Annotated in this window: 108 protein-coding genes, 2 tRNA genes, 3 rRNA genes and 3 pseudogenes (2 of these 116 only partly in view); 53 read left to right on the top strand and 63 right to left on the bottom strand. The window is 42.1% G+C overall.

Annotated elements, in window-relative coordinates:
• The 5 genes from ligA to K1T76_RS02635 form a co-directional block, all read right to left on the bottom strand.
• A protein-coding gene (gene ligA, locus K1T76_RS02655; protein ID WP_230244018.1) for an NAD-dependent DNA ligase LigA crosses the window boundary here: on the bottom strand, positions 1-481 show its 5' portion. It extends 1,556 nt beyond the left edge of the window; 481 of the gene's 2,037 nt are visible here — the first part of the coding sequence; the start codon lies at positions 479-481; its stop codon lies beyond the left edge, outside the window.
• Positions 482-662: 181 nt separating this feature from the next.
• The gene (locus K1T76_RS02650; RefSeq protein ID WP_019837751.1) at positions 663-1,712 is read right to left on the bottom strand and encodes a cell division protein ZipA C-terminal FtsZ-binding domain-containing protein; all 1,050 of its coding nucleotides are present in this window, start codon (positions 1,710-1,712) and stop codon (positions 663-665) included.
• A 1-nt stretch (position 1,713) separates the two neighbouring features.
• Positions 1,714-5,178 (bottom strand): chromosome segregation protein SMC, encoded by a 3,465-nt coding sequence (gene smc, locus K1T76_RS02645; protein WP_230244017.1) that lies wholly within the window; start codon positions 5,176-5,178, stop codon positions 1,714-1,716.
• 10 nt (positions 5,179-5,188) lie between these two features.
• Complete coding sequence (locus K1T76_RS02640; protein WP_019837752.1) at positions 5,189-5,884, bottom strand: GntR family transcriptional regulator; 696 nt, start codon at positions 5,882-5,884, stop codon at positions 5,189-5,191.
• A 234-nt stretch (positions 5,885-6,118) separates the two neighbouring features.
• On the bottom strand, positions 6,119-6,928 hold the full coding sequence (locus K1T76_RS02635) for a sulfite exporter TauE/SafE family protein (protein WP_070152947.1): 810 nt from the start codon (positions 6,926-6,928) through the stop codon (positions 6,119-6,121).
• Between the two features lie 28 nt (positions 6,929-6,956).
• Between K1T76_RS02635 and K1T76_RS02630 the strand changes: the two genes are divergently transcribed.
• Both K1T76_RS02630 and K1T76_RS02625 read left to right on the top strand, forming a co-directional pair.
• Positions 6,957-7,724, top strand: coding sequence for a biotin--[acetyl-CoA-carboxylase] ligase (locus K1T76_RS02630; RefSeq protein WP_230244016.1), 768 nt, complete (start codon positions 6,957-6,959; stop codon positions 7,722-7,724).
• On the top strand, positions 7,721-8,479 hold the full coding sequence (locus tag K1T76_RS02625; RefSeq protein ID WP_230244015.1) for a type III pantothenate kinase: 759 nt from the start codon (positions 7,721-7,723) through the stop codon (positions 8,477-8,479). The genes K1T76_RS02630 and K1T76_RS02625 overlap by 4 nt, the downstream gene beginning before the upstream one ends.
• Here K1T76_RS02625 and K1T76_RS02620 read toward each other — a convergent pair.
• On the bottom strand, positions 8,466-9,032 hold the full coding sequence (locus K1T76_RS02620) for an RBBP9/YdeN family alpha/beta hydrolase (RefSeq protein WP_230244014.1): 567 nt from the start codon (positions 9,030-9,032) through the stop codon (positions 8,466-8,468). The genes K1T76_RS02625 and K1T76_RS02620 overlap by 14 nt on opposite strands.
• A gap of 174 nt (positions 9,033-9,206) precedes the next feature.
• Complete coding sequence (gene ffh, locus K1T76_RS02615; RefSeq protein WP_230244013.1) at positions 9,207-10,613, bottom strand: signal recognition particle protein; 1,407 nt, start codon at positions 10,611-10,613, stop codon at positions 9,207-9,209.
• Between the two features lie 139 nt (positions 10,614-10,752).
• Between ffh and K1T76_RS02610 the strand changes: the two genes are divergently transcribed.
• Positions 10,753-11,562: a cytochrome C assembly family protein gene (locus K1T76_RS02610; RefSeq protein WP_019837757.1), complete on the top strand. Its 810-nt coding sequence runs from the start codon at positions 10,753-10,755 to the stop codon at positions 11,560-11,562.
• Positions 11,563-11,735: 173 nt separating this feature from the next.
• On the opposite strand, the pseudogene K1T76_RS02605 reads toward K1T76_RS02610, so the two are convergent.
• Positions 11,736-13,059 (bottom strand): annotated as a pseudogene (locus K1T76_RS02605) (ISNCY family transposase).
• A 260-nt stretch (positions 13,060-13,319) separates the two neighbouring features.
• On the opposite strand from K1T76_RS02605, the gene K1T76_RS02600 reads away from it, so the two are divergent.
• Together K1T76_RS02600 and K1T76_RS02595 are read left to right on the top strand one after the other, a co-directional pair.
• A complete protein-coding gene (locus K1T76_RS02600) occupies positions 13,320-13,880 on the top strand; it encodes a hypothetical protein (RefSeq protein ID WP_019837758.1) in 561 nt (186 codons plus the stop codon).
• A gap of 170 nt (positions 13,881-14,050) precedes the next feature.
• A complete protein-coding gene (locus tag K1T76_RS02595; RefSeq protein WP_230244012.1) occupies positions 14,051-14,986 on the top strand; it encodes a tRNA dihydrouridine synthase in 936 nt (311 codons plus the stop codon).
• A gap of 63 nt (positions 14,987-15,049) precedes the next feature.
• Here K1T76_RS02595 and K1T76_RS02590 read toward each other — a convergent pair whose 3' ends face one another.
• The 12 genes from K1T76_RS02590 to acnD all read right to left on the bottom strand — a co-directional run bounded on the left by K1T76_RS02590 (position 15,050) and on the right by acnD (position 25,870).
• The gene (locus K1T76_RS02590; RefSeq protein ID WP_230244011.1) at positions 15,050-16,117 is read right to left on the bottom strand and encodes a DUF1176 domain-containing protein; all 1,068 of its coding nucleotides are present in this window, start codon (positions 16,115-16,117) and stop codon (positions 15,050-15,052) included.
• Positions 16,118-16,276: 159 nt separating this feature from the next.
• Complete coding sequence (locus K1T76_RS02585; protein ID WP_230244010.1) at positions 16,277-16,603, bottom strand: YegP family protein; 327 nt, start codon at positions 16,601-16,603, stop codon at positions 16,277-16,279.
• Positions 16,604-16,840: 237 nt separating this feature from the next.
• Positions 16,841-17,182: a zinc ribbon domain-containing protein YjdM gene (locus K1T76_RS02580; RefSeq protein WP_230244009.1), complete on the bottom strand. Its 342-nt coding sequence runs from the start codon at positions 17,180-17,182 to the stop codon at positions 16,841-16,843.
• Between the two features lie 103 nt (positions 17,183-17,285).
• On the bottom strand, positions 17,286-17,651 hold the full coding sequence (locus K1T76_RS02575; protein WP_230244008.1) for a DUF488 domain-containing protein: 366 nt from the start codon (positions 17,649-17,651) through the stop codon (positions 17,286-17,288).
• Positions 17,652-17,766: 115 nt separating this feature from the next.
• Complete coding sequence (locus K1T76_RS02570) at positions 17,767-18,144, bottom strand: ribonuclease E inhibitor RraB (protein WP_019837763.1); 378 nt, start codon at positions 18,142-18,144, stop codon at positions 17,767-17,769.
• A gap of 163 nt (positions 18,145-18,307) precedes the next feature.
• Positions 18,308-19,273 carry a DUF5660 family protein gene (locus K1T76_RS02565; protein WP_081406271.1) on the bottom strand — a complete coding sequence of 322 codons (966 nt, stop codon included), beginning with the start codon at positions 19,271-19,273 and terminating at the stop codon, positions 18,308-18,310.
• A gap of 276 nt (positions 19,274-19,549) precedes the next feature.
• Entirely contained in the window at positions 19,550-20,215 is a 666-nt protein-coding gene (locus K1T76_RS02560; protein WP_070152914.1) for an RluA family pseudouridine synthase, read from the bottom strand.
• A 121-nt stretch (positions 20,216-20,336) separates the two neighbouring features.
• Positions 20,337-21,050 (bottom strand): SIMPL domain-containing protein, encoded by a 714-nt coding sequence (locus K1T76_RS02555; protein WP_230244007.1) that lies wholly within the window; start codon positions 21,048-21,050, stop codon positions 20,337-20,339.
• A gap of 118 nt (positions 21,051-21,168) precedes the next feature.
• Entirely contained in the window at positions 21,169-21,420 is a 252-nt protein-coding gene (locus tag K1T76_RS02550; RefSeq protein ID WP_004972400.1) for a DUF6868 family protein, read from the bottom strand.
• 562 nt (positions 21,421-21,982) lie between these two features.
• On the bottom strand, positions 21,983-22,555 hold the full coding sequence (locus K1T76_RS02545; protein ID WP_070152908.1) for a DUF4126 domain-containing protein: 573 nt from the start codon (positions 22,553-22,555) through the stop codon (positions 21,983-21,985).
• A gap of 106 nt (positions 22,556-22,661) precedes the next feature.
• Positions 22,662-22,805 carry a zinc ribbon-containing protein gene (locus tag K1T76_RS02540; protein WP_004972403.1) on the bottom strand — a complete coding sequence of 48 codons (144 nt, stop codon included), beginning with the start codon at positions 22,803-22,805 and terminating at the stop codon, positions 22,662-22,664.
• Positions 22,806-23,263: 458 nt separating this feature from the next.
• Complete coding sequence (gene acnD / locus K1T76_RS02535) at positions 23,264-25,870, bottom strand: Fe/S-dependent 2-methylisocitrate dehydratase AcnD (RefSeq protein ID WP_230244006.1); 2,607 nt, start codon at positions 25,868-25,870, stop codon at positions 23,264-23,266.
• Positions 25,871-26,126: 256 nt separating this feature from the next.
• On the opposite strand from acnD, the gene ygfZ reads away from it, so the two are divergent.
• Positions 26,127-26,849: a CAF17-like 4Fe-4S cluster assembly/insertion protein YgfZ gene (gene ygfZ / locus K1T76_RS02530; protein WP_230244005.1), complete on the top strand. Its 723-nt coding sequence runs from the start codon at positions 26,127-26,129 to the stop codon at positions 26,847-26,849.
• A 186-nt stretch (positions 26,850-27,035) separates the two neighbouring features.
• Entirely contained in the window at positions 27,036-27,842 is an 807-nt protein-coding gene (locus K1T76_RS02525) for a tetratricopeptide repeat protein (protein ID WP_230245608.1), read from the top strand.
• An 86-nt stretch (positions 27,843-27,928) separates the two neighbouring features.
• On the opposite strand, the gene K1T76_RS02520 is transcribed toward K1T76_RS02525, so the two are convergent.
• Both K1T76_RS02520 and K1T76_RS02515 read right to left on the bottom strand, forming a co-directional pair.
• On the bottom strand, positions 27,929-28,861 hold the full coding sequence (locus K1T76_RS02520) for an AEC family transporter (RefSeq protein WP_230244004.1): 933 nt from the start codon (positions 28,859-28,861) through the stop codon (positions 27,929-27,931).
• A gap of 124 nt (positions 28,862-28,985) precedes the next feature.
• Complete coding sequence (locus tag K1T76_RS02515; protein ID WP_230244003.1) at positions 28,986-30,122, bottom strand: NADH:flavin oxidoreductase/NADH oxidase; 1,137 nt, start codon at positions 30,120-30,122, stop codon at positions 28,986-28,988.
• 300 nt (positions 30,123-30,422) lie between these two features.
• Between K1T76_RS02515 and mutM the strand changes: the two genes are divergently transcribed.
• Both mutM and K1T76_RS02505 read left to right on the top strand, forming a co-directional pair.
• Positions 30,423-31,283, top strand: coding sequence for a bifunctional DNA-formamidopyrimidine glycosylase/DNA-(apurinic or apyrimidinic site) lyase (mutM, locus tag K1T76_RS02510; RefSeq protein ID WP_178867334.1), 861 nt, complete (start codon positions 30,423-30,425; stop codon positions 31,281-31,283).
• Entirely contained in the window at positions 31,280-31,558 is a 279-nt protein-coding gene (locus K1T76_RS02505) for a peptidylprolyl isomerase (RefSeq protein ID WP_004972420.1), read from the top strand. The genes mutM and K1T76_RS02505 overlap by 4 nt, the downstream gene beginning before the upstream one ends.
• A 91-nt stretch (positions 31,559-31,649) precedes the next feature.
• Here K1T76_RS02505 and mscL read toward each other — a convergent pair whose 3' ends face one another.
• Complete coding sequence (gene mscL, locus K1T76_RS02500) at positions 31,650-32,084, bottom strand: large conductance mechanosensitive channel protein MscL (protein ID WP_004972423.1); 435 nt, start codon at positions 32,082-32,084, stop codon at positions 31,650-31,652.
• Between the two features lie 198 nt (positions 32,085-32,282).
• Entirely contained in the window at positions 32,283-34,121 is a 1,839-nt protein-coding gene (typA, locus tag K1T76_RS02495) for a translational GTPase TypA (RefSeq protein ID WP_070153741.1), read from the bottom strand.
• 173 nt (positions 34,122-34,294) lie between these two features.
• Here typA and K1T76_RS02490 point away from each other — a divergent pair, with 173 nt between their 5' ends.
• The 3 genes from K1T76_RS02490 (at position 34,295) to K1T76_RS02480 (ending at position 38,228) form a co-directional block, all read left to right on the top strand.
• The gene (locus tag K1T76_RS02490; protein WP_230244002.1) at positions 34,295-35,665 is read left to right on the top strand and encodes a uracil-xanthine permease family protein; all 1,371 of its coding nucleotides are present in this window, start codon (positions 34,295-34,297) and stop codon (positions 35,663-35,665) included.
• Between the two features lie 65 nt (positions 35,666-35,730).
• Positions 35,731-36,765 (top strand): methyltransferase, encoded by a 1,035-nt coding sequence (locus K1T76_RS02485; RefSeq protein WP_070153747.1) that lies wholly within the window; start codon positions 35,731-35,733, stop codon positions 36,763-36,765.
• On the top strand, positions 36,765-38,228 hold the full coding sequence (locus tag K1T76_RS02480; protein ID WP_230244001.1) for an amino acid permease: 1,464 nt from the start codon (positions 36,765-36,767) through the stop codon (positions 38,226-38,228). Before K1T76_RS02485 ends, K1T76_RS02480 begins: the two co-directional genes overlap by 1 nt.
• Before the next feature lie 492 nt (positions 38,229-38,720).
• Here the strand turns inward: K1T76_RS02480 and omp38 are convergent, their stop codons facing one another.
• Positions 38,721-39,758, bottom strand: coding sequence for an outer membrane protein Omp38 (gene omp38 / locus K1T76_RS02475; protein WP_180051963.1), 1,038 nt, complete (start codon positions 39,756-39,758; stop codon positions 38,721-38,723).
• A 375-nt stretch (positions 39,759-40,133) separates the two neighbouring features.
• Here omp38 and K1T76_RS02470 point away from each other — a divergent pair, with 375 nt between their 5' ends.
• Complete coding sequence (locus K1T76_RS02470) at positions 40,134-40,652, top strand: GspH/FimT family pseudopilin (RefSeq protein WP_230244000.1); 519 nt, start codon at positions 40,134-40,136, stop codon at positions 40,650-40,652.
• Between the two features lie 128 nt (positions 40,653-40,780).
• Positions 40,781-41,956 carry a thiolase family protein gene (locus K1T76_RS02465; protein WP_230243999.1) on the top strand — a complete coding sequence of 392 codons (1,176 nt, stop codon included), beginning with the start codon at positions 40,781-40,783 and terminating at the stop codon, positions 41,954-41,956.
• 129 nt (positions 41,957-42,085) lie between these two features.
• On the opposite strand, the gene K1T76_RS02460 is transcribed toward K1T76_RS02465, so the two are convergent.
• From K1T76_RS02460 to K1T76_RS02445, 4 genes are all read right to left on the bottom strand, one after another.
• A complete protein-coding gene (locus K1T76_RS02460; protein ID WP_019837783.1) occupies positions 42,086-43,072 on the bottom strand; it encodes a diaminopimelate dehydrogenase in 987 nt (328 codons plus the stop codon).
• Between the two features lie 306 nt (positions 43,073-43,378).
• A complete protein-coding gene (locus K1T76_RS02455) occupies positions 43,379-43,864 on the bottom strand; it encodes a DUF934 domain-containing protein (RefSeq protein WP_230243998.1) in 486 nt (161 codons plus the stop codon).
• Positions 43,857-45,500 (bottom strand): nitrite/sulfite reductase, encoded by a 1,644-nt coding sequence (locus K1T76_RS02450; protein ID WP_230243997.1) that lies wholly within the window; start codon positions 45,498-45,500, stop codon positions 43,857-43,859. The genes K1T76_RS02455 and K1T76_RS02450 overlap by 8 nt, the downstream gene beginning before the upstream one ends.
• 272 nt (positions 45,501-45,772) lie before the next feature.
• Positions 45,773-46,891 carry a CaiB/BaiF CoA transferase family protein gene (locus tag K1T76_RS02445; protein ID WP_230243996.1) on the bottom strand — a complete coding sequence of 373 codons (1,119 nt, stop codon included), beginning with the start codon at positions 46,889-46,891 and terminating at the stop codon, positions 45,773-45,775.
• Between the two features lie 210 nt (positions 46,892-47,101).
• Here K1T76_RS02445 and K1T76_RS02440 point away from each other — a divergent pair, with 210 nt between their 5' ends.
• From K1T76_RS02440 to K1T76_RS02425, 4 genes are all read left to right on the top strand, one after another.
• Positions 47,102-48,112 carry an AraC family transcriptional regulator gene (locus tag K1T76_RS02440; protein WP_019837787.1) on the top strand — a complete coding sequence of 337 codons (1,011 nt, stop codon included), beginning with the start codon at positions 47,102-47,104 and terminating at the stop codon, positions 48,110-48,112.
• 230 nt (positions 48,113-48,342) lie between these two features.
• Entirely contained in the window at positions 48,343-49,548 is a 1,206-nt protein-coding gene (locus K1T76_RS02435; RefSeq protein WP_070153758.1) for an acetyl-CoA C-acetyltransferase, read from the top strand.
• Between the two features lie 11 nt (positions 49,549-49,559).
• Positions 49,560-51,695 (top strand): 3-hydroxyacyl-CoA dehydrogenase NAD-binding domain-containing protein, encoded by a 2,136-nt coding sequence (locus K1T76_RS02430; RefSeq protein ID WP_230243995.1) that lies wholly within the window; start codon positions 49,560-49,562, stop codon positions 51,693-51,695.
• A gap of 162 nt (positions 51,696-51,857) precedes the next feature.
• A complete protein-coding gene (locus tag K1T76_RS02425) occupies positions 51,858-52,190 on the top strand; it encodes a hypothetical protein (protein WP_019837790.1) in 333 nt (110 codons plus the stop codon).
• Positions 52,191-52,304: 114 nt separating this feature from the next.
• Here K1T76_RS02425 and K1T76_RS02420 read toward each other — a convergent pair whose 3' ends face one another.
• Both K1T76_RS02420 and K1T76_RS02415 read right to left on the bottom strand, forming a co-directional pair.
• The gene (locus K1T76_RS02420) at positions 52,305-52,727 is read right to left on the bottom strand and encodes a GNAT family N-acetyltransferase (RefSeq protein WP_019837791.1); all 423 of its coding nucleotides are present in this window, start codon (positions 52,725-52,727) and stop codon (positions 52,305-52,307) included.
• A gap of 22 nt (positions 52,728-52,749) precedes the next feature.
• The gene (locus tag K1T76_RS02415; RefSeq protein ID WP_230243994.1) at positions 52,750-53,970 is read right to left on the bottom strand and encodes a class I SAM-dependent methyltransferase; all 1,221 of its coding nucleotides are present in this window, start codon (positions 53,968-53,970) and stop codon (positions 52,750-52,752) included.
• Between the two features lie 98 nt (positions 53,971-54,068).
• Here K1T76_RS02415 and trhA point away from each other — a divergent pair.
• Both trhA and K1T76_RS02405 read left to right on the top strand, forming a co-directional pair.
• Positions 54,069-54,715: pseudogene (trhA, locus tag K1T76_RS02410) on the top strand (PAQR family membrane homeostasis protein TrhA).
• A gap of 188 nt (positions 54,716-54,903) precedes the next feature.
• Positions 54,904-56,217, top strand: a complete 1,314-nt coding sequence (locus K1T76_RS02405; protein ID WP_019837794.1) for an MFS transporter — start codon at positions 54,904-54,906, stop codon at positions 56,215-56,217.
• Positions 56,218-56,281: 64 nt separating this feature from the next.
• On the opposite strand, the gene K1T76_RS02400 is transcribed toward K1T76_RS02405, so the two are convergent.
• A complete protein-coding gene (locus K1T76_RS02400; RefSeq protein ID WP_230243993.1) occupies positions 56,282-57,292 on the bottom strand; it encodes a metallophosphoesterase in 1,011 nt (336 codons plus the stop codon).
• 176 nt (positions 57,293-57,468) lie between these two features.
• Between K1T76_RS02400 and K1T76_RS02395 the strand changes: the two genes are divergently transcribed.
• Positions 57,469-59,079, top strand: coding sequence for a phospholipase D family protein (locus K1T76_RS02395; RefSeq protein ID WP_230243992.1), 1,611 nt, complete (start codon positions 57,469-57,471; stop codon positions 59,077-59,079).
• A 97-nt stretch (positions 59,080-59,176) separates the two neighbouring features.
• Here the strand turns inward: K1T76_RS02395 and K1T76_RS02390 are convergent, their stop codons facing one another.
• A complete protein-coding gene (locus K1T76_RS02390) occupies positions 59,177-59,995 on the bottom strand; it encodes a lysophospholipid acyltransferase family protein (RefSeq protein WP_070153822.1) in 819 nt (272 codons plus the stop codon).
• A 427-nt stretch (positions 59,996-60,422) separates the two neighbouring features.
• On the opposite strand from K1T76_RS02390, the gene hflX reads away from it, so the two are divergent.
• From hflX to K1T76_RS02360, 6 genes are all read left to right on the top strand, one after another.
• The gene (gene hflX / locus K1T76_RS02385) at positions 60,423-61,763 is read left to right on the top strand and encodes a ribosome rescue GTPase HflX (RefSeq protein WP_070153770.1); all 1,341 of its coding nucleotides are present in this window, start codon (positions 60,423-60,425) and stop codon (positions 61,761-61,763) included.
• A gap of 35 nt (positions 61,764-61,798) precedes the next feature.
• A complete protein-coding gene (locus K1T76_RS02380) occupies positions 61,799-62,170 on the top strand; it encodes a hypothetical protein (protein WP_026438198.1) in 372 nt (123 codons plus the stop codon).
• A 10-nt stretch (positions 62,171-62,180) separates the two neighbouring features.
• Positions 62,181-62,855, top strand: a complete 675-nt coding sequence (locus K1T76_RS02375; protein WP_019837800.1) for an LrgB family protein — start codon at positions 62,181-62,183, stop codon at positions 62,853-62,855.
• A gap of 86 nt (positions 62,856-62,941) precedes the next feature.
• On the top strand, positions 62,942-63,388 hold the full coding sequence (locus K1T76_RS02370; RefSeq protein WP_026438199.1) for a DUF2147 domain-containing protein: 447 nt from the start codon (positions 62,942-62,944) through the stop codon (positions 63,386-63,388).
• Between the two features lie 178 nt (positions 63,389-63,566).
• Positions 63,567-64,013, top strand: coding sequence for a DUF2147 domain-containing protein (locus K1T76_RS02365; protein ID WP_019837802.1), 447 nt, complete (start codon positions 63,567-63,569; stop codon positions 64,011-64,013).
• Between the two features lie 103 nt (positions 64,014-64,116).
• Complete coding sequence (locus K1T76_RS02360) at positions 64,117-64,569, top strand: DUF2147 domain-containing protein (RefSeq protein WP_019837803.1); 453 nt, start codon at positions 64,117-64,119, stop codon at positions 64,567-64,569.
• 85 nt (positions 64,570-64,654) lie between these two features.
• Here the strand turns inward: K1T76_RS02360 and K1T76_RS02355 are convergent, their stop codons facing one another.
• The 3 genes from K1T76_RS02355 to pdxA are packed head-to-tail and all read right to left on the bottom strand — an operon-like array spanning position 64,655 to position 67,303.
• Positions 64,655-65,503 carry a symmetrical bis(5'-nucleosyl)-tetraphosphatase gene (locus K1T76_RS02355; RefSeq protein WP_070153774.1) on the bottom strand — a complete coding sequence of 283 codons (849 nt, stop codon included), beginning with the start codon at positions 65,501-65,503 and terminating at the stop codon, positions 64,655-64,657.
• Positions 65,503-66,315, bottom strand: a complete 813-nt coding sequence (gene rsmA / locus K1T76_RS02350; protein WP_019837805.1) for a 16S rRNA (adenine(1518)-N(6)/adenine(1519)-N(6))-dimethyltransferase RsmA — start codon at positions 66,313-66,315, stop codon at positions 65,503-65,505. The genes K1T76_RS02355 and rsmA overlap by 1 nt, the downstream gene beginning before the upstream one ends.
• 19 nt (positions 66,316-66,334) lie before the next feature.
• The gene (pdxA, locus tag K1T76_RS02345) at positions 66,335-67,303 is read right to left on the bottom strand and encodes a 4-hydroxythreonine-4-phosphate dehydrogenase PdxA (RefSeq protein WP_230243991.1); all 969 of its coding nucleotides are present in this window, start codon (positions 67,301-67,303) and stop codon (positions 66,335-66,337) included.
• 711 nt (positions 67,304-68,014) lie between these two features.
• On the opposite strand from pdxA, the gene rplM reads away from it, so the two are divergent.
• From rplM to tnpC, 8 genes are all read left to right on the top strand, one after another.
• Positions 68,015-68,443 carry a 50S ribosomal protein L13 gene (rplM, locus tag K1T76_RS02340; RefSeq protein ID WP_004909012.1) on the top strand — a complete coding sequence of 143 codons (429 nt, stop codon included), beginning with the start codon at positions 68,015-68,017 and terminating at the stop codon, positions 68,441-68,443.
• Positions 68,444-68,455: 12 nt separating this feature from the next.
• A complete protein-coding gene (gene rpsI / locus K1T76_RS02335) occupies positions 68,456-68,842 on the top strand; it encodes a 30S ribosomal protein S9 (RefSeq protein WP_004972483.1) in 387 nt (128 codons plus the stop codon).
• A gap of 247 nt (positions 68,843-69,089) precedes the next feature.
• Positions 69,090-69,743, top strand: coding sequence for a glutathione S-transferase N-terminal domain-containing protein (locus tag K1T76_RS02330; protein WP_230243990.1), 654 nt, complete (start codon positions 69,090-69,092; stop codon positions 69,741-69,743).
• A gap of 10 nt (positions 69,744-69,753) precedes the next feature.
• Positions 69,754-70,182 carry a ClpXP protease specificity-enhancing factor gene (locus tag K1T76_RS02325; protein ID WP_230243989.1) on the top strand — a complete coding sequence of 143 codons (429 nt, stop codon included), beginning with the start codon at positions 69,754-69,756 and terminating at the stop codon, positions 70,180-70,182.
• Positions 70,183-70,198: 16 nt separating this feature from the next.
• Entirely contained in the window at positions 70,199-70,849 is a 651-nt protein-coding gene (locus tag K1T76_RS02320) for a hypothetical protein (protein WP_230243988.1), read from the top strand.
• 149 nt (positions 70,850-70,998) lie between these two features.
• Complete coding sequence (locus tag K1T76_RS02315; protein ID WP_130122116.1) at positions 70,999-71,382, top strand: transposase; 384 nt, start codon at positions 70,999-71,001, stop codon at positions 71,380-71,382.
• Complete coding sequence (gene tnpB, locus K1T76_RS02310; protein ID WP_165382150.1) at positions 71,379-71,714, top strand: IS66 family insertion sequence element accessory protein TnpB; 336 nt, start codon at positions 71,379-71,381, stop codon at positions 71,712-71,714. Before K1T76_RS02315 ends, tnpB begins: the two co-directional genes overlap by 4 nt.
• Before the next feature lie 74 nt (positions 71,715-71,788).
• A complete protein-coding gene (gene tnpC / locus K1T76_RS02305; RefSeq protein ID WP_230243835.1) occupies positions 71,789-73,414 on the top strand; it encodes an IS66 family transposase in 1,626 nt (541 codons plus the stop codon).
• A 120-nt stretch (positions 73,415-73,534) separates the two neighbouring features.
• Here tnpC and rrf read toward each other — a convergent pair.
• The 8 genes from rrf to K1T76_RS02265 all read right to left on the bottom strand — a co-directional run bounded on the left by rrf (position 73,535) and on the right by K1T76_RS02265 (position 82,447).
• A 5S ribosomal RNA gene (rrf, locus tag K1T76_RS02300) occupies positions 73,535-73,649 on the bottom strand.
• 228 nt (positions 73,650-73,877) lie between these two features.
• Positions 73,878-76,771, bottom strand: a 23S ribosomal RNA gene (locus K1T76_RS02295).
• 437 nt (positions 76,772-77,208) lie between these two features.
• Positions 77,209-77,284: transfer RNA gene (locus K1T76_RS02290), tRNA-Ala, on the bottom strand.
• A gap of 70 nt (positions 77,285-77,354) precedes the next feature.
• Positions 77,355-77,431, bottom strand: a tRNA-Ile gene (locus K1T76_RS02285).
• A gap of 158 nt (positions 77,432-77,589) precedes the next feature.
• Positions 77,590-79,128 (bottom strand): 16S ribosomal RNA (locus tag K1T76_RS02280).
• Together the 16S, 23S and 5S rRNA genes with 2 tRNA genes alongside form the textbook arrangement of a ribosomal RNA operon.
• A 432-nt stretch (positions 79,129-79,560) precedes the next feature.
• On the bottom strand, positions 79,561-80,682 hold the full coding sequence (locus K1T76_RS02275; protein ID WP_230243987.1) for a DUF6670 family protein: 1,122 nt from the start codon (positions 80,680-80,682) through the stop codon (positions 79,561-79,563).
• Between the two features lie 40 nt (positions 80,683-80,722).
• Positions 80,723-81,547: a CDP-diacylglycerol--serine O-phosphatidyltransferase gene (gene pssA / locus K1T76_RS02270; RefSeq protein ID WP_230243986.1), complete on the bottom strand. Its 825-nt coding sequence runs from the start codon at positions 81,545-81,547 to the stop codon at positions 80,723-80,725.
• A 42-nt stretch (positions 81,548-81,589) separates the two neighbouring features.
• Entirely contained in the window at positions 81,590-82,447 is an 858-nt protein-coding gene (locus tag K1T76_RS02265; RefSeq protein ID WP_019836941.1) for a 23S rRNA (adenine(2030)-N(6))-methyltransferase RlmJ, read from the bottom strand.
• Positions 82,448-82,563: 116 nt separating this feature from the next.
• Here K1T76_RS02265 and K1T76_RS02260 point away from each other — a divergent pair, with 116 nt between their 5' ends.
• Together K1T76_RS02260 and K1T76_RS02255 are read left to right on the top strand one after the other, a co-directional pair.
• Positions 82,564-83,166, top strand: a complete 603-nt coding sequence (locus K1T76_RS02260) for a 2OG-Fe(II) oxygenase (RefSeq protein ID WP_019836940.1) — start codon at positions 82,564-82,566, stop codon at positions 83,164-83,166.
• Positions 83,167-83,252: 86 nt separating this feature from the next.
• Positions 83,253-83,780, top strand: coding sequence for a hypothetical protein (locus K1T76_RS02255; RefSeq protein WP_230243985.1), 528 nt, complete (start codon positions 83,253-83,255; stop codon positions 83,778-83,780).
• Between the two features lie 62 nt (positions 83,781-83,842).
• On the opposite strand, the gene K1T76_RS02250 is transcribed toward K1T76_RS02255, so the two are convergent.
• From K1T76_RS02250 to K1T76_RS02240, 3 genes are all read right to left on the bottom strand, one after another.
• On the bottom strand, positions 83,843-84,100 hold the full coding sequence (locus K1T76_RS02250; RefSeq protein WP_026438086.1) for a DUF2789 family protein: 258 nt from the start codon (positions 84,098-84,100) through the stop codon (positions 83,843-83,845).
• A gap of 181 nt (positions 84,101-84,281) precedes the next feature.
• Positions 84,282-84,530, bottom strand: coding sequence for a DUF2789 family protein (locus tag K1T76_RS02245; RefSeq protein WP_070155277.1), 249 nt, complete (start codon positions 84,528-84,530; stop codon positions 84,282-84,284).
• 100 nt (positions 84,531-84,630) lie between these two features.
• Complete coding sequence (locus K1T76_RS02240) at positions 84,631-85,098, bottom strand: Lrp/AsnC ligand binding domain-containing protein (protein ID WP_070155275.1); 468 nt, start codon at positions 85,096-85,098, stop codon at positions 84,631-84,633.
• 138 nt (positions 85,099-85,236) lie between these two features.
• Between K1T76_RS02240 and K1T76_RS02235 the strand changes: the two genes are divergently transcribed.
• From K1T76_RS02235 to K1T76_RS02220, 4 genes are all read left to right on the top strand, one after another.
• On the top strand, positions 85,237-86,502 hold the full coding sequence (locus K1T76_RS02235) for a D-amino acid dehydrogenase (RefSeq protein WP_070155273.1): 1,266 nt from the start codon (positions 85,237-85,239) through the stop codon (positions 86,500-86,502).
• A 59-nt stretch (positions 86,503-86,561) separates the two neighbouring features.
• Positions 86,562-87,677 (top strand): alanine racemase, encoded by a 1,116-nt coding sequence (gene alr, locus K1T76_RS02230; RefSeq protein WP_070155271.1) that lies wholly within the window; start codon positions 86,562-86,564, stop codon positions 87,675-87,677.
• Positions 87,678-87,752: 75 nt separating this feature from the next.
• Positions 87,753-88,109, top strand: a complete 357-nt coding sequence (locus K1T76_RS02225; RefSeq protein WP_070155269.1) for a RidA family protein — start codon at positions 87,753-87,755, stop codon at positions 88,107-88,109.
• A 121-nt stretch (positions 88,110-88,230) separates the two neighbouring features.
• Positions 88,231-89,664: an amino acid permease gene (locus K1T76_RS02220; protein WP_230243984.1), complete on the top strand. Its 1,434-nt coding sequence runs from the start codon at positions 88,231-88,233 to the stop codon at positions 89,662-89,664.
• Between the two features lie 695 nt (positions 89,665-90,359).
• On the opposite strand, the gene K1T76_RS02215 is transcribed toward K1T76_RS02220, so the two are convergent.
• The 3 genes from K1T76_RS02215 to K1T76_RS02205 all read right to left on the bottom strand — a co-directional run bounded on the left by K1T76_RS02215 (position 90,360) and on the right by K1T76_RS02205 (position 94,193).
• On the bottom strand, positions 90,360-91,346 hold the full coding sequence (locus tag K1T76_RS02215; RefSeq protein WP_019836931.1) for a malate dehydrogenase: 987 nt from the start codon (positions 91,344-91,346) through the stop codon (positions 90,360-90,362).
• A gap of 204 nt (positions 91,347-91,550) precedes the next feature.
• Complete coding sequence (locus K1T76_RS02210; RefSeq protein ID WP_070155267.1) at positions 91,551-92,198, bottom strand: ribonuclease T2 family protein; 648 nt, start codon at positions 92,196-92,198, stop codon at positions 91,551-91,553.
• Between the two features lie 108 nt (positions 92,199-92,306).
• Positions 92,307-94,193, bottom strand: a complete 1,887-nt coding sequence (locus K1T76_RS02205) for a lytic transglycosylase domain-containing protein (protein ID WP_230245607.1) — start codon at positions 94,191-94,193, stop codon at positions 92,307-92,309.
• Between the two features lie 358 nt (positions 94,194-94,551).
• On the opposite strand from K1T76_RS02205, the gene miaB reads away from it, so the two are divergent.
• Genes miaB through ybeY form a run of 3 tightly spaced genes read left to right on the top strand, consistent with a single transcriptional unit; the run spans position 94,552 to position 97,646 of the window.
• On the top strand, positions 94,552-96,006 hold the full coding sequence (gene miaB / locus K1T76_RS02200; RefSeq protein ID WP_004976194.1) for a tRNA (N6-isopentenyl adenosine(37)-C2)-methylthiotransferase MiaB: 1,455 nt from the start codon (positions 94,552-94,554) through the stop codon (positions 96,004-96,006).
• Positions 96,007-96,045: 39 nt separating this feature from the next.
• Complete coding sequence (locus K1T76_RS02195; protein ID WP_230243983.1) at positions 96,046-97,119, top strand: PhoH family protein; 1,074 nt, start codon at positions 96,046-96,048, stop codon at positions 97,117-97,119.
• Positions 97,120-97,163: 44 nt separating this feature from the next.
• Complete coding sequence (ybeY, locus tag K1T76_RS02190; RefSeq protein WP_019836928.1) at positions 97,164-97,646, top strand: rRNA maturation RNase YbeY; 483 nt, start codon at positions 97,164-97,166, stop codon at positions 97,644-97,646.
• Positions 97,647-97,934: 288 nt separating this feature from the next.
• Here the strand turns inward: ybeY and K1T76_RS02185 are convergent, their stop codons facing one another.
• Positions 97,935-98,792 carry an energy transducer TonB gene (locus tag K1T76_RS02185; protein WP_230245606.1) on the bottom strand — a complete coding sequence of 286 codons (858 nt, stop codon included), beginning with the start codon at positions 98,790-98,792 and terminating at the stop codon, positions 97,935-97,937.
• Positions 98,793-99,066: 274 nt separating this feature from the next.
• Here K1T76_RS02185 and K1T76_RS02180 point away from each other — a divergent pair, with 274 nt between their 5' ends.
• From K1T76_RS02180 to K1T76_RS02165, 4 genes are all read left to right on the top strand, one after another.
• Positions 99,067-99,741, top strand: a complete 675-nt coding sequence (locus tag K1T76_RS02180; protein ID WP_026438082.1) for a hypothetical protein — start codon at positions 99,067-99,069, stop codon at positions 99,739-99,741.
• Between the two features lie 145 nt (positions 99,742-99,886).
• A complete protein-coding gene (locus K1T76_RS02175) occupies positions 99,887-100,600 on the top strand; it encodes a DUF3108 domain-containing protein (protein ID WP_019836925.1) in 714 nt (237 codons plus the stop codon).
• Between the two features lie 128 nt (positions 100,601-100,728).
• Positions 100,729-101,304 carry a xanthine phosphoribosyltransferase gene (locus tag K1T76_RS02170; protein WP_070155258.1) on the top strand — a complete coding sequence of 192 codons (576 nt, stop codon included), beginning with the start codon at positions 100,729-100,731 and terminating at the stop codon, positions 101,302-101,304.
• Between the two features lie 262 nt (positions 101,305-101,566).
• Entirely contained in the window at positions 101,567-101,965 is a 399-nt protein-coding gene (locus K1T76_RS02165; protein WP_070155254.1) for a hypothetical protein, read from the top strand.
• A gap of 64 nt (positions 101,966-102,029) precedes the next feature.
• On the opposite strand, the gene K1T76_RS02160 is transcribed toward K1T76_RS02165, so the two are convergent.
• Both K1T76_RS02160 and wrbA read right to left on the bottom strand, forming a co-directional pair.
• Positions 102,030-102,221, bottom strand: coding sequence for a hypothetical protein (locus K1T76_RS02160; RefSeq protein ID WP_070155253.1), 192 nt, complete (start codon positions 102,219-102,221; stop codon positions 102,030-102,032).
• Between the two features lie 287 nt (positions 102,222-102,508).
• Positions 102,509-103,105, bottom strand: a complete 597-nt coding sequence (gene wrbA / locus K1T76_RS02155; protein WP_019836920.1) for an NAD(P)H:quinone oxidoreductase — start codon at positions 103,103-103,105, stop codon at positions 102,509-102,511.
• Positions 103,106-103,219: 114 nt separating this feature from the next.
• Between wrbA and K1T76_RS02150 the strand changes: the two genes are divergently transcribed.
• Positions 103,220-104,467 (top strand): YihY family inner membrane protein, encoded by a 1,248-nt coding sequence (locus K1T76_RS02150; protein ID WP_070155249.1) that lies wholly within the window; start codon positions 103,220-103,222, stop codon positions 104,465-104,467.
• A 163-nt stretch (positions 104,468-104,630) separates the two neighbouring features.
• On the opposite strand, the pseudogene K1T76_RS02145 reads toward K1T76_RS02150, so the two are convergent.
• From K1T76_RS02145 to K1T76_RS02120, 6 genes and pseudogenes are all read right to left on the bottom strand, one after another.
• Positions 104,631-105,552, bottom strand: a pseudogene (locus K1T76_RS02145) (DMT family transporter).
• 162 nt (positions 105,553-105,714) lie between these two features.
• Positions 105,715-106,119 carry an ExbD/TolR family protein gene (locus K1T76_RS02140; RefSeq protein ID WP_070155247.1) on the bottom strand — a complete coding sequence of 135 codons (405 nt, stop codon included), beginning with the start codon at positions 106,117-106,119 and terminating at the stop codon, positions 105,715-105,717.
• Entirely contained in the window at positions 106,119-106,742 is a 624-nt protein-coding gene (locus tag K1T76_RS02135; RefSeq protein WP_070155245.1) for a MotA/TolQ/ExbB proton channel family protein, read from the bottom strand. Before K1T76_RS02135 ends, K1T76_RS02140 begins: the two co-directional genes overlap by 1 nt.
• Before the next feature lie 20 nt (positions 106,743-106,762).
• A complete protein-coding gene (locus K1T76_RS02130; protein WP_070155243.1) occupies positions 106,763-107,554 on the bottom strand; it encodes an energy transducer TonB in 792 nt (263 codons plus the stop codon).
• A 256-nt stretch (positions 107,555-107,810) separates the two neighbouring features.
• Positions 107,811-108,677: a formyltetrahydrofolate deformylase gene (purU, locus tag K1T76_RS02125; protein WP_026438081.1), complete on the bottom strand. Its 867-nt coding sequence runs from the start codon at positions 108,675-108,677 to the stop codon at positions 107,811-107,813.
• A gap of 100 nt (positions 108,678-108,777) precedes the next feature.
• Positions 108,778-109,470, bottom strand: coding sequence for a TetR/AcrR family transcriptional regulator (locus K1T76_RS02120; RefSeq protein ID WP_230243982.1), 693 nt, complete (start codon positions 109,468-109,470; stop codon positions 108,778-108,780).
• Positions 109,471-109,586: 116 nt separating this feature from the next.
• On the opposite strand from K1T76_RS02120, the gene K1T76_RS02115 reads away from it, so the two are divergent.
• The 4 genes from K1T76_RS02115 (at position 109,587) to K1T76_RS02100 (ending at position 113,477) form a co-directional block, all read left to right on the top strand.
• Entirely contained in the window at positions 109,587-111,035 is a 1,449-nt protein-coding gene (locus K1T76_RS02115; protein WP_070155240.1) for a coniferyl aldehyde dehydrogenase, read from the top strand.
• 162 nt (positions 111,036-111,197) lie between these two features.
• Entirely contained in the window at positions 111,198-111,434 is a 237-nt protein-coding gene (gene rpmB, locus K1T76_RS02110) for a 50S ribosomal protein L28 (protein ID WP_000048256.1), read from the top strand.
• A gap of 16 nt (positions 111,435-111,450) precedes the next feature.
• Positions 111,451-111,606 (top strand): 50S ribosomal protein L33, encoded by a 156-nt coding sequence (gene rpmG / locus K1T76_RS02105; RefSeq protein ID WP_004976146.1) that lies wholly within the window; start codon positions 111,451-111,453, stop codon positions 111,604-111,606.
• Between the two features lie 155 nt (positions 111,607-111,761).
• Positions 111,762-113,477, top strand: coding sequence for a cation:proton antiporter (locus tag K1T76_RS02100; RefSeq protein WP_019836912.1), 1,716 nt, complete (start codon positions 111,762-111,764; stop codon positions 113,475-113,477).
• A gap of 189 nt (positions 113,478-113,666) precedes the next feature.
• On the opposite strand, the gene K1T76_RS02095 is transcribed toward K1T76_RS02100, so the two are convergent.
• From K1T76_RS02095 to K1T76_RS02080, 4 genes are all read right to left on the bottom strand, one after another.
• Complete coding sequence (locus K1T76_RS02095) at positions 113,667-113,945, bottom strand: hypothetical protein (RefSeq protein WP_019836911.1); 279 nt, start codon at positions 113,943-113,945, stop codon at positions 113,667-113,669.
• Positions 113,946-114,048: 103 nt separating this feature from the next.
• Positions 114,049-114,552, bottom strand: a complete 504-nt coding sequence (locus tag K1T76_RS02090; protein WP_004976141.1) for a DUF6586 family protein — start codon at positions 114,550-114,552, stop codon at positions 114,049-114,051.
• 174 nt (positions 114,553-114,726) lie between these two features.
• Positions 114,727-114,981, bottom strand: coding sequence for an RNA recognition motif domain-containing protein (locus tag K1T76_RS02085; protein WP_004976139.1), 255 nt, complete (start codon positions 114,979-114,981; stop codon positions 114,727-114,729).
• Between the two features lie 79 nt (positions 114,982-115,060).
• Positions 115,061-115,343: the 3' end of an ATP-dependent helicase gene (locus tag K1T76_RS02080; RefSeq protein ID WP_230243981.1), read on the bottom strand. The gene runs 1,706 nt beyond the window's last position; only the last 283 of its 1,989 coding nucleotides appear in the window; its start codon lies beyond the right edge, outside the window; its stop codon occupies positions 115,061-115,063.

Genomic DNA, 115,343 nt, shown 5'->3' with positions numbered 1-115,343 from the left:
AGACTTTAGGTAAATTACGGATGGTTTTAATGTTGTGGGTAATATCTTCCCCAGTTTCCCCATCACCACGGGTCACACCACGCACTAAAATACCGTGCTCATACCAAAGTGAAATCGCCAAACCATCAAATTTAAGTTCGACATCGTATTCAATATTTTGATTAGGCAAACGCTCTTCGACACGTCTTGCAAAAGCAAATAATTCTTCCTGATTAAACACATTGCCTAAAGACAACATGGGTACGGCATGCCTAACCGTAGTGAACTTCGCCAAAGGGGTGCCACCGACTTTATTGGTCGGTGTATCGGGTTGTACTAAATCTGGATGCTGTTGCTCTAACGCTTTGAGTTGATGGAAAAGCTGATCATATTCGCTGTCTGCAATTGTCGGTTGATCCATCACATAATAGGCATGATTGTGCTTGGCAAGTAGTTGAATCAATTGACGCATTTGCGCCACGACAGTTAAATCTACAGACATATTTCCACCATAAAAAAAGGCGGTCTTGTTCCGCCCTTCAATTTTTCTATGTAGCGTATGCTACCGCTTGTATTGCTGCACATTATAAAAATGCAGCTGTAAAGTTGCAATTTATCTAGCTGCACTCAGTTCAATTACACAGCACTTGAAAACAGCTTGCACCAAGTGCGAGATCGTAATTTTAAGCATGACTTGCTTGACCAGCACGATAATCGATTGCCTGATGACGCCAGTGCTCGCGTAATTGTGGGGTAAATTCCAAATGGTTTTGGTCATAGACCGTTCCATCAATTTCACGTGCAATCAGTCCCGAAATACTAACCATGGTGTCAAAGGCATTTTGCACATCGCTATGCGGCAAAGCGAGGAAGAACGCCAAACCTTTGACTTGTTCAGTCGATAAGGTTTCTAAATCAAAACCATCTGCGCCTTCATCATTAATTTGTAAAACCGAGAATAATAATTTGGTGCCATCTTCGTTATAACGATGAAAACATGACATTTCACCAAAACGTAAACCGTATTTCATCAATACTTTTAGGGCTTTATCGCCCGAAAGTATGCGACGTTCAGGGAAGATATTCAGCGCAATAAAAGATTCAGCTGTTGCTAAGGCACTTTCTTCATCCATGATTTTTTGTTCGTGCAAGTGTGAATCTAAAATACTACTTTCTTCATTAAAGTCAGAAATTTTTGCAGTTTCAATGTGTTGATTCAGTCTGTATTCAGTCGAAGCTTTGTTTTGCTCAGCAGTCTCTGCATTTGGTGCTGTTTCTGCAATCACTTGCTGAATTTCATCCGACAATGAATATTCTGTAGTTACAGCTGTCGGCGTTGGCGTATCTTGTTCTGCTTCAGATTTGGATGCTGTAGCGGATGGATCAAGCGCAGAAGTTTTTGTATCTGCCTGCAAACTCGGTTCAGCTTTGGCGGTTTCAGGATTTGAAGAAGCTACAATATCATCTGTTAAAGCCTGCGGTTCAGACTTGGTAGGCGCCTCTGGTGCAACGTCATCTGCTATTAAAGTAGGCTCCACACGTGGTGGCTTAGCGTCGCTTTGCAATTGGTCACGTACATGGCGTGGAATAATCGGTTGTTGACAATCTTCATTGAACTGCAATTCAGAATCCAATGACGGTGCTGAATCTGTAGGTTTTTTGAGAATCATTTTCAAACCAAACGCCATGATCACAATAGCGATGACAATTCCAACGATTGTGGTGATTTCCATATTATGCCTCCGCGACTAGGCCGTATTCTGCGGCTTCTTCTAAATTTACGGTTACTAATTTTGAGGTTCCCGGTTCAGGCATGGTAACACCTAAGAGGTCGGTTGCCATCGTCATAGCAAGTTTATTATGTGTAATGTAAATGAATTGCACTTGTTCAGAAAGTTCTTTTACTAAATTACAAAAGCGTCCCACGTTGGCATCATCCAACGGCGCATCAACTTCATCTAGCACACAAAATGGCGCTGGGTTTAAACGGAAGATTGCAAAAACCAAAGCCAAAGCTGTCAGGGCTTTTTCGCCCCCTGAAAGTAAGGCCAAAGAACTGTTTCGCTTACCTGGTGGACGCGCCATCAATTTGACCCCAGATTGCCAATCATCTTCCAAACTCAGACTGGCTTCACCGCCATTAAAGACTTTAGGAAATAGCTCCTGCAATTCGGTATTGATCTGATCAAAGGTGTTCATAAACAGTTTACGAGTTTCCTGATCGATACTTTTCATTGCCGCCTGCAACTGCGAAACAGTATTTTGCAAGTCTTCAATTTGATGGCTTAATTCTGCAAAACGAGCGGTGACTTCTTCATATTCTTCCGAAGCTGCCAAATTGACCGCACCCAATTTATCAAACTGCTGCTGTGCTTTGGCCAGCTTCTGCTGATGTGCAGTCACATCAATTTGTAAACCAGTAATGATTTCACTGTTTAAATCTTTTAACAGTTCAGAATAATGCTGATAGTCCGACTTGGCCGACTGCCACGCCAAACGCTTTTCTTCAAGCTGTGCACGTAGCTGCTCATCTTGCTGCTGCTGTTGCTGGCGCTGTTCGGTCATTTGCTGCTGCTTGGATTGGACACTGTGCAATTCCACTTGCCATTCCTGCCAAGTTTTTTGCAGCTTTTCAGTCTCTTGCTGCTGCTCTGAAAACTGAGTTTCCAAAGCAGGTAATTCCAACTGAACAGGATCGACAAACTTTTTGGCTTGTTCCATTTGTGCCACGATTTGTTGATATTGTGCTTTTAAGAAAGTGGCATCTTTTTCTAAGAGCTCAATTTGCTGCTGAGTTTGTACCGCCTGACGACGTAACAGCTCCACTTCTTGTTGTTGCTGCTGAAATTGCTGCTGTGAACTATCGAGTTGTTCATTCAGCTGCTCGACCTGAAATTGCAAGGTTTTATACTGCGGCAAAGCTTGCTCAAGTTTAAATGCCAAAGCATGCAAATCAATTTCCAGATCATCTTTTTGCATGGCATCTTCTTCGAGCTGTTCATCTAATTGTGCCAATTGATGCTGTAATTGCTGTTGCTGTACCGCAAAAGCTTGTGCCGCACTTTCAGCTTTCGCTATTTGTACATCTAGTGTTTGCAAGGCTTGCTGCTGCTGTTTGAGCTGCTGCTGTTGTTGCTGCAATTGCTGCTGCAACTGTTGTACTTGTTGCTGCAATTCAGGCAATTGCTGTTCTGCTTGCTCATATTGTGGCAGGTGCTGCGCCAACGCCTGTTCAATTTGCTCCAAGCGAATCCGATGGCTCAGCGCTCCTTGCCCCGCCTGTGCGGCTTCATCATAAAACAGCCCGATGACCCAATCTGGTCCGACATGATAACCATCTAAACTGAGGATAGACTGCCCTGCCTGCAGTTGCGTTTGCAATGCTAAAGCCTGCGATAAACTTTCTGTAATTGCGACACTTTGCCACAAACTACTTTGCGGTGACGCAATCCAGTCACTGAGGGACTCACACCCCGAAAGCTGTATTTTCGATGTTTGCGAGTCTAGCGTCACTTGGACTTTTAACTGACGTGCGCGGCTGTCCTGAAATTCAGTATCTGCCTCTACCACCTGCGCAGACAGCCATTTAGCCAAAAACTTTTCAATCAAATTGGCATGTGGTTTCGCCACATCTGCAAGTTGTAATACTTGCATCAACTGCACCACATCGGCTTGGGATTTTGGGCTTTGCTTAATGAGCAATTGATTGAGGTTTTTCTGTTCTGACTGCAAAATCTGAATCTCAGATTTTAAGGTCGCACACTGCGCTTTGTGCTCATTATAGCTTGCCTGCAACGTGGCGAGTTGCTGAGTGCTGTCTTGAATATTCAGTTCTAGTGTCAGCATTTCAGCCTGCAAGCGGGTTTTTTCGTCCTGCAGTTGTTGCATTCCCTCTTGCTGATCTTGCGGCTGAATTTGTGCAAACTGCTGTGTCAGGGTTTGTTTTTGCTGTTCAATACGGCTGATGTTTTTCGCCAGTTGCTCACTTTGCGCCTGCATGTGCACATGCTTTTGTTGTTGCTGTTCTACTTGCGCTTTGACTTGGGCATATTGTGCCGCTTGGGTTTGCTGCTGCGCTTTTAAATCCTGAAATTGCTGACTCTGCTGCTGCGTCAATTGCTCTTGCTGCTGTAGATTTCCCTGTTGATTTTCTTGCTGATCAACCAGACTCTCTAGCTGCAATTCAATCAACTGCAAACGCTCTTTGGTTTGTGCTTTTTGTTGTTCGAGTTGCGATAAAGTCGCGGTATTTTGCTGAAACAGACTTTGTTTTTGTTCTAAAGTCATTTTCAGTTCAGCCAGTTTCTTTTCTGCCTGTTGCCATTCTTGCTGTAGCGGTGTCGATAGATGAATTAAACGCTGAAATAACTCACTGGTTGCGGTTAAGTCATGTTCCAAAGTGCTTAGCTCAGAGCGCACTAATTTAAAGCTTTCCCCCAACTCATTCATACTCAGGGTATATTCTTGCTGTAAACGTGCACTTTGTTCACACTGAAAAGACAACACTTCGACTTTAATGGTGCGAATTTCGCTTTCGAGCGCTTTGTATTGAATTGCTGTTTCTGACTGACGTTTTAAGGTTTTCAGCTGCGATTTTAGTTCCGAAGCAATATCTTCCAAACGCGCCAGATTCTGCGTGGTGTGATCCAAATGCAGCATAGTTTCACGACGACGCGCCTGATAACGTGATACGCCTGCCGCTTCTTCAATAAACACTCGCATTTCTTCAGGCTTGGCATCGACCAAACGGTTGATCATACCCTGTTCAATAATTGCATAAGAACGCGGGCCTAAACCTGTACCCAGAAAAATATCGGTGATGTCACGACGACGACACTTGGTTCCATTTAAAAAATATTCAGACTTACCATCACGGTTGACCTGCCGACGTACCGACAGTTCATTATAGGCGTTATAAGCACCGCCCAATTTGCCATAGGTATTGTCAAAACGCAGTTCAACACTGGCTACACCTACAGGTTTGCGTTTGGCAGTTCCTGTGAAAATTACATCCTGCATACTGCCGCCACGCAACTGGCGCGCACTAGATTCGCCCATCACCCAACGAATGGCGTCAATCACATTGGATTTACCACAACCATTCGGCCCCACCACAGCGGTACGGTTGGCTTTAAAATGTAAGGTCGTACTGTCGGCAAAAGATTTGAAGCCAGAAAGTTTTAAACTGCTTAAACGCATAATGTCCCAATTAACGGCGTGAACGTCTTGCCCATGCAAGCTCGATCTGTTTCATACGGGTCAGAGATTCCAACACCAGATTGCGCAAGTGTCGACAAAAATCATCCATAAATAAAGAGGCTTGTTGTGATTTTCGGATTAAAATTGCATCAATTACCAGTTTAAATAGATCAAACGATTCCTGTAACTCTCGACGTGACGTATTCAGGGTTAAAAAATAGCTGCGCCGTAACGACGGCAGCAACTCTTGATAGAATTTCATCAGGTACAGATTGGCCACCATATCAGGCTGCTGCGCCAGATATTGAAAAATTAGATCATAAAATTTTTCGGTATGGCCCTGCCGGTATTCGGCCTCAATCTGCTCCATCAGCTTTTGCAGCTGTTCAATTTCATGATGGCGCCAGGTTTCTGCAATGCGCTGTACAATCTGCCCCAGCAGCAGGCTGCAGGTATCAAACAGGGCACGCACCTGCTGGGCCGACATTTCCGACACAATCGCGCCGCGCCGCGGAAAAATTTCAATGAGATGGGTACGTTCCAATAACAACAACGCTTCACGCACCGAACCACGACTGACGTCCAATTCTTTGGCAATACGCAATTCCTGAATACGTTCACCTTCAACCAAATCACCGCTAATAATCTGTTCTGCGATGTGGCGGGCAATTTGTTCCGATAAACTTTCTGATTCTTGTTGTTGCATACTGTTCCTATCTTGTTTTTATAAGATGCAGTGATGAGAATTCAGAGCCACACTCATTGAGGACATCTCAAGATCATCCCTTGACTGCAAGCATAGCTCCGATACAAGCATCTTTCTTTTTACTGCGAAACAGCTCACAACGCCATGACATTGTCCGACAATTTGATGGCGCTAGAGCCAATTTTACCCGGCTTAAAAAAAACACAGCTTAAAACAAAAAAGCAGCGACTCAACTTAGAAAAATACTCGCATGCCCTGATAAACAAAATAACACCCAACGGTGGTGAGCAAGCAGGCAAAACATTTTTTCAGCATTGCTGGCGATAACAAATGCGCCACTTTTGCACCGACCTTGGCAGTAATAAAGCTCATCACACTAATGCCTATAAACGCATAAATGTGGATATAGCCAATGGTATTGGGTACTGTAATTTCGGCTTGCTGACCAAACCACATAAACCCGAGTGCCCCTGCCACCGCAATTGGCAAACCACAAGCAGCTGAGGTGGCTACCGCTTTTTGCATGACCACGCCATAACGGTTTAAATACGGCACGGTTAAACTGCCACCGCCAATCCCGAAAATTGCAGAGGCAATGCCAATCCCACCTCCCGCCATGACTTGCTTGGCTGTTGAAGGCAAATGATGTGAAGGATCAACCGCAATATTTGCGCCTCTAAACATCTTAAAAGCCACCCACAGTGCAAAACCGCCAATCAATAACTGCAAACCCTGACCCGAAAGGAAATCGGCAATACCTGCACCAACAAATGCACCCACAATTAAACCCGGTGCAAGATTACGAAATACAGGCCACATCACCGCACCTTTTTTATGGTGTGCCGTAACCGAGCTGATCGAAGTTACAATAATGGTTGCCAACGATGTCCCAACCGCCATGTGCATTAACACCGATGGGTCATAATTGAGTTGAGTGAAGACAATATATAAAATTGGCACAATAATTAAGCCGCCGCCCACGCCAAACAGCCCTGCTGCAAATCCAGCAATTGCACCAATCAATAAATATATGATTAACTCCATAAATATATTCCACTATGTGTAAATTCGTATGGATGTAGAAACCCGACAACTGCAACAACAACTCACAGATGCAGGACAGCTTCCAGAAGTACTCATATTGAAGCCGATTACCACCTCCACCAATGATGATGTACGGGAAATTGCACAAAAAGGTGTGCAGAGTGTCTTGGTGTGTAGTACCAGACAAACGCATGGTCGAGGACAACGTCAACGGCAATGGGTATCACCCGAAGGGAACATCTATTTAAGCACATTGCTAAATTTACGAATACCTGTAAATGGGCGTTTGGCTTTAGAAGTTGCGTTAAATATCTTGCAAATGCCGAGTCTACAAGCGCTGGATTTACAAGTAAAATGGCCAAATGACTTATACAGCCCACAAGGCAAATGGGGCGGCATATTGATTGAGCCAATTTCTGCACAGCAAGTCATAGTTGGAGTTGGGCTTAATCTTGCTCCTGTCAACTCACCCGTTATTGATCAAAAAACCACGTCCCTGACTGAACTAGGTTTGGTATCTCTTGACCGTGTGCGCCTGATTGCAGAGCTTTATCTTGCCATTCAACAAGCCTGCGACTGGTTTAATCACGATTGTTATAATTTGGCCTCCCGCTTCAATCATCATGCCGCATTTATGCGACAAACAGTTGAGTTTGAACATTTTAAAGGCAGCTGTCAGGGTACTTTTTTAGGCATTCAGGATGATGGCGCGGTGCAAATTGAAACGGCGCAAGGACTTGAAATTTTTTATCAGGGACGTTTACGCCCTGTCGATCTTGCCGAGTTACCTTCATGAAAAATTTATGGCTAGATATTGGCAATACGCGCCTGAAATACTGGGTTACAGAACAAGACCGCATCATAGAACATGAAGCAGAATTGCATTTACAATCTCCAGCCGATTTACTGCTGGGCCTGATCCAGCATTTTAAAAGCCTGAACCTGACCCATGTCGGGGTATCTTCTGTTCAGGACCAGAAAAATAATGAACGGATTCAGCAGATTTTAAAACCCCTGAATATTCCAGTGATTTTTGCCCGAGTACAGGCCGAATATGCCAACCTGAGCTGTGGCTATGATATTCAGCAGCTCGGAATTGACCGCTGGTTGCAGGTACTGGCCGTGGCTGAAGCCGACAAAGATTTATGTGTGATCAGCTGCGGCACCGCGCTGACCATTGACCTGACCCAAGGCCATCAGCATTTGGGGGGCTATATTCTACCTAATCTATATTTGCAGCGTGATTCGTTAATTCAGCACACCAAAGGTATCCGGATTCCAGAAGCAGCCTTTGATGACCTAAGTCCCGGTACCAATACTCTAGATGCTGTGCATCATGGCATTTTACTGGGGCTGCTCAGCAGTATTGAATATGTGATGCAGCAATCTTCGCGTCAACTTGTACTGACCGGTGGTGATGCACCCCTGTTTGCCAAATTCCTGCAACATCACCATCCATTAGTTGAGCAAGATTTAATGCTGAAAGGTTTGCAGCGCTACATCCAGCATTGCTCCACGGCCAATGAGCCTAGACGGCTTATTCCACAATAATATGAGGTAGTATCGCCTGCCAGACTTCTACCAGTTCGGTACAGCCTTGAGAGTCAATAAAATGTCCTTGATGCTGTGCCTCAATAATCCTTGCATCCAGACTGCGCGCCTGTTCTAGACTAAATTTTGGCAGTACCCGGTCATCGCCAGCCGAGTAAATCACAACCCGATGCGCAATTTGGCGCTTTAGCAAGTCAAAATCAATTTTACAGGCATCAATAAAAGGATTGACCTCGTCCAGCCGGCCCAAACGGCCATTAAAGCCGGCCACCAGCACCACCTGTTTAATTTTCTGGGTTTTCAGTTTTTTGGTCAGAAAGTGCAAAGTAGCAATACAGCCCAGACTGTGAGCAATGAAAATGGTGTTTTCGTCAATCTCATCGACCTGCTCATCCATTTGCCGCTTCCACACTTCCAGGGTTGGCGTAGGCGATGGATCGAGTCTTAACACTTTCAGACTGGCTTTTTGCTGGTCGGCATACTCCTGAATCCAAGGAAACCAGTTTTCATCTGGACTGGCGGTATAACCATGTACCACATAAATTTGTGCCATTGTTGTGCTCGCTGTTCGTTCCTGATGCACATCAGTGTGCCCGAAACAGCGCGGCTTTTGGGTAAGCGTCTGTTGGGTTTTCTTAAAGATCACCGCAGCACGCTCGCCTGAATAGTTTAAAAATGGAGAGCAACAAAAAGGCGCACCCGGCGCCTTGATGCTTTGAATTCCATACTATTTCGGTTCTTTACCGCCGAACAGCGGACCCATACCGCCACCACCGCCAAACTGCTTTTGCAGATTGCCCAATGATTTCATCATTTTTGCCATGCCCGATGGATTGGCAAATTTTTTCATCATTTTTGCCATTTGTGCATGTTGCTTGATGAGTTTATTCACTTCCGCTACTTCCATACCACAACCCGCAGCAATACGTTTTTTACGGCTTGGGTTCATCAGGTCTGGGTTACGGCGTTCTTTAATGGTCATCGACTGGATAATCGCTTCCATCTTTTTCACTTGCTTTTCAGGGTTGGCTTGTGCAATCGCATCTTGAATACCTGAATTGCTCATGCCAGGCAACTTGTCCAGGAAGCCCATCATGCCGCCCATTTTGTTCATTTGTTCAAACTGCATCAACATATCTTCAAAGTTGAAGCTACCGCCTTTTTGCAGTTTTTTCGCCATTTTTTCGGCTTTTTCTTTGTCGATTTTACGTTCAACTTCTTCGACCAAAGACAGCACGTCACCCATGCCCAAAATACGTTGTGCAACACGTTCTGGGTGGAATGGCTCTAGGGCATCGAGTTTTTCACCCATCCCCAGGAATTTAATTGGTTTACCTGTAATCGCTCGCACTGAAAGTGCTGCACCACCGCGTGCATCACCATCAGTCTTGGTCAGGATCACACCCGTTAATGGCAAGGCATCATTAAAGGCTTTGGCGGTATTTGCCGCATCCTGCCCCGTCATAGCATCCACCACGAACAAGGTTTCAGTCGGTTTAATCGCTGAATGTAATGCCTTGATTTCGTCCATCATGTCATCATCGACATGCAGACGGCCTGCGGTATCGACAATCAGAACATCAGCAAACTGAATTTTTGCCTGCTCGATCGCACGGTTAGCAATATCTACAGGGTTTTCATTGGCATTCGAGTCAAAGAAAATCGCACCTACTTCACCAGCAACTGTTTGTAGCTGTTTAATCGCTGCAGGACGGTAAACGTCGGCAGACACCATGGCGACTTTTTTCTTTTGACGTTCTTGTAAAAAACGTGCCAATTTTGCAGCTGTGGTGGTTTTACCCGCACCCTGCAAACCTGCCAACAACACTACAACTGGTGGCTTGGCAGCTAGGTCAAGGCTTTCATTGGCCTCGCCCATCATTTTTGTGAGTTCGTCATAGACAATTTTGACGAACGCCTGACCAGGGGATAACTGAGTCATCACTTCCTGACCCAATGCCTCTTCCTTAACTTTCGCGATGAATTCACGAGTTACAGGTAACGCCACATCGGCTTCAAGAAGTGCCATACGTACTTCACGTAACGTATCTTTAATATTGTCTTCGGTTAGCTGCCCTGAGCCAGTAACATTTCTTAAACTCTGCGTGAGTCGTTCTGTTAAGGTATCAAACATTGCAAATTCCGCTTAAAATAGCCATTAGCAAAAAAATGTTTCTTTAAAATAGAAAATTTATGCACAAGATGCTATAGGATACTGTAGTTCGCATCGAATTTATATAAATGAATATTCATCATCCTGAAAAAGGTTTGACATGATCAGTCTCCCCTTGGTTTATACGATTTTAGCATTAATCGCTTATACCAGCTCTTTTTGGTATTTATTTTCTCATTTAATGTCTAAACGTGCGCCAAATCACTGGTTTATTCGTTCTCTGCTTAGTTTGGGCTTAGTGCTGCATGCTGCAGTGTTATATAACGATATGCTGACGCCAATGGGTGTCAATTACAACGTGTTTAACCTGATGTCATTTACTTCAGGTCTGATGTTATTGCTGAGCTTATTGTTCAGTAGTTACCGTCCTGTGATTGCACTGAATTTAATTGGTATTCCTGTCGCTGCTGCGGGTTTAATTGCAGGCTTTTCATTCAGTCAGCATAATTTATTTATTAGCAAAAATTCGATTGGCTTAGACATTCATATTATTTTGTCGCTGGCTGCTTATGCTGTCTTGCTCATGGCGACCATTCATGCGGTGTTAATGTGGTTTCAGAACCGTGAACTGAAAAACAAGCAAAAACGTCGAGTTTGGGTCAATTTACTACCCTCTTTGCAAGATATGGAATCTTTGCTGTTTGATATGCTAATCGCAGGTTTTGCCCTACTGACTGTCGCACTAGGCTTTGGCTTCTTTACGGTAGAACATTTCTTTGCACAGCATTTAGCGCATAAAACCGCCTTTAGTATTATTTCGTGGTTTGTCTATGGTGCATTACTACTTGGACGCTACAAGTTTGGCTGGCGTGGTCAAAAAGCGATTCGCTTTACCATTATTGGTTTCTTTTTATTGGCGCTCGGTTTTATTGGTTCTAAGTTTGTGTTGGAAATGATTTTGGGGAAGTAATATTCTTTTGTTCAGTTTACCTCATTAAAAGCGTGGAACATGATAAATTATTTAAAAAGCCCAAGTATCTGTACTTGAGCTTTTACCGAGCGATAAGCTTATGATTAATATAATAAAAAATAGCTGTTATTCCAAAGTAGAAATGTCCTATCTTAAAACCAAATAGAAATGTCCTATACAGACATTTCCAAGTCAAGCACAGGATTCAGATTTCGTTGTTGAATTGCTGTTTTCTGTGCACGTCTTCTTGGCATAGATTGAGAACGATTGCGTTTGTATTGCTGTTCCAATTCTTCATGCTGTTGTTGAATATGATTGAGAACAGCACCTAAACGTTTATTCTCAACAATCTCTCGCTGGTTAAGCTGACTTAATTTATCGAAGATGCTGTAATTGATTTTTCTTCCCTGATATTCAATCGCGACTGTACCATCCGGGTATTCTAGGAACTCAAGATACTTGCCGATCAACCTTTTATTTTCTTCGGTATTTTCCAGTAAATATACGCATTTATCATAAGTAATCGTCAGGCTGTTCGTGACTCTGCGGGGTTCACGCCAGGTAAAAACATCATCTAATTCTTCGGCTGTTTCAGTGACAGTCCGGTGTAGATCCTTGGGATTAAATACCATATTGGCAAATTTACGATTAAATTGCTCGATAAAGCAGGGCAGCCAGGCATTCGCTTGCTCAATCGAATAGATGCCTTCCAGGCGCATTTCTTTAATCAGACGGTCCTGAAGCGTTCTATTCGCCCGTTCTACACTACTTTGGCTTGTGGTGAATTGGCGAAGATGATATCGATATTGAGGGTACTGAGTACGCGTCCAAACTGGGTAATCTTGGTGTCTTTCTTGCTGCTTTGATTCACCCTGAAGACTGAATGTTTATCACTGTAAAACGCCAACGGCTTACCATGCTGCTCAACATACAAACGTGTTGAAATCATATAGTCAAATGCTGATTCCGACTCACAGAAACGTAAATGCTGTAATTTTCCTGTGGCATCATCGATAAATACCAGCAGACAGCACTTAGCAGCGCGTCCTTCAAACCAGTCATGGTGTGAGCCATCGATTTGAATCAGTTCACCATAACAATCTCGGTTATAACGAGGCTGATACGGGCGTTTCAGGCGCTTGGCGCGAGGAATCCACAGATCGGCTGCAATCATCCAGGAACGCAGTGTTTCCACTGAAATATCGAATCCATGAACAGTGGTGAGCTTTTCATGCGCTAAAGTGGGTCCGAAACCATGCAGTTGATCCGAAACAATATTGAGGCACTTGAGTCTGAGCTCTTCAGGAAGCCTGGAATTGCTGATTTACCACGTGCAGCATGTGCTAATGCAGCTGTACTTTGAGCTTTGTATTTTTGCAATAAACGTCTGATCTGACGTTCTGAAATATGAAGTAGCTGAGCAGCTTGGGACTGGGTTATGCGTTGATCACAGATTTCTTGCAAGACCGACAATCGTTTAAGTTCTTTATCCGACATAGACACCAACATATCAAACCGTCCGCTAAGAAAATTGCAAAAGTGCATATTCTAAAAGCGGACATTTTTACTTTGGAGAAACCGGACATTTCTATTTTGGAATTACAATAGCATTACGTATAAGCTGTATTATGTTAATTTTAGATAAGCTAAATTATATTCCGCTAATAATTTTAGTCAAAAAAAGAGGGATTAAATTTTTGACTATCTTTTAACAGTCATAGAGATAAAGCATAAATAAATAATAAGGAAAGCAATTTTTGATTATAACAATCTGTATTTTTACAATTATTATTGGTTTCATCATATTTATTAAAACCTTATTTGATAAAAATTATATTAATACTCAAATTTATTCATTTATGAACCGTAGTTTTTGGATCTGTATAGGTCTCCTTCCTATAGTTATTTATATATTTATTAGAGACTTATGTAGTCCTCAAATTCCTACTAATGCAAGTAATTCATATACCTTAGGAATCGTTTTCATCACATTGATTTCACCTATTATTGTCATTATTGGATTTTTAATAGGTCATGTAGTTTTTCTTGCGATATTCATGATTATTGATTTAATCATTTCAAAATTCTGTGGTAATAACATAAAATTTATATTTAGTATTCTATTAACTACTTTAGTCATGATTTTCTTTTTGGAATTTATTTGGTGGGAAGTATTTTACTCTGAAGGCTCTATTCCAATCCGAATTTATGTGTGGAATATTACAATATTAACTTTACCATGGATGCCAATCATTGGTGCTCTAGCTATCCAAAAGTGGAAGCAACAGAAATTTTTATCTAGAAATAACAATTTATAATTCAGATATTTCCAAGGCCGATTTAACATAATGGTGGTTATACACAAAACAAACAACAACAATAAAGGCTAAAACCTTATCTCACTCTACAACAATTCAAAACCCTTTTCCTAGACATCCTCCATAAAAAAACGTATAACTCCACTTTTTGTTTGAGCTGGTAGCATCCTGTGAAACTAATTCTTGCACCCATGGAAGGCTTAACCGACCCCATCATGCGTGATGTACTCACGTCTGTAGGCAGTTTTGACTGGTGTGTGACAGAGTTTATTCGGGTCACAGATAGTATTTTACCAGACCATATCTATCATACTTATTGCCCAGAACTACTCACCAACGGTAAAACCGCTGCAGGCACGCCTGTACATGTGCAATTTTTGGGGAACAACCCTGATATGTTGGCGGCCAATGCAGCTAAAGTTGCAGTCATGGGCGCACCTGCGATTGATATGAACTTTGGCTGTCCTGCTAAAACGGTCAATCGTCATCGTGGCGGTTCAGTCTTACTCGATGAGCCCGAAGTGGTTTATGAGCTAGTGAAAGCCGTACGTGATGCTGTGCCTGCCCATATCCCTGTTTCTGCCAAAATGCGTCTAGGCTATATGGATCGGAACTTCATGCTGGAAAATGCGCACGCTATTGAAGATGCAGGCGCAGCATGGGTCACGGTGCATGCGCGTACCAAAGCAGATGGCTATACACCGCCTGCCTTTTGGGATCAACTGCGCCCTATACGTGAAGCATTGAAAATTAATGTTATTGCCAATGGCGAAATTTGGAACAATGCTGATGCCAAACAATGCCAGTTAGAATCGGGCTGTGAAGATTTAATGATTGGTCGTGGTGCGGTCACCACCCCAGATTTGACCCAATGTATTCGTCAAAATTCAGACCAACCTTTGCTAAGTTGGCAAGATTTGCTGCAACTGCAAATTCGCTTTATTCACGGCCCTGCCAAAACTGAAATTGGGATGCTGGGACGCTATAAACAATGGCTTGGCATGATGTCGAAACATTATCCCGAAGCCAAAGCTTTATGGGATGAAATCAAACGTCTGAAAAAACTGGATGAAATCATTGAAAAATTGGTCGCGCACACGACTTAAACAGTGAATCTATCAGACTTAAGATTTATCTAAAAAATTTCAGCTTTTATTGGTGGACATTATCTATTCAAGCTTACTGACAAAGCTTGGCATTTCCCACGCACTGCCTGCAAAACCTTTGCATTGTCCTGCATCAAACTGATAGCTTTTGACAAACTGCTGACCATTCCACGCCCATTCAATTTGACTGAAACAATCGCCAATTCCACGCCCTTTTTGATAAGCAAAAATCTGTCCGTTGCTGAACTCTGAAGCAGAATCGGTTACAAATTGCTGTATCTTTTGCAATTTTTTATCCATGACCCAATAAGCCACACCCCAATTATAAGCCCCTCGCCAACAACTTGCCTCAACCAACACCCTATCCTGATTTAAAGGATAAGTATGAATTTGCTGTTCAGCTTGTTCAGGTTCAAACAGCATATAACAATCTTCACGATCTACGGTTTTCTGTAAAATCGGATATAACTTTTCTGCACTGGCTGCACTAAGCAGCTGTGCTTTGGTAGTTCGGTATTGAGGCTGCATGAGAATATTGATTTTAGGTATCGCTTGCGCTTTTAAGACCTGCGTGGATGCTTGATTGCCTTTTGCCAATATTGCAGAGTCTGTGTCCACACGCTTTTGAAATTCATCCATTTTTAACAATACCGCACTCATGCCTGCACCAGACAATTTCCAGCGTTGTTGAGCATGTTTCAACTCTATTACCACATGCTGACGCGCCTGTGCCAACAACTTTTGTACACTGGCAGCAGATAAATAAGCGATACGCTCATGAAAGTTTAATTGTTGCAAAACACGCCCATTTAAAAATAAAGTCGCTTGAGCAATATCTTCCTGAATTTGCAATTGTCCTTGTACAGCAGTCTTTGCACCTGCTTGACGGGTCAATAGCATGCTAATCGGTTGTTCAAAATTATCATCGCTTTGGTATCCTGCGGCACGGCAGGTTCCTGTATTATCACAAGCCAACTCCCAATCTTGATGCTGAAAATACAATCCTTGTAAAGCAGTCGACTGGCTTGAAGCAATCTTTTTTTCAGTAGTGATAGGGGCTGCAAAAATACTAACGCTACCTAACAAACCACTGATCGCCAGCAACATTTTTAGATTGCATCTGAAATTCATGATCTTCACAACTCCTGAAATGGTCATCTATGATTTAACGGCTTCATCTAGGCTAAATTTAGCGCCTTGCCTACTTATCTCAATAAAAAACACGCCACAGCATACTTTTCTAATGCAATTGAACATCAAGATTTTCTGTAAAAGATTACGATTCCTGCGTTAAACCTTGACCGTGGCACTTGCGCCATTAGTTTTCACCGACTCAATTCCTTTGTCACGTGATTGTTCAGAAGTATAAAGCTGACTTGTCCCAATAATTAGATGATTAACAACTTTTAAATTAAAATAGGGCTTACCATTCTTAGATGTCAGTCGATCATAACGTGCATCATCCTGACTATTCTTTTGTACTGAAGCGATGCCATTTTTAGCAGAAGCTTTTGCCTTATATTGTTCACTGGTTAAGATAATTTCGCCATTGCCCGCTTTAAATTCAAAGCGATACTGAAAATTGCTTGCTTGTGAATTCTCAAACCATCCAGACATAACTCTTGCCCCCGGTTTTTTGTGACTAATGATGTATATTATTCAATGAGGCTAGCGTTTGAACTGTCTAAAAATTATTCTTTTCGCTAGAATATAAAGAGCTTAGGTACAAGAAAGCAGTATTAATTTTGTACATTCTTAAAGTTATTTTTGCTCAATTTGAATCATAATATACTTAAATAAACCCCGAAATGCGCAGGTCACTCAAGTTACCTGCGCTATTGAAATCTATTTAACTTAAGCTTTTTTCACATATTCAGATTTTAATTTCATAGCACCCATACCATCAATCTTACAATCAATGTCATGACCATCTGCTGCCTCTGGAATTAAGCGAATATTTTTCACTTTGGTCCCCACTTTTACAGCTGCCGAAGAACCTTTAATTTTCAGGTCTTTAATCACAGTTACCGTGTCACCATCTGCCAACACGTTGCCATTTGCATCTTTAATCACAGCAGCAGTTTCTTCAAGCTGTTCCCCTTCTTTCCACTCATGTGAGCATTCAGGACAAATCAGCAGGTCGCCATCTTGATAAGTGTATTCTGATTGGCATTTTGAGCAATTCGGCAAAGACATAAAAAACCTCAAAAACTATATTGTAGCATTTTTTATTTAATTTTCATAAACTTAAAAGTATTACAAAGCATAAGGATAATGCATAGAATCATACGATGGATTTTTAATCCATTGATGTTAAAGATTGCTCCAAAACATGTTTTAACACCACCACATGATTGTGCTGCTCATCTTTAGCTGCTGTGACTAAAGTAACTTTCTGTTGCTGTGCCAATTCACGTAAAGCCTGTACTGCAGCGTGTTGTCGGGCTAATTCAGCTGTATAACGCTGCTGAAACTGATTCCAATGTTGCTCAGGGTTTTGATGATACCATTTGCGCAGTTCAGTCGAGGGCGTAATTTCTTTGAGCCATAAGTCAATACGAGCACGTTCTTTACTCACACCACGCGGCCATAAACGATCAACTAGCACCCGTGTTCCATCTGCCTGAGTCGCTTCAAGATAAGCGCGTTTCATTGCAATATCCATATTTTCACCTCTGCATCTTTCATGATGTCTTCATCAGCGCCAGAGTTTTAGGCAGCAGATTATGTATTAAAAATAAAAAAGCATGTGATCAACACATGCTTTTCAGATAACCGATTTAATCTTCGTAATCGTCTTCGTCTTCATCATCGTAGACGTAAGCCATACAGCCCCAACCATCGTATTCACCGCCATGTTCTTCAGCAATTTTAGTGAACCATTGTTCTAAATCAACAATGTCTGAATACTCTGGTTCCATGTAAACATAAATGGTAATGATCCATTCAACGGCATCAGATTCTTCATCTTGAAATAATGAAATTTTTTGTTCTTCGGCCAACAAATACAAAGCACATTTTTCAGCTTGTTCTTGTGTGGTAAATGCGATGGAGTACTCAATCTCATGTGGCTCTGTCAGGTCATCCCCATCTTCATGCATTTGCCAAAGTACATTGCCATTATCATCATCAGGGAATTGTTCATAGTCACGTGTCATGCGAATGTCCTTGTTATCTTTTTAGCCAATATATATTTGGCAAGTGACAAAATAGTGAATTCAAGATAGCATAAATTTACTCGAAGGACTCAGCTTTCATTTCGTTATACACTGACTTTAGTCTCAAACACCCAAAAGCTTGTTTTTAGACACCGCAATTGCTCTAAGTATTTGCCGCCAGTTTAATTTGTGGCGTCTGACAAGAGCTTTTCTGTTTAAATGCCAACAGCAAAGCGGCAAACTTTAATTCTTCTTGTCGAAGTGTCAAATAAGAGTCCAGAATTTTTGCGTGTCCAAATGCAGCCGCATAATGATTCAGCAAAGTAAAATCATCCTGCAAAGCTTGAAGTGATTCAGCCAAATTATGTTCAGTCAGCTGCGCCAAATATAAATCTGCTTTGCTATTAAATGCTTGAGTCAGTAACGTCATTGCCGCTAGACGGCGTTGCTCATCGACAAAAGCACAATGCGCAACTTCTTGATTTTTGACTGCATCTTGAATCTTGTGTCGTACTTGCTGCAAGTGTTGTGCTGTATCACTGTAGCCATAACCTTCAATCAGATCATCCAATAGCTGCTGAGCAGGCAACTGAAAATCAGGCGTATGATTTTCAATTTTATGATACAGCGCGGTCATAATCTGTTCGAGTTGCTGACGTTCTTCAACCAAGTTATAAAAAGCACCCAATTGATCTTGTGCAGTTTTAAGCATTTTGGCTTTGGTTTTTTGCTCATGCTCGGCTAAAAAATCTCGGACTTTTTCAACTTGTTGCTTGCACTGCTCCCGCGTATTTTCCGCTTCGGATTTAACCATTTCTACAAACATTTCAACTTGTTGGCGACGTTCTAATACATATTTCTCAACGTCTAAAATATGTTGATAGTTCTGCAAGGTTTCTAAACGACCTTTTAAACTGCCTATTTCAATGCGTAGCACAGCCAGCTGATGCTCTAATTCATTACTTTCCAACTCATCGGACGCTAAATTGGAGCGAGTGCGGTCTAAATTGCTTTGTAAAGATTGAATGCTGGCAGATAACTCACGGCTACGCTGAGATTGCCAAAAAATAATCACCACCAATACAATAATGATTGCAGCCAATATATACAGCATATAACTATACAGCATATGACTCTACCCCGCATTGGTCTGCCAGATGCTGAAAAGTCATCTTCAGTTTTAAAGACGCTTTCTAACCCGCTTTGACAGCCCACCACACTCAAAAACACAAAATTTTAAAACAGCGAGTCATTCACCTCCTTCATTTATGCCAAGGCAAATGAATAACGACAGCTCTAAGGATACGTTAGCGAGTTAGCGGCACGAAGACTATCCCAATTTTTGAGTATTTTCACAAAAAAATTGAAAAATATGCGCCTGTTAGAAAATTAAATCCGAAAATCCCTAAAAAGGAAGCTGTGCTCGAATTGCAACAGGAACTTGGCTTAAAGGTTGCGTGAAAGCCAAATAACTGGCATGCAGCGCCATCCGACCTAAAGTACTTTTTTTCGGTTCAGGATGATATAACTTATCGCCTGTAATGGGATGTCCAATATATTGCATGTGTACCCGTAACTGATGAGAACGTCCTGTGATTGGGGTGAGCAAAACACGGGTAATATCTTCAACCGCACAATATTCCAAAGCTTGATACAGCGTTTGCGCAGGTTTACCTAAATCAAAATGCACAATTTGGCGTGGACGGTTTTCCCAGTCAGTAATTAAAGGCACATCGACACTGCCCTCACCTTCAAGTTTGCCTTGAATTAAAGCAATGTAGTTTTTTTCTACTGTTCGTGCCTGAAACATTTTACTCAATGCGACTTCTGCATCACGATGCTTGGCAAACATGAGAATACCTGAGGTGGCCATGTCTAAACGATGGGCAATTTTTGCCTGAGGATAATTTGCGAGCACTCTTAAATATGCGCTGTCTTGATGTTGAGGCAAACGTCCAGGCACAGACAATAAACCTGCAGGCTTATCAATCACCAGTAAATCGTCATCTTCATAGACAATTACTAACGGATCTTGTGGAGGTGCGTAAATAAAGTTGTCGTTTAAAGCCATGAACTACAGCACGCAAAGTGGTGCGGGCAAAATATCAAGCACAACCCGAGCTGTCAATTCAGTCGGGCGATGTGCTTTTTTATGTAAAATTTAGATTTTTAATTGGCTTAGTCTGCCAAACTTAGTCTGCTAAATAGTATTCCACCGTAGACACCACACGAACTTTTTTCAAATAAGGGGTATTGCTGTCACGGTCTTCAATACTAAATACACCCTGATTGGCCGATTTAATTTTGCCTAAACGACTATCAGAATCTGCAGCAAACTTTTCTGCAACACTGCGGGCATTTTGTGTGGCTTGCTCAATCATGGCAGGTTTAATGTCATTAAGTTGGGTATATAAATATTCGGTGCGTTGCCCATAATCTTCACCACCAAAGGCTATTCCATTTTTACCTAAATCGACCAAGCGGCTTTGTGCGCTGCGCACTTTATCAATATTTTTGGTATAGACCGTAATGGTTTGATGTGCGGTATAACGTAAAGCGACATTGCCATCGCCTCCATATTGCTGGGCATATTTATCGGTAATTACAGGTGCTGCAATGGTCATTTCTTCAGGGCTAAAACCTTCATTTTTTAAAAAGTTTTGAATTTGAGAGGTTTGGCTTTGCATGGTGTCATATAACGCTGCCAAGTCTTGACTGGCTGTACTAAAACGAATTGGCCATACCGCCACATTGGCTTTTACTTCACGCTCAGACAAACCTTTGACTGAAACCACACGCTCATATTGTTTAATTTTAAGTGCGCTATTGCCCAAAATCCAACCTGCGAGCACCATCCCCAAACAAATTAGACCGCCTAAAATCAGTGCAGGTTTAAATTGATTCATGTTTACCAACTCCTCAAATTGCGGGCTTTTCGCCTCTATTTCGATGACCGTGTGTTTTTAATGTACTGTTTAAAGCGATGTTTCTATGCTTTTCGATGCTTGTTTATCGAGTTTTAAATTAAGGTCGCATCATATACAGCGCGATAAGTGGCGCGATATTCAATAGCAATACCCCAATTTTATAGACTGCCATGCCACCATAATGAATGGCATCAAAACTTGCATCTGACAGTTTGAACCATCTGCCATGTAACTGTCGAAGCCAGTCATGCGCGAAAATCACCACCACAAACCACAGCATTAAAATGGCATAGTTAATCAGTGCGCAGGTCAGTAATAAACGACACCAAAAATCGTAATCAACACTCATATCCCACCTAATTAGATGTGGATGATCATTACAAATTAACAGATTTAAACGAAAAACTTGATGGGAGTTTTGTAGCGGAAAGATGGTTTAAAATTCATTTAAGTTATTATTTTTTCTTAATTTTATTTCTTAATCTTGTTTTATTTTTTATATTTTTAACAATGTTCTTTAGGGTGTTAGGGAAAACAACTGTGGTTTACTTCAACTATCATGCTGGATAAGTCATGATCTTATAGCCTATAAACTTCTGATTTATAGCGTCCTAAGCCGAATCGAGACCTTTTGGGTAAGTACTACACGCACGTTGTACGCAACTGGTAGCAATCTACTCTTTTCGATCCCCATCACACCCTTGAGATATATAGTAGTGATTTGAGGATGGGATTGTTTCCCCGAAATGATTTTATTTTGATTTATTTTTAAAATTTTTATCACTTTTTAAGTTATATTTTAAAAAATTTCCCAAATAGGCATTTTTTATGCGCACAAACCATCAAATAAAGCTTAAATATTAAATTTATTACCACACTTATTTTTGAATATTTTCAAACTGACCAAAAATCTATGTGGACGATTCAACAACTTTCTTTTTGCCTCGAATCCAGCGAATCGCCCAAATTAAAGCAATAACCACCACAAACACCACCAATACAGGCACAACGAAAGACAACACTGAAAGTACGGCAGCCCCAATCCACTCTCCTGTTGAAATTACAGGATTCGCAACACCGCCTGTGGTTGCCGTTGATACACCACGCACCGCCACTGTGCTCATTTGCACAACACCTGCTGTACCGCCACCGACAATAATGGCTGAAGCCCAACTGGTAAATTGCGACATTTCACCACTACTTACAGCCATTGTGGTGAGTGTACCTGCAATCATGGCAGCAGGTGTTGCCACGGTATCGAGTAAATTATCGACCCACGGCACATAATACGCAGCAATTTCACTGATTGTTGCCACAGTCAAAGCCAGACAAACCGCAGGCATTGCCAACCATTCAAAACCTTTTAAAGGTTCAAACCAACCCATGAGCGCCGCAACACTCATGACCAGCAAAGGCACAAAAACCCGAAAACCACTGGCAGCACTTAGCCCAATGCCGACACATAAACCGAGTATTGTTTCCATGTTCTACCTCATTGCCTTGGGTTTTCTATGGCTAAAATAGCAAAAAGCCCCATCGGGTGATAGGGCTTTAGATTAAAACAGGATCTGCTGTTTTATGTCGTGTAGCTTAGGCAACCTTGTTGTTATATTGGGTGCCATGGCATTTGGTACACGGTGGTAGACGGTCTGTACCAATTTCTAAGTAAACGCGATGCCCGCATTGGACACAAAAATAGAAGCCTGTTCCTGGTTTATCACCTGCAGTTACCATCTTTGTTCTCCGTATGATTTAGAAATGGTCAATCCAGTATATCTATTCTGTGATGATTGTCTATTGTCCATTTTGACAGGTGATGAGGGCAGTTGGGCGAAGGATGATTTTGTTAGAAAATTAAGCCGATTTTTTTTAGAGATTCACATAAAAAGTATAACGGGTTAAAACAACTTTCAAAAAATAAACTTATACACCTTCAGGGTTTCAATTTCTAAATTTGTTAACAGTGAATGGCTTTGTTACATAAATATGTAAGCATCTGATTTAAATAAATTTAATTTTGGATTAAAAATTAATCAAAACTTTTAAAATCATATAGTTATGAAATATTTGTGCAACAAAGCCTTTTTCATATACAAATTTATCATTATATTTACTGCAATCTTAAAAACTAAAAACCCCATCATCAAGATAGGGTCTTTTAGAATAAATTTCAATCAGCTATGGACTAAATATCAAGCCACATTCCCTTCCAAGAAGTCCTGTGCAAAACGTTGCAATACACCGCCCGCTTCATATACAGACACTTCTTCTTCGGTATCTAAACGGCAAGTCACAGGCACTTCAATCATTTGATTTTTGCCGTCTGCAGTTGAACGCTCAATCACCAAAGTTAAGTCTGAACGTGGCGCAATATTACCCATCACGCTATAGAGTTCTGTACCATCCAAACCTAAAGTTTTACGGTTTACACCCGCTTTAAACTCAAGTGGCAATACGCCCATGCCCACCAAGTTGGTACGGTGAATACGCTCAAAACCTTCAGCGACAATTGCTTCCACACCAGCAAGACGCACACCTTTTGCAGCCCAGTCACGGCTAGAACCCTGACCATAATCCGCACCTGCAATAATAATTAACGGCTGTTTACGGTTCATATAGGTTTCAATCGCTTCCCACATACGCATTACTTCGCCTTCTGGCTCAACACGCGCTTTAGAACCTTGCTTAATTGTGCCGTCTGAACGTACCACCATTTCATTAAACAATTTTGGATTCGCCAAAGTTGCACGTTGTGCCGTCAGGTGATCACCACGGTGCGTTGCATAAGAGTTGAAATCTTCTTCTGGCAAGCCCATTTTTGCCAAATACTCCCCTGCTGCCGAATCTAAAACAATCGCATTCGATGGAGATAAATGGTCTGTGGTGATGTTATCGCCCAAAATTGCCAACGGACGCATATTGGCTAATGTACGTGGAGCCGCCAATGCACCTTCCCAATACGGCGGACGACGGATATAAGTACTTTGTGGACGCCAGTCATATAGCGGACTTTCAGATTTTTCTGACTCACCCAAATCAAACATTGGGATATACACTTGGCGGAATTGTTCAGGTTTAACTGACTCTTTCACCAAAGCATCAATTTCAGCATCAGATGGCCAAATATCTTTTAAGTAAATTGGGTTGCCATTTTGATCTGTACCTAATGCATCTTTTTCGATGTCAAAACGGATGGTACCCGCAATCGCATAAGCCACAACCAATGGTGGAGATGCCAAGAAAGCTTGTTTCGCATACGGATGGATACGACCATCGAAGTTACGGTTGCCCGAAAGTACCGCGGTCGCATATAAGTCACGGTCAATAATTTCTTGTTGAATCGCTGGGTCTAATGCACCAGACATACCGTTACAGGTGGTACATGCATAAGCCACAATACCAAAACCAAGTTTTTCTAAGTCTTTGAGTACGCCTGCTTCTTCCAAATACAATGCTGCGGCTTTAGAACCTGGCGCAAAAGATGATTTCACCCAAGGTTTACGCACAAGACCAAGCTCATTAGCCTTACGTGCCAACAAGCCTGCTGCTACAGTATTACGTGGGTTTGAAGTATTGGTGCACGAAGTAATTGCTGCGATGATGATAGCGCCATCTGGCATCAAGCCATCAGTACGGTTTTCTACCACACCCGCAATGCCTTTTTCTTTCAGGTCAGATGTTGAAACACGCGCATGCGGATTCGATGGACCTGCAATGTTACGAGTTACCGTTGAAAGGTCAAAACGTAGTACACGTGGATATTCTGCCTGAGTCATTTCAGATGCCCAAAGACCAATTTCTTTGGCATAGCTTTCAACCAGTTTGACCTGATCTGCTTCGCGACCTGTTAAGGTTAAATAGTCGATGGTGTTTTGATCGATATAGAACATGGCAGCAGTTGCACCATATTCCGGAGTCATGTTGGAAATCGTGGCACGATCACCCACCGACATGCTATCTGCGCCTTCACCAAAAAATTCTAAATAAGCACCGACGACACGCTCTTTACGCAAAAACTCGGTTAAAGCCAACACGATGTCTGTTGCCGTAATACCTGCCTGACGCTCACCAACCAACTCAACACCAATAATATCTGGCAGACGCATCCAAGAAGCACGACCCAACATTACGTTTTCAGCTTCAAGACCGCCTACACCCACAGAAATGACACCCAAAGCATCGGTATGTGGTGTATGTGAGTCTGTACCGACACAAGTATCTGGGAATGCAATGCCTTCACGGTTTTGAATCACTGGGGACATTTTTTCCAGATTGATCTGGTGCATGATGCCATTGCCTGCAGGAATCACATCAACATTTTCAAACGCAGTTTTCGTCCATTCAATAAAGTGGAAACGGTCTTCATTACGACGATCTTCCACTTCACGGTTTTTACGGAAAGCATCTGGGTCAAAACCGCCATATTCCACTGCCAAAGAGTGATCGACAATTAACTGGGTTGGCACTACAGGATTCACTTTAGATGGATCACCACCTTGATCGGCAATCGCATCACGCAAGCCTGCCAAATCTACCAATGCGGTTTGACCTAAAATGTCGTGACATACCACACGTGCTGGATACCACGGAAAATCATGCTCTTGTTTACGTTCAATCAACTGTTTTAAAGATTGTTCTAAAATTGCAGGATCACAACGGCGCACTAACTGCTCTGCAAGTACTTTTGAGGTATATGGAAGTTTGGCATAAGCGCCTGGCTGGATATCTTCAACGGCTTGACGCACGTCATAAAAATCGAGCTGAGTGCCTTGCAGCGGTTTGCGGTAGTTGTTATTCATCTGGTATTCGCCCTTACTCTATTGTTCTCAACATCTTATGGGATGATTGTTTCCACCCGTCGAAAGCATTGTACGCTGCCAAAAACCCATTTCCCAAATCTTATATATTTCATAAACTTAAGTATAAAAATAGGGTTTTTTGAAATATTTAATTACATTTTGTGTAAAATTCTTGCCCTTAAAATGCTTTTTTTTCAAAAATAGCGCAAAATTGACCTCATTCTTTAGTCTTAGATTTCATTGTGAAAGGTTATTCATGCGCGATTTAGCTTTCTGTGCTTTAAGTTTAAACGGTGTCGATGCACAAAAATTCCTGCAAGGTCAGGTAACGATCAATGTCGAAACATTAGCTGAAAATACAACGCGTTATACTGCAATTTGTAGTTTAAAAGGACGCGTTCAGTTTGGTTTGTGGCTTAAAAAAATCACGTCTGAATGCTTTGAAATCGTCAGCACAGCTGACCAAGCAGAAGATTTAGCCAAACACATTAAAAAGTTTGGTGCATTTTCAAAAATGCAGCTTGAAACCATCGGTACGGTTTACCCAACCATTCAGGGCAATCAAACGGAGTTTTCAGTTGAAGTCACTGATTTAAATGCATGGCAGCTACAAGCCATTGACGCAGGTCAAGCGTGGATTCAAGCCTCAACAGCAGAATTGTTTCAGCCACAGGAATTGCGTTTGCATCAACGAGATGGCGTGCATTACGACAAAGGCTGTTATTTGGGTCAGGAAGTGGTGGCACGTTTATGGTTTAAAGCCAAACCAAAACGCTGGTTGCATTTAATTCAGGGTTCAGGCGAAGTCCCTGCACCTGCCGCCAAACTGAATAATGATATGGAAGTGGTGAACAGCCTTGCAACTGCAGATGGCTTTAAAGCGTTAGTGGTTGCTAGACCCAATGCTTTGCAAGAATTATCTGTACAAGTGTTAGATTTACCTGAACATTTAAATGGCGATGTCGCCCGCCCGCAATAGACTTAAAAAAAATTGGTTATATCACGAGGGAATCACAAGATTCCCTCGTTCTTTTCTGTGATTTGAATAATTCACAGTTTTTATATTTACATTCACACTTTTCAACTTATGATGAATGCACCACTACAAAACAAAAGTACATCAATGGATGTGATGTGCAAAAGAGAACAAGGTAAAACTCAAATGATAAAAAAACTACTCATGGCGGGCGCAATTGCCCTCTCTAGCAGCATCAGCATGGCAAATAGCAACATTGCAACCGATCCTGCTTTTGCCAAGATTGAACAATTAATGCAAGCCAATAAAGTTAAAGATGCTTTTCAGGAATTAGAAAAGCTTGCCAAAGCAGGCAATGCACAAGCCTTGTATAACTTAGGCTATTTGACGCAAACTGGACAAGGCACAGCAAAAAATGAAAAGAAAGCCATTCAGTTGTATGAGCAAGCTGCTCAAAAAGGCTACCCCGTTGCAAGTTATGTTTTAGGTAAAAACTACCTCACTGGCGCACTGGGTTTAAAACAGGATATCGCCAAAGCCAAACAATATTTACAGACTGCATCCAGTCAAGGTTTTAATGATGCCACAGTAGATTTAGCCGTTTTATATTTCTCAGAAAATACGGCAGCATCTGACCAAAAAGGTTTAACGCTATTACAATCCTTAATTGCCAAAGATCATTATCAAGCCATACATGCCAAAGCCTTGTATGATATTAGCGCAGGCTTCAAAAACAAAGATGAAGCCCCCATTAAGCAAGGGTTGCAAAGCATTCAAAACTTGGCAGAAAAGGGCTATATTCCTGCATTAATGGCAGTAGGCAATATGTTTGTGAATGGCAATATCGTGCCGCAAAACTTGCCTGAAGCAAAAAAGATTTTTGCCTCACTGGCACAGGAAAATATACCACAAGCCAAAGAATCATTGGCTGTGGTTGAAAAAATGATGGCAGATCAGGCCAAATCTTCCAACAAAGCGATTGCAAAGAAAAGTTAAGTGAGCCTTCTCTTTATAATGACACACAAAAAGTCTGTATCAGCGTGATACAGACTTTTTTGTGATTTAAACACTTCAAACCAAAGTTATAAATATTTACCCGATTGTGTCAATAAAATCGCCACCATCACAAAACCCAATATTGTACTCAACACCAAGGGGGCCAAGGCTTTTTCATGTAAACCATAATGCTGCCCGAAAATACCAAAGGCAATGGGCATGGGTAAAGCTGCCAGTAAAGTCCCGACAAACAACATTTCTCGGTTCACATCTAATGCCCATAAAATCCCAAAGATCGTGAGTGGCATCAGCAATACTTTGAATACAACCAAAACAATACTTTGCAAATTGACCGACTTGACTTGCATACCGACCAAACTCCCACCAATCACAAATAAAGCCAAAGGTGAAGCCGTTTTTCCCAACATTTCCAATACTTGTGCAATAGCTTGCGGCAGTTTGAAATTCATGAATACGCACAGCATGCCTAATAAAATAGATAAAATTACGGGATTTTTCAGTAAGCGCTGCACAGTTTCGGCATACACTTGCCCACCTGATTTCGCCGAAGATTGCAGTCCACGTTCTGCCAAAATTAGCATCAATGCCACAATAATTAAATTTTCGACAATTAAAGTTAAAGACAAATAAATTGCAGATTGACTGCCAATCAACAAAGTCAAAATAGCAGTGCCAATAAATCCTGTATTCGACATTGATGCACCCATTGCCAAAACACTGGCATGGGTTAAACTTGAATTAAAATAATGCCGATACAATAAAAAAGCACCCATAAACAGCAGAATAGAGCCAAGACCATAGCCTAAAAAGTAAGCAGGACTCCAAATTTCTGCCAAACTCTTACTGGCCAAGGCCTGTAATAAAAATGCAGGCAAGGCGACTTTCATAACAAACTGCCCTAGAACCTGAATTGCATTTGCATCTATAAACTGGCTTTTTACGGCAATATATCCCAACAGCACCACAGCACAAATGGGAAATAAAATACTCAGTAACACCCTGACATCCTTTTTCAGTGTTGCCCATGATCGACATGGTTTTTACTGATTTAGCTTACACCGATGCTCCCGATAAAGCACGGCAAAATAGTTTAAGTTTCACTTATTTTAAGCAGATAAAATATTAGGATTCCACTTCCGTATCTGTGGATTTAAACGGCACAAATAAACTACGGAACCCATGCGGCTGACAGCGTAAATATTGCGGGGCAATTTCAATTTTTTCGCCCAATTCTGCCGCAGCATGCCATGGCCAACGTGGGTCATATAAAATGGCACGTGCTATCGCAATTGCATCGGCTTGTTCATATTGCAAAATACCTTCTGCCTGCATCGCTTCAGTAATCAAACCCACCGCAATTACAGGAATTTTTACAGCTTGCTTAATTGCATGAGCAAACGGCGTTTGATAACCCGCATGCACATCAATTTTTTGATCGACATGCAAACCGCCGCTAGACACGTGAATATAAGCCGCACCTAAATGCTCTAGTGCCTTTGCCAAACCCACAGAAGATTCCACATTCCAGCCTTCTGCATCATCCATCCAGTCTGTTGCAGAAATTCGCACGCCAATTGGATAACCTTGGGGTACAGCATTTTGAATCGCCTGAAATACTTCCAATGTAAGGCGAATCCGATTTTCCAAACTTCCGCCATATTCATCTTGGCGGTGATTAGACAATGGCGACATAAATTGATGCAATAAATAGCCATGTGCGGCATGAATTTCGATTAAATCAAAACCTGCATCCACCGCTCGTACTGCGGCACTGGCAAAGTCTGCAATAACCTGTTGAATTTCATCTTGCGTTAAAGCATGTGGTGGATGTTCGTGCGATTGAAATGGCAACCCACTGGCCGATACCGTCTGCCAGCCATGTTCTTCATTCGGAGCAAACTGTCCTTTGTCCTGCCACGGTTTATCAGTTGAAGCTTTACGACCTGCATGTGCCAACTGCACAGCAAATGGCATAGGCGATAAACTTTTAACTTTATGCAATAGTGCTTTCATCTGCGCACGCTGCATGTCATTCCATAAGCCTAAATCTGCATAACTAATACGTCCTGCTGCCTGCACTGCCGTGGCTTCTACAATACACATCCCTGCGCCCGACAAGGCATAATTGGCCCATTGCTGCTCATGCCAATAGCTCAATTCACCTTGTTCATTGGCAGAATATTGACACATCGGGGCGATAACAATTTTGTTGGCAAGTTGCAGTGATCCAAATTGAATCGGCTGAAAAAGTAATGTCACGCTGCAAGCCCTCATACTGTGCGATTCACCAAAAGCGAATCATTAAATAAAGAAGTAATCACTCAGAATCTGCCATCTGTTTTAGATGGTTTTTTCTATAATAGATGTTCAAAAATGATTTATTTATAACGTGTTGTATGGTTTTTGCAAAGCCTACTTTTGCTTTGCACAGAATAATTTTGCGACAGCACACTATGGCTTGTATTCTATGGCTTGCATTCTATGGATAATGCCCAATATTAAGCGCATTACTGTATGTCCTTGCCTGCTTAATTTCTCCAAGCGGATTGAATTTGAACCATGCCAGAATTACCAGAAGTTGAAACTACCAAAACTAGTCTATTGCCGCTACTTGATCAAAAAGTCCTGAATGTAGAAGTGCGTCAAGCCAATTTACGCTGGCCCATTCCAGAAAACCTACATAAACTCACAGGACAAAAATTACTGCAATTGACCCGCAGATCCAAATACATTCTGGCGCAATTTGAACAGGACAGCATGTTGTGGCATTTAGGCATGTCGGGCAGTTTTCGTCTTTGCGATGCGCAGGAAGATTTACGCAAACACGACCATCTGATTATTCAGTTTGAAGATATACAATTGCGCTACCATGACCCACGTCGCTTTGGCTGTATTTTATGGCTAAATGAAAGCTCTCAACTCAAACTGATAGATCCACTTGGCCCTGAGCCGTTGAGTGATGCCTTTAACCCCGACTATCTTGCACAGAAGCTCAAAAACAAAAATGTTGGCATCAAAGTTGCAATTATGGATAACCATGTCGTGGTGGGTGTGGGCAATATTTATGCCACGGAAAGTCTGTTTAATTTAGGTATTCACCCTGCACAACCTGCATCATCACTCAGCTTGAAACAGATTGAAAAACTGGTGCTCGAAATCAAACGCATTTTAAAACAAGCGATTGATTTAGGCGGTTCGACCTTGCGTGATTACAGTAATGCGATGGGCGAAAATGGCTATTTTCAGCAAACCTTGTTGGCGTATGGACGTGCAGGTGAAATGTGTGTGAACTGTGAAACCACACTAGAAAATTTAAAACTGGGCCAACGTGCCTCGGTATTTTGTCCTGAATGTCAGCCTTTGAAAAAAGTACTCACTTCCACTAAAGCCGCAACAAGCAAACGAGGTAAAAAAGTATGAGAACCGCTATTGTGCGTCATATCTTAGTGAAAGATAAAGAAACCTGTGAACAACTGAAAAAGCGGATTCAATCAGGTGCTGATTTTGCCAAAATTGCCAAACAATTTTCGACCTGCCCTTCAGGAAAAAAAGGTGGGGAATTGGGTGAGGTCAAAAAAGGACAATTGGTACCCGTGATTGATAAATTAGTGTTTACCGCAGCAGAACGCGTACTACACGGCCCTGTAAAAAGTCAGTTTGGTTTTCATTTGGTAGAAGTAAAGTTTCGGATGTAATTTTTATGCCTTCAGCGCCTCTCCATCCTAGAGAATAGGGTGCAAACAAACGGCGCATAAAGCGCCGTTTGTTTTGATTGCGTATTAAAAATTATTGACGTTTTTTCAATTCATCACGAATTTCACGTAGCAACGCGATATCTTCTGGCGTTGCTGCTGGTTCTGGCGCTGCTTCTTCTTGTTTACGGCGCATACGATTAATCATTTTCACCATTAAGAACACCACCCATGCCAAAATGATGAAGTTAATTAAAATCGTAAGGAAGTTACCATAGGTCAGGACATTTACACCTGCTTTGGTTAACTCATCTAAAGACTGTAAATTGTTTGGGTTATCTCCCAAAACAAAGAACTTTTGTGTGAAATCCACACCACCGCCAGTGATCACAGTAATCAATGGCATGATGATATCTTTCACTAATGAGTCAACAATTTTACCAAAAGCCCCACCAATAATCACACCGACAGCCAAGTCGATCATGTTGCCTTTTACCGCAAATTCGCGGAACTCTTGAATAATACTCATTTAAATCTCCAGTTTTTTTGACTTTAATTTATGTGACGAAGTATACATTAATTTTATAGCTTCATTTCCACGTAATTTACTCGGAAATCATCTGCTTTTATATATTAGTTTGCTAATTTTAAACAAAAATGCCATCAATAAATTGATGGCATTTTTAAATTTTGCTGCCCCGCATGAGGACAACATCATTTTTAAAACTTATTTACCAGAACGGTTACGTTTACGTTCGTTTTCAGTCAAGTAACGCTTACGGATACGGATTGACTTAGGTGTTACTTCAACTAATTCATCATCTTCAATGAATTCAAGCGCTTGTTCAAGCGTGAATTCAATTGCAGGTACCAGTGTCAACGCATCATCAGTACCAGAAGCACGTACGTTAGTTAACTGTTTCGCTTTAGTTGGGTTAACCACCATGTCGTCTGAACGAGAGTTAATACCAATGATCATACCTTCGTAAACTTCTAACTGAGGTTTAGCAAATAGACGACCACGGTCTTGCAAGCTGAACAATGCATAACCCAAGCACGTACCTTGAACCATAGAGATCAACACACCGTTTTGACGTTTCGCAACTTGACCTGCTTTCATTGGGCCATAGTGTGAGAAGCTTGACGTCATGATACCCGTACCAGAAGTCATGGTCATGAATTCAGAACGGAAACCAATTAAACCACGTGAAGGCACAGTGGCTTCAATACGGATACGGCCTTTACCGTCTACTTCCATATTGGTCATCTCACCTTTACGGTTACCCATTTGTTCCATCACAGCACCTTGGTGCTGTTCTTCTACGTCAAAAGTCACGTTTTCGTATGGTTCTTGCATTTCGCCATCAATCTCTTTCAAGATGACTTGCGGACGAGATACACCCATTTCGAAGCCTTCACGGCGCATGTTTTCAATCAATACAGAAAGGTGAAGCTCACCACGACCAGATACTTTGAAACGGTCTGGACTGTCAGTATCTTCTACACGAAGTGCAACATTGTGAATTAATTCGCGGTCTAGACGTTCACGAATGTTACGTGAAGTCACGAACTTACCTTCTTTACCCGCAAAAGGTGAGTTGTTGACTTGGAATGTCATCGATACGGTTGGTTCGTCTACAGAAAGCGGCGGTAAAGCTTCTACATTTTTCGGATCACAAATCGTGTCAGAAATATGGAGTTCGTCCATACCTGTTACACACACGATGTCACCTGCAGAAGCAGATTCAACATCAACACGCTCTAAACCGTGGTAACCCATGATTTTTAAGATACGACCGTTACGTGTTTTACCTTCTTGGTCAATCACGGTTACTGGTGTATTCAGCTTCACAGAACCACGTTGAATACGACCCACACCAATCACACCCACGAAGCTGTTATAGTCGAGTGAAGACACTTGCATTTGGAATGGACCATCAACATCAACTGCTGGTGGCTCAACGATATCGACAATGGTTTGGAACAACGGTGTCATATCTTCCGCTAATTCATCTGGTGCAGGACCCGCAACACCACGTAAGCCTGATGCATATACGATTGGAAAGTCTAATTGCTCATCAGTTGCACCCAAGTTATCAAACAAGTCAAATACTTGATCAATAACCCAGTCTGGGCGCGCGTTTGGCTTGTCTACTTTGTTGATGATCACGATTGGCTTTAAACCACGTGCGAACGCTTTTTGCGTTACGAAACGTGTTTGCGGCATTGGGCCTTCTTGTGAATCAACTAAAAGAAGTACGCAATCCACCATCGACATGACACGTTCAACTTCACCACCGAAGTCGGCGTGTCCTGGGGTGTCCACAATGTTAATGCGGTATTCAGTATCTGTACGTTTATCTAACCATTTGATTGCAGTGTTTTTTGCAAGAATGGTAATGCCACGTTCACTTTCAATAGCGCCTGAATCCATGACACGCTCAATCTCGCCCGCTCGCTCACCGAGTGCGCCCGATTGTTGTAAAAGTTTATCCACAAGAGTTGTTTTTCCGTGGTCAACGTGCGCAATAATTGCGATGTTGCGGAGAGTTTTAATATCTGACATGTAAATTCAATACGCTATAAATTTGAGGGCAAATTATACAGAAAAATACTAAAGTTTTATAGTGACACTTTATTGACACACACAATTTTTTTTGATGAGAAACACGCTTTTGATTTTGTAAAGCTGTGTAACTCGATTAGAATAGCGCCACTTTTGCAATATCTTTACGACTTATGTCTGATTTTAACCAATCTCCCTCCCCAAAAGCCCCACTTGATCTGGTCTATGGTCTGAATGAGCGTCCAAAACCACTTATCGCTTTTTTAGCCGCTTTTCAGCATTTACTGGCAATTATTGTTCCGATTGTCACACCAGGCCTCTTAATTTGCTTGGCTTTAGGCGTTTCCAAACAAGATACCAACATGATCTTGTCAATGTCTTTGGTCATTTCAGGTATTGCAACCTTTTTACAATGTAAAAAAGTCGGCCCTTTTGGTGCAGGTTTACTCATTGTACAAGGCACCAGCTTTAACTTTATTGGCCCAATTATTGGTATCGGCTCTGCCATGGTTGCTGCAGGCACACCTGTTGAATCAGTCATGGCGGCAATTTTTGGTGTGGTCATTGCAGGCTCATTTATTGAAATGGGCGTTTCACAAATTTTACCTTGGGTAAAAAAGCTGATCACTCCGCTCGTGACAGGTATTGTTGTACTCCTGATTGGTTTGACCTTAATTAAAGAAGGTTTAATTAGTATGGGCGGTGGCTATCAAGCCATGAGCAATAATACCTTTGCCAATACTGACAACCTGATTATGTCGTGCACAGTCTTGGCCATTATCATTATTTTAAACCGTATCAATATCACATGGATTAAAAGCTCTGCCATTTTAATTGCCTTGGTGATTGGTTATGCAATGGCAGGCATGATGGGTCATCTTGACTTTTCAGGTCTGAAAGATGCGCCTCTGGTACAGGTCCCAACACCAATGCATTTTGGACTAGATTTCTCTTGGAGCTTGTTCATTCCCTTAGCATTTATTTATTTAGTGACATCATTAGAAGCCATTGGTGATATTACCGCGACCTCTAAACTTTCCAATCAACCTGTCGATGGCCCACAGTGGATGCAACGTATTAAAGGCGGTGTATTGGTGAATGGCGCAAACTCTTTCTTGGCAGGAATTTTCAACACCTTTCCAAGTTCAGTATTTGCCCAAAACAATGGCGTGATTCAACTCACAGGTGTTGCTAGCCGTTATGTTGGCATCTGGATTGCAGCCCTCCTCATCATTTTAGGCCTGCTCCCTGCGGTCGCAGGTGTGATTCAGGCTGTGCCTCAAGCCGTATTAGGTGGTGCTGTGATGGTGATGTTTGGTGCCGTTGCCGCTTCGGGGATTAATATTCTTTCAGGTGTCGTTTTAGATCGACGTGCCTTGCTGATTATCGCAATTTCCTTGGGCTTAGGCTTAGGTGTTGCACAAGTGCCACAAATTCTAGAACACTTACCTGAATTATTCCGTAATATTTTCAGTTCAGGCGTTGCCACAGGCGGTATTGCAGCACTCATTTTAAATATTGTGCTTCCTGAAAGTAAAAAGTAATTGCATGTCCAAAAAACACTGTCTGAGCTGAACTTAGACAGTGTTTTTCTATTGGAGAGAGAACCATGAACCCCCAAAGCGAAGTTTTACTCAGACAATATGATTATTTGTCTGGTCGTGTTCTACTGATCAATGCCCCAACCGATCAACTCCTCGCAGAATTGGGTGACTCAATCCAAGCCTCTGTGTGGACATGGAATTTTAACGACTATCAATACTTTCAAAATCAACAAGCGCAAGTGCATTTTGGTGCAGAATTGCCTGTAGGTGAATTTGATCAGGCGGTTATTTTTGTACCGAAATCCAAGGAATTACTCAATTACCTAATTCACTCCATTGCCGCACAACTCCCACAAGGCAGCAGCGTATTTTTAGTTGGTGAAAAGAAAGCTGGAATTGAACGGGCTGCAAAGCAATTACAACCTTATGGCAAGGCACTCAAGCTAGATAGCGCACGCCACTGCCAACTTTGGCAACTAATTTTAGACTGCAAGGTTCAAAATAAGACCTTAGCAGATTGGGTGCAAAGCTATACAGTTGCTACACCTAAAGGTGATTTACAGATTTGTGCATTGCCGGGTGTATTTAGCCAAAAACACTTAGATGTTGGCACAGCTGTGTTATTACCTTATTTAAATCAGGTGACTGCTGGAAAAATTGCAGATTTTGGCTGTGGTGCGGGCGTGATCAGTGCTTATTTAGCCAAACTCAACCCAGAAAATCGCATTTTTGCTTTAGATGTCGATGCATTTGCTTTAGCCTCAACACAAATGACGTTTGAAAAAAATCAACTCAACCCACAACAGCTTGAAATTAAAGCCGTGACAGGCATTGAGGATGCACCGTTATTTTTGCATGCCATCGTGAGTAATCCCCCGTTCCACCAAGGCATTCAAACACATTACGATGCCAGTGAAAATCTGTGTAAAACTTCACGTCGTCACCTGAAGTCGGGTGGTGAACTTTGGATCGTGGCTAATCGCTTTTTAAATTATCCACTCTTAATTGAACAAAGTTTCGGTCAATGCACAATCAAGGCAGATCAACAAGGCTTTAAAGTACTGTTTGCCAGTACTCAAAAAAATACGAAGGACGCATGATGAGCGAAACTCAAAACAATCGACAGTTACAGCGTAAGCTCGGTGCGCGTCATTTAAACATGATCGCCATTGGTGGCTCAATTGGTACAGGTTTATTCCTTGCATCAGGGGCAACTATTGCCAACGCAGGTCCTGGAGGCGCCTTACTTGCGTATGCCCTCATTGGTGTGATGATTTATTTCTTGATGACCAGTTTAGGGGAACTTGCCACCCACAATCCAACGTCTGGGGCTTTCTTTACCTATGGCAGTAAATATGTCGAAGGTGGTTTTGGTTTTGCACTCGGCTGGAACTACTGGTACAACTGGGCCATTACTGTGGCATTTGAATTGGTGGCTGTACAATTCATTATGAAATTCTGGTTTCCCGATATTCCTGGTTTCTATTGGAGTGCCTTATTTCTAGCGGTTGTATTTGGTATTAATGCCTTAACCGTCAAAGGTTTTGGTGAATCTGAGTTTTTCTTCTCACTGGTCAAAGTCCTTGCGATTATAGTGTTCATCATCATTGGTCTATTCATGATTATCAAAATCATGCTGACTCCAGATGTTGCTACTTTTGCCAATTGGAGCAAAGGAGAAGCGCCATTTGTAGGTGGATTATCTGCCTTAATTGGTGTGGCGATGATTGCAGGATTCTCATTTCAGGGTACTGAAATGGTGGGGGTTGCAGCGGGCGAATCTAAAAATCCCAAAAAGACCATTCCAATTGCAATTAAACAAATTTTCTGGCGCATCTTATTATTTTATATCGTCTGTATTTTCATCATCGGCACACTCATTGCCTACGATGACCCACGTTTACTCCAAGCAGCAGCGACCGATAATATCGCCCTTTCTCCTTTTACTTTACTGTATGAACAGGCAGGTTTTGCTTTTGCAGCAAGTGTTATGAATGCCGTGATTTTAACGGCTATTTTATCTGCTGGTAACTCAGGCATGTATTCCTCTACCCGTATGCTATTTGATATGGCACGCAAAGGTAGCGCACCAAAAGCTTTTGCCCGCTTAGATGCTCGTGGCGTCCCAATGAATGCACTGTATGCCACAACAGCAATCGCTGCACTATGTTTTTTAACAACATTTATTGGCGAAAAACAAGTATTTAACTGGCTTCTGAATATGTCAGGCATGTGTGGCTTTATCGTTTGGCTCGGAATTGCTGTATCTCATTACCGCTTCCGTAAAGGCTATTTGGCACAAGGCTTCAAACTTGAAGATTTAGATTACCGCGCCAAATTCTTTCCTTTTGCACCATGGTTTGCCTTTATTTTGTGTGCAATTGTCGTGTTAGGGCAAAACTACCAAGCAGTGCTCGAAGGTGAATGGCTCGCTGTTTTATCGACTTATATTGGTATTCTTTTGTTCTTGGTCATTTGGTTAGGCTATAAATGGAAACACAAAACTAAACTGATTGCATATCAGGATATGGATGTGAAACCACTACACCCTGATCATGACTAAAAAAATTCTTCTTCTATTGCATTTCATTTGAGAAGCTAAGATTCAAAAAACAGTCAACATATGGCTGTTTTTTTAGCGTAAATTTCAAGCAAATTCGAGTTACAACATATTTTGTTATCAATATTACGGCGAGAGATCACGCCACAAACTGCTCAATGTTGATTTTATAATCGTTAAACAACGATTTGATCGACTGATAGACATCGAGTCCATATTTTAAAAGTTTGATCTGCGACGACGCTTTGGAGTTTTTAAATGAATTAACGATAAACTTGGTATAAAAATTCGACTAAGTTTACGAGTCAACAGACCGAAATATTAAGCACAATCTGCCTCTACCTTATTTACTCTTTATTCTAAAAATCATACTTTTACAATATTTTTTAAAAGTATTGAATGTAAATCATTTCAGGCACTCTTTAGTCAATATATTTCATAAAAATAAGCATAAAAAAACGACTCCGAAGAGTCGTTTTTTCAACTTAACTCAAATTATTGAGCTTGTTGTTCAACAGTCACTGTACGGCTGCCAGTGATCGTCGCGAATACACGACGGTTCATAGCACGACCTTCTTTAGTGTTGTTGTCTGCAATCGGTTGATCCCAAGCGAAACCTTGAGTAGACAAACGAGCTGGATCTACATTGTATTCATTTACAAGTGAAGATTTAACAGAGTTCGCACGCGCTAAAGATAAACGTTCGTTCAATGCACGTGGACCAGTGTTGTCAGTGTGACCTTCGATGCGAGCAGTAGCGTTTGGATATTCAACTAACTTCTCAGCAACTTTAGCAATTTCTGGCTTGTACTGATCTTTGATGTTTGATTTGTTGGTATCAAAGAACACACGAAGTTCCATGTTCAGGTCTTCAGTCAACTCTTGTGGAGCTGGTTGAACTGGAGCAACTGTTTCAACTGGAGCAACTTCTACTACAGGAGCAGCTGGCTTCAAGTGACCGCCAAGAACTACGTTAAGACCAGCTAAAGCTGTGTAGTTCCAGAATTTTTCGTCAAAGTGGTAAGTACCACGTGCTTCTGTACGAAGAGATAAAGCATCGTTCAAACGGAAGAACGCACCTACACCAGCATTACCTAAAGTACCTTCTTCACCGTCACGGTATGCCAAAGCAGGGTGATCAAAATCATACTTATAGTGACCAGCACCTAACAATACGTATGGCTTGATTTTGCTGTCATAGTTTTTTGTGATCAAGTCAGAAGTCGCATAGAAGTTACCTGCGATGTTCTTCGCTTTATATTCACCACGGTTTGTATCAACATCACCTTTCACTTGGCTATATTCTGCTTCAAAACCTAACCAAGGAGTAAGCTCAACACCAAGCGCAGCACCTACGAATAAATCATCCTGTAGTTCTGGACCATTTGTTAATTCCCCATCACTACCGCCATTGTTATGCTGTGTATCAAACATAGTATAACCAAGCATTAATGGGGTAACAGTTACGCCCGCGTTTGCAGCAGCTAAAGGAGCAGCTACGAGCATTGCTAATGCAATACGACTCATTTTCATGGATTTATCCTCCAGAGATAACAATTGTTGTTCAAGCTCAAGCCTAAATTTTCGACTACCCTGAGATAGGCTTTCTTATACCCCAGTATTATTTTTAAGCTAGTCACTTTGAATCATACAAACACTTTATTACTTTTCCAAGTGCTTGATAATTTTAATCAAGTAAATTATTGACAAAATTACTTACAATTTCCGTTGTAATTCGGTAACTTTCTACTCAATTTTTTATTGTGAATAGCTTATCTTTCCTGCGCTTTATTTTAACAGCTTTCTAGAAAGTTGTTTAATATTTATTATACAGCAGATAAAGCGCTATAAAACAACGAATTACTCAAATTAATCATAAAAAAACATAACAATAACAGGTATAGACTTATGTCGAATATAAGCAAAAATGGCTTCACGCTGTTTGAATTGATCGTCACGTTAGCGATTAGTGCGATTTTAATCATGGTTGCCCTGCCCTATTTTCATCAGCTGATGGCACAACAAGAACTCAAACGAATTCAGTACTCATTGCTGTCTAGCCTAAAAATAGCACGCTCCCATGCCCTCACCCACCACAGCAATGTGGTGATTTGTCCTACACAAAACTTTGTTCAATGTAGCAAGCAAAACTGGAATACTGGTTTTTTGATCTTTATGGATCGTAATCGAAACCGCCAAATTGACGACAATGAATACATTCTTTATACAGAAAAAACTGCACTTAAATACGGAACTTTGGATTGGCGTGGAACTTTAAACATTCCTAGTGTGACTTTTAATGCTCAACAAGGTTTGCCGATCGGCTCGAATGGTAGCTTCTTTTACTGTTCCACTCACCTTACAAGCAGGCGCTTCATACTCAGTAAAATGGGGCAAACCCGAGCTGAAGACATCAATTTATGTTAACTCAGCAGTCTAAACGATCTTTACATTGTCACTTTATTCTCTTCTTTTTTTGCCTATACTGCAGAGTTGATCTATTCCTACTTGGAATTCAATCTAGACATAAGCACATATAAAATTGGGAGAATAAAATGACGGATATCGTGATTGTGAATGGCGCTCGTACTGCTATGGGTGGTTTTCAGGGCAGTTTATCCACACTAAGTGCACCTGAACTTGGTGCAGCAAGTATTCAAGCTGCAATTCAACGTGCAGGTCTACAACCCACAGATATCGAGGAAGTCATTATGGGTTGTGTTTTACCTGCAGGCTTAAAACAAGGTCCTGCACGTCAAGCCATGCGTCAAGCTGGTTTGCCAGATTCAACAGGCGCAGTGACCATCAACAAACTGTGTGGTTCGGGTATGAAAGCCGTCATGCAAGCGGCTGATGCAATTAAAGCCGGTTCTGCTTCTATCATTGTTGCAGGTGGTATGGAATCGATGAGTAATGCGCCATATATTCTGACCAAAGCACGCGCGGGTTACCGTATGGGGCACGGTGATGTGAAAGATCACATGTTCCTAGATGGCTTAGAAGATGCAGAAACAGGGCGTTTAATGGGATCATTTGCACAAGACATGGCCAATAGCAAAGGCTATACCCGTGAACAAATGGATGATTTTGCGATTCGCTCCCTCAAACGCGCACAAACTGCCGTAAATGAAGGCTATTTTGTCGATGAAATTGTGCCTGTAAATGTTTCAACACGTAAAGGGGACGTGGTTGTCGATAAAGACGAACAACCGTTTAATGCGAATATTGAAAAAATTCCAACTCTTCGTCCTGCTTTTGCCAAAGATGGTACGATTACCGCTGCCAATGCCAGCTCAATTTCAGATGGTGCTTCGGCTTTAGTCCTGACGTCTGCAGAAAATGCAGCAAACAAAGGTTTACAGCCATTGGCGAAAATTGTGGCTTATGCCACCAATTCACAACATCCATCAGAATTCACTATCGCCCCTGTTGCTGCAATTCAAAAAGTATTAGATAAAGCGGGTTGGCAAGTTGCAGATGTAGATTTATGGGAAATCAATGAAGCTTTTGCCATGGTCACCATGTGCCCAATAGATGAATTCAAGCTTGATCCTGAAAAAGTGAATATCAATGGTGGTGCCTGTGCGCTTGGACATCCTGTGGGTTCTACAGGTTCACGTATTATCCTGACTTTAATTCATGCGCTTAAACGTACAGGTGGCAAACGTGGCGTGGCCGCTCTCTGTATTGGCGGTGGTGAGGCAACTGCAGTCGCGATTGAATTGCTTTAATGCATTGCAACCCCTATTTCGTAAAGCAGAATTAGGGCAGATGGAATACAGTCATTCCCAACCCTTCTTTATTCAAAAAGCAAAAAGACGAATCATTGATTCGTCTTTTTGCTTATAGCTTGAAAAAGTTTAGAGCAATTCAGCGCGCAACTGTTCAGGCGATTTCATTGACAATAAACCTGGCGCAACATCGTAAGCAGTTTTTGCACCATATTGCTGCATTTGGTTTAAACGATAACAAGCACGTGCATAAGCTACCAAAATACTCGCGGTAAACTCCGGATTGCTGTCTAACTTCAATGAGAATTCAAGCACTTGTTTTTGTTCATCGCTGGTATTGCCACTGCGAATAACAAAACCACCATGCGGCATGCGTTGGTGATCTTTGGCCAAAGTCGCTTCATCAATGAAATTTACAGTTGTGTTGTAGTCTGCGAAATAATCTGGCATGGTCACAATCGCTTGCTCAACGGAAGCTGCATCGGCACCTTCTGCAAGTACGACATAACATTCACGAGTATGTTTGTCTTTAGTGCTTAATACAGGGCGCGCACCGCTACGCACTTGCTCAATCGCATCATTAGATGGAATGGTATATTGCACACCTGCTTTTACACCATCAACACGACGAATGGCATCTGAGTGTCCCTGGCTTAAACCTTTCCCCCAAAATGTATAAGTTTCGCCATCGGGTAATAAAGCTTCACCAAATAAACGATTGATTGAGAACATGCCTGGATCCCAACCAATTGAGATAAGTGCAGTTTTCTTATTCGCTGTCGCAGGTGCATCTACAGATGCATAATATTCAGGAATACGCGCATGCGTATCGAAACTATCGACAATATTAAATTGGCTGGCTAATACAGGGCCTTGTTGTGGCAAGTCGTCTTTTGAACCACCACATAAAATCAGTACGTCAATTTTGTCTTGAAAATCGGACAGTGAATCCATTTGAAAAACTGCTGTTTCAGCATAACATGGTGAAACGCTTTCAGGCGCACGGCGGGTAAAAATACCTACCAATTGCAAATCTGGGTTTTTCTGAATTGCCGTTTCAACGCCACGACCTAAATTGCCATAACCAGCAATACCAATACGGATAGAATTTTGCATAAAGACAAATCACTTCATTATGAAAAAATTGAATAAATAAATCAGAGGATAATCACATCCAATTATCGTCTTGATTGATTTTTGATACTTTAAAATAAAGTTTATATAGGGCTACGATGCTTCGTCAGTGTGCTTATACTACAGCACTTTACCGCAAATTAAATCATTAAGATGTGAGATAAAACAAGCAGTTTGATGATTTTAAGGCAAACAAAAAACCTGCGCATGGCAGGCTGTTTGTAAATGTGTGAACCGCTATATTTCAATGAAATCTATCTATATTTAGATAAACTCATCATCAATATATTACGCACCAGTTTGATAATTTGGTTTTGGTACAGCAGTAGACGCTTGATAAGGGCGGGTAAAATCCGTCAAACCTGCCGCAGCTTCTTGCACGTCTTTACCCTCTTTAATCACGAAAGTATCGAAACCTGCACGCTTCATATAGTTCAAGACATCTTTAAATACATCACCGACTGCACGAAGTTCGCCCTTAAAGCCTTGACGGCGTAACAATGCCGCAAAAGAATAACCTCGACCATCGTTAAAACCTGCGAACTCAATAAAAATCGCATCGAGTTCTGCCAATGGAAATTCATGGTTTTCAGGCGAAGCATCTACCGTTAAATACAAAGCTTTTTTACCTGAAATTTGTGCCAACAGATCAAGCTGTTCAACGCTAAGCACCACATCACCTTGCGGTAATGCTGCATCTTCAGCAATCACTTGATAAGTATTGTCTGCAATCGTGCCATCTTTCGCGAGCACAGGGAGTGCAGTATTAAGCATAAGCGCGCTCCTTAAATGGTTGAATGCCGACACGACGATAAGTGTCGATGAAGTCTTCACCCTCACTACGCAAATCTAAGTAGGTATTTAAAATTTCTTCCACGACATCTGGAATTACTTCGGCAGCAAAAGATGGCCCTAAAATATCACCAATTGAAGCATCATGGTCTGCATGCCCACCTAAAGTGATTTGGTAAAATTCGGCGCCTTTTTTATCGACACCTAAAATCCCGATATTACCAACGTGGTGATGACCACAAGCATTCATACAACCTGAAATATTCAAATCCAGTTTGCCAAGATTATAAATGGTATCCAAATCATCAAAACGTCGTGAAATAGCTTCTGAAATTGGAATAGATTTGGCGTTGGCAAGTGAACAGAAATCCCCCCCCGGACAGCAAATAATATCGGTAATAAAGCCAATATGTGCACGCGCCAAGTTGTTAGCATCTAGGACTTGCCACAATGCAAATAAGTCTTTTTGTGGCACATCTACCAAGGCAATATTTTGTTCATGCGTGGTACGCAATTCACCAAAGGTATATTGATCTGCTAAATCTGCAATTAGATTCATTTCTTCGGTTGTCATGTCACCTGGTGCAACACCTGCACGCTTCAATGAAATAGTGACAATACGGTAACCCTGCACTTTATGTGCATTGGTATTGATGTTGAACCATTGCTTGAATTTTGGATACTGTGCAAACAGCTCACTAAAATCTTCATCGGCATAATTTTGATAAGCAAATGGCGTGAAGTTTTCATCCATTTTCTGCAAAGTTTCTGCATCAATTTTTAAAGTTTTCACTGTATGTGCAAACTCAGCTTCAACTTTTTCTGCAAATACTGCTGGCGTTAACGCTTTTACCAAAATCTTGATACGTGCTTTATATTTATTGTCACGGCGACCGTGTAAGTTATAGACACGCAATACTGCTTCTAAATAAGCAATCAAATCTTCACGTGGCAAGAATTCACGAATCACACTACCAATAATTGGAGTACGGCCTAAACCACCACCCACTTTAATTTGGTAACCCGTTTCACCTGCCGCATTTTTAACAATATATACGCCAATGTCGTGAAACGCAGTCGCTGCACGATCCACTTCTTCAAGTGCTGAAACAGCAATTTTGAACTTTCGTGGCAAGAATGCAAATTCAGGATGGAAGGTAGACCACTGACGAATTAACTCACAAGTCGGACGAGGGTCGGCAATTTCACCTGCCACAACGCCTGCATATTGGTCTGTGGTGGTGTTACGAATACAGTTGCCTGAGGTTTGAATAGCATGCATTTGTACTGTTGCAAGCTCAGCTAGCATATCTGGCACATTTTCAAGTGCAGGCCAGTTAAACTGAATATTTTGACGTGTTGATACGTGTGCATAACCACGGTCATAGTCTTTGGCCAGCTGCGCCACTTTACGCAATTGCTTAGAATTCATCAGACCATAAGGCACAGCAATACGCAACATTGGCGCATAGCGTTGTACATACAAACCATTTTGCAGACGTAATGGACGATATTCGTCTTCAGTCAATTTGCCTGCTAAATAACGTTCCGTTTGGTCACGGAACTGTGCAACACGTTCATTAATCAGTTGCTGATCGAAATCAGTATATAAATACATGGCGTACAGCTAGTCATTTCTATTATCACGGCTGACAGCATAGCGAGATTCAATCTATCAACAAAATGTGTTTTTTACATATTTCTTAGCGATTTTATTGATAAGACATTGCAATGGCACAGCCTGCAAGCCTTTGCCGAAATTTCCAGACTATTTACATAACTATCACAAAATAATGCATGCTTTAGCAATTTTTATGCTAAAGCATCTATCTTCGTTTTTATTTCGTGTTTAAGTTGAGTTTCCTACATATTTTTAGCTATTGAGCATGATCACCATTGTCCTACACCTAAAGCCTGCCCAATATAGTCATAGCGCATTTTTGAACGTGAAAATTTAATAGGACAAGCCAACTGAGTTTCGGTTTGTGTGGCATTGCCTTGGATTGGAACATTTACAATCCAACCGCGCTGCTTTGCCAAGGGTGAATGTAAAGCTTCATCTAAAGTTAAAACGGGTTCTACACAAACATCGTGTTGTGCAAAGATATGCTGCCACGTGGCAAAATTTTGCGCTTTAATCTTGGCCTGAATGGCTTGTTTCACTTGTATATGGTCTTGCGGGTCTAAAGATGTGCCTTTTTCGAGCAAAATGGGCAAATCTAAAATTTGTGCCAAGCCTTGCATAAATTGTGGCTCTAAGCTGCCCACCGAAAGATAACGACCATCGGCCGTTTCATAATAGTCATAATAACTGCCTCCATTTAAGTAAGATTGCTCAGCATATTGAGGCAGCTGTGCCGCCAAAACAGCAGAAGCTGCCATATTATTTAATGTGGCAGCACAATCGGTCATCGAAATATCAATATATTGCCCTAAGCCACTGCGCTGACGCTCAATCACCGCACTCAAAATTCCAACCAAAGCATGCAATGAACCACCTGCTACATCGGCCACCTGAATACCTAGCGGTGGCGGCCCGCCTGCTTGACGTCCGCTGTGCCCTGCAATTCCAGACAAAGCTAAATAGTTGATGTCATGTCCTGCTCGTTGTTGATAATCACCTGTTTGTCCATAACCTGTGATGGAACAATAGATCAGTCGCGGATTAATTTTTGCCAAGCTGGCATAGTCCAGTCCTAAACGCTGCATCACCCCTGGTCTAAACTGTTCGAGTATAATATCGAAATCAGTAATTTTCTCGTGAATAAGGTGAATACTTTCCGGAGATTTTAAATCGAGAGTAATGGACTGTTTATTACGATTCAAATAACTATGCGAAGTCGCCTGTCCATTGGCATAGGGCGGAAATAAACGAATCAAGTCAGGTCGGCTTGCCGATTCAATGTGAATGACCTCTGCGCCCATATCCGCCAAATACAAACTGGCAAAAGGACCTGGTAATAAGGTGGAAAAATCCAAAACTTTTAAACCGCTTAGTGCATGTGTCATTGTTGTGATTACTCAATTTTTACTGATTTTCCGTTCATCTTATAAACAGCAAAACTGTAACACAATGTCATGTTCAGCCATTTACCTTGATCATTTCGGCAATTTATTATGTAAAATAAGTAAAATTGGTATTGTAAATTGCCAATTTCAATTTTTTAGCGTCATTTAGGTCAAGCTTACGTGAATACAAAAGAGACTGAAGGATTTAACATGAGCCGCGATACCATTAGTATCCATTTTGTCAATGCTGCGCTCACAGGTGTCAAACGACTCGGCATGGACGTCGAAACCTTATTATCTCATGTCGGTATTGAAGCAGAACTTCTGCGCCAACCGAAAGCACGTATTTCACCTGAACAATATACCCGCTTTATTAAAATGCTGTGGATGGTGACCCAAGACGAACACGTCGGTTTTGATTCTCAGCCACGTCGTTTGGGTACATTCGCAATCATGTGCCAATTGGTGATTCACGCCAAAACATTGGGCGATGCCTTAGAACTTTCTTCGCAATTTTATAAGCTTTTTGGTGATGATTGGTCAGTTACATTAGAACGCGATAAACACGAAGCGCGTTTGGTGCCCTCTATTCCACAAGTCATGGATCCTGATCACTTTATTACTGAAAGTATGTTGATGATTTGGCACGGCTTGGCCTCTTGGCTGATTGAACGTCGCCTGCCTTTAGAGCGTGTGCATTTTGGCTATCCTCGTCCTGCACACGCAGATGAATACGATGCGTTGTTCTTTGCGCCTGTTATGCAATTTGACATGCCACGCACTGAAATTACCTTTGCTGCCGACTATCTAGATTTACCAATTCGTCAAACTCAAGAAACCTTAGACGAATTCTTAAAAACTGCACCTGCACAATTATTGGTGAAATTCAAAAACACCAATTCTTTAACTTCGCGTATTCGTGATGTGTTAAAGAGTCAGATTGGCGAAGAAATGCCAACCTTGAACGATGTTGCATCAATGTTGTACCTGTCGCCACAAACCTTGCGTCGTCGTTTGGCTGCAGAAGGTAAAAGCTATCAAGGGGTAAAAGATGCGCTACGTCGTGATGCCGCGATTCATCTATTGCTGAATCCTGAACTCACTCTAGAAGATGTAGCACAACAAGTTGGCTTTAGTGAAACCAGTACTTTCCACCGTGCTTTCAAAAAGTGGACTGGCGTCACCCCTGGTTTATACCGTCAGTTGCATGGTTATCATTAATTCACAGCTAAAAAATTCACATTCACCCGTAATTTCAGTTAATCGCCCTTGCACACTGCAAGGGCTTTTTTTATCGCTCTATTTTAGTTTCAATCTTTCTAACAAATTTCTGTGTCATCCCAATTAGCAAAAAACCTCACTGACCTTTACCGTTCTTGTCATTGCACTTCAAAATTTTCAGATTACACTCAAAAGCAATCATAAAGAAAACTATCGACAAAGGATTGATTATGAGCGAGGCCTATATCATTGATGCTATTCGCACTCCGCGCGGCAAAGGAAAAAAAGATGGCGCATTACACGAAGTTAAACCCATTCGCCTACTCACGACTTTATTAAATGAATTGCAACAACGACACAGCCTAGACACCTCACAAGTAGACGACATTGTTTTGGGTTGTGTCACACCAATTGGCGATCAGGGTGCGGATATTGCCAAAACTGCTGCGATTGCCGCAGGTTGGGACAATGATGTTGCAGGCGTACAAATCAACCGCTTTTGTGCCTCGGGCTTAGAAGCCGTGAACCTCGCAGCGCAAAAAGTCCGTTCAGGTTGGGAAGATTTAATCGTTGCTGGGGGTGTGGAATCTATGTCGCGCGTGGCAATGGGTTCTGATGGTGGTGCTTGGGCATTCGACCCTGAAACCAACATGGCCTGTGACTTTATTCCCCAAGGCATTGGCGCTGACTTAATTGCCACTTTAGATGGTTATAGTCGCACCGAGGTCGATCAATTTGCAACCGCATCGCAACAAAAAGCAGCCGCAGCACAAGCGCGGGGATATTTCGAACGCTCGATTGTACCCGTTAAAGATCAGGCAGGTGTGGTGATTTTGGCACAAGATGAATTTATCAAAGCACAGACCACAGCTGAAAGTTTGGCACAGCTCAAGCCAAGTTTCGCGATGATGGGACAAATGGGGTTCGATGCCATCGCCTTGCAAAAATATCCTGAAGCAGAACAAGTCAATCATGTGCATCATGCAGGCAATTCATCGGGTATTGTTGATGGCGCGGCATTGGTGTTGATTGCATCGGAACAGGCGGTACAACAACACAATTTAAAACCACGCGCCAAAGTGCTTGCCACTGCACTGGTCGGCACAGATCCTGCGATTATGCTCACAGGACCAGCACCTGCAGCACGCAAAGCCTTAGCCAAAGCAGGACTGAACATTGAAGATATTGATCTGTTCGAAGTTAATGAAGCCTTTGCAGCCGTGGTTCTGCGTTTTATTACCGAGCTTCAGGTCGACCCCGCCAAAGTCAATGTGAATGGTGGTGCCATTGCCTTGGGTCATCCACTTGGCGCGACAGGTGCTATGATTTTAGGCACTTTACTGGACGAACTAGAACGACAAGATAAAAAACGCGGCATGGCTACATTATGTGTAGGCGGTGGGATGGGAATTGCCACCATTATTGAGCGAGTATAAGGAGTATAAAAATGAGCGCCATTCACTATCAAAAAAATGCCGATAACATTGTAATTCTAACCTTTGACTCGCCGAATCAATCGGCCAACACCATGAACGCTGACTTTAGAGATGCATTAGCGCAAGTGGTGCAAAAGTTACAAGCAGACGAACAAGTGGCGGGGGTTATTTTTGCCTCTGCAAAAAAAACTTTTTTTGCAGGCGGTGACTTAGATGAGTTGATTCAAGTGCAGCCTGAACATGCCAGCTCATTTTTTCAGATGATTGAACACCTAAAAGCACAGCTGCGTTATATTGAAACTCGTGGTATTCCTGTAGTAGCTGCCTTGAATGGCACAGCACTCGGCGGCGGATGGGAACTTGCCCTGTGCTGTCATCATCGTATTGCAATTCGTGATCCAAAAACCAAGTTTGGTTTACCCGAAGTGACTTTAGGTTTATTGCCTGGTGGCGGTGGTATTGTGCGGATGGTACGTTTATTGGGATTACAAACTGCCCTGCCACTGTTGATGGAAGGCAAACAGCTGAGTGTGGAAAAAGCACAAAGTTTAGGTTTAATCCATGATCTTGCTGAAAATGAAACAGAATTACTCAGCAAAGCCCAAGACTGGATTCTCGCACATCCACAATCACAACAAGTATTTGATGTCAAAGGTTATAAAATCCCAGGGGGAACGCCACCCACGCCTGCTGTCGCGCAAATGCTTTCGATTGCTCCTGCCATGTTACGCGACAAAACCAAAGGCTGTTACCCTGCGCCAGAAGCAATTTTGAGCGCAGCAGTAGAAGGTGCACAAGTTGATGTCGATACAGCATTACGCATTGAATCCCGCTATTTTACCCAGCTCGCAACAGGTCAAATTTCTAAAAATATGATTGGTACCTTTTGGCATGGGCTGAATGCGATTAAATCGGGCAGTAGCTGTCCGCAAGGCATTGCGCCGCATCAAACGCAAAAAATCGGTATTTTAGGTGCAGGCATGATGGGTGCAGGCATTGCTTATGTCACGGCAAGCAAAGGTATTGCGGTTGTTCTTAAAGATGTATCCATCGAACAAGCTGAAAAAGGCAAAGCTTACAGTCAAAAAATACTAGATAAACAAGTATCGCAAGGTCGTATAAGTGCAGAGCGAGCGGCACAAGTCTTAGCCAAGATTCATCCAACGGCACAGGCTACCGATTTACAAGGCTGTGATTTGATTATTGAGGCGGTATTTGAAAATCCTCAACTCAAGGCGCAAGTCACACAAGAAGCCGAAGTTTTTCTAGCAGAACAAGGTGTGATGGCATCCAACACCTCAACCCTACCCATTAGTGAACTTGCCCAAGCGGCGCAAGACCAGCAGCGTTTTATTGGACTGCATTTCTTTAGCCCTGTCGATAAAATGCCATTGGTCGAAATCATTAAAGGAAAAAATACCTCTACCGATACTTTGGCAAAGGCCTATGATTTTGTGCAGCAGATTGGTAAAACACCGATTGTGGTCAATGACAGCCGCGGCTTTTTTACCAGTCGGGTGTTTGGCACTTTTGTGCAGGAAGGCTTGCGCTTACTGGCGGAAGGCGTACATCCTGCCAAAATTGAAATGGCTGCTTTAAAAGCAGGCATGCCTGTTGGCCCACTTGCCATTCAGGATGAAGTATCTTTAACCTTATCTGAACACGTGGCACAGGAAGCACGTAAGGCGTTGCAAGCCGAAGGGAAAGACCGACCACTGTCGAGTGCAGATGAAGTCATTCAAACCATGATTCATCAATTCTCGCGTAAAGGTAAAGCAGCTGGTGCAGGCTTTTATGACTATCCTGAACAGGGTAAAAAACAGCTTTGGTCGGGGTTAAACCACTGGTATCAAAATACCAAAATCGCTGAACAAGAGATGATTGACCGTTTCTTATTTGTGCAAGCACTGGACAGCTTACGTTGCTTAGAAGAAGGTGTTTTAGAATCTGTCATTGATGCCAATGTGGGTTCCATTTTTGGCATTGGTTTTCCTGCATGGACAGGTGGTGCTTTGCAATTTCTAAATCAATATGGTTTAAAACAGGCTTTAGCACGGGCACAGCAACTTGCAGCAGAATATGGCGAGCGTTTTAACCCACCTAAAATCTTGCAAGACCGTGTTGCCACAGGTGCAGCAAGTATTTAAATCTAACTTATAGTTCAAAGAGGGATACGTCATCCTTCTTTTTATTTGCTTAAAATTAAAAGAATGATCCCTACATGAATAGAATTTAATCCGTTTTTTTATGAATTTTATGTTATAAAGTTACATAATTTTAAGATTTAGATTCAAATTGGGTAGATACACATGACTGAACACCTTACTCCTGAAAAATCACCTTGGGGTTGGAAAGCACTCTTTATTTTCTGTATTTTGGGTGGAATTTTCATGTTTATTTTCTGGTTAGCGGTCACGAATGAACCTGATTACATGCCTAGCCAGCAACAAAAGCAGAATACTCAGCAACACGCCTTTAAAAATGCACCTGCCATGTCACAAGAAGCTTTGGCAAAAGCACAAGCAGATCGTGAAGCACGTGAAGCTATATCTGCTGAAACTGCAGATGCACACAGTATGACTGAAACAGAACATGCCAATATGCCTGAAAACCATGAGTCAGCGCCCGCACATGGACATTAATATGCGCTAGCCGCTCAGTTCATACAGTTCATAAAAAAAACCGCCATGATCGCATTCCATCAGGGCGATTTTTTATTTTGTACGATTAAAAAATCAGGACTATCGACAATTCATTTAAAACACCAATCGCATATCTACATGTGGAATACCACAATCTAAATACGACTCACCCTCCACCTGAAAACCCAAGCTTTGATAAAACGGAATCGCATGTTTCTGCGCAGACAACTTAACCCAAGGACGTTGCTGCTGCTTTGCCATCTGAATAATATGCTGCATTAGAACACGTCCCACACCTTTACCACGCTGTGACTTCAGTACCGCGACCCGCCCAATATTGTGATTTTCCAATAAGCGTGCTGTTGCAATCGCCTCCTCTGCTACATAAACCACAAAATGCAAAGCAACAGCATCCTGTGCATCCCATTCATCTTCAGGGGCAATCTGCTGTTCTTGAATAAAGACTTGCTCACGAATAGATTTGGCCTCTATCGCAAACTGTGCCCAAGTGCCGGATTGAATTACATAATTTTGCATCTTTTATCTGATTCCATTTTGCTTAGCACTTAGAACCAATGCCCTGCTGATCCCACTGATCATTCAACAACAACTCCAAAGAATGTTTTTGAATACCGTACATGGTTTTTAAATAACGAATTTGTGCCAAAACAGTCTGATCAGGTTCACTCCAATTTTGACGTTTAGTTGCCAAAATCATTTTGTTTTTACTGGTGTGTTCCAAAGAAACAAACTCAAAAACTTTAGTGTCATAACCATACGCTTTAAGTAATAAAGCGCGGATGGTATCGGTCAACATTTCTGCTTGCTGTCCTGCATGAATGCCAAACTGCAACATGGGTTTAAGCACACTCGGACTTTGCAGTTGTGGACGCAATTCTTTATGGCAGCACGGCGCACACATAATCATTTGTGCATTCAGGCGAATACCCGTATGAATTGCAAAATCTGTAGCCACATCGCAAGCATGTAATGCAATCATGACATCCAAATGTTCAGGTTGATAGGTACGCACATCGCCTTGAAAAAACTCCAGCTGCTGAAAATCTGCCGCCTTTGCTACCGACTGACAGAACTCGACCATTTTCGGATTCAATTCCACCCCTGTAACCCAAGGTTTCAATTGCTGCTTTTGCAAATAATCATACAGTGCAAAGGTCAAATAGCCCTTACCTGAACCAAAATCCACCACACGCACGCTTTGCTCAGAAAGATGAATATGCGCCAATGCACCCGCAAAAATTTCAATAAATTTATTAATCTGTTTCCACTTGCGCGCCATGCTTGGAATGATCTGCGCCTGCGCATCGGTAATACCTAGAGGCTGTAAAAAAGGACTACTTTGCTCAACATAGCGTTGCTTTTCACGATCATGCCCTTGTTGCTCTTTGGGTTTTGCAGCAGCTGTTACCGCTTTACTCATACTGAGCATGGCTTTCTTTTTATTCTTTTTAAGCTGAATTTCTTGATCGAGCGTAAATAAATTCGCCTGTTTACAATCTGCCAATAACTGACTCAATTGTGACTGGGCTTGCGCCAAAGGATAATTTTTGGTGATATCCTGCGTTTTATGACGATACAAACAACTCAACACCTGCTCTTGATTGAGTTGAATAATACGCAGGGTAATTTTTTCTAATTGTTCCAATTCGCCTTTGTACTGGCTAAGCACTACACGATCAAGTTTTTGTGTATCAATGGCTTGCTGAAAAGCCTCCAAGAATTGTTGTTCCTGCGCAGAGGGAGAAGCCAAAGTCGACATAGTGAAAACCTGAAAAAATTACAATTCAAGTTTAAATGTTATTACCCTAAAAGCAAAATTGAATTACTATACAGTTGTATAAATAAAAAAGAACACCTATGAAATTGAATGCGCCTTTAGTACCAGATTATGACCATCAAGAGGAACGGATTAACTATCTGAGCCACGGTATTGGTGCAGCTTTGGCATTAATTGGCGGTATTTTTTTACTGATCAAAGGCGCATACTGAGTACAGGACAATGGCTAGGTTTATGGGCCTATGCCATTAGTATGGTGTTGCTCTTTTCTGCCTCTATGCTGTATCACATGGCAACTGCTGCAGACCGCCGCTATTTTTATAAAAAGCTTGATCACACTGCCATTTATTATTTAATTGCAGGTACTTATACCCCATTTTTATCCATCGCGATTCCTACTCAAAAAGCACAATATTTGTTAATTGTCTTATGGATTATTGCCTTGATTGGCACCCTATTTAAACTGGTATTCATCAACCGTTTTCATAAAATTTCTTTAATTGCCTACTTGGCGATGGGTTGGTTAGCCGTTCTGGTCATGGACAATATGCAAGCCTATTTAAGCAGCCAAGCCCTGAACTTTTTGTTGATTGGCGGGATTGCCTACACCGTGGGTGCATTGTTTTATGCCTTAAAACGCGTAAGATATACCCACGCAATTTGGCATGTATTTGTCCTTATTGGTGCAGGCACACACTTTCTGGCAATTTATCTGTATGTGATTTAATCACGCTGAATATCGTTCATGCCTTACACATGAAACGGTCAGATTTGAATGATACGCATGGATGCAGTTTTGTGACCAACTTGTTGTTCAAAAAAGCATAACTACAAAAGGTGTTGACTATTCTTCTGCCCATGCGGTCTATGACGAATTGCACTTTCATTTAAAATTCATTTTACATAAGGTCCTGTATGGCATCTTCATCTACTGCTGCCGCTGAACAGCCGACTCAAAATTCTAAATTTCGAGTACTGACTGCAAGTTTGGTCGGTACCACCATCGAGTTTTTTGACTTTTATATCTACGCCACTGCGGCAGTCATTATTTTCCCGTATCTGTTCTTTCCGACCAGTACTGACCCAATGACGGCAACTATTCAATCTCTAGCCACTTTTGCCATTGCCTTTATTGCCCGTCCAATTGGTGCAGCTTTATTTGGACATTTGGGTGATCGGATTGGACGCAAAGCCACTTTGGTCGCGGCATTATTGACCATGGGGATTTCTACAGTCTGTATTGGTTTACTGCCAACATATGCACAAATTGGGATTGTCGCACCATTATTATTGGCATTGTGTCGTTTAGGACAAGGTTTAGGTTTAGGCGGCGAATGGTCAGGCGCGGTACTATTGGCCACAGAAAATGCCCCTGAAGGTAAACGTGCTTGGTATGGCATGTTCCCACAATTGGGCGCTCCGATTGGTTTTATTCTTGCCACAGGTTCATTCCTTATTTTAGGTGCGCTGATGTCTGAGCAAGACTTTATGACATGGGGCTGGCGGATTCCGTTTATTTCCAGTGCCTTATTGGTGATTGTCGGTTTGTGGATTCGCTTAAAACTGCATGAAACACCTGCCTTCCAAAAAGTGTTGAATAAGCAAAAAGAAGTCAATGTGCCCTTTATTCAGGTCTTTAAAAAACACGCTAAAATGCTAGTGCTCGGTACAATTGCTGCAATTTGTACCTTTGTGGTGTTTTATCTGACTACGGTATTTGCCTTGCAATGGGGGACTAAACAACTGGGTTATTCACGTGAAGAGTTTTTAAAACTTCAACTTTTAGCCACATTGTGTTTTGCCGCTTTTATTCCCCTCTCAGCCGTTTTAGCGGAAAAATTTGGACGTAAAACTACGTCTATTGCGGTATGTATCATCTCTGCAATTTTTGGCTTATTCTTTGCCGATATGCTTGCTTCAGGCAGCACGTGGATTGTCTTTATTTTCCTGTGTATTGGCTTGGCGATTATGGGACTCACTTACGGGCCCATTGGTACAGTATTGTCTGAAATTTTTCCAACGTCTGTACGTTATACAGGCTCGGCACTCACCTTTAACTTAGCGGGTATTTTTGGCGCATCGTTTGCCCCACTGATTGCTACTAAACTCGCCACCACTTATGGCTTGGCTGCAGTGGGTTATTATTTAAGTGCGGCATCGATTTTGTCTTTAATCGCATTCTTAATGATTCGAGAAACCAAGCATGACGATGTAAACAACCAAATTTAAGCGTAAATATTGCATCAAAAAACCAGCCGAGGCTGGTTTTTTCATGTAGGTAAGGTGCAGGCGCTTATAATAATTCAATAATATCAATCGTGGGTGGCACACCAAAACGAAAAGGAACACCCACCATTCCTGTGCCCACAGTCACAAATACATCGGCATGATCATGCCGATATAAACCTTTTTTATGCCCCAAAATAGATACTTTTTTCATCACATAATCGGTCAGCCACGGCAGTTCAACCTGCCCACCATGAGTATGTCCTGCCAACATCAACGGGCGTGTCGGCAATTTCGGCACCATATCGACTGTATCTGGGTTGTGCGATAACAACACCCACGGCTTGTCCTGAGGTAAATCAGGCATATAGCGCATATCGGTTTTACCTGCCCATAAATCGCCAATACCGAGCAAACGAAACTCATCAAACTCGACAATTCTGCCTTCAATATCAATCACGTTATTTTGTTCTAAAGCCGTTTCTAACAGCTCTTGAATGGGTGGGCCTGGATACTGTTCATCATGATTGCCATTTACAGAATACACAGGCGCACAAATTTCTTTTAATACTGCCAATTCTTCGACCAATTTATTTTCAGGCTCATAAGTCCAGTCGCCTGCCACAACCACAATATCGGGATTTTGCAAATTGAGTTTCTTCACAATTTGCTTCAATTGACGCTCATGTCCAGAAAATAAACCAATATGTAAATCTGCAATTAAAGCAATTTTGACGGGCTTGGATAAACGACGATCTGGATGAATTTGATATTGAGTAGTTTTAACTTGAATCAAATGCGGCTCAATAAAACGTGCATAACTCAACACGGCACTGACTAAAAATACAAAAATTGCTTCGTGGATGGAGTAATAGCCCTGAACACCCGCATAAACACTAAAAAAAACCAAAGGCGGCAACAGGTAAGATAAATAAAATGCCAGTAAATGCACAAAGGCCTTAAACGGGTGAATGGTTTCTGTATTGGCCTGACTGCGCCATGCTTGCGAAACTGCCCACAACGCCAAAATCGCCATACCAATATAGAAATACAACACGACTGAATCGTTATTCCACATATTTATTCTCTATTACTTCATACTTCTGCTATTCAATGCTGCGCTAAACCCAGATGTTCCATTTAGCCCCTGCACGTCATATATCTGTATTGTCATATTTATCTTTTCATAGCTGACAATTATACTCAAACCCTATTTTTAACTTATTTGCTCCCCGTGCTAAAAAGGAATTTAATTTGGCAAACCGCAGCTCATCCGCTTCATTTCAAAATATTCGGCACAACCTTTTATGGCTGAGTTGCGCCTTCGTTTTGACACTCTCAGGCTGTAGCACGCTGCCCAAACAAATTGAACATCCGATTCAAATGGCGTTTGAAACCCCAACCGATCAAACCAGTTTGGCTAAAATCGTACTGCCGCTACGCGAAAAATATCCGCAGCTTACGGGTTATCATGTCCTATATGATCCACTAGAAGCCCTAGCAGCACGTATCTACCTGATTAATAAGGCAGAAAAATCTTTAGATTTACAATATTATATTTGGGATAACGATAAAATTGGCGCGCTTGCGCTACATGCCATTATTCGTGCGGCAGATCGTGGCGTGAAAGTCCGCTTATTGGTAGATGATAACAATGCCAAAAAAATGGAAGGCATTTATCTCGCGCTCGATCAACATGTCAATATCGACATCAAACTATATAATCCATATCGCTTTCGACATTATCGTGCCATGGACATGATTTTGGATTTGAAGCGTATTAATCGTCGTATGCACAACAAAAGCTTTATTGCCGATAACCAAATTTCTCTGATTGGTGGGCGCAATATGAGCAATCAATACTATAACGTCAGCGACAATTATCAATTTTCTGATGTCGATGTGATGTTAGTCGGCTCAGCTTCGGATGAAATTATTCACTCTTTTGATGAATACTGGAATGATGACTATGCTTATTCAGTCAAGCAACTGGTCAATCCACGACATTACACCTTGCGCTATGAAAGCTTAAAACAGCAATTAGAACAGCACGATCAAGAAGCCACTGTACAAAATTATTTAGATTTGGTGACTCGTTCTAAAGCGATTGAAGAGTGGATGACGCATAATATTAAGTTCGATTGGGTCAGTGCTGAAGTGGTCAAAGATGCGCCGAGTAAAATTAAAGACCGCGCCTCAAAAGAAGAACATCTTAACTTTCAACTGCTGACGCATTTAGAAAAGCCAAGCAGTAGTGTCGATATTATTTCTGCTTATTTTGTCCCTGAGCAATCAGGGGCAGAAAAACTAAAAAACTTAGCGAATGATGGCCTTCAGGTACGCGTACTGACCAACTCCTTTAAAGCCAACGATGTCCCCGTAGTACATGCTTTTTATGCCAAATATCGGGAAGATTTATTGGCAAATAACGTGCAGCTATATGAGTTTTTGGCACGACCTGAAATGGAAAACCTAAATACACATACGCAAGAAATTTCCAAAAAAGCCAAAGTCAGCATGAAAGGTTTAAGCCGTTCTAGTTTACATGCCAAGCTAATGGCGCTAGATGAAAAACAGGTGTTTATTGGTTCGTTTAATTTTGATCCACGCTCGGCATATTTAAATACTGAAATTGGAGTAATTTTAAATAGTCCACCATTGGCTCGCGCAGTTCACCAGACCATGGATGTCAATTTGTCCAAATATGCTTATAAACTGGTTTTAGATGCGCAGCAAAACATTCAATGGCAGATGAAAAATCCACAAGGTGAAACTCAAATTCTAAAAAAAGAACCAGGGATGAAATGGTATCAACGTGCGGCAATGAAAATTACCTCATGGCTGCCCATTGAAGGCTTTATGTAGCAACGAAATATTGAAGCTGTTAGATGGTGACCATTATTCTTAAAACAACGTGATGCGCTTAGGCTATCTTTAACATGAAGATGCGCCTAAGCATTTTTTATGATGTCAGCGTTTGTGGTTTTAATACCTGACGATGTAATTCAGCCAAGCCTTCTGTCATGCGTTCCTGAACCACAGCAGTTAAAGATTCAATATCATGCCCTTCTACCGCAATTGCAGGTAAAGCCATTAAATGCGCTGTCACTTTCGGCATTTCCAAAACATCTTTCACATGATCAACAAAGGTCATGTCATTAATAAACGGCGCAACAGTATCTAACTCACCTTGCTGATTCACATAACAAATCAGACAAATTTGCACAGGTCGTTTGGCTTCAATCGCGGCCCCTAAAATACGACCATGCACTTTTTTAATTTTGCTTCCATCTGACGTAGTCGCTTCAGGAAAAAACAATACGGGAATATCTTGTTTTAGAAATTGCGTGATTTGTTCACGAATTTTGACCGAATCGCCAGAGCCACGCTTAATAAATAGCGTTCCACCGCCTTTGGCTAACTTACCCAATAACGGCCATTTTTCAATTTCAGCTTTGGCCAGAAAAAACACCCGCGCACTAGAACCCAATACTGCCACATCTAACCACGAAATATGATTACTGACCCATAGCGCAGGATCATGCGGAATTTCACCATGAATTTGTACTTCGATATTAAAAACTTTGCACAATTGACGGCAAAAATATTGTACATAACGCGTATTATTCGGGTTGTTGGTGTCTTTATACAATTGATGACGATAGACCAAATAAAACCCTTCACCAATCGCGCCAGCCGTTGCCAGAACTTTTTTGCTATACAAAGCAAGCTTTGCCAAACCATGTATTGGAGATGTGTGAGTTTCAACAGCTGGGTTCATAGGGTCATCACTAATTGTTAAACGCAAAACAACGTATAAAGGTTTATATTTTGCTCATTCTATACTGTTCAATCTGAACTTGCATAGATCAGAAAAACCCAAAGCTGCATGCAGACATGCGACTTTTGGAAAATTAGAGCGCTTTGAGAAATCAAAAAATAATTATGAGAAATAAGTTAAGTGGATATAAAAAACTCCCTGCTTCCTGTGGGAGAAGGTGAAGAAAAAGGCCTGAATTATTGATTTAAATCGGTCTAAACGGATTCTAATCTCAATAAACAAACTCTATATTTAGGTCATCCTCAGATTTGAGTTTACACACACTGAAATGGCACTAACTCAAGGTGCAGGAAAAATCCAGTCATCTAATTCCCTGCACAAACATTTTTTCTACTAGAATAAAGCTTTAACATGGAGATTGCGCTGAGTGGAAAATTTTGTGCCACATCAAGATGGCGAGCGTGTTGTACTGGTCAGTGTCACTGTCCAAATTTTAGAAGACCTTGATGCCGAAGAGTTTCAGCTCTTGGCTGAATCTGCGGGTGCAGAAGTTTTACAACACGTCCACACTCAACGCAGCAAACCAGATGCCAAACTCTTCATTGGCTCAGGCAAAGCCGAAGAAATTGCTGCATTGGTCAAAGAACACGAAGCCAGTTTGGTCATTTTTGATCATGCGCTCAGTCCTGCGCAGGCACGTAATTTAGAAAAAGTGATGCAATGCCGCGTGGTGGATCGCACCGAACTTATTTTAGATATTTTTGCTCAACGCGCCCGCACTTACGAAGGTAAATTGCAAGTCGAATTGGCACAATTACAGCACTTATCTTCACGTTTGGTGCGTAGTCGTAGCAACTTAGACAGTCAAAAAGGTGGTATTGGCTTACGTGGCCCTGGGGAAACCTTGCTGGAAACCGACCGCCGCTTATTGCGTATTCGCATGGGACAACTCAAAACCAAACTTGATAAAGTTCGTCAAACGCGTGCGCAAGGTCGTGTGGCACGACAAAAAGCCGCCATTCCTACCGTTTCATTAGTCGGTTATACCAACGCAGGTAAATCGACCTTATTTAATATTCTGGCGCAAAGTCATGTGTATGCTGCAGACCAACTGTTCGCTACGCTTGACCCCACTTTGCGGCGTTTGGAATGGGATGGTATTGGACGTCTAGTATTGGCAGATACAGTCGGCTTTGTAAGAAACCTGTCTCACTCTTTGGTTGAATCATTTAAAGCAACCTTGGAAGAAACTTTAGAAGCCAGTTTATTGCTGCATGTGATTGATTCAAGCAGCCCTGATGTGTTGGAACAAATTGAAGCTGTCGAGGGTGTGCTGAAAGAAATTGGTGCAGATGTACCCATTTTACGGGTTTACAATAAAATTGATGTTTCAAGCGAAACAGCCAAGATTATCTATGACAAACCACATCAACCCGACCGTGTCTATGTGTCGGCACATTCAGAGCAAGGTTTAGACTTGTTAAAGCAAGCCGTACATGAATGTTTGATGGGACAAATTCAAAAGTTTGATCTAAAATTACAACCTGCTTATGGCAAATTGCGCAATCAACTGTATGCGCTTAATGTCATTCAAGCAGAACAGTACGATGATGAGGGTCAATTACATCTACAAGTCAGCATGGCACCCCATAAACTGGAACAACTAATTAAACAGGCGCATTTACCGATAGATGAAATTTTAGGTGCGCAGGCAGAACAATTTAAACGTCTGCTTAAAGCATTTGAAATTGATGATCAAATCGGTTAAAACGTGATAAGTAAAATTTTAACGAAAGATCAAAAATGAGCAGGATAAAACATATCGATTGGCCAGCATGGATCGGCACACTCCTTTTGATTATTGTGTTTCGTGAGTCCTCTGTGTGGATCATGACCCAATTGAATCACCCAGAATTAGGCAATTTAGTCGGTTTGCTCAGTCTGCTAGCAGTATTATTTACATGGCGCAAACTCAGTAAAATTCCCGCTCGTCTGGTCGATACCAATAACAAGATCATGAAAGAAAGTGCCTTTGCCTTTTTACCCATTAGCGCAGGCTCATTAATTATGCTCACGCACATGGGCAAACAAATTCCAATCTTCTTGATTGTATTGTGCATCAGTACGCTAATACCGCTTTGGCTGTATGCCAAAATGGCAAAACGCTGGCTTTAGGAGATTAAAAATGCTGTCAATTCTATATGGTTTTTTAATCACCTTCGTTGCGTATTTATTGGCAAAACCTTGCAACCAAAAATTCCCGCAAATCCCCGTCATTGTCTTTGGCATGTGTTTTGTGTTGCTGCTGTTGTACTTTTTCGGGATTCCATACGAAACTTACGTTACACAAACTAATCCCTTGTTTAATCAATTGTTGGGTTATGTGACAGTTGCACTTGCTATTCCTTTAGCAGCAATGCGTTATGATGATTTACCCCTCAAAGCAATTTTAGGTATTTTGCTCTTTGCCAGCTTTAGTGCTGTGGCACTGCCGATGGGACTTGCTTATGCGCTACACATGTCGAACGCCGATATTATGGCTTTTGCTACCCGTGCAGTGACCACGCCGATTGCGATTAATATCGCAACCTTATTAGAAGCACCGATTCAATTGGCAGTATTAATTGTAATTTTATCGGGTGTCGTGGGTGCTGCTTTGTCACCGCTTATTTTAAAACATATCAATGATGAACGTGCATCGGGCTTAGCACTTGGCTTAGCTGCACATGCCATCGGTACTGCCCAAGCGTGGCAACGAGGTAGTGTTGCAGGACGTTATGCTGCCTTTGGAATGGCAGTCAATGCGGTGTTTACCGCAGTTTGGCTGCCAACATTTATACTATATTTGCAAAAAATGTGACTGATAAATCACTTTTTCACATTGTGACAATTTCACTTTCTATTTATTATGAAATATCCAGTTTGTGAAATGAAGGAACATTGAACATGGTCAAGATGAAACTCACCGTTGCTTTAATCTGCTCAGCGTTAGGCAGTTTTGCGCTGGCCCAAGATATTACAGGAACTTGGAAAAACATTGACGATAAAACGGGTTCATCTAAAGCAATTTTAGAAATTCGTCAGGAAAGCAATGGTAGCTACACCGCTAAAATCGTCAAAGTAACGCCACGTCCGGGTTACACAGCAAAAGAAACCTGTGTCAACTGCCCTGCGCCTTATACCAACCAACCTATTTTAGGGATGGATGTACTCAAAGGCTTAAAACATACAGGTGGCTTAAACTACTCTGGTGGAAAAATCATTGACCCACTAAGCGGCCATATTTACAGCACCAAAGCTAAATTAAGCAGCAACGGTAAGCGTTTGACCATGCGTGGTTATGTCGGTGTATCGGCCTTAGGACGCAGCCAAACTTGGATTAAAAGCGAATAATTAATCACTTCTGTTTTCACATAAAATGCCACACGTTCGTGGCATTTTTATTGGTTTTCCTGCATCTTAGTTGCAACTTTAAGATTAATGACCTCTCAAATCGCTTGACTCCTTCCACAACTCGCTTTATACCTTGAATTAACCTCAGTGATAACTTTCGACAATCAAAGGAACTGATATGAAGAAAAATGTATTGATGGGCGTATTTGCAAGCTTCATCTTCAGTGGCTCAGCATTTGCATCAGACCTAACGGGTATCTGGCAAAGTATTGATGATAAAACAGGCTCACCTAAAGCACTTATTGAAATTACCAAAGCTGAAAATGGCAGCTTTACAGGTAAAATTATTAAAGTCACACCAAGACCAGGCTATACCCCAAAAACCATGTGTGTGAATTGTCCTGCACCATATACCAACAAACCTTTGGTGGGTTTGGAAGTTATTCATGGCTTAAAGCATGTGGAAAATAACAACTATGCCGATGGACGTATTTTAGATCCACTTACAGGCAAAATGTATAGCCTGAAAGGCCGTTTAGCGTCTAATAATAAACGTCTAACTTTACGTGGTTACGTCGGAATTTCAGCCATTGGTCGGACACAAACGTGGATTCGCCAACAATAAGCGAGTAATTGTGTCGCATCGGTCATTTTTTCTAGATACTCGGGACTTTGTGTCAGTCAATTCACAGATTAGACTAGAGCAAAGACCGAGTAAGGGAAATAAAATGATTCAGAAATTGGCTTTAGGAATAGCCGTCATCTTCGGCAGTCTAAGCACTTTGGCGATGGCACAAGATTTAGTAGGGACTTGGCAACAAATTGATGATAAAACAGGTTCACCTAAAGCTGTCATCGAAATTCGTAAAGAAGCCAATCAAACCTATACGGGTAAAATTATTAAAGTAACTCCACGTCCAGGTTATACCCCACGTGAACTTTGTAATAAATGCCCTGCACCTTATACTGATCAACCTATTTTAGGAATGGATATTTTAAAAGGCTTAAAACAAGTCAAAGATAGCAACAATTACGAAAAAGGACGCGTGATTGATCCATTGGCAGGTCGTATTTACGATGCAAAAATCCGCCTCAACTCGACAGGTAAGCGTTTGACTTTACGTGCTTACATGGGTGTATCTACACTAGGTCGCAGCCAAACTTGGATTCGAATTCAATAAAATTCAAGATAAAAAAACAGCCACTTTAATAGGTGGCTGTTTTCATTTCAACATCTCATTTTTAAATTATAAAGATGAAATATTGTTACCATTCTTCCAGCGGATTATCCACTGCAAACAATTGCTGATCTTCCAAACGATACGCCATGAGCTGATTACCCCACACACAACCGCCATCCACATTTTGAATATTGTCGGCTACCGTTTGTCCCTGCAATGCTGCCCAATGACCAAATACGATTTGATGTGTTTGCGCAGCTAAAGATGGATATTCAAACCACGGTTTAAAACCTTCTGGCATCGGATCGTCTAAGGCATCTTTAAAGCTGAATTCCAAACCACCCTGTGCATTGGCTAAACGCATACGGGTCAAATAGTTGGTAATACAACGTAAACGCGCATGCCCCTCTAAATCATCCGACCAAACTGCAGGTTCTGCCCCATACATTTCCTTTAAGAATGCATCCACTACCTCAAAGTCCTCATGCCCAATCACCGCCTCAACTTCTTTTGCCAAAGCTGCGGTTTGTTCCGCATTCCAAATATGTGGAATACCTGCATGAGTCAAAATGGTGTTTTCATTGGGAAAAAGACACAAAGGTTGTTTACGTAACCAGTCAATCAAATCATCACTGTCAATTGCATCAATCACATCACGAGTATTGTCTTGCGCTTTGATTTTCTTTAAGCCACGTGCGCCTGCCAACAAGGTTAAATCGTGATTGCCTAACACTGTTGCTGCAACGCCACGATCCACAAGTTTTTTAATAAAGCGCACTGCACCAATTGAGTTTTCACCACGCGCAACCAAGTCGCCAGCAAACCAGATAAAATCTTGATCGGGATCGAACTGTATTTCTTTTAATAAAAGCTTTAAGGCTTCAAAGCAGCCCTGCACATCACCAATGACATAGTTGTATCGAATTGCTGTCATTAATTCACCATCTGATCTGCCAATGCGACAAATGCGGCCAAACTTAAAGTTTCAGGACGTGCCATTGGGTCTACCCCTGCTCGCTCAAATGCATCTTCAGCTAACATACCTTTTAAACTATTGCGTAATGTTTTACGACGTTGGGTAAATACATGCGACACCAAACGTGCCAATGCTTTTTCATCTTTGGCAATAATCGGTTTGGTCACATAAGGTTCTAAACGGAATACCGCAGAAGTGACTTTAGGCGGTGGATTAAATGCTCCTGGTGGCACTTCAAATAAGAAAGTTGGCTTACAGTAATACTGCATCATGACCGATAAACGCCCATATTCTTTGGTATTCGGTTCAGCCGTGATGCGATCTACCACTTCTTTTTGTAGCATAAAGTGCATGTCTTTGACTTTGTCGCCAAACTCCAAGAGATGAAACAAAAGCGGTGTCGAAATGTTATACGGCAAGTTTCCAACTACACGTAGCGGACGCCCTTCCTGAAATAACTCGGTAAAGTCATATTTCAGCGCATCACTTTCTACAATGGTTAAACGCTCAGGATGTGGCACACGTCCTGGTAAACCTGCAGCCAAATCACGGTCTAATTCCACCACCGTCAAAGCATCACACTCACCAATTAAAGGCGATGTCAATGCCGCTAAACCAGGTCCAATCTCGACAATATTATCACCTGGACGCGGGTTCACTGAGCGAACAATTTTGGCAATCACACCTTGATCATGTAAAAAGTTTTGACCAAAGCGTTTACGAGCCTGATGCCCTTCTTCTTTTGGGTTTAGGGCATTAATTTGATACATAAATATTTCCAAGCTGAAATTATGGACGTGCTAAATCCAGCGCTAAATCGACAGCAACATGCAAGCTAGAACTTTTCGCAAGTCCCGTACCTGCGAGGGAGAGCGCTGTGCCGTGATCGACTGAAGTACGAATAAACGGTAAGCCTAAAGTAATGTTAATTGCTTCACCAAAGCCCTGTGATTTTAACACAGGTAAACCTTGATCGTGATACATCGCTAAAACTGCATCGGCATCTTTTAAATTTTCTGGGGTAAATAAAGTATCTGCAGGCAAACTTAAACTAATATTTTCACCACGATTACGGTAATTTTGCAGCACAGGATTAATTACCTCAATTTCTTCCATGCCTAAATAACCATCTTCGCCCGCATGTGGGTTCAAACCACAGACCAACACTTTAGGATGTTCAATTTTAAACTTGCTTTTGAGATCATGCAGCAAAATATCAATCACTTGTTCTAAACGTGTTTTGGTAATGGCATCTGCTACGGCACGTAAAGGGAGATGCGTGGTCGCTAAGGCAACGCGTAAGGATTTAGTGGCTAACATCATCACCACACGCTCAACACCTGCGAACTCCTGATAGTATTCAGTGTGCCCACTAAAAGAAATACCTGCTTCATTAATAATAGATTTTTGCACGGGTGCAGTTGCCACCCCCACACTCTTGCCAGTCATTGCATAAGAAGCCGAACGACGTAATTGCTCCAACACATAAGCTGCATTTTGTGCATTTAAATGCCCTAATTCAACATCTACAGCCAAAGGTACATGCTCAACATATAACTGTCCAAGCGCTGCAGGCTGTTGCTGACCAGAATATTTAATCAATTCAACTTTTTGTTTTAGAGTTTCAGCACGTTGTTCTAATAATTGATGATCAGCCAATACCACAATTGGACGTTCATCTTCTCGATCTGCCAGACTTAGGCAAATATCAGGTCCAATACCTGCAGGTTCACCACTGGTGACATATAAAGGTCGCATAAAAGCTCAATCAAGATTTATCAAAGGATGATGAAAGTATATCGTCAACTTTGATGATTGTTTTATTTTCAGTCTAAGATAAATCGAGTACGCACCCCCTTGCACATGTGCCCATTCAAAAATAGCGGTCACAGCAACAGCGAATAGCAACCCCATCATCGCATTTGTGTGATTTTAAGAAATATCCGCGATTGTGTATCTGCTCAGCACAGCAATATGACTCCGCTTATGCCATACCAAAAATGAGAAGAATGTAAAATGGATAAAATTGAATACAGAAATTACATGCTAAACACATCCACACCATATACAGCACCTAATAGTACTAAACCCAACGTCTAGACACTGAGCAATGTAATAAAACATCCTGCAATAAATCTGATGCATTTAGATACACATAAATCAAATCACTTAAGTATTTCTGATTGCGAATCTGCTGACATCCTTTGCTCATTTTTATTTTAATATTGAATGCTAGAAACCTCAGTTTAAAGCCTGAACAAGGTGATTTAAAATGGCATAAATCTAGGCTTCTTAATCTTGAAGGTATGAAATTTATTCAACTTTTCTTTTATAACCAAGATTGGTAAAATATAGCGCTTAAAATGTGACTTTTCCATTGTAGTTCTACCCATTCTCAGGTAGAATTCGGACTCCTTTTTGTTTGGACAGCTTCTATAGTCCAAACCAACTATAATAGGTAGTGGTTTAATGAAAACTCTCAGCGCTAAGCCAGCTGAAGTTCAACACGACTGGTACGTTGTTGATGCTTCTGGCAAAACTCTAGGTCGCCTTGCGACAGAAATCGCACGTCGTTTACGCGGTAAGCACAAGACTTCTTATACTCCTCACGTTGACACTGGCGACTACATCGTTGTCATCAATGCTGAGCAAGTTCAAGTGACTGGTAACAAATCACTTGACAAGAAATACTATCGCCACACTGGTTTCCCTGGTGGTATCCGTGAAACTAATTTCGAGAAATTAGTTGCTCACAAACCAGAAGAAATCTTCCAACGCGCTGTAAAAGGCATGTTGCCAAAAGGTCCTCTTGGTTATGCTATGATCAAGAAAATGAAAGTGTACGCTGGTGCTGAGCATCCTCACACAGCTCAACAGCCACAAGTTTTGGACATCTAAGGGATACAGCACATGGCTACTAATTATGGTACAGGTCGCCGTAAGACCGCAACTGCACGTGTTTTCTTATCAGCTGGTACAGGTAAACTCGTAATTAACAACCGTACGCTTGAGCAATATTTCGGTCGTGAAACTGCTCGTATGATCGTACGTCAACCCTTAGAGCTTCTTGAAGCTACTGAAAAATATGACCTTTACATCACTGTTGCTGGTGGTGGTATTGGTGGTCAAGCTGGTGCAATCCGTCACGGTATTACTCGTGCATTGATCGCATCTGACGACACTTTAAAACCTGCTCTTCGTCAAGCTGGTTTCGTTACTCGTGACGCTCGTGAAGTTGAACGTAAGAAACTTGGTTTACGTAAAGCTCGTAAACGTCCACAATTCTCTAAACGTTAATTCGTTTACCGAATCGGACACAAAAAGCCTTGGATTTTCCAAGGCTTTTTTTATACAGATCAACCAGCTGAGCATTCTAAACCACATAGACAATTCAAATTCACACATAACAAAATCAAAATTTAATACAGCACAATACTTAAAAATTCGATCAACAAATATCTCATACACTTTTATCAGCTTTGCTGGGTGATTTTAATGGCTAAGTTTAGTATCCTATTCTATTCATTTGGTTTTACTTCGGATTATGTCAGTCGAGAACGCACCCTTACAAGGCATTACTCTCTATAGTCATGCGGACGACTTTCGCTCACATTGGATTCGTTACGTTCTTGCCGAAAAACAAATCAAATATCAACTGATTTTGGTCGATTATGAAGATGAAGACCTCGCAAGTTTAAATCCGTATAATCAACTTCCAATGCTGCTAGAAAACGATTTAAAACTCTTTAATACTGCAATTATTTCCGAATATCTAGATGATCGTTATCGACAAAACAAACTCTATGCCGATGCACCTATGCCACGTGCAGAACAACGTCAATATATTTGGCGCTGTGAGCAAGACTGGTTCAAACTTGCCGATCAGATGCTACGTCATCCTGACAGCTTAGATCACGCAGCACAGCGCACTGCACAACAAAAATTACGTGATACGCTCATTTCACTGACACCATTATTTCAGCATTATCCTTATTTCATGTCGGAAAATTTCAGCATTTTAGACTGCATGCTGGCACCATTATTTATACGACTAAAAGCCATGGGCATAGAATTACCCAAACAACACTGTCGTCCGATTTTCCTGTATTGTCAGCGGGTTTTTTCACGCCCTGCCTTCACTCAAGCAATGACTTTACAAGAAAAAAATCACTATCAAGAATTTTTAATTCATACCTAAAGAGCATATTATGTCTGAATCTGAAATCAATTTAACTCCAACCCGTCCTTATTTAGCCCGCGCAATTTATGAATGGATTTGTGATAACCAACTCACACCACATTTATTGGTCGATGCCACACAGCCAAATACGCTTGTTCCTGAACAATTTATTCAAGATGGTCAAATTGTCCTAAATATTGTTCCACATGCAGTACATGCCTTACACATGAGCAATGAAGCAATTACCTTCTCTGCACGCTTTGATGGCGTGTCACGCGACTTATATGTACCTATGAATGCCGTCTTAGGTATCTATGCAAGAGAGAATGGACAAGGCTTATTCTTTGATCCAAGTGAGTATGCACATATCCAAAATGAGCAAGATGCTTTAGAATCAAAGACTGAAGAAAAAACCGAACAAAGTAAGAAAAAACCAAGCCTTAGATTATTAGATTAAAACAATGGAGTAGTGGATGGCTTTTGATTTAGTACAATATTTTGCAGCGCAGATTAAACTTCAAAAGCCGTCGCTTTTGAAACAATATAATGCTGTTGATCGCGACCAATATATTCAAGAAATCAATGCACTGAGCTTAGGAAAACTGGTCAGTTTGTGGCGAGAAGACAACCAAAAACTGTATCAAGAAATTGATCATCAAGATGAATTATATATTCAGGAAATTGCACGTCGACTTACCACATCTCCACACAATCAGTCGACCCTCTCCAAAACTGAGCTTGAACAGAATATTAGTGAAGTTTTAGCCTTACAGCTTACTGAACTCAATCAATTAGATCAAACCGGTAATTTCGGTAATAAAGGTCTAGGGGAATTATTACTGGGTCAAATTGAACACTTATCTGGTCAGGCTGATGATTGGGTTTGGTCAACAAACGATCTAATAGAGTTAAAAGGTTCTAAACCAATTCCTCAAGAAGAGCTATCATTAGACGCATCAATGAAGGAGTTTAATCAAATGGTTCAACAACATACCCACGATGATCATCAAAATATTGAGCCTGTAGAAACAATTGTACCAACCTGGTCCAAAGTGCTAGAACCTATCATTGCGATTTCGATTTTGGCAATTTTATGGTGCTCCGTTACACAATTATTCGCTTAAATAAATCCCCTAACTAAGCCTCAATAAAACCATCCACAGATGGTTTTATTTTGCCTTCTTTTTGTAAGCATCCGGCTAACACAGCCTTACCAAGCGATCCTATAAGCCTTAATTTAGTTCCCACCTAAAAACAAGTGGGGACTTAATCCATGAACATGGATATATATTCAGCAACACCTCCTGTTGCTAAAAAACGCAGAACATACAGCAAAGAATTCAAACTCAGTATTGTCAATGCCTGTAAAAATCCTAATACCTCGATCGCTTCGGTCGCACTGCAACATAGTATTAATGCCAACCTTGTCAGTCGTTGGATCAGGATCTTCAGGCATCATGAGGGTGCCGTGCAGGATCCTACTCATGTGAATCCAGCATTTATTGCTTTGCCTTACACTGCTGCAATCAGCCAACCTATTGATGAGAGGATCACGTTGTGTATCACCGTGCCTCATACGAATAATGATATTCAGCTAAAATGGCAGACATCAGAAATACCTGTCTTGGCAGAATTACTCAAGGCACTTGCAACATGATCCGCATTGATGAAATCTGGTTGTCTACTCAGCCCATGGACATGCGTGCAGGTATGGATACGACCATGGCTCAGGTGGTGAGAGCCTTTGGCTACATCAAACCGCATTGCGCCTACCTGTTCTGTAATAAACGTGGCCATCGTATGAAAGTGCTGGTACATGATGGACTGGGCATCTGGCTGTGTGCCAGGCGGCTGGAACAGGGAAAATTCCACTGGGCTCAAGTTCACCAAGGTGAAACCGTGGTCCTCAACCCGGAACAGTTACAGGCATTAATCCAGGGTTTGCCCTGGCAGCGCATTGGACGACAGCAAGTGGTAACAATGCTCTAAACCAAGCTCGGCTATTCTGCTATTCTCCAAACGTTCTATTTCATTCTCTTCATGACCTCAGGCATACTGCGGTCATGAATACGCTGCCTGACTTAAGCCAACTGACCCATGAACAACTGCTGGAATTTACCCGGCAGTTGGCGATGCAGCATCAGTCTCTAGCACAATCAAACCAGCAATTAGATGCCAGAGTTCAACATCTTGAAGTCACCAATCAGCAATTAGATTCTAAAGTTCAACATCTTTCTATTCTCAATCAAAAATACGAGCATGAACTGGCGCTGTTTAAAAAGCACAAATTCGCCCAAAAGAATGAACACTTAACGGCAAAACAAATCCATCTGTGGGATGAAGCGGTTGAAGAAGATATTGCCGCGGTTGATCTAGAACTGGAACGGCTAAATGCAGATAAAACCAATGCAGCGACACACAAAGCCAAAACCAATAAACCTAAACGTCGACCACTGCCAGATCATCTACACACCATCCGTATTGAGCATGAACCTGCATCAACCCAATGTGCTTGTGGATGCCAACTCCGGCGTATCGGCGAAGATGTCAGTGAAAAACTGCATTTCAGACCGGCACAGTTCTATAAGGAACAGCATGTGCGTGGTAAATGGGTCTGTGATCAGTGTGACACCCTGACTCAGCAAGCGATGCCCGCCTATGTGATTGATAAAGGCATTGCTTCACCTGAACTGCTCAGCCATGTTTTGGTATCGAAATATGCCGATCATTTGCCGCTGTACCGTCAACGTCTGATCTATCAGCGGGCGGGAATCGAACTTTCTAGATCAACTTTATCTGACTGGATAGGTCGCTGCGGTGTAGAACTGGAACCTCTGGCCAATGCCTTAAAAGAGGTGGTACTACAACAGCAGGTGCTGCATGCAGATGAAACACCGGTCACCATCATGCGGATGGGTGAGAATGATAAAAAACCGAAGAAAGGTTATGTCTGGGCCTATGCCACTACACAGTACAATCCAGTTCAGGCGGTGATCTATGACTTTCAGGATAGTCGTTCAGGCCAGCATGCTGCAGAGTTCTTGAAAGGCTGGCAGGGTTATCTAGTCTGTGATGATTACAGTGGTTATAAAGCACGCTTTAAATCAGGCCAGGTCATAGAGGTGGGCTGCATGGCCCATGCACGTCGTAAATTCCATGAACTGCATGTAACTGGGAAAAGTCAGGTCGCTGAACAGGCATTAGTGCTGATTCAGAAACTGTATGCCATAGAAGCAGAGCTCAGGAAAAAGACCGATGGTACAGCGGAAGACCGCCGCGAATACCGACAACAGCATAGTCAACCAGTGATGCAACAACTATATGAATGGCTCAACCAACATCATCTGACAGTGCCATCGAGTTCTCCCACCGCCAAGGCCATCAATTACACTCTGAAGCGTTGGCCAGCTTTAAGCCGCTATTTGGATGATGGCAATCTACCGATTTGCAATAATTGGGTAGAGAATCAAATGCGACCTTGGGCGTTGGGACGTAAGAACTGGCTGTTTGCTGGCTCGCTGCGCAGTGGTCAGCGAGCGGCAAACATCATGACGTTAATCCAGTCAGCAAAGCTGAATGGCTTGGATCCGTATGCCTATTTAAGTGATGTGCTGAAAAGGTTACCGACACACAAAGTGACCCAAATTGAAGAATTGCTACCACACCGCTGGAAACCTAAATCGAATTAAAAAATAGGTATGGGATTCAGCGGACGCTTACTTCTTTTTTTATATTTCCCTTTCTTTTTCTACTTTTCTTTCCCACATAAAAAAACACCCTCAACGCTAGTTGAGGGTGTTTGAATAATGAGCTGGCGATGACTTACTCTCACATGGGTAACCCCACACTACCATCAGCGCGAAGAGGTTTCACTTCTGAGTTCGGGAAGGGATCAGGTGGTTCACTCTTGCTATTGTCGCCAGCACAACTGTTATGGACTTGTTCGGGTCTTAGTTACATTGCTTTTGCTTGATGCTTTTGCATGTAATGCCTTACTTGGTTCCAAATGAGTTATTAACAGGTTGGCTATTGGGTCTGAATTTTATTGTTTAGCCTTAACTAAATCAAGTTTTTGTTTGATCGTTAGATCAATATGAAATCGATTGATCCTCACTTCTTTCGAAGTTCGTACAACAACTGCTTGGGTGTTGTATAGTCAAGCCTCACGAGCAATTAGTATTGGTCAGCTTCACATATCGCTATGCTTCCACATCCAACCTATCAACGTCGTAGTCTTCAACGGCTCTTTAGGAGGCATAAAGCCTCGGGGAAATCTTATCTTGAGGTAGGCTTCCCGCTTAGATGCTTTCAGCGGTTATCCCTTCCGAACATAGCTACCCGGCGATGCGACTGGCGTCACAACCGGTACACCAGAGGTTCGTCCACTCTGGTCCTCTCGTACTAGGAGCAGATCCTCTCAAATTTCCAGCGCCCACGGTAGATAGGGACCGAACTGTCTCACGACGTTCTAAACCCAGCTCGCGTACCTCTTTAAATGGCGAACAGCCATACCCTTGGGACCTGCTTCAGCCCCAGGATGAGATGAGCCGACATCGAGGTGCCAAACACCGCCGTCGATATGAACTCTTGGGCGGTATCAGCCTGTTATCCCCAGAGTACCTTTTATCCGTTGAGCGATGGCCCTTCCATACAGAACCACCGGATCACTAAGACCTACTTTCGTACCTGCTCGACTTGTGGGTCTCGCAGTTAAGCGCGCTTTTGCCTTTATACTCTACGCGTGATTTCCGACCACGCTGAGCGCACCTTCGTACTCCTCCGTTACTCTTTAGGAGGAGACCGCCCCAGTCAAACTACCCACCAGACATGGTCCTCGTCCCGGATAACGGGACAGAGTTAGAACCTCAACATTACCAGGGTGGTATTTCAAGGACGGCTCCACTCGGACTAGCGTCCAAGTTTCAAAGCCTCCCACCTATCCTACACAAGTAAGGTCAAAGTTCAATGTCAAGCTGCAGTAAAGGTTCACGGGGTCTTTCCGTCTAGCCGCGGGTACACCGCATCTTCACGGCGAATTCGATTTCACTGAGCCTCTGCTGGAGACAGCGCCGCCATCATTATGCCATTCGTGCAGGTCGGAACTTACCCGACAAGGAATTTCGCTACCTTAGGACCGTTATAGTTACGGCCGCCGTTTACTGGGGCTTCGATCAAGAGCTTCGCTTACGCTAACCCCATCAATTAACCTTCCAGCACCGGGCAGGCATCACACCCTATACGTCCACTTTCGTGTTTGCAGAGTGCTATGTTTTTAATAAACAGTTGCAGCGGCCTGGTTTCTGAGGCTGTCAACCGCTCAGGGAGCAAGTCCCATCACCGTCAACAGCGTACCTTCTCCCGAAGTTACGGTACCATTTTGCCTAGTTCCTTCAGCAGAGTTCTCTCAAGCGCTTTGGTCTACTCGACCTGACCACCTGTGTCGGTTTCGGGTACGATTCCAGTGTAACTGAAGCTTAGAGACTTTTCCTGGAAGCAGGGTATCAGCCACTTCACTGTACAAGTACAGCTTGCTATCAGATCTCAGCATAGAGCACCCCGGATTTGCCTAAGATGCATGCCTACTTCCTTTCACCTGGACTACCAACGCCAGGCTGACTTAACCTTCTCCGTCCTCTCATCGCATTACACTGAAGTATTGGAATATTAACCAATTTCCCATCGACTACGCCTCTCGGCCTCGCCTTAGGGGTCGACTCACCCAGCCCCGATTAACGTTGGACTGGAACCCTTGGTCTTTCAGCGAACGGGTTTTTCACCCGTTTTGTCGTTACTCACGTCAGCATTCGCACTTCTGATACCTCCAGCATACTTCTCAATACACCTTCTTCGGCTTACAGAACGCTCCCCTACCACGCATAATAAATTATGCATCCGCAGCTTCGGCACATAGTTTTAGCCCCGTTACATCTTCCGCGCAGGCCGACTCGACTAGTGAGCTATTACGCTTTCTTTAAAGGGTGGCTGCTTCTAAGCCAACCTCCTAGCTGTCTATGCCTTCCCACATCGTTTCCCACTTAACTATGATTTTGGGGCCTTAGCTGGCGGTCTGGATTGTTTTCCTCTTGACTACGGACGTTAGCACCCGCAGTCTGTCTCCCGGATAGTACTCATTGGTATTCGGAGTTTGCATCGGTTTGGTAAGTCGGGATGACCCCCTAGCCGAAACAGTGCTCTACCCCCAATGGTATTCGTCCGAGGCGCTACCTAAATAGCTTTCGGGGAGAACCAGCTATCACCGAGTTTGATTAGCCTTTCACCCCTATCCACAAGTCATCCCCTGGCTTTTCAACGACAGTGGGTTCGGTCCTCCAGTTAGTGTTACCCAACCTTCAACCTGCTCATGGATAGATCACCCGGTTTCGGGTCTATACCCAGCAACTATACGCCCTATTAAGACTCGATTTCTCTACGGCTCCCCTATTCGGTTAACCTCGCTACTGAATATAAGTCGCTGACCCATTATACAAAAGGTACGCAGTCACCGAACAAGTCGGCTCCCACTGCTTGTATGCATGCGGTTTCAGGATCTATTTCACTCCCCTCACAGGGGTTCTTTTCGCCTTTCCCTCACGGTACTGGTTCACTATCGGTCAGTCAGGAGTATTTAGCCTTGGAGGATGGTCCCCCCATATTCAGACAAGGTTTCACGTGCCTCGCCCTACTCGTCATCATTATGTGTGCCCTTTCGTGTACAGGACTATCACCCACTATGGTTGCACTTCCCAGAGCATTCCACTAAAACACACATAACTTAATGGGCTTTTCCCCTTTCGCTCGCCGCTACTGAGGGAATCTCAATTGATTTCTTTTCCTAAGGGTACTGAGATGTTTCACTTCCCCTCGTTCGCCTTGCAACACTATGTATTCATGTTGCAATACCTACCTTAAGGTAGGTGGGTTCCCCCATTCAGACATCTCCGGATCAAAGGATATTTGCCGCCTCCCCGGAGCTTTTCGCAGGCTATCACGTCTTTCTTCGCCTCTGACTGCCAAGGCATCCACCACATGCACTTAATTACTTGACTATACAACCCCAAACAGTCGACGTTACCTACAAGTTAGTAACTTCAACATTTCAGTTTAGAGCACTGTGCACTTAAGCACCATACAGCTTCAATCTAAATTCATATACCAAAACGCTTGATTCAGTTAATTTGCTAGTTCTCATTTCAATTCGTAATTAAACCGTAACACCGAAGTATTACTGTCAATCCTATATGAAATGAGTTGAACAATTTATTTCAGACTCAATTTTTGCCAATCTGTTAATGATTCACTGCATCCTCGTCGGACTGCAGTCAACTGTGATAAATCACAGAACTTAATAAGCTTATACTTACTAAATTCTGTAATCTTTAGCTTAAAGCTTCAGTATATGTGTGCCTGCGCACAGCATAGCTGTTTGCTTAAATTTCAAGGAAAAGCCTTAAAGCAGTGCTTTAAGTTTTCTGATCTTGAAATTTGGTGGAGACTAGGAGAGTCGAACTCCTGACCTCCTGCGTGCAAAGCAGGCGCTCTACCAACTAAGCTAAGTCCCCAGCTTATCATCTGTGATTCGATGTATCTTCAATTCCTGTAACTTGATTGATTCAATCTAGGTCAAAGTCATGGTGGGTCTGACAAGACTTGAACTTGTGACCCCACGCTTATCAAGCGTGTGCTCTAACCAACTGAGCTACAGACCCTGAGAAAAATCAAAGCATCGCTTTGTATTTTTCGCAAGACAAACGCAGTGCGTAGTATCTGCTACTCAATCCAATTCGAAAACCTCGAATTATCTTTTAAGACACATCGTCATGAAGAACAACTTGTTGTGGATTCTTACCAATCGTCAATCTTTCGTTAAGGAGGTGATCCAGCCGCAGGTTCCCCTACGGCTACCTTGTTACGACTTCACCCCAGTCATCGGCCACACCGTGGTAAGCGTCCTCCTTGCGGTTAGACTACCTACTTCTGGTGCAACAAACTCCCATGGTGTGACGGGCGGTGTGTACAAGGCCCGGGAACGTATTCACCGCGGCATTCTGATCCGCGATTACTAGCGATTCCGACTTCACGCAGTCGAGTTGCAGACTGCGATCCGGACTACGATCGGCTTTTTGAGATTAGCATCACATCGCTGTGTAGCAACCCTTTGTACCGACCATTGTAGCACGTGTGTAGCCCTGGCCGTAAGGGCCATGATGACTTGACGTCGTCCCCGCCTTCCTCCAGTTTGTCACTGGCAGTATCCTTAAAGTTCCCATCCGAAATGCTGGCAAGTAAGGAAAAGGGTTGCGCTCGTTGCGGGACTTAACCCAACATCTCACGACACGAGCTGACGACAGCCATGCAGCACCTGTATGTAGATTCCCGAAGGCACCAATCCATCTCTGGAAAGTCTCTACTATGTCAAGGCCAGGTAAGGTTCTTCGCGTTGCATCGAATTAAACCACATGCTCCACCGCTTGTGCGGGCCCCCGTCAATTCATTTGAGTTTTAGTCTTGCGACCGTACTCCCCAGGCGGTCTACTTATCGCGTTAGCTGCGCCACTAAAGGATCAAATCCCCCAACGGCTAGTAGACATCGTTTACGGCATGGACTACCAGGGTATCTAATCCTGTTTGCTCCCCATGCTTTCGCACCTCAGTGTCAGTATTAGGCCAGATGGCTGCCTTCGCCATCGGTATTCCTCCAGATCTCTACGCATTTCACCGCTACACCTGGAATTCTACCATCCTCTCCCATACTCTAGCTAACCAGTATCGAATGCAATTCCCAAGTTAAGCTCGGGGATTTCACATTTGACTTAATTAACCACCTACGCGCGCTTTACGCCCAGTAAATCCGATTAACGCTCGCACCCTCTGTATTACCGCGGCTGCTGGCACAGAGTTAGCCGGTGCTTATTCTGCGAGTAACGTCCACTTATCCCAGGTATTAACCAGGTAAGCCTCCTCCTCGCTTAAAGTGCTTTACAACCAAAAGGCCTTCTTCACACACGCGGCATGGCTGGATCAGGGTTCCCCCCATTGTCCAATATTCCCCACTGCTGCCTCCCGTAGGAGTCTGGGCCGTGTCTCAGTCCCAGTGTGGCGGATCATCCTCTCAGACCCGCTACAGATCGTCGCCTTGGTAGGCCTTTACCCCACCAACTAGCTAATCCGACTTAGGCTCATCTATTAGCGCAAGGTCACAAGTGATCCCCTGCTTTCTCCCGTAGGACGTATGCGGTATTAGCATCCCTTTCGGAATGTTGTCCCCCACTAATAGGCAGATTCCTAAGCTTTACTCACCCGTCCGCCGCTAGCTCAGTTACCGAAGCAACCTCGCCCGCTCGACTTGCATGTGTTAAGCCTGCCGCCAGCGTTCAATCTGAGCCATGATCAAACTCTTCAGTTAAAATCATTTCGAGTTTTATAAGTAAAACTCTTAAACTTGGCTCATCAATTTTCTGACTTAAATTTCGCTCAAATAAACTTCGAGTAATTTAAACCAATCAATTAATGATAATATTTCGATTAATCAATCAGTAAAAATCCACACAAGTTGTTCTTCATAATCTCTTAATGATCTTCTTGATGCTTCGTCAGCATCAAGCTAGGTCGGCTATATTACTCTCTATTTTTAGAAAGTCAACATGCAATGTTGATTTTATTTTCAAGCCCATCTACTCAAAACAAACTCAATCAATCTCAAACAAACCAATCAAGCCATTGTTTTTCAACAAGTTTTTATCAACATCACCGCCGATGGATGTGCATTATAGATGAATTACCATCGCTTGCAAGCCCTGTTTTTGGTTTTTAGCAAAAATATTGTTTGAGTGGTTGTTTATTCATCAAAATTATGTAATTTTCCAGAAAAGTCTTGATTATTTCTTTTTTTGATCATAAAAGGTTCGGGATTCAGGACTACATCTGGCATTTTTTCTGGTTGATCATATTCTTGCCACTTCAGTGCGCGGCAGTCGATATATTCACAATAGCCGCCTTCACCTTGTTGTTGATCACCATTTATAGCCAACTGATATTGAAAACTTCCGACATAACCTGCCGCAGCCCCAAATTTAAAATCACCACGACTCTGCGCTTGTAGATGAACTGAGGTGCCATCTTCATCTTGATAGTGCCATTCAAACTCGCGTGGTAAATACATGCACTGACCTGTTGGCGTTTTTATTTTTGGATAAACCCGTTGAATATTAAATTGTACTTGCCCATCAAATACCCGAGTTTGCTCGGTGTTCGCATCTCGCAGATAGATTCGAGATTGCAAAATTCGATTCAGCACATCACGGCTTTGTAGCAATATCATTTGTTGCTGATGATTCAGATTAATCACCTGATAGCAAAAAAATGCCACAGCGAAATAAGGAAACTGGATGGAGCGGGCAAACTCAAAACTGCCTAATTGCTCAATCTGAAAATGCTGATCTTTATAGCGCACACTTCCCTGACACTGACACAACAATGACCAATGTTCTGCCAAATTCATTCGCAATTTGGTGAAATATGAAATTGTAGAGCTTGTGGTGATCTTTAAATCGAAGCTAAGTTCGCTATCTTCACGTTGCATATAAAATTGCGGAAAATGTCCTGTAATGCGTTCTTTATTGGCAAACTGAAAATACTGTGCGGTAAATACGCAATCGTGTTGTATTGAATAATGATTGGACTGTCCCACCATGTGGGGACTACTACTACAAAGAATACTGGCCGTATCTAAAGCTGAAGTTGTAATCACATTTTCAGGGCGCAGCATTGCAGTATTTAGACTGCCCAATAAGCCGATAAAGTTGAGATAATGTAAAGGTGCAGGCAAGTTAGGAAGAATTAAGCCCTGATAGATAAACTTATAATGATGTTTCGGGGCGTGATAAGGCAGTTTGGCGGTTGCCGCAGGAGTTTGATTGAGTTGTTTGGAACGATCGAGAAAATCTTGAAACAGCTGCATATCAAACTCCTTGTGAGTTGATGCTTTTATGAAAGCTTAATTAACTCACTGCATTTTTTCTTGCCATAAAAGTGGTCACGAAACCTGAAAGCGCATAAATAATTGAAATCACTAAAATTCCTACAGGGATATTGTACGTCATGGCTGCAAGGATAAATACTGCGATTGGCAATACAAAAAACGGCACACGCTTACGGTCAAAGGTTTTAAATGAATAATATTTAATATTGGAAATCATCAACAATCCTACTGCAATAATAATCACAGCATTGAGGATTTGTAGTCCAGTTTCACGAATATCATACAGTTCAGGAAAGTCCCGACCTACCCAAACCAAAGACACGATAATCAGTGCTGCCAAAGGACTTGCCACACCAATAAAGTAGCGTTTATCGACCACACCAATTTGCACATTAAAACGCGCCAAACGGAATGCGGCACAAGCCGTATACACAAAGCAGGCTGCCAAGCCGATACGACCTAAATCGTGCAAACTCCAGCTATACATCAAAATCGCAGGTGCAACGCCAAAAGCAAGCATATCGGATAATGAATCAAACTGTTCGCCAAATGGACTTTGAGCACCAATGGCACGTGCCACACGACCATCTAAGCCATCAAACAATGCTGCTAGAAATATGGCATAGATGGCTTGGCTAAATTCGCCATTCATACTCGCAATAATGGAGTAAAAACCCGACAACAAGGCTGCCGTGGTAATCAGGTTTGGCCACAGATAGATACCACGACGTTTCACCTTTTGCCCTTCACGGGTATGTTCTTCTTCCACCACTTCAAATGTAATTCCGTCATGCTCAAGATCACGGGAACTATATTCTCCTTCGGGCTTTGATGTGTTTGTCATTATTTTGTGTCCTAACTGTAACCTGAACGTCTATTTAAATTTTTATTCGCCAACTAACCAACGCACTGCAGCATGTCCACCGTGTTCTTGCATACGCAAGTGTGGGAACAACCATTGCAAGGCTTCATCTGCATCTTCAGAGAATTTCCATGGTGGATTAATTACCAATAAACCACAACCGTTTAAACCCACAGGAGTATCATCAGGCCATACACAAATTTCACAAATAAGTTGACGGCGAATCCCTGTTTTAAACATTTTCTTTTCAAAACGTTCAATCATGGCGCGGTCTTTAATTGGATACCACACAGCAAATACGCCTGTTGGCCATTTTTTATGTGCAGCAGCCAATAATTCTACCAACTGTGGGAAATCTTTACGTTCTAATTCATACGGTGGATCAATCATCACCAAGCCGCGTTTTTCTTTCGGTGGAATGACGCCCAATAAACCTTCGTAAGCATCACGCTCATGTAGACCTGCGCGCTTGTCACGAATGTTATGACGTAATTGCTGGAATACATCGCGCTGCATTTCAAAAATAGTCGCTTTATCGATGTCACGCATGCCTTGTAAAGCAAACCACGGCGAACCCGGATAAGCACCTTGCCCATCCACTTCACGCATTGCTTCAACCAGTTTTAAATACTGCTGTACACCTTGTGGTGCCTGACGTTTGATTGAATCATCTAGTTTCACTAAACGATGAATACCATTTAAAAATTCACCCGATTTTTGTGCAGGTGCTAAAGATAAGTCATATTTACCCGCACCGCCATGTGTATCGACATAGCGATAAGGTTTATCTTTGGCATTTAAACGTGTCAAAATTTGCAGCAATAAAACATGCTTCATGACATCGGCAAAGTTGCCCGCATGGAAATGGTGACGATAATTCATGTTTGGTTCATTCCTAAAATCAACCGACATTTTAGCATGAAAAAAAGTTTCATTCAGGAGCTTGTATTCCTCTAAAATAACCAACTCTCAATTTCATCTTTTTCTGAGTATTTTATATGGACGCTACACTTCTCCCAAAGTCCTGGAATGTTGATCGAATTCTTGAAGATTTGGATCAACATGGTTTTGCAATAATTGATGATGCTTATTCACCCGAATATCAACAACAATTGCTGCTAGAGTGTAGTCAAAATTTAGATCAATTTCGTGAAGCAGCCATTCAAAATGGTGTGGTCAGCAAAATTCGCAGTGATCATATTTTATGGATTCACGAAGATTTAAGCATTGCACAACAACATACCCAAACCCTTTTGGCTTTGGCCGAACAATTCAATCAAGCATTTTATTTAGGGATTCGTGAGGTCGAAGCACATTTTGCCAGCTATCAAGCAGGTTCTTTTTATGCTTTGCACCGAGATAATCCACAACAAAAAAATGATCGGGTGATTTCTGCTGTCTATTATTTACATCCTGAGTGGCAGACAGATTGGGGAGGACAACTACGCTTACAAGACAAACATGGAGCATGGCAGATTATAGAACCACGCCCAAATCGGATTGCGATTTTCCAAAGTGATTTATTACATGAGGTTTTGCCTGCGACACAGCAACGTCTTTCCATTACCGCATGGCTACGCAGCCGCAACCAACTTTGGTAAAGATAGACCGCATTTTTCAGACTATTGGCTTTAAAACTGTAAGTTTGCCCCGATGTAGAACAAATATTGCTATCAGGAACTCACCCATGCGCAACTCGACTCAACATCTTATTCAACGTATTGGGGAAACCGACCAACTTTTTTTACAAGGCAATACGCCTGAATTGACATTAGAACGTGCCGATTTACGCTTACAATTGGTGAGTTTGAGCGAGTTACGCCAAGAACAAATTTATTTTTTACAAGAAGCCATTGTACTGTTAGAACAAGGTCGGGTTGAATTTGAAGAAATGCCGGTGACGTTATATATCAATTTGTCTTTGCATTTAGCCAAAGCCTATATGATGTATTTTGAACTGACCCGTGATGCGAAATACGCCTTAATTACTCAACAAATTTTAAAAGCCATGACCCATTATGCACATGGGGATATTTTCTTTTTCTTAGCTTATGCGAGCGCCAGTAAAAATGAAAGCGCACTGTGTCGCCACTGGTTAGGTAAATACAGTAAAACTGCCGAATTTGATTTGGAACTTTTACAAATTCACCCTGCATTTAATGCCTATCAAACTGAAGTCTGGTTTAAACAAATTCTTAAAAGCAGAATGCATTAAAAAAACGCCTCGTTCTGAGGCGTTTTTAATGAAAACATATTAAAGATGATAATGACTTGAACCTAAACAGCTTGTAAACGATAAGCATCTAAATGCAATTGTTGATTGAGTTCATCAATCCAAATGGCCCAATCATCGTCTTGTACCAAATGACTGATTAAAAATTCACGTTGTGATTTATTCCAAAACGGCGCTTCATGTAAATTAATATGTGCAGGTAATTGATGCGTACGTACATACAGTTCAATGGCTGCAGGGCTGCTGGCTAAACCGAGTTGGCTGAATAACATGGCTAATGATGGAGTATTTTGCATGAGCACCTTGCCCCCTTTTATTAGTTTCATTGTAATTCCTTATTCAACCAACTTATAACACTTTGTATAAAAAACCCAGCCTTTCGACTGGGTTTGTTGTATCTTTTTGTGAGCACGCAGTTTACTGGCGCTTTTTTGATGAAATTTTTTGATTTCACTTAAGTACTTTTTTTAACTTACATACAGATTAAACACTCGGATGTTGATCGCTATGTAATTGCTCATTTAAAGTTTCAATCACAATGGCCCAATCATCATCTTGTTTCCAGTGACTTAGCAAAAATTGGCGTTGCCCTTCCGTCCAAAACTCAGCACAATGTAATTTCGTTTCTGCAGGTAATTGATGGTCACGAATAAATTGATCAATTGCTGCTTGGTCTGCATCTAGACCCAATTGTTCAAATAACAGTTCTAAAGTCGGTTGTTGGTCAAACATGCCATCCTCCTTTGGTTCGCCTTGTGTTTTACATGACCTTAACCTGCTATGAGGCACAATTCAGCAGTAGCCGAGTTGCAGCATGTTATTTTTTGTACAACTATACACTCAAATCTAAATACGTACTTTCTTTAACTTCCTCCATCACTACATAGCTATGTGAGGATGCCGAGGCAGGTAGTTTTTTTAAAATATTGCCTAGCAACTTACGATAGGTACTCATTTCCTTTAAACGCGCTTTGACTAGATAATCAAAGTCCCCAGAAATCAAATGACATTCTAAAACTTCAGGAATATCTGCCAAATCTCGTGCAACTTGCTCAAACACATCGCCTGATTTTGCAGAAAGCTTAATTTCTAAAAACACCAATAAGCGTTTATCTAGTAATTCTGGGCTTAAACGGGCGTGGTAACCCATAATAATCCCATCACGTTCCAAGCGTTTTACCCGCTCTGAGCAAGGCGTGGTCGACAAATTGACCATCGCTGCCAACTCACTAATTGCGATTCTGCCCTGCTTTTGCAATATATCTAAAATCATCCGATCTATACGGTCTAATTTACGCATCTAAAATCCCTGTTATTTTATAGTTTCTGCGAATTATCCTACGAATTCACTAGAATTTTACCCTAAAAATAGCAAATTTCACTATTGAACCAAAAATATACTAGTTAAATAAACTAGGGATAGCGTTAGGACAAGCACATGCGTGTAATTGTTTTAGGTAGTGGCGTCATTGGAGTGACCAGTGCTTATTATTTAGCAAAACAAGGGGCTGAGGTCACAGTATTAGACCGTCAGGCCGGCCCTGCAGAAGAAACCAGTTTTGGTAATGCAGGACAAATTTCACCAGGTTACTCTACACCGTGGGCTGCACCGGGTATTCCATTTAAAGCTGTGAAATGGATGTTTCAGCATCATGCGCCTTTGGCGGTTCAGCTTGATGGCAGCATGTGGCAATTGCAGTGGATGTTACAAATGCTGAAAAATTGTAGCGCCAATCAATACGCAATTAATAAAGAGCGCATGCTTCGTGTTGCAGAATATAGCCGTGATTGTTTACGCAGCTTGCGTCAAGAAACAGGTATCCACTACGAAAACCGTGCCAAAGGTACCCTGCAAATTTTCCGTAAAGAAGTACAACTTGAAGCTGTGCAACGTGATATTCAAGTCCTACAAGAAACTGGCGTAGACTTTAAATTGCTCGATGCTGCAGGTTTGACACAGGTTGAACCCGCCTTAGCCAATGCTCAAGACAAATTAGTCGGCGGCTTACATTTACCCAATGATGAAACGGGTGATTGTTATTTATTTAGCAAAGCTTTAGCTCAACATGCCAAGAACTTAGGGGTTAATTTTCAATTTAATCAAAAAGTTGAACGACTCATTGTAGAAGGCAATGCTATTAAAGGTGTGTTGGTCAATGGTCAGGTACTGACAGCAGACCGCTATGTACTGGCATTTGGCAGTTATTCACGTGATTTTTTAAAGCCTTTGCATCTCGATTTACCCGTTTATCCAGTAAAAGGATATTCACTCACTATTCCAATTATTCAGCCAGACTTAGCACCTCAATCTACCGTTTTGGATGAAACCTATAAAATTGCGATCACACGTTTTGATCAACGTATTCGCGTGGGCGGCATGGCTGAATTGAGTGGCTTTAATTTGGGCTTAAATTTAGACCGACGAGCAACTTTGGAAATGGTGACGCATGATTTATTTCCAGGTGGAGATCTGCAACAAGCTTCTTTCTGGACAGGATTACGCCCAATGACACCAGACAGCACACCAATTATTGGTGCAACACAGTATCCAAATTTATTTATTAACACAGGACACGGCACTTTAGGTTGGACTATGGCGTGTGGTTCAGGAAAGTTGATCAGTGATTTGGTGATGGGACGCAGTACAGAAATTAGCACTGAAGGTTTATCTCTGCAGCGTTATCACACCACCTTAGCAGCTTAGTTTATAAACATACAGCGAACGGATTAAACGCAAAGTCAATTTGTTCAAGGAAGAACTTTATGTCACGACCAATACGGGCATGGATTCATTTAGATGCCTTAAGTCATAACTTAGCGATTGCTCGATGTCATGCAAAAAAATCAAAAGTGTATGCCGTGGTTAAAGCCAATGCTTATGGACACGGTATTGAACGGGTCTACCCTGCTTTACAACAAGCAGATGGTTTTGCCTTGCTTGATCTCGCTGAAGGAAAACGCTTACGAACTTTGGGTTGGCAAGGCGATATTTTATTATTGGAAGGCATTTTTTCTGTACAAGACTTACAGGATTGTCACGACTTTAATTTTAGTTTTACCGTACACAACACCCTACAAATTGAATGGTTACAGCAATTTCAGTCTAGCCATCCCACAGCGCGATTTCATATTTTTGTCAAAATGAATGCAGGCATGAATCGGTTGGGTTTTGCACCTGAAGACTATGCTCAGGCTTGGAAGCGCTTGCTTGAATTAGAGATTGTAGCGAGTCTGACACACATGATGCATTTTTCAGATGCAGATGGTGAACGTTTTGGTATCTCGGGAATTCAGCAACAATATTCGCAATTCCAACACATCATTCAAGCATTTCCTGCAGCGGTGACCGTCAGTAACAGTGCAGCAATTTTACGTCACAGCCATGAGCTCCACTCTGACATTGTCCGTGGCGGCATCATGCTTTATGGCAGCTCTCCTGACTATCCAAAGCATTGTAGTCAAAGCTGGCAATTACAACCTGCCATGAGTTTGCGTACAGAAATTATCTCCATACAGACTTTGGTGGCAGGTCAAAGTGTCGGCTATGGTTCCAACTTTGTAGCGGAACACCCTATGCGCATCGGTATTGCTGCTTGCGGATATGCCGATGGCTATCAGCGCACTTCTCCAACAGGCACACCTGTGTTGGTCAATGATTGTAAAACACGTCTGATTGGTCGGGTGAGCATGGATATGTTGGCCGTCGATCTCACCCATGTGACCGATGCCGATATTGGTGCCGAAGTGGTGTTATGGGGCAAATCTGCTGCAGGTACTTTGCTAAGTATTGATGAAGTTGCGCATGCCTCAGGCACAGTCGGTTATGAGTTAATGTGTGCCGTCACACCGCGCGTGCCTTTTTCTATTGCAGCCACATAAGAAATGTTTTCCATATTTTAATTATACGTTTGACCCAGTTGCATTTATGCACTCCCTCTCCACAAGGAAATAGTGATGCCCAATTCTATCCAACATTTACACAGCAATGATTTTATGAGTGCTGTGACTGTATTTAATCATGTGGTTTATCTTTCAGGACAAGTTCCAAGCAATCCTGAAGCCGACATAGACGCTCAGACACGAAACGTGTTCAATACCATTGAACAACTTTTAGCTCAGGCCAATAGTGATAAATCACACTTGCTTTCTGCACAGCTCTTTTTAAAAGATCTTGCCGATTTTCCAGTGGTCAATGCCTTATGGGCAGAGTGGTTGATAGACTGTCCTAAACCTGCACGTGCAACCATTCAAGCAGAATTGGTCAATCCAAACTGGCGTATTGAAATTGCAGTTACCGCAACACAGTTATAAACCGTAGCATTTAAAATCTTCCTCATATTTAAAGGAATTGCGCTAAATAGGATTTTCAGCTCGCTTAAGCGAACTCAGTACGCCAATGGCTACCGTTAAAAAACTCAATAAGGACATTGAAATGACACAAACTTCGCAAAATTCTTTGCAGTCTCCTCCGGATCAACTGCAGCGCAAATTGTCCAACCGACACTTACAGTTAATTGCCATTGGTGGCGCGATTGGTACAGGGCTGTTTATGGGCTCAGGCAAAACCATCTCACTGGCAGGACCTTCTATTCTGTTTATTTACATGATTATTGGTCTAATGTTTTTCTTCTTAATGCGCGCTTTGGGTGAAATTTTATTATCCAATCTGCATTACAAATCTTTTATTGATATGGCACATGACTTAATTGGCCCAGGAGCTGCCTATTATATTGGCTGGTCATATTGGCTTGGTTGGGTTTTGGTGGGTATTGCAGACTTAGCAGCTATCATTAATTATCTCAACTTTTGGCTACCCGCCGGGGTTAGCTTTACCCCCACAGGACAAGCCTTAATTAGTGTGGGATGTGTTTTATTTGTACTCGGACTTAACTTACTCACAGTTAAACTCTTTGGTGAAATTGAGTTTTGGTTTGCCCTGATTAAAATTTTAGCCATTTTGGGTTTAATTTTTATTGGTGGTTTTATGGTGCTCAACCACTTTCAATCCCCTGATGGTACGGCGTCAAGCTTCAGTAATATTTGGACACATGGCGGCATGTTTCCACAAGGCGGCAATGGCTTTTTAGCAGGTTTCCAAATTGCCTTATTTGCTTTTGTCGGGGTTGAGCTTTTAGGCACAATGGCTGCAGAAACCAAAGACCCTGAAAAAAATCTACCTAAAGCAGTAAATGCGATTCCAACTCGCATTATTCTTTTTTACGTCCTGTCTTTATTGGTGGTTATGTCTGTAACGCCTTGGAACCAAATTCCTGCCGATCAAAGTCCTTTTGTTTCCTTATTTCTACATGCAGGAATTCCAACCTCTGCGATTATCATGAATTTAGTAGTACTGTCTTCAGTGATGTCATCGATGAACAGTGGTGTGTTTTCTACCAGTCGCATGTTATTTGGTCTAGCCAGAACCAAGCAGGCGCCACAGGCTTTGGCACGCTTATCCAAACGCGCTGTTCCTGCACAAGGACTGATTTTTTCATGCTTCTTTATTATGGCGGGTGCAGGTTTACAATATTTTGTACCCAATACCATTGAAGCATTCACTTTGGCCAGCTCTCTGTGTGTGATTTTATTTATTAGTATTTGGGGACTAATTATGGTGTGCTATTTGCGCTATCGTAAATTACAACCAGAATTGCATGAACGCTCAACCTTTAAAATGCCAGGTGGTGTGTGGATGAGCTATGTTGTACTTGTCTTCTTGTTTTTCGCCTTAATTATTTTAAGCTTAGAACCAGATACTCTTAAAGCACTTATCGTCAGCCCATTGTGGGTGATCCTTCTTACCATCACCTACCGATTATTGTATTTACCAAGAGTCAGAAAAAGTGCAGCTTTAGAACGAGCTTAAACCGCTACTTGCTAAAAACTGAAAAACCCATCCAATTCAGGATGGGTTTTCTATGTGGTGAAAGTCATTCAAATTAATCCTTCAAATCAATATCGAATATCTACAGCATTAAATTTCCAAAACCTTGTTTAGGCTAAAAAAAACCCTCAATGCACACAGACTGGTTTTTTTCTACGCAAATTTAAAGTTAGCAACTGGTCAATTTTGCGGGCTGTAGCGTTTAACGTGAAAATAAGAATGGATGCAATTTCACACCGACGTTATTTAATAAACACGCCTGCTAGAAGTAAAACCAAAAGAAGTGTGATCCAACATCATCCCTAAACCACCCATCAAAACTTACAATGCTTGATTTAGATCCAAAATTTGAAATGCGCCAATGGTACCGACAACAATGAAGATAAAAGCCCCAAAACGAAACATCCGATCTTTGGGCACTTGCAACAATAACGGATATAACAGAGAGAAGATTTGAAAAAGGAAACGCGCGTATTCCACCTAATTTAGATTATCATGTAGGTCAATCAGCCTATTTTATATCCCGCCATCAGTTTTTAAATCTGATAAACCATACAAACTAAAATGATGATAAGCATTTAATTTCAAAAAAAATCAAGTGTAAAAAAATGCCAGTCAACGTTTAGTTTGACTGGCATCACTTCCAAAGAAGTTTTAACTTAATCTAGCAGATTAAATTATTTAATCATGTCAGCAATTGCTGCACGTTCTTCTTCAAGTTCGTTTAACGTGAAGTTGATACGCTCGCGGCTAAACTCGTCAATTTCAAGACCTTGAACGATTTTGTATTCGCCATTTTCGCAAGTTACAGGGAAACCGAACATTACGCCTTCAGGGATACCGTAAGAACCATCAGAAGGAATACCCATCGTTACCCATTCGCCGTTTGTTCCAAGCGCCCAGTCACGCATGTGGTCAATTGCAGCGTTTGCAGCAGATGCGGCAGAAGATAAACCACGTGCTTCGATGATCGCAGCGCCACGCTTACCAACTGTAGGAAGGAATACGTCTTTATTCCATTCAGCATCGTTGATTTTGTCTTTTAAGCTTTCGCCATTTGCAGTTGCAAAACGGTAGTCAGCATACATTGTTGGAGAGTGGTTACCCCAAACTGTCATTGTTTTGATGTCAGAAACAGCAACGCCAGCTTTTTGAGCAAGTTGAGTTAACGCACGGTTGTGGTCAAGACGTAACATTGCTGTGAAGTTTTTCGCTGGAAGATCTGGAGCAGATTTCATTGCGATATAAGCATTCGTGTTCGCTGGGTTACCAACAACTAGAACTTTAACGTCACGGCTAGCAACTTCGTTAAGTGCTTGACCTTGACCAATAAAGATTTCGCCGTTTACTTTAAGAAGGTCAGCACGTTCCATACCAGGACCACGTGGACGAGAACCAACCAATAACGCGTAGTCAGCATCTTTAAATGCAACCTTAGGATCATCAGTACCGATCATGCCAGCCAATAATGGGAAAGCACAGTCGTCAAGTTCCATCATTACGCCTTTAAGCGCAGCTTGAGCTTTCTCAAAAGGAACTTCTAATAATTGAAGGATAACTGGTTGGTCTTTACCCAACATTTCACCGCTAGCGATACGGAATAATAGGCTGTAACCAATTTGACCAGCAGCGCCAGTAACGGCAACGCGAACAGGTTGCTTCATGTAATTATCTCCAATTGAGAGGATAGTCAATGCGATTAAATAGCTGTTCTATCTAATCTTAATAATCATAAACGCGAAAGATTGTACTCCAATCATTCATCAGATGCATGCAAAAGCACATCAAATTCCACAAAAGTCTGATAGAAAATATGAATAAAATTTCTCAAAAATCTTAAAAGTCAAAAAATACAGGCACCTAATATGCTAGTAAGAACCTTTAATAACAAACTGATTCGGGCAATTGGATTCAACCGCCGCACTACACTGCTTGTAGCGCCCTGCAGTGTTATAACAAATTTTGATTTCAGTTAAATAACTTTTGCCTTGATGGTTAGAGCACTGAAAATGCACGCTTTTAAATGACATACCTGAATTGGACTTGAGAAACAAACTTCGCAGTTGTGACAATTGCACGCTCTGCGTGTCTTGCCCTGTCAATACCGAAGGCACGTTAATCCGATCAGCATTGTTAATGATCATCCGGAAATATTGGCTGGCATTCATGGGCACACAGCCACCAATGGCTTGCCACAATTGTACCCGTGCAGCTTCATCAGGCATGACCCGCGCCACCACTTTGGCTTGCAAAGGCGGCAACTTCGCCGATGACTGAGTACTGCACTCACGCGCAGCAACTTCAGGATATAAGCCTTCAATATTCAGTGAATAGCCTTCTAAACATTTACGCTTTTTGCTTTTACTCGAATCGATTAAACACACGGCGGGCGTCATTTGCACAGACATCACATAGCCTTGCACGGGGGCAGAAAATGCATTTTGCGTACACAAAACCAAAGCTGCACCACACAAACCGAGCAGTGTCACTTGAATTGGCTGTAAAACTGTACTCATCCACACTTTCAATGCTTCAGCCCCCTTACGATTTTATGCGTCCAATATTCTACACATCTAACGACCGACACGATCATCAAGCTGTATCACTTATAAATTTTCTCTAATCTAAGGTGTATTTCGCGGTGGAATATGTTGCATACGACTACTTATCGATTGTCCACCTTGCCCCAACAACACACCATAATGTGTGGCATTGGTCATGACATGCTTGACATAGTCACGTGTTTCTAACAATGGAATACTCTCGGTATATTGGTCTGCAGCAATCGCTTGAAACTCGGGCTGCCAACGGCGCGCGCGGTTCGGCCCTGCGTTATATCCCGCTGTGGCGAGTACTGGACTATTGCTTAACTGTCTCTGAATGGTCGACAAATAAAATGTGCCATAACGAATATTGGTATTCATATCACTTAGCGCGGCAGGATTATAAGTTTCACCCATTTGTCGTGCAACTAAACGTGCCGTATCGGGCATGATTTGCATCAGTCCACCTGCGCCGACATGCGAACGCGCAGTGGTATTAAAACGGCTTTCCTGACGCATCAGTCCATAAGCCCAAGCGGGGTCGATACCTGCATTTTGACTGTGGCTCACCACATAATTACGGTGCGGCATGGCATATCGATAACTATAGTTGTGCTTATTTACAGTACGATCTGCTGCATAAATGGCACGATCATACCAACCCATATCGGTCGCACGCTTAGCCGCTGCTAAAATCAAACCATCATCCTGTCTTAAATACGCCTGACGTACCGCCCAGTTCCATTCACGGTTGACATAATTGGCAGGTGCATTAATTTCACGCAAAGCAAAGGCACGGTTAAAGTGAATATCCTGATTCAAACGTTGTAAGTCATTGGTACTTGGTTGCGTATTCGCAGGAATCGTATTGTAGGTTTGCCCAAGACGATCCTTCGCCAACAAGTTGTGATAATCATCACCCTGCGCCAGTTTTTTATAAATATTTTGTGCACTACGTTTCGACGCTGCATCATTGCGTTGTTCTGAAGCACGTGCCAACCAATATTGCCAACGATCTTCCTGTTTTTGAGTCACACTCATGCTGTCTACAGCACGAATCACACTTTCCCATGCGCCAAAACGAATCGCCTGACGGGCATAAATTTCTGCTTCTTCGGGACTAAAAGGTAAGCCATAACTGGCGTCTAAGGCATTTAACACTTCACGCTTAAAATTGTTTTTCATGACTGTAGTGCCGCCAATATATCCCACAGCACGATACAAGGCTTTTTGTACCGATTCTGGCGTACCTTCTACACTACGTTTTAGTGAAGAAAGTGCCGAGTCTAAATCGCTATCGGCTAAACGTCCGATCGCATAAATAAGATAGGCATGGTCTTCGTTGCTTGCTTTAGGCGCAGACCACAAATAATTCAGTGGATTGGCTTGAATGCTGTTCAATTGTGCCAAACTGATATTCATACCTAAACTTTGCCCAGTCGCTAAAGCGAGTCCTGACTGCCCTGCACGCAATTGTGCCCATAAGCGTTGCTGCTTATCTTGCTGAGTCATTAACGGACTCGACAGCATCATCCGCCCCAAACCTGTACAAGATTCAGGTTGCGTATTGGTATTCAGCCACACATCTTTAAATTCTGCGACCACCAAAGGATCACCCGAACGGGTACGGACTTGTGCTATGGCACAGCTTTCGGCCTGATCGGCATTACTCACATAGGCAAGCACAGGTTGGGCACTGCTAAAATCGGCCTGCTTCACTTTTTCTTCGATGTAATCGGCTGCGAGTTTTTCTGCCATCGCCGATTGTGGATGACGCTGTGCAAACTGCACAATGGCACTGGCAGGTTGCATACCCAAATTGGTGTTCAGTGCCCAGTATTCAGGATAGTAGCCCAAGACATCATTTTGCATGGCATGCTGATACTGCTGCAATAAATCGACATCGCCTGAATTGGCTGCGCGCAGTGCATCATTAAACTGTTCATTTGCGGCATGCGTACCTGTCATTACGGCAAGCGAGACCAGACTTAATACAAGCTTTTTCGTTAATTTATTATTTTGATTCATCATTTGCAGCATTCGCTTGCCTTCAGTCATTTACTTTTGCCTCGAGGTTCGCATCCAATCATTTAACTTAGTTTAATTACTCTAGAACCCAAGTTGTGTTCTGTTATGTAACCTTCTGATTAGACGATATTAATCTTGAAATCAAACTGCCAACAATTTTACTTCACATTTCAAGTATGTGATGCATGGATTAAAGTCTGTCAGTTTATCTTGAATTCCTGCTAAAATACGCCCCTTTGTTTTATCTATTCCGTTTATTTTTTTAAACGAACACGTGAATTATCTCTTAGGAGCCTACATGACGGTTCAAACCTTCATCCCCAATGGTGCCCAAGCTGCCTCAGAAAACACTGTTACCCAGCCACAGCACACCCCAGCCGACGGTTCAGTTAAAAAACTGTATATCGAAACGCAAGGGTGTCAGATGAATGAGTATGACAGTCACCGTATGGCAGACCTTTTGGGCGACTCGCACGGCTATGTGCTGACCAGCAACCCTGCCGATGCCGATATTTTGCTCATGAATACCTGTTCAATTCGTGAAAAAGCCCAAGAAAAAGTATTTTCTGAATTAGGACGTTGGCGCAAGCTTAAAGAAAAAAATCCTGATTTGGTGATTGGCGTAGGCGGTTGCGTCGCTTCTCAGGAAGGCGACAATATTCAAAAGCGTGCCCCGTATGTGGATATGATTTTTGGTCCACAAACCTTACACCGTTTACCGCAAATGCTTGATCAACACCACGATCAGGTCGAAAAACCAAAGAAAGAAAAAATCAAACTGGTGGATATTTCTTTCCCAGACATCGAAAAGTTCGACTTCCTACCTGAGCCGCGAGTTGAAGGCTTTAAGGCCTTTGTATCGATTATGGAAGGCTGTTCAAAATACTGCTCATTCTGTGTCGTGCCATATACCCGTGGTGAAGAAGTTTCACGTCCTTTAGATGATGTCTTAGCTGAAATTGCGACTTTGGCCGAAAAAGGTGTACGTGAAATTAGCTTGCTCGGTCAAAACGTGAATGGTTACCGTGGTGAGACTTTTGACGGCAAAATTTGTACTTTCGCAGATTTACTGCGTTTAGTTGCCGAAGTGCCTGGCATTGGTCGTATTCGCTACACCACATCACACCCTCTAGAATTTAATGATGATTTGATTCAATGCTACCGTGATTTACCGCAAATGGTGTCGCATTTACACTTGCCTGTGCAAAGTGGTTCGAATGATGTGTTACAAGCCATGAAACGTAACCACACTATTGATGTGTATATCGATAAGATTGCCAAATTACGTAAAGTACGCCCAGACATGCACTTATCTAGCGACTTTATTATTGGCTTCCCAGGTGAAACTGATCAAAACTTTGAAGAAACTTATCAGTTTATTCAAGATATGGATTTTGACCATTCTTATAGTTTTATCTACTCAAAACGTCCGGGAACACCTGCATCGGAACTTGAAGACACCACACCTGAAGATGTTAAAAAAGAGCGTTTAGCCAAAGTTCAGCAATGGATCAAACAATCAAGTATTGATAAGACCGATGCCATGCTCGGAACAGTACAACGTGTCCTGATTGAAAATGTTTCAGACAAAGACCCGAACATTTTAGTGGGCACAGCCGACAATACACGTTTAGTAACATTTATTGGTGACCCTGCTTGGGTCGGACGCTTTGCGGAGATTGAGATCACCGAGATTAAAACTTTGAATTTAGTTTACGGTGAACTCTTGAATCTTGAACCTGACGTGGCGTAATGTAGGAGCTAAAGTCCAATAACAGATTAAGGAATTCTCTTGACTGCAGCGATTCGACGTACAGTAACTTTTCCTGGCATTTCAATGGAACGTCTAAAAAGCATGCTCGGTGCTTATAACGGACATTTGAAACAAATCGAACAACGTCTAGACGTGCAAATTTCCCATCGTGGTGACGCCTTTTTTATAGATGGGGACATTGATGCAGTTGAGCGAGCCGAAACGCTCTTGCAACGCCTACATGAAGAAGCGGAAAGCTCTGCACAAATTAGTGCAGACACGCTCCACATGATGATTCAGGGCAGTCAAACTGACCGTGAATTACAATCGGATGATGGGCAAGAGCATACTGGACTAGATGCTGTTTGGTTGCAAACCCGCAAAGGGCGTATTAACCCACGCGGTGCCAACCAAAAGCGTTATGTGCAGCGTATTTTGCAAAGCGATATTTCCTTTGGTATTGGCCCTGCAGGTACGGGTAAAACCTATTTAGCCGTTGCTGCTGCCGTAGATATGCTGGAACGCAATGAAATCCAACGGATTCTATTGGTGCGTCCTGCGGTTGAAGCGGGTGAAAAACTGGGCTTTTTACCAGGTGATTTAACTCAGAAAATTGACCCTTATCTGCGCCCACTATACGATGCCTTGTATGAAATGTTGGGTTTTGAAAAAGTCGCCAAACTCATTGAACGTCAAGTGATTGAAGTTGCACCACTGGCATATATGCGTGGTCGCACCCTCAACCACTCTTTTGTGATTTTGGATGAAGCGCAAAACACCACCCCTGAACAAATGAAAATGTTCCTGACACGTTTGGGCTTCGGTTCACGTGCAGTCATTACAGGTGACGTGACTCAGGTCGATTTACCACGTGGTCAGCAATCTGGCTTATCACATGCTTTGCGGGTACTGGAAAATGTGCATGAAATTCACATTACCCGTTTCCACTCTCGCGATGTGGTACGTCACCAGTTGGTGCAAAAAATTGTTGAAGCCTATGAAGGCTGGGACAGTGAGCAACAGCGATTAAGTGCCGAAGCACGTGCAGAACGTAAAGCGCGTCAAGAAGCATTAATTGCGGAAAATGACGCCGCAGCAGATGCACAGCATTAATTGCTATGTGTTCTGCAACGAAACTGAAGAATTAAGGATTCATTTTGAAATTAAGTTTGAGCCTGCAACAGGACATTCAAGCGCCTGAGCTAGTGTTAAAACGTGCCTATTTGAAAAAAGTAGTCGAAACCACTTTAAGACATTTAGACACCCAAAGTGATTGTGAAATTGGAATTGCTTGTGTCGATCATGCCGAAAGTCACAAGCTCAATTTGGAATATCGCAAAAAAGACAAATCTACCAACGTCTTGTCTTTTCCAAGTGATTTACCCGATGAAATGGCACAAGTTTTACCGAGTTTCCCTATTGGTGATTTGGTGATTTGTATTCCTGTGGTTTTGCAGGAAGCTGCAGAACAAGCTAAAACACCATTGGCGCATTTCACTCACATGTTGGTACATGGCACGTTGCACCTTATGGGCTATGATCATGAAACCTCAGATGCAGATGCCGAAGAAATGGAAGCTTTGGAAATAGAGATTCTTGCCAAGTTGGGTTTGGATAATCCATACGTGGAAAGAGATTGAATTTGAAGTTCTAGAAAACTATAAAAATAGCGGGCTAAGGCTCGCTTTTTTGTTTAAAACCGCGCTCTCTCTGACTCTATCCCAAAGAGAAGGAGAACATTTATTGGAATCTTATGATTGTTGAAACTAGAAGGATATGGCTGCGTACAAGAAAAGATCTTGTTTTTCTTACTTTATCAAGTCATTCCTGAAATTCTCAGTAGAAAAAAACATAAGCAAGAATCTATGATGGTTAGACACTACACGAAATCCTCTCTCCTTTTGGGAAAGAGTTAGAGAGAAAGAAAACTAGCGCACTTCAAATTCAGCTTCGGCAGGGTCAAAACGCCACGTTCGCACAATCCGCAATTCCGAAATATCTTTCATTTTCGCATCAAATGCACCAAAAGGTGCAGCTTTGCGTACCGAAGCTTTGGCTGCTTCATCTAACATGGCATGACCTGAACTTTCAATTAAACGAATGGCACGAATCCCACCATTGCTGTTTAAAACTACCATTAAACGCACCTCACCCGCTAAATTCTGTGCTTTGGCCTGTTCGGGGTAATAGCGGTTGCCATAAAACTCGACTTTTTGACGGAATTTTTCCATATAGCCCGCAGTGTTATCTTGCTTGGCCTGAATTCCATCAATGGTTTTAATTTTTTGCTGACGGCTAAAGTTTTGTTGGCGTTGTAAATATTGCGCTTCAATACTGGCAACCATGGCCGCCTTAGCTTGAAATTGACTATTCAACTCCTGCATGGCTTTTTTGCGCTGATTTTCTGCCGCCTGTTTCTGCCAACTGAGCGTGGTCATCAACACTTTTTCTTTAAAGTTTAATTCACGCTGTTGCTGCATACGCTCTAAACTTTCTAATTGCTGCTCCCCTGCACTTTGTTCGGTCATGGGCGCAGGCATGTCACTCGAGATGCGATGTTGTTCACGGAATGTACCTGAACCTTGCTGGTCGGCTTGAGCTAAGAAATCTGCATCTTCAACTTTTGCATCGCTCATGCGTACCGATACCGCAATTTCCTTGACCGCAGCATCGCTTTGTTGTGGTGCAGCAAACTGCACTGCCAAAATTAATGCGTGCAGTACAGCAGCCACCAGCAACGCTGCAGCAAAAATAGGATCTTTCCACCAATTTTGCGCAGAAGGCATCAATTGAATTTTTTTTAGCATCACATTAATCCGACAAAAAGTCTGATTCCCCAAGCCGCCAAATGCGGTATAAACTAAAGAGCATTATAACTTTGCTCAGTTTTTGCTTTATTGCAAAACTGCAAAGTTCATCAAAAACTGACTACTGAGCCTTAAATCTTAAAAATGGTGCAACTTATTTTGTTAAACTGCAAGCTTCTATTCCTGTATTTTTAATACAATTCGACAAAATATTTGTATCTGTAAAGAATAAATGACCGACTTGGACAGCCGTATGCAAACCCTGATCACCAATATCTCTCAACGTATCCGTCAAGTGTACCAAAAAGCTGAAGGATTTATTGAGGATGAACGTGAATTTCCATTATCTCAGGTCTTTTTAAATGCGACTTTTCAGCGCTTTGTGACCGATAATGTGAAAATGTTGCAAGATCTGCATGCAGACTTACACGACGATTGGTTACGTCTTTACGCAACCCTAGATTATAACGGTTTGAATATTACTCTATCTGTCGATTTAAAATTGGTGCTGATGGAATTGAATAAAGATACTCAGCTCATCGTGTTTGAACAAATTAGTGACACGCAGGTCATTGAGGCGAGTTATCCAAGCTTTTTACATAAAATCGCGGTTAAGTGTGCTTTATTTTACTATCAAAAAATACGCAATGATGACCCTTTGGGCATGATTTTGGAAAAACTCAAAGTTATTAAAGTCAAAGATGATTTACTGCATTTAGACTTAAATCGCTGGTTAGGTAAAAACCGCTCTATCATTGATACACTCAGTAAAGTTCATGTGAATCATGCGGTATTACGCGAAGCGGAATTGGTCCTGACTGGCAACGTCAATTTGACCGCATTGTTCCGCAAAATGTCTGAAGAAAAACTAGATAATGTGGAAGACTCTCTTGCAGATACCCAAGTCACACCGCTGAAACAAAAATAAAGCGAGACTAAAACTTTGCAAGAGAATTCGTACAGAAAAACGACACTTACCGCATATTTCCTAATCTTCTCTTCATATTCAACACCTATAATGGCAGTAAGCAAGTAAATTGCATCTCCCTATTTACAGAGGAAATATCTCAGCAATGGCAAATCATGTATTGAAAAAAATGGGTATGGCAGCCAGTGTGTCTACAGCACTGTTCATGGCTGGTTTCTCTAGCCAAACATTTGCCATGAGTCCTTTCCAAGCCAGTTATCAATTTAACTACAATGGTAAGAACTTAGGTTCTGCAACACGAACTTTAAGCAAAACAGGTAACCAATGGAGTTATGTGTTTGCTGCTAAAGCTGGCGTAATCGCTTCTGCCACAGAAACTAGTCGTTTTAGTTTTAATGATGGCAAAATTGGCTCATCTAGCTTCAGCCGCAGCAGTAAGATTTTAGTTCATAACAATACCATGAGTATTAATTTCAATCCTTCGGCAAAAACTATTAACACCAAAAAGGACGGCGATACCCGTTCTTTTGCGTGGAAAGCGGGCGTGTTGGATGAGTTGAATGCAGAGCTGCAAATCCGTGAAGATTTAAAAAGTGGCGGTTTAAAATCGAGCTACTATATTGCCGACCATAGCGAGGTTGAATCACGTCGCTTTATTAAACAAGGTGCCGAAAAGATCAAAACCAATTACGGTACTTTTGACACGATTAAAGTGGTGCTAAAACACAACAAACCGAACCGTGATACGATTTTCTGGTTGGCACCTAAACTTGACTACTTGCCTGTAAAAGTCACCCACCAAGACAAAGACAAGTCTTATGGCTTATTGCTCACAGGCTATAAAGGTCCAACCAGCTAATTTAGAATATAGTGGCTGAGCACAGCATGGCAGCTATTCACCCTTTGGTAAATTCTTCTTGCATTTTTTCAGGTGCTTTTTAAAATACGCTTTTGCTTTAAAAAGCACCTGCCCTTGAGGATTCTCCCGTGCATGCACTAGAACAGAAAATTTTAGCCGAAGGTATCGTTCTATCCGAAGCGGTTCTAAAAGTCGATTCTTTCTTAAACCATCAAATTGACCCAGTGATGATGCAGCAAATTGGTCAAGAATTTGCGCGTTTGTTTAAAGATGCAGGCATCACCAAAATTATTACTATCGAAGCTTCTGGCATTGCGCCTGCAGTAATGGCAGGTTTAGAACTTGGCGTACCTGTCATTTTTGCACGTAAATATCAATCGTTAACCTTAAAAGATGATTTATACCGCTCTAAAGTATTTTCATTTACCAAGCAAACTGAGAGTACGATTGCCATTTCAAACAAACATATTAGCGCTAGCGACAAAGTCTTGGTAATTGATGACTTTTTGGCAAATGGTCAAGCTGCACTCGGTTTAGCAGATTTAATCCATCAAGCCAATGCACAAGTCGTGGGTATTGGGATTGTGATTGAAAAGTCATTCCAGCCGGGTCGTGAATTATTGCTTGAAAAAGGCTATCGCGTTGAATCATTGGCACGAGTAAAGTCTTTGGCAAACGGTACAGTTGAATTTGTACGCGATTAAGGTCGATGAAAACTGATGTTGGTTCATCATTTAAACCCGATGATCAAAGAGTGCTTAGGCGCTCTTTTTTTTATGCTTTTTTTAAACTTAAACAACTCATTTACATATATTTTATTTACAAAACTTTGGTGCTACGCCATGCTGCACTTGAAATAACAGTGATTCAGCAGTCTAGTTTTTCTGATTGCTGCTCTAGACAGCACTTTTTAGATCGTCTGCGTGCATTGATGCATGCGGCATGAGCATAAGGCAATTTACAGTCATGACACAAGACAATCCGTTGATGCAACACAGTATCACCTGTCCGAAATGTGGTTCAACTCAAGTTGAAAAACGCAACCATGAACAAAACTTACAAAAAATTGGTGGCGTATTATTAGGCTCTGCAGGTACGGCAGCAGGTACAGTAGGCGGCGCAGCTTCAGGAGCTTCTATTGGTGCGGCAATCGGTACTGCCGCAGGACCATTGGGCGTAATTATGGGCGGCACGATTGGCACGTTTGTCGGGGCAATTAGTGTGGGAATCACAGGCGGTTTTCTTGGGCATCGCTTTGGTAAAAAAGCAGGTGTAATTGTCGATCAGAATATTTTTCTGGATTTTCAATGCCTCAAGTGCAAACACCGCTTTAAAGAAAAAATTCAAACAGCCAAGCCACTCTAAGCAACCCAAATCAATTTCAAAAAAAGTGCTGCACATGGCAGCACTTTTTTGATTACATCTTTTTTTATTTTGCAGTACTGCTTGCAGAAGTCATCACAGGCTTTTCTGCCGCTAAATACTGTGCTTCCGCAGCTTGTTTTTCAATACGTTGTTCTTCTGGAAAGCTCAGAGTATGCACAATTTCAGTCGCTACAACACTCGACCATGAATATCCTAAACTCAATAGACTTAACCCAATCAGCACCCACTTATTCATTTTCACTTTTCCTCAATCTCTCATTTTTACAGCAGTCCGTTGTGCTCAATACATCTGTCTGCACAAAAAATGCTGCGTGAACCGTGACAGAAAACTCTGCTTTTAAAGCGGTGATTAGACCTGAAAAGAGAAAAACTCAATATCACTGCAAATGGTGATTTTAGGTGAAACGTGAACTTATTTTTAGCAGGCTCAATGCTACATAAGCCAATCAAATTCAAGTACAAAAGATAAAAGCGTAAAATGACATCCACATTTTACGCTTCATCTTGATTGAAGCAAAAGTCTCAGATCCCCTGTAATTTTTTTACCATTTCGCCTAAACGTTGTCCTTGGGCTTCACACAGTATTTTTTCATCCTGACTCAAAGCCTGATCGTGGCGTGGGCCGCTCACATGCGTAGCACCATACGGAGTGCCGCCCGTTTTCGTATTCGATAAAGCAGGATGTGCATTATGCAGTCCCATAATCATCATCCCGTGGTGAAACAATGGCGGTAACATGGTCAATAAGGTACTTTCCTGTCCCCCATGCATCGAACCCGATGAGGTGAAAACACAGGCAGGTTTATTGTGCAAGGCGCCATTCAGCCAAAGACTGGTGGTTTGATCCCAGAAATATTTCATTTCTGATGCCATATTGCCAAAGCGTGTAGGCGAACCCAAAGCCAAACCTGCACAATTTGCTAGGTCTTCTAAAGTGCAATAAATATCACCTTCGGCAGGAATACTTGGCTCGGCTTGTTGCACCACTGTAGAGATATTGGGCACAGTTCTAATTTTAACGGGCATGCCACTGGCTTCTACCCCGTTGGCAATTAAATGTGCCATTTCTTTGGTAGAACCATATTTACTAAAGTACAAAACTAGAATATATGCTTGCATCATGCTAAGAAATCAGACTAAAAATGAAAACTATACGGTATTTTGCTGCTTTTTTGGTTAAGCTTAACCATGAAAACAGATAAAGATGATTAAAAAAGTTGAGACAGCCACTGTATGATCGTTGAATATTTAAAGAAACTGCCTTTTTATGACAAACAATGGTTTCAATTTGTCTTATTTGTGCTGCGTCGCTTTGAAGCAGATCGCTGCCGTGAACAAGCAGGCTCTTTAACCTACACCACCCTGTTTGCCGTTGTACCCATGCTCACTGTGTTTTTGGTGATCATCTCATCCATTAAGGCACTCGAACCCGCACGGCAACAATTACAACAATTGATTTACAGCAATTTTTTACCTAAAACCACCATCGCCTTTGATAAAGCCCTAAATGCCTTTACCGACAAATCCAGTAATTTAACTATCATCGGGATTTTGTTTTTATTTGTGACCACGGTGATGATGCTGACTAGTATTGAAACTGTGTTTAACCGAATATGGCGGGTGAAGGAAACCCGTGGCGGCATTGTAGGTTTTATGCGTTATTGGACCATCATTTCATTAGGCCCTATTTTACTGGGCAGTGCTTTTGTCATTTCCTCAACTTTGGCTTCTATGAATGTGCTGAGTAATAACTTTGCAGGTTATGAGCTCAATGGCGCATTTATTTTATGGCTGATTTCATTTGCACTGACCATTTTGGGTTTTTTTATTCTGTACTGGACCATTCCCAATCGCAGCGTACCTATTAAAGCCGCATTAATTGCAGGAATATTCAGTGCTGTTGTATTTGAATGTTTGAAAAACCTGTTTGGTTTTATTATGTCCAACTTCACCAGTTATGAAATTATTTATGGTGCATTTGCTGCCGTACCTATTTTCTTACTGTGGATTTTTCTGTCTTGGAATATTGTGCTTTTGGGTGTTGAAATTAGTTTTGCCCTGACGGCTTTTGAAGCCAGACGCGAGAAAAAATGCCATCCGTTGCTCATGTTAATGGACTTGCTGGAATTGTTTTATAAAAAGCAAATGCGCGGAGAAAGTGTCTCTGAAGCTGAAGCACTGCATGTATTGGGACATAACGAAATTGGCCGCTGGCCGTCTTATGTGCGAATGCTAGAACAACAAAACTTGATTAAACGTACAGAAAATGATGAATTTGTGTTGGTGCGTAATCTATCTCAGGTAGATTTTTGGAGCTTTTATTCACAGTTACCGTATTCGTTGCCACGTCGTCAGGACTTGACCAATGTTTATACTCATGATGAATGGATGCAAAAACTCGGCCCCATACTCAATGAAACCGATGACTATTTAGCTGCCAAGTTGTCGATTCCGCTTTCTAAGATTTTTGAAACGAAGTAATTGCTCATCTAGAACATTTCAATTTTTGGCACAAACCCTCTTCAAGTTTAGGTGTGCAATCCCCTCAGTCGCTTGAAGATGGTTTGTGTTTAATTGCAGATAAAGTCGATAAACTACAACCCAAGCAAACTCAAGCGGAAGCCACAAAGCTTATTGCTTTGCTTTATCTGCGTTTTGTTTTAACCCAACCTTGAGCATTCACCATCAACATACCAAGCATGACCAAAACAGCCCCAATCATAAAGCTTTGGCTCAAGCTTTCATTCAACAACCACACACCAAACAATACGCCAAATAATGGCGTTAAAAATGAAAACACACCTAAACTGGATGCCAAATATTGTTTCAGCAGCCAAAACCAGGCGAGATAGCTCATAAACGAAATCAATACTGCATAAAAATCAAACTGCCTATGGTTAAGGCTGTCCAGTCAATTTCGGCCTGCCCCATCCACCAAGCCATCGGCAGTAAAATCAAAAAACCACCCATTAATTGGTAAAACAAGGTTTGTGTTGCAGGTGCTTCTGATAAACGACTTAGACGTACCGCCACCATTGTAGCTGCCCAAAGTATGCCTGCACTCAGCGCAAGTAAATCGCCAAAAAGCATGTGGCTAAAGTTTTGGTGGCTCTCTTGTTGCGCAGTATCACGCCATAAAAAAGTCACTGCTATGCCAGCAAAAGACAACAGAATCCCGCCCCATTGCAAGCAAGATAAACGCTCTGCAGGGAGTTTCCAGTGCAGTGCTAAAGCCACAAAAATAGGCGCGGTATACAGTAAAACCACCACATGCGACGCAGATGTATATTGAATCGCCTGCCCTAACATAAAAAATTCTGCAGCAAATAAAATACCCACCAATACGCCTACAGGCAGATATTCAGTCGAAGCCCATTGTGTATTTCTTGCAAGTAACAACAAAGGCAACACCATCACAGCTGATAGACCTGAACGTAGTGCCAATTGCATCAAGGGTGCAATATCTGCTGCAGCAACTTTTAGCACCACTTGTTGCAGCCCCAAAACACACACAAAATCAGCATCATACTGCTGGCTTTTGCATCAAGTGCTTGGCGTGAACTCATGGCTGAACCTGATCTGAGATAAAAATAGAGTTGAAAGTAAGCCGCGGACTCAATCTAAATCTTTTAGATGGTCAAGATTGCTGTACTTGAGGCGTGTTGGCATTATGCGCGACTTTGCATAAAAAAAGCGACCTAAAAAGATCGCTGATTTTAAATATTAAGTTAATCTTCTGTTGCGAAAGCAATATCACTGAGTCCAGCTTCACTCGCACGTGACATCACTTGCGCTACAGTATCATAACGCGATTCTTTATCGGCTCTTAATACCACTGTTGGTTGCTGTGCTTGCTGACTAGCGTTGTTAAAGCGGGTTTGCAATTCATCTAAGCTAATAATTTGATCATCCCACGCCACGTCACCATTGGCATTAATACTGACCTGAATTTGCTCAGGGGGTAAATCGACAATCTCTGCAGTCGTTTGCGGCAAGGTTAATGGTATAGATGGGTTGGCAACGGTCGCTGTCACCAAAAAGATGATCATCAATACCAACATAATGTCGATCAGGGGAATTAGGTTCATCTCATTCATGCCTGAGTCGTTGTCTTCACCCAATTGAAAAGCCATTAAACCTGACCTCCGACTAAGCTTTGCTGTGTCGCATTCACTTCAGTTTTTTGCACAGAAGAATCTTGTTGCAACATGGTGTCAATCAGCAAACTATGTGCATGATCTTGCAAGTTTGTTGATAAGGTACGGTTTACACGCGAGCAAATGTTATAAGCAATCACGGCAGGAATCGCCACCGCCAAACCGAAGCCTGTCATAATTAACGCTTCACCAACAGGTGTTGCCACTTGTGCCAATCCCGCCTGACCGCTTTTTCCAACTGCAACGAGCGCGTGGAAAATACCCCAAACTGTACCAAACAAACCCACAAACGGTGCTAATGAGGCAATTGTACCCAGTACCGCTACACCTTTTTCTGCCGATGCTTTTTCTACCGAAATTTGACGCAATAAGGCTTGTTCAGCAACCGCTTTACGCTGCTCGAAATTTAAGTGTGCCAATTTTGCTTTCAGTTTATTTAAAGCTTGTGACAGTTGAGCATAAGCTTGTTGCTTCAATTGACGCGTGCCCATCAAACGCAATGCGAAGATGGTCCATGTCGCAATCGACATCGCCAATAACACGAAATACAGCGTTTTGCTGACTGCATCTGCATGTTGCCAATAGACGGAAAAGTTCATACTCGAACTCCTGTTGAAGGTTAGCCGTTAGGGTTCAATGTCAATTCAAAAGGCTGCTCAGCACGAATTGGATAAGCCACGCCATTTTCTTTGTACGGTTTGAATTTTGCACTACGCACTGCGCGTAAAATCTTTTGATCTAAAGCAGGTAAACCACTAGAACGCGTAATTTGTGCATCGGTAATCACGCCTTTTTCATTGGCTTCAATCCGAACCACCACGTTACGGGTTTCTCCCTGTAAATCACGGTTACTATACGTTGGTTTTGGTGAACGACTCCATTGCACCCCTGAACCGCCAATCGACACTGTTTTAGGAGCAGAAGGTGCGACAGGAGCAGGTGCTGGCGCAACAGGTACAACTGTCGGTTTCGGTGCAGGCTGTACCACTTTAGTTTCAATCACCGTTGCTACAGGTGTAGGTTGCACCACTCGCTCGACAGGTTTTTCAATGGGTTTTGCCACAGGCTTAGGCACTTCAGCTTTTTTCACCTGCTGTACTTTTTCTACTTTTTTAGGTGGCGGTGGTAACGGTTTTTCTACCACAGGCACTTCTTTTACAGGCTGTGGCTTATTTTTTTCAGGTTGTGGTTCAGCTTTTGGTTGTGGTGGTAACGGTTTAGGCTGTTCTTGAATTTTTACAAAGCGGACTTTTAAAGGTTCTTTTTCTATTGGCTTTAAGTTTGGGGTTTGCATCTGTCCCAATGCCCACAATGCGCCCAGGTGCCCCAATGCAACCACGACTAAAGCTGTTACAACTTTCTTTTTCTTAGTGTGGGATATAAGCATCATAGCGTTGGGAGATTGGTTCATTAAAGTCAGCGACCTTGGAAAGCTATTGCCAAACCATCACAGCTTATACGATCAAACTGATCGGTTAGCACAATTAAAGTAACGCAATAATAAATGAGAAGTGTTTTCATTTGCAACTACTTTTTAATAACAACCGTGAATTATCCATTAAATTTACGATTAAGAAACAGCTGAATCAAACGTTATAGCATTACAATTATGGCATAAAAAAACATGCCATGACGGCATGTTTTAATTGTTTCAAATGACCTTTACCTTATTGAAATACAACAGTTTTGTTGCCATCTACAATAATACGGTCTTCCAAATGCCATTTAACTGCACGTGCCAGTACATTACGTTCCACATCCTGCCCTAATTCACGCAGTTGATCTACCGTAAAGTCGTGGTTTACACGTTCAACATCTTGTTCAATAATCGGACCTTGATCTAGGTCTGCCGTTACATAGTGCGCAGTTGCACCAATCAGTTTTACGCCTTTTTCATAAGCTTGTTTATATGGGTTTGCACCGACAAAAGCAGGCAGGAATGAATGGTGAATATTGATCACTTTCATTTCCCATTTAGATACAAACTCTTCATCTAGAATTTGCATATAACGCGCCAATACCAATAAATCATTGCCTTGCATCAATTCATCAATTTTAGCGTAAGCTTCACGCTTATTTTCTTTATTCACAGGTACAACTTCAAACGGAATACCAAAATTTTCTACCGCTTCACGCAAGGTGTCATGATTGGACACCACTTTGGTAATTTCACAGGGTAAACCACCACGTGCATGACGCCATAACAGCTCCAGTAAAGCATGATCTACTTTAGACACCAAAATGCCGACTTTTTTCACATCGCTGACCAAAGCCAAACGCCATTGCATTTCATAACGCTCTGCTACATTGGAAGCAAAGGTTTGCAATAAGCTTTCTTTACGACTTTGCAAGTGATCCAATTCAAACTCAACCCGCATGAAATAACGCCCGCCCTGAGCTTCTGTTGCGTATTGATCAAGCGCGGTAATGTTGGCTCCTTGATGATACAAAAAGCTCGATACAGCCTGCACAATACCAGGCTTATCTTCACAAGTAATCAGTAAACGTGCAGTATTCGCAGTCGTCATATTCATGTTGTTTTTAGTCACTACTTGGTTAAATTGAAAAACAAGCCGAGTATTCTAGCGCGTTTCTCAGACATTCTAAATAGGTATTCGCAGTCACTTAGCCGGCTTAAGTATTTTTACTGGATGATAAACTCTCAAACAGTTCAGATGTACCTAGCGTTTCAAGTAAACGCTCATAAGTTGCACGACTTTCACCACGTAAATACGCCCCTTCAAGGAACAGCATTTGACGTAAAGCCTGCCAAATCCATTTTTCTTCCAAGTGGTTTGAATCGGTAATATGTCCCGACATATATAAGAAGTTAGTCCAGTTGGTCAGCACAATCCAAATATTGATAATCAAAGCTTCAATTTCGGACTCGGTCATTTGCATCAGACCCGCATCCACAAAAGCCTGATAAATTTTCTGTCCCTGCTGCATAACCTGTCCTGCAAAACGAGGATACATCTTGCGGAAATCTTCATTAGTTTCGACCAAATGATAGACATCACGATGCAAAAAACGATAGGCCCATAACTGACTGCTGAGCACCTGAAAATAACGAATTTTATCGTTAGCATCCAAAGCGCGGCTCTCAGGCAGGGCTAGCATTTCCAAGGTTTCCTGCTGATATTGCTCCATTAACTCTTTAATGATTTCGTTCTTATTGCGAAAATGGTAGTACAAATTTCCTGGGCTCATGCCCAACTCAGCCGCAATATGATTGGTTGTAACTGAACGCTCTCCACGCTCATTAAACAATTGCAAACTCAATTGCAAAATACGCTCTTTGGTTTTCAACGTTTTGGTTTGAGACATCCTAAAAACAACCATTCTTTAAATTTGAGGGGCATGAAAACATAAAGTCACTTGACTGATTAGAGTAAATACTCTAAAAACTAACTTATATTGCTTTTATTGAATGGTAACATGCCATGAACAGTCAGACAAAAACAACTTCAATGACCCCACATTCACCCGATTTACAACGTCTGGATGATATTTTGGCATTGCAGAAATATGCCTATCAGCGCAATCCAGTACCTAGTGCCAAAGAACGCATTGAACGTTTAGCCCGTTTAAAACGTGTGATTGTGAAATATCAGGATCAATTTGCTGAAGCTATTAACCGTGACTATGGCAACCGTGCCATTGCCGAAACCCAAATTGGCGAAGTACTTACCTGCTTGGAACATATCAAATATTACAGCAAAAACCTGGCCAACTGGATGAAACCCTCTAAACGTCAGGTCGGAATCATTCACCAACCTGCAAAAGCATGGGTACAGTATCAGCCTTTAGGGGTGATTGGCATTATTACGCCATGGAACTACCCTCTACTGTTGTCTTTAGGTCCTCTGATCTGTGCTTTGGCTGCGGGCAACCATGCCATGATCAAAATTTCAAGTGCTTCTGCGCATTTTGGTAAGGTATTGGAAAATGCAATGAGTGAAGCATTTCCGCAAGAATTGGTAGCGGTAATCAATGGTGGCGGCATTATTTCAGATGCGTTCTGTCATTTGCCTTTTGACAAAATTATTTTTACAGGCTCTACCGAAGTCGGCAAAACTGTGATGGCCGCTGCGTCACAAAACCTCGTGCCTGTCATTTTAGAATTAGGTGGAAAATCCCCTGTTTTGGTGCATCCATCTAGCGATATGGTCGATGTAGCACAGCGTATTGCTGTAGGTAAACTCTGGAATGCAGGACAAACCTGTGTTGCACCCGACTATATGTTCTTGCCTAAAGGCAAAACTGCCGAGTTTATGGAGCATTTCGAGCAGTTTGTGACCGAAATGTATCCTCATATTCGTGATAACCAGGATTACACATCTATTATTAATGACAAACAATATCGTCGCTTACAGGGCTATTTAGAAGATGCACGTGAGCGAGGTGCCAATATTATTGAAATTAATCCACAAAGTGAAAATGTGGCTGCAACCCGCAAAATGGCACCAACGATACTCACTAATGTCAGTCCCGACATGCAAATTATGCAAAATGAGATCTTTGGACCAGTCCTGCCAATCTTAGAATATGAACAAATTGATGATGTAATCGAGTTTATTAATAGCCGACCGCGTCCTCTTGCTTTATACTATTTCGACTTTGATCAGGCGCGTGCCGACTATGTCGCACAGCGAACCCATTCAGGGCATTTCGGACTCAATACTGTATTGACCCACGTTGCTCAAGATGACTTACCGTTTGGGGGTGTTGGTGCATCGGGTATGGGAAAATATCACGGTCCAGAAGGTTTTTTCAGCTTGTCTCATGAACGTTCGGTAATGTCTAATCCTAAGCTATACAGCTTAAAGTTCATTCTCCCCCCATTTGATAAGCCGATTCATCGATTGATTTCGAAGACGCTTCTTCGTTAACTGATCAAGGCATGAGCTATCAAACAGGCTCATGCTGTTTTTGAAGAAAATCGCTTGTCTTTTAAGCGTATTTTTGATATAAAACGCCCCTTGAATGAATTCATCCGTTTTTTTTGACTGGCCATACAGATTTGCTGTTGGCTAAATCAATGGAGTTACACCATGTCTAAGGTTTGCCAAGTTACCGGCAAGCGTCCAGTCGTTGGTAACAACGTCTCACACGCCAACAACAAAACTAAGCGCCGGTTCGAGCCGAACCTGCACCACCACCGCTTCTGGTTAGAAAGCGAAAAACGTTTCGTACGTCTTCGTTTAACTACTAAAGGTATGCGTATTATCGACAAATTGGGCATTGAAAAGGTTGTTGCTGACCTACGTGCTCAAGGTCAAAAGATCTAAGTAAGGAGTCAGGACAATGCGTGATAAGATTCGCTTAGTTTCTACAGCTGGTACAGGTTATTTCTATACCACGACTAAAAACAAACGTACTATGCCGGAAAAAATGGAAATCAAAAAATTTGATCCAAAAATCCGTCAACACGTAGTTTTCAAAGAAGCTAAAATCAAATAATTTTAGCTTTTTTAAAAAACGACCTTATTCAGGTCGTTTTTTTTTGCACTTTTTTTGCCTGACTTGTTAAAATTTCCTCGCTTTCTTTGGCACTGTTTGTGCTTGTCTTACTTCAATCTTATGACCACCCCTTCACCATGGCTTAGGAGTTTCTCGTGCCTCATGATGTAGAACTCATTATCTTACTTGCCGTTGGTTTTAGCTTAGCACTGGTATTTGGCTATATTGCTGCGCGCTTACGTCTTCCACCACTTATGGGCTATTTGATTGCAGGTGTCATCATTAGTCCCAACACACCGGGCATTGTGGCAGATATTCATCTTGCCAACCAATTAGCAGAACTTGGGGTCATGTTCCTCATGTTCGGAGTCGGCATGCATTTCTCGTTAAATGATTTAATGCAGGTACGACGCATTGCTTTGCCTGGTGCAGTTTTGCAAATTGCCGTGGCCACCTTGCTAGGTGTAGGCGTGTCGATGATGTGGGGCTGGAGTTTTGGTTCTGCTTTAATTTTTGGCTTGAGTTTGTCTTGTGCCAGTACCGTTGTGCTGTTAAAAGCGTTGGGGGATCGTGGTCTGCTCGACTCCGTGAACGGTAAAATTGCCGTAGGTTGGTTACTGGTTGAAGACTTGGTGATGGTCTTGGCATTGGTGCTTTTGCCTGCTACTGCCGTGTTACTGGGTGGACAAGCTATCGACAATGCCAGTGATGAAAATATTTGGCTAACACTCGGACTGACTTTACTGAAGGTTTCAGGCTTTATTGCCTTTATGCTCATTGTGGGCAAGCGCCTTGTGCCCTTCATTATGCAAATTGTCGCACGCTTAGGCTCGCGGGAACTGTTTACTCTAACAGTAGTCGCTGCTGCGGTATCAATTGCCTTCGGTGCTTATAAAATCTTTGGTGTGTCGATGGCACTCGGAGCCTTCTTTGCTGGGATGGTGGTCAAAGAATCCGACTTCAGTCATCGCGCCGAAGAAGAAACTCTGCCCTTACGTGAAATTTTCTCCATCCTGTTTTTCGTTGCTGTGGGCATGCTATTTGACCCGCGTATTCTGATTGAAGAACCACTGCACGTTTTGGCGGTCGTCGGCATCATCATGGTGGGTAAGACCATTGCAGCCATGGCATTAGTCTTATTTTTCCGTTATCCACTCAACACAGCTTTGACCGTAGGCGCGAGCTTGGCACAAATTGGTGAGTTTTCCTTTATTTTGGCAACGCTAGGCGTATCTTTACAACTGCTGTCACTAGAAGGACAAAACCTGATTTTAGCAGGTGCACTCATTTCAATTACCCTAAACTCCTTTGTTTTTTCTGCGATTGAGCCTGTGCAAAACTGGATCAGGGAACGCTCTTATTTGGCGCGTTTGCTCGAACGCAGCAATGATCCTTTAGCGATGCTGCCTGATGAGGTTTCTCAAGATTATTTACGTGATCAGGTGGTGATTGTTGGACATGGTGAAGTCGGACGCCGCATTACCAAAAATCTCATGGCTGAAAATATTAGAGTCGTGATTGCAGAAGAGAACCGTGAAATTGTCGAAGACTTACGTGAAAAAGGTATTGCTGCGGTCAGCGGGGTTGCCACAGAAGCAGGTGTACTGATTCAGGCACATATTCAACATGCTCGACTGCTCGTTCTTTCGCCTATGGATATTCTGGATATTCATAAAATTGTGGATATTGCCAAAACCCTAAACCCTGAAATTCAGGTTTTGGTGTGCGCAGAAAGCAAAGCTGAAGCAGAAGTGATTCGTAAGGACAACATTGGTGAAGTGTATTTTGCCAAAGAAGAAATGGCGAAAAATATGAGCAATTATATTTTAAATCAAATTGAAATTGCCCATCATCAACCACCAACGCATTAAGCATCAATCATCTAAAACCCATAGACAAAATCAAAAGAAGCGCACTATTTGAGCTGCGCTTTTTTGTTGATGTATAGTTTGGCTTTCACTATATTCATGAGAAACCACCTATATTGCATGTGATTTTAATCACAGCAGATAGACAATCTGTTCATCAAAGAGCGCCCATCACCAAAAGACTATTTCGGATTAACTCATAAATTTTGGCTGTTCATCTACAATTTCGGCATGCCATTCATTGACTTGTTTTTCCAATAAGCCAAATAATGCCGCTTGAATCATGTGCTGTGCAACAACCGCCGTCTGATCGCCCAATATGGCTTTGACGTCGTCATTGAACTCGATTTTGACCAATGGCTCTTTCTCTGAGCCTGCATTACGCAATGCCAACACACCACCTTCAAGCTGAACCAACTCTAAAATTGCTTCCTGATTACCAAATAATTCTTTCAATTGCTCTATAGACATATATCCTCCATGCTGGACATGGTGGCAAAGGCGCTTGCTCTTTGCATCGTTCAGAATATTTATATCGGGCTGATCAGATTTTTTTCAAGGGCGTTTGGTCGGCTTAAAATTCCACCATTTCATTGCGAAAACCATCAATCAACTGGGTTAAATCACGATGCCATTCGCGCAAAATTTTCGTATCTGGTAGCCATGCTTGCGGAGATTGTGTGACTTTAATAATTAAATTAGATGACGTTTCCTGTTCAGGCTCTGGTGCACTCGGCTCAGGTGTGTACTGACATAAACGATACGCGCGTTTTAACTCTGCAATAAAGCCCGATTTGCTCAGTTGCTGCAAAATCGCCACTTCAGGGGAAATCTGTCCTTTGGCTGCCATCAGTTCTTCAATTGATTTAAGAGTTGGATTGCTGTCATTTAAACGATAATACCGTACCAATTCCTGCAAAAAAGCCAACACGGCACCATTTAAATGAAACACCGCAGCTTCACGATGTGCCTGCGCTTGCTGAACATGCTCGGTTTGCTCTGCCTGCTGACATGAAAGACGGGCGAAATATAATTTCTGATTGGTACGATCTGCATGAAAGCGAGCAACACGGGACATGAGCCTTTCCTCAATTTAGCGTTCTAAGAAGCTTAGATTAAACCGATTTTGCTACAACGCCCAATAAAAAATACACTATTTTTACTGCGATAAAATCGCGCACCGATGCAGTGCCAATCTCGTGTTTTTTCTAAAATTTACGCATAAAAAAGGAGCATTTTTGCTCCCTTTGAACTATTTTGATGCAGGCTTATCTTCTGCTGCTTTGACACGTATTCCATGTCCATGTAGACGCAAAGTATTCAACGCTTTAATGGCTTTAACTGCTTCACGTGCATGTGGCATTTCCACAAATGCAAAACCTTTAGATTTTCCTGTTGCAGCATCCAACACCAAATTACAAGATTCTACAGTGCCATATTCCTGAAAAAGTTTTAACAATTCTTCTTCAGTAACAGTACGCTCTAAACTACGAACTAAAATTTTCATCTTACAACCTTAAAATAGGCAAAAAACATCAAAAAGCACTCGCCTACTCTACTTTTTGCATGAAACCATGTGACGTAGTTTAATCGAGATCTATACCAAAATCTAAATTAATCACTTGGCGTTCCACCAAAGCACTTTTCACAGTTTGCTGCCGGGTATGCTGGTGGGTTTCCATCGTACACAACTGCCGTGTCAGATCATTCAAAAAATAACTGTCCAGTTTGCGACCTTGCTCATCTACCGTATCACGCGCCCATAAATTAAAATTTTGCTTGGTTAAAATCAGTTCATTTTGGGCACGGGTTAAAGCCACGTACAACACTCGACGTTCTTCTTCAATATCATCAAAACTGCCCTGCGCC

The organism is Acinetobacter sp. PW68, from assembly GCF_020982655.1.
GTDB lineage: Bacteria > Pseudomonadota > Gammaproteobacteria > Pseudomonadales > Moraxellaceae > Acinetobacter > Acinetobacter towneri_A.
Note: the sequence above shows the minus strand (reverse complement) of the source record. Positions and strands in the feature narration are given on the sequence as shown.

What these genes read in the sequence shown, in the direction of transcription:
- K1T76_RS02355 (WP_070153774.1), bottom strand. Translation starts at nt 65,503, where the DNA reads ATGACAGCAATTCGATACAACTATGTCATTGGTGATGTGCAGGGCTGC.
- mutM (WP_178867334.1), top strand. Translation starts at nt 30,423, where the DNA reads ATGCCAGAATTACCAGAAGTTGAAACTACCAAAACTAGTCTATTGCCG.
- K1T76_RS02450 (WP_230243997.1), bottom strand. Translation starts at nt 45,500, where the DNA reads ATGTATTTATATACTGATTTCGATCAGCAACTGATTAATGAACGTGTT.
- K1T76_RS02435 (WP_070153758.1), top strand. Translation starts at nt 48,343, where the DNA reads ATGAGCGAGGCCTATATCATTGATGCTATTCGCACTCCGCGCGGCAAA.
- K1T76_RS02085 (WP_004976139.1), bottom strand. Translation starts at nt 114,981, where the DNA reads ATGAAAATTTTAGTTCGTAGTTTAGAGCGTACTGTTACTGAAGAAGAA.
- purU (WP_026438081.1), bottom strand. Translation starts at nt 108,677, where the DNA reads ATGAATATGACGACTGCGAATACTGCACGTTTACTGATTACTTGTGAA.
- K1T76_RS02470 (WP_230244000.1), top strand. Translation starts at nt 40,134, where the DNA reads ATGTCGAATATAAGCAAAAATGGCTTCACGCTGTTTGAATTGATCGTC.
- K1T76_RS02210 (WP_070155267.1), bottom strand. Translation starts at nt 92,198, where the DNA reads ATGAGTACAGTTTTACAGCCAATTCAAGTGACACTGCTCGGTTTGTGT.
- typA (WP_070153741.1), bottom strand. Translation starts at nt 34,121, where the DNA reads ATGTCAGATATTAAAACTCTCCGCAACATCGCAATTATTGCGCACGTT.
- K1T76_RS02575 (WP_230244008.1), bottom strand. Translation starts at nt 17,651, where the DNA reads ATGGATATTGCAATGAAACGCGCTTATCTTGAAGCGACTCAGGCAGAT.
- K1T76_RS02140 (WP_070155247.1), bottom strand. Translation starts at nt 106,119, where the DNA reads ATGGCTTTTCAATTGGGTGAAGACAACGACTCAGGCATGAATGAGATG.
- rpmG (WP_004976146.1), top strand. Translation starts at nt 111,451, where the DNA reads ATGCGTGATAAGATTCGCTTAGTTTCTACAGCTGGTACAGGTTATTTC.
- tnpB (WP_165382150.1), top strand. Translation starts at nt 71,379, where the DNA reads ATGATCCGCATTGATGAAATCTGGTTGTCTACTCAGCCCATGGACATG.
- K1T76_RS02640 (WP_019837752.1), bottom strand. Translation starts at nt 5,884, where the DNA reads ATGCAACAACAAGAATCAGAAAGTTTATCGGAACAAATTGCCCGCCAC.
- K1T76_RS02430 (WP_230243995.1), top strand. Translation starts at nt 49,560, where the DNA reads ATGAGCGCCATTCACTATCAAAAAAATGCCGATAACATTGTAATTCTA.
- K1T76_RS02275 (WP_230243987.1), bottom strand. Translation starts at nt 80,682, where the DNA reads ATGCAGCTGTTTCAAGATTTTCTCGATCGTTCCAAACAACTCAATCAA.
- K1T76_RS02550 (WP_004972400.1), bottom strand. Translation starts at nt 21,420, where the DNA reads ATGAGTGTTGATTACGATTTTTGGTGTCGTTTATTACTGACCTGCGCA.
- K1T76_RS02485 (WP_070153747.1), top strand. Translation starts at nt 35,731, where the DNA reads ATGAACCCCCAAAGCGAAGTTTTACTCAGACAATATGATTATTTGTCT.
- K1T76_RS02455 (WP_230243998.1), bottom strand. Translation starts at nt 43,864, where the DNA reads ATGCTTAATACTGCACTCCCTGTGCTCGCGAAAGATGGCACGATTGCA.
- mscL (WP_004972423.1), bottom strand. Translation starts at nt 32,084, where the DNA reads ATGAGTATTATTCAAGAGTTCCGCGAATTTGCGGTAAAAGGCAACATG.
- K1T76_RS02185 (WP_230245606.1), bottom strand. Translation starts at nt 98,792, where the DNA reads ATGCCTTCTGCGCAAAATTGGTGGAAAGATCCTATTTTTGCTGCAGCG.
- omp38 (WP_180051963.1), bottom strand. Translation starts at nt 39,758, where the DNA reads ATGAAAATGAGTCGTATTGCATTAGCAATGCTCGTAGCTGCTCCTTTA.
- wrbA (WP_019836920.1), bottom strand. Translation starts at nt 103,105, where the DNA reads ATGCAAGCATATATTCTAGTTTTGTACTTTAGTAAATATGGTTCTACC.
- K1T76_RS02405 (WP_019837794.1), top strand. Translation starts at nt 54,904, where the DNA reads ATGGCATCTTCATCTACTGCTGCCGCTGAACAGCCGACTCAAAATTCT.
- K1T76_RS02570 (WP_019837763.1), bottom strand. Translation starts at nt 18,144, where the DNA reads ATGACACGTGACTATGAACAATTCCCTGATGATGATAATGGCAATGTA.
- K1T76_RS02135 (WP_070155245.1), bottom strand. Translation starts at nt 106,742, where the DNA reads ATGAACTTTTCCGTCTATTGGCAACATGCAGATGCAGTCAGCAAAACG.
- rpmB (WP_000048256.1), top strand. Translation starts at nt 111,198, where the DNA reads ATGTCTAAGGTTTGCCAAGTTACCGGCAAGCGTCCAGTCGTTGGTAAC.
- K1T76_RS02590 (WP_230244011.1), bottom strand. Translation starts at nt 16,117, where the DNA reads ATGAATTTCAGATGCAATCTAAAAATGTTGCTGGCGATCAGTGGTTTG.
- ffh (WP_230244013.1), bottom strand. Translation starts at nt 10,613, where the DNA reads ATGTTTGATACCTTAACAGAACGACTCACGCAGAGTTTAAGAAATGTT.
- K1T76_RS02415 (WP_230243994.1), bottom strand. Translation starts at nt 53,970, where the DNA reads ATGTCGACTTTGGCTTCTCCCTCTGCGCAGGAACAACAATTCTTGGAG.
- K1T76_RS02490 (WP_230244002.1), top strand. Translation starts at nt 34,295, where the DNA reads ATGTCTGATTTTAACCAATCTCCCTCCCCAAAAGCCCCACTTGATCTG.
- K1T76_RS02555 (WP_230244007.1), bottom strand. Translation starts at nt 21,050, where the DNA reads ATGAATCAATTTAAACCTGCACTGATTTTAGGCGGTCTAATTTGTTTG.
- K1T76_RS02445 (WP_230243996.1), bottom strand. Translation starts at nt 46,891, where the DNA reads ATGACACATGCACTAAGCGGTTTAAAAGTTTTGGATTTTTCCACCTTA.
- pssA (WP_230243986.1), bottom strand. Translation starts at nt 81,547, where the DNA reads ATGACAAACACATCAAAGCCCGAAGGAGAATATAGTTCCCGTGATCTT.
- rsmA (WP_019837805.1), bottom strand. Translation starts at nt 66,315, where the DNA reads ATGTATCAAATTAATGCCCTAAACCCAAAAGAAGAAGGGCATCAGGCT.
- K1T76_RS02240 (WP_070155275.1), bottom strand. Translation starts at nt 85,098, where the DNA reads ATGCGTAAATTAGACCGTATAGATCGGATGATTTTAGATATATTGCAA.
- rpsI (WP_004972483.1), top strand. Translation starts at nt 68,456, where the DNA reads ATGGCTACTAATTATGGTACAGGTCGCCGTAAGACCGCAACTGCACGT.
- K1T76_RS02130 (WP_070155243.1), bottom strand. Translation starts at nt 107,554, where the DNA reads ATGAACCAATCTCCCAACGCTATGATGCTTATATCCCACACTAAGAAA.
- K1T76_RS02215 (WP_019836931.1), bottom strand. Translation starts at nt 91,346, where the DNA reads ATGAAGCAACCTGTTCGCGTTGCCGTTACTGGCGCTGCTGGTCAAATT.
- K1T76_RS02370 (WP_026438199.1), top strand. Translation starts at nt 62,942, where the DNA reads ATGGTCAAGATGAAACTCACCGTTGCTTTAATCTGCTCAGCGTTAGGC.
- K1T76_RS02330 (WP_230243990.1), top strand. Translation starts at nt 69,090, where the DNA reads ATGTCAGTCGAGAACGCACCCTTACAAGGCATTACTCTCTATAGTCAT.
- K1T76_RS02400 (WP_230243993.1), bottom strand. Translation starts at nt 57,292, where the DNA reads ATGTGGAATAACGATTCAGTCGTGTTGTATTTCTATATTGGTATGGCG.
- K1T76_RS02175 (WP_019836925.1), top strand. Translation starts at nt 99,887, where the DNA reads ATGGCAAATCATGTATTGAAAAAAATGGGTATGGCAGCCAGTGTGTCT.
- K1T76_RS02225 (WP_070155269.1), top strand. Translation starts at nt 87,753, where the DNA reads ATGCCCAATTCTATCCAACATTTACACAGCAATGATTTTATGAGTGCT.
- K1T76_RS02375 (WP_019837800.1), top strand. Translation starts at nt 62,181, where the DNA reads ATGCTGTCAATTCTATATGGTTTTTTAATCACCTTCGTTGCGTATTTA.
- K1T76_RS02465 (WP_230243999.1), top strand. Translation starts at nt 40,781, where the DNA reads ATGACGGATATCGTGATTGTGAATGGCGCTCGTACTGCTATGGGTGGT.
- miaB (WP_004976194.1), top strand. Translation starts at nt 94,552, where the DNA reads ATGACGGTTCAAACCTTCATCCCCAATGGTGCCCAAGCTGCCTCAGAA.
- K1T76_RS02120 (WP_230243982.1), bottom strand. Translation starts at nt 109,470, where the DNA reads ATGTCTCAAACCAAAACGTTGAAAACCAAAGAGCGTATTTTGCAATTG.
- K1T76_RS02090 (WP_004976141.1), bottom strand. Translation starts at nt 114,552, where the DNA reads ATGTCCCGTGTTGCTCGCTTTCATGCAGATCGTACCAATCAGAAATTA.
- K1T76_RS02380 (WP_026438198.1), top strand. Translation starts at nt 61,799, where the DNA reads ATGAGCAGGATAAAACATATCGATTGGCCAGCATGGATCGGCACACTC.
- K1T76_RS02630 (WP_230244016.1), top strand. Translation starts at nt 6,957, where the DNA reads ATGGATGTAGAAACCCGACAACTGCAACAACAACTCACAGATGCAGGA.
- acnD (WP_230244006.1), bottom strand. Translation starts at nt 25,870, where the DNA reads ATGAATAACAACTACCGCAAACCGCTGCAAGGCACTCAGCTCGATTTT.
- K1T76_RS02460 (WP_019837783.1), bottom strand. Translation starts at nt 43,072, where the DNA reads ATGCAAAATTCTATCCGTATTGGTATTGCTGGTTATGGCAATTTAGGT.
- K1T76_RS02150 (WP_070155249.1), top strand. Translation starts at nt 103,220, where the DNA reads ATGATCGTTGAATATTTAAAGAAACTGCCTTTTTATGACAAACAATGG.
- K1T76_RS02260 (WP_019836940.1), top strand. Translation starts at nt 82,564, where the DNA reads ATGGACGCTACACTTCTCCCAAAGTCCTGGAATGTTGATCGAATTCTT.
- K1T76_RS02565 (WP_081406271.1), bottom strand. Translation starts at nt 19,273, where the DNA reads ATGCTGTATAGTTATATGCTGTATATATTGGCTGCAATCATTATTGTA.
- K1T76_RS02180 (WP_026438082.1), top strand. Translation starts at nt 99,067, where the DNA reads ATGCAAACCCTGATCACCAATATCTCTCAACGTATCCGTCAAGTGTAC.
- K1T76_RS02365 (WP_019837802.1), top strand. Translation starts at nt 63,567, where the DNA reads ATGAAGAAAAATGTATTGATGGGCGTATTTGCAAGCTTCATCTTCAGT.
- K1T76_RS02245 (WP_070155277.1), bottom strand. Translation starts at nt 84,530, where the DNA reads ATGTTTGACCAACAACCGACTTTAGAACTGTTATTTGAACAATTGGGT.
- K1T76_RS02545 (WP_070152908.1), bottom strand. Translation starts at nt 22,555, where the DNA reads ATGGAAACAATACTCGGTTTATGTGTCGGCATTGGGCTAAGTGCTGCC.
- K1T76_RS02205 (WP_230245607.1), bottom strand. Translation starts at nt 94,193, where the DNA reads ATGACAGGTACGCATGCCGCAAATGAACAGTTTAATGATGCACTGCGC.
- K1T76_RS02440 (WP_019837787.1), top strand. Translation starts at nt 47,102, where the DNA reads ATGAGCCGCGATACCATTAGTATCCATTTTGTCAATGCTGCGCTCACA.
- K1T76_RS02265 (WP_019836941.1), bottom strand. Translation starts at nt 82,447, where the DNA reads ATGAATTATCGTCACCATTTCCATGCGGGCAACTTTGCCGATGTCATG.
- alr (WP_070155271.1), top strand. Translation starts at nt 86,562, where the DNA reads ATGTCACGACCAATACGGGCATGGATTCATTTAGATGCCTTAAGTCAT.
- rplM (WP_004909012.1), top strand. Translation starts at nt 68,015, where the DNA reads ATGAAAACTCTCAGCGCTAAGCCAGCTGAAGTTCAACACGACTGGTAC.
- K1T76_RS02390 (WP_070153822.1), bottom strand. Translation starts at nt 59,995, where the DNA reads ATGAACCCAGCTGTTGAAACTCACACATCTCCAATACATGGTTTGGCA.
- ygfZ (WP_230244005.1), top strand. Translation starts at nt 26,127, where the DNA reads ATGCGCGATTTAGCTTTCTGTGCTTTAAGTTTAAACGGTGTCGATGCA.
- K1T76_RS02255 (WP_230243985.1), top strand. Translation starts at nt 83,253, where the DNA reads ATGCGCAACTCGACTCAACATCTTATTCAACGTATTGGGGAAACCGAC.
- K1T76_RS02425 (WP_019837790.1), top strand. Translation starts at nt 51,858, where the DNA reads ATGACTGAACACCTTACTCCTGAAAAATCACCTTGGGGTTGGAAAGCA.
- K1T76_RS02360 (WP_019837803.1), top strand. Translation starts at nt 64,117, where the DNA reads ATGATTCAGAAATTGGCTTTAGGAATAGCCGTCATCTTCGGCAGTCTA.
- K1T76_RS02095 (WP_019836911.1), bottom strand. Translation starts at nt 113,945, where the DNA reads ATGTCTATAGAGCAATTGAAAGAATTATTTGGTAATCAGGAAGCAATT.
- K1T76_RS02635 (WP_070152947.1), bottom strand. Translation starts at nt 6,928, where the DNA reads ATGGAGTTAATCATATATTTATTGATTGGTGCAATTGCTGGATTTGCA.
- K1T76_RS02610 (WP_019837757.1), top strand. Translation starts at nt 10,753, where the DNA reads ATGATCAGTCTCCCCTTGGTTTATACGATTTTAGCATTAATCGCTTAT.
- K1T76_RS02420 (WP_019837791.1), bottom strand. Translation starts at nt 52,727, where the DNA reads ATGCAAAATTATGTAATTCAATCCGGCACTTGGGCACAGTTTGCGATA.
- K1T76_RS02540 (WP_004972403.1), bottom strand. Translation starts at nt 22,805, where the DNA reads ATGGTAACTGCAGGTGATAAACCAGGAACAGGCTTCTATTTTTGTGTC.
- K1T76_RS02160 (WP_070155253.1), bottom strand. Translation starts at nt 102,221, where the DNA reads ATGAATAAGTGGGTGCTGATTGGGTTAAGTCTATTGAGTTTAGGATAT.
- K1T76_RS02585 (WP_230244010.1), bottom strand. Translation starts at nt 16,603, where the DNA reads ATGTCTGGATGGTTTGAGAATTCACAAGCAAGCAATTTTCAGTATCGC.
- K1T76_RS02165 (WP_070155254.1), top strand. Translation starts at nt 101,567, where the DNA reads ATGACACAAGACAATCCGTTGATGCAACACAGTATCACCTGTCCGAAA.
- K1T76_RS02320 (WP_230243988.1), top strand. Translation starts at nt 70,199, where the DNA reads ATGGCTTTTGATTTAGTACAATATTTTGCAGCGCAGATTAAACTTCAA.
- smc (WP_230244017.1), bottom strand. Translation starts at nt 5,178, where the DNA reads ATGCGTTTAAGCAGTTTAAAACTTTCTGGCTTCAAATCTTTTGCCGAC.
- K1T76_RS02235 (WP_070155273.1), top strand. Translation starts at nt 85,237, where the DNA reads ATGCGTGTAATTGTTTTAGGTAGTGGCGTCATTGGAGTGACCAGTGCT.
- K1T76_RS02625 (WP_230244015.1), top strand. Translation starts at nt 7,721, where the DNA reads ATGAAAAATTTATGGCTAGATATTGGCAATACGCGCCTGAAATACTGG.
- K1T76_RS02325 (WP_230243989.1), top strand. Translation starts at nt 69,754, where the DNA reads ATGTCTGAATCTGAAATCAATTTAACTCCAACCCGTCCTTATTTAGCC.
- tnpC (WP_230243835.1), top strand. Translation starts at nt 71,789, where the DNA reads ATGAATACGCTGCCTGACTTAAGCCAACTGACCCATGAACAACTGCTG.
- K1T76_RS02315 (WP_130122116.1), top strand. Translation starts at nt 70,999, where the DNA reads ATGAACATGGATATATATTCAGCAACACCTCCTGTTGCTAAAAAACGC.
- K1T76_RS02560 (WP_070152914.1), bottom strand. Translation starts at nt 20,215, where the DNA reads ATGGCTTTAAACGACAACTTTATTTACGCACCTCCACAAGATCCGTTA.
- K1T76_RS02480 (WP_230244001.1), top strand. Translation starts at nt 36,765, where the DNA reads ATGAGCGAAACTCAAAACAATCGACAGTTACAGCGTAAGCTCGGTGCG.
- K1T76_RS02505 (WP_004972420.1), top strand. Translation starts at nt 31,280, where the DNA reads ATGAGAACCGCTATTGTGCGTCATATCTTAGTGAAAGATAAAGAAACC.
- K1T76_RS02115 (WP_070155240.1), top strand. Translation starts at nt 109,587, where the DNA reads ATGAACAGTCAGACAAAAACAACTTCAATGACCCCACATTCACCCGAT.
- K1T76_RS02650 (WP_019837751.1), bottom strand. Translation starts at nt 1,712, where the DNA reads ATGGAAATCACCACAATCGTTGGAATTGTCATCGCTATTGTGATCATG.
- K1T76_RS02620 (WP_230244014.1), bottom strand. Translation starts at nt 9,032, where the DNA reads ATGGCACAAATTTATGTGGTACATGGTTATACCGCCAGTCCAGATGAA.
- pdxA (WP_230243991.1), bottom strand. Translation starts at nt 67,303, where the DNA reads ATGCGACCTTTATATGTCACCAGTGGTGAACCTGCAGGTATTGGACCT.
- K1T76_RS02580 (WP_230244009.1), bottom strand. Translation starts at nt 17,182, where the DNA reads ATGTCTTTGCCGAATTGCTCAAAATGCCAATCAGAATACACTTATCAA.
- K1T76_RS02220 (WP_230243984.1), top strand. Translation starts at nt 88,231, where the DNA reads ATGACACAAACTTCGCAAAATTCTTTGCAGTCTCCTCCGGATCAACTG.